The organism is Comamonas sp. NyZ500, assembly GCF_016772095.1.
GTDB classification, from domain to species: domain Bacteria; phylum Pseudomonadota; class Gammaproteobacteria; order Burkholderiales; family Burkholderiaceae_C; genus Comamonas; species Comamonas thiooxydans.
In genome coordinates, this window is record NZ_JAEIJE010000006.1 from 113,941 (window position 1) to 224,917 (window position 110,977).

108 protein-coding genes (2 of these 108 running past the window's edge) are annotated in these 110,977 nt (G+C 63.4%); 69 read left to right on the top strand and 39 right to left on the bottom strand.

Features of this window, described 5'->3' with window-relative positions:
• A protein-coding gene (locus JAO85_RS11590; protein ID WP_012840315.1) for an aminoglycoside phosphotransferase family protein crosses the window boundary here: on the bottom strand, positions 1-96 show its 5' end (the start). Its footprint begins 1,011 nt before the window's first position; only the first 96 of its 1,107 coding nucleotides appear in the window; its start codon is at positions 94-96; its stop codon lies beyond the left edge, outside the window.
• A gap of 243 nt (positions 97-339) precedes the next feature.
• On the opposite strand from JAO85_RS11590, the gene JAO85_RS11595 reads away from it, so the two are divergent.
• From JAO85_RS11595 to rsmA, 3 genes are all read left to right on the top strand, one after another.
• Positions 340-2,685 (top strand): LPS-assembly protein LptD, encoded by a 2,346-nt coding sequence (locus tag JAO85_RS11595; protein ID WP_237734817.1) that lies wholly within the window; start codon positions 340-342, stop codon positions 2,683-2,685.
• 14 nt (positions 2,686-2,699) lie between these two features.
• On the top strand, positions 2,700-4,127 hold the full coding sequence (locus JAO85_RS11600) for a peptidylprolyl isomerase (protein WP_012840313.1): 1,428 nt from the start codon (positions 2,700-2,702) through the stop codon (positions 4,125-4,127).
• A 103-nt stretch (positions 4,128-4,230) separates the two neighbouring features.
• Positions 4,231-4,992, top strand: coding sequence for a 16S rRNA (adenine(1518)-N(6)/adenine(1519)-N(6))-dimethyltransferase RsmA (gene rsmA, locus JAO85_RS11605; protein WP_012840312.1), 762 nt, complete (start codon positions 4,231-4,233; stop codon positions 4,990-4,992).
• Positions 4,993-5,055: 63 nt separating this feature from the next.
• Here the strand turns inward: rsmA and JAO85_RS11610 are convergent, their stop codons facing one another.
• Positions 5,056-6,411 (bottom strand): aspartate aminotransferase family protein, encoded by a 1,356-nt coding sequence (locus tag JAO85_RS11610; RefSeq protein ID WP_012840311.1) that lies wholly within the window; start codon positions 6,409-6,411, stop codon positions 5,056-5,058.
• A gap of 337 nt (positions 6,412-6,748) precedes the next feature.
• Positions 6,749-7,003, bottom strand: a complete 255-nt coding sequence (locus JAO85_RS11615) for a DUF2061 domain-containing protein (RefSeq protein ID WP_019042669.1) — start codon at positions 7,001-7,003, stop codon at positions 6,749-6,751.
• Positions 7,004-7,200: 197 nt separating this feature from the next.
• Between JAO85_RS11615 and JAO85_RS11620 the strand changes: the two genes are divergently transcribed.
• The 3 genes from JAO85_RS11620 to JAO85_RS11630 are packed head-to-tail and all read left to right on the top strand — an operon-like array spanning position 7,201 to position 9,252.
• Positions 7,201-7,713 (top strand): GNAT family N-acetyltransferase, encoded by a 513-nt coding sequence (locus JAO85_RS11620; RefSeq protein ID WP_012840310.1) that lies wholly within the window; start codon positions 7,201-7,203, stop codon positions 7,711-7,713.
• 26 nt (positions 7,714-7,739) lie between these two features.
• Entirely contained in the window at positions 7,740-8,297 is a 558-nt protein-coding gene (locus JAO85_RS11625) for an NUDIX hydrolase (RefSeq protein ID WP_051517708.1), read from the top strand.
• 58 nt (positions 8,298-8,355) lie between these two features.
• Positions 8,356-9,252 carry a DMT family transporter gene (locus JAO85_RS11630; RefSeq protein WP_012840308.1) on the top strand — a complete coding sequence of 299 codons (897 nt, stop codon included), beginning with the start codon at positions 8,356-8,358 and terminating at the stop codon, positions 9,250-9,252.
• Positions 9,253-9,259: 7 nt separating this feature from the next.
• On the opposite strand, the gene JAO85_RS11635 is transcribed toward JAO85_RS11630, so the two are convergent.
• Positions 9,260-10,180, bottom strand: a complete 921-nt coding sequence (locus JAO85_RS11635; RefSeq protein WP_039050392.1) for a LysR family transcriptional regulator — start codon at positions 10,178-10,180, stop codon at positions 9,260-9,262.
• Between the two features lie 158 nt (positions 10,181-10,338).
• On the opposite strand from JAO85_RS11635, the gene JAO85_RS11640 reads away from it, so the two are divergent.
• The 4 genes from JAO85_RS11640 (at position 10,339) to JAO85_RS11655 (ending at position 14,976) form a co-directional block, all read left to right on the top strand.
• Entirely contained in the window at positions 10,339-11,349 is a 1,011-nt protein-coding gene (locus JAO85_RS11640) for a tripartite tricarboxylate transporter substrate binding protein (protein ID WP_003066912.1), read from the top strand.
• Between the two features lie 154 nt (positions 11,350-11,503).
• Complete coding sequence (locus tag JAO85_RS11645) at positions 11,504-13,120, top strand: gamma-glutamyltransferase family protein (protein ID WP_039050336.1); 1,617 nt, start codon at positions 11,504-11,506, stop codon at positions 13,118-13,120.
• A gap of 202 nt (positions 13,121-13,322) precedes the next feature.
• Complete coding sequence (locus tag JAO85_RS11650) at positions 13,323-14,246, top strand: RNA polymerase sigma-70 factor (RefSeq protein WP_202788119.1); 924 nt, start codon at positions 13,323-13,325, stop codon at positions 14,244-14,246.
• A gap of 232 nt (positions 14,247-14,478) precedes the next feature.
• Positions 14,479-14,976: a carboxymuconolactone decarboxylase family protein gene (locus JAO85_RS11655; protein ID WP_202788120.1), complete on the top strand. Its 498-nt coding sequence runs from the start codon at positions 14,479-14,481 to the stop codon at positions 14,974-14,976.
• 158 nt (positions 14,977-15,134) lie between these two features.
• On the opposite strand, the gene JAO85_RS11660 is transcribed toward JAO85_RS11655, so the two are convergent.
• The 5 genes from JAO85_RS11660 to JAO85_RS11680 all read right to left on the bottom strand — a co-directional run bounded on the left by JAO85_RS11660 (position 15,135) and on the right by JAO85_RS11680 (position 21,779).
• Positions 15,135-16,118, bottom strand: a complete 984-nt coding sequence (locus tag JAO85_RS11660) for a tripartite tricarboxylate transporter substrate binding protein (protein ID WP_003072332.1) — start codon at positions 16,116-16,118, stop codon at positions 15,135-15,137.
• 91 nt (positions 16,119-16,209) lie between these two features.
• Positions 16,210-17,418: a tricarballylate utilization 4Fe-4S protein TcuB gene (gene tcuB, locus JAO85_RS11665; RefSeq protein ID WP_177340954.1), complete on the bottom strand. Its 1,209-nt coding sequence runs from the start codon at positions 17,416-17,418 to the stop codon at positions 16,210-16,212.
• Positions 17,419-17,421: 3 nt separating this feature from the next.
• Entirely contained in the window at positions 17,422-18,873 is a 1,452-nt protein-coding gene (tcuA, locus tag JAO85_RS11670; protein WP_202788121.1) for an FAD-dependent tricarballylate dehydrogenase TcuA, read from the bottom strand.
• A 279-nt stretch (positions 18,874-19,152) separates the two neighbouring features.
• Positions 19,153-20,538 carry a GntP family permease gene (locus tag JAO85_RS11675; RefSeq protein ID WP_202788122.1) on the bottom strand — a complete coding sequence of 462 codons (1,386 nt, stop codon included), beginning with the start codon at positions 20,536-20,538 and terminating at the stop codon, positions 19,153-19,155.
• A gap of 302 nt (positions 20,539-20,840) precedes the next feature.
• Positions 20,841-21,779, bottom strand: a complete 939-nt coding sequence (locus JAO85_RS11680; RefSeq protein WP_087865967.1) for a LysR substrate-binding domain-containing protein — start codon at positions 21,777-21,779, stop codon at positions 20,841-20,843.
• Positions 21,780-21,832: 53 nt separating this feature from the next.
• Here JAO85_RS11680 and mnmA point away from each other — a divergent pair, with 53 nt between their 5' ends.
• Positions 21,833-22,963, top strand: a complete 1,131-nt coding sequence (gene mnmA, locus JAO85_RS11685; protein WP_087865968.1) for a tRNA 2-thiouridine(34) synthase MnmA — start codon at positions 21,833-21,835, stop codon at positions 22,961-22,963.
• Positions 22,964-22,966: 3 nt separating this feature from the next.
• On the opposite strand, the gene JAO85_RS11690 is transcribed toward mnmA, so the two are convergent.
• The 4 genes from JAO85_RS11690 to JAO85_RS11705 form a co-directional block, all read right to left on the bottom strand.
• Entirely contained in the window at positions 22,967-24,163 is a 1,197-nt protein-coding gene (locus JAO85_RS11690; protein ID WP_202788123.1) for a transcriptional regulator, read from the bottom strand.
• Between the two features lie 18 nt (positions 24,164-24,181).
• On the bottom strand, positions 24,182-26,122 hold the full coding sequence (locus JAO85_RS11695) for an ATP-binding protein (protein WP_202788124.1): 1,941 nt from the start codon (positions 26,120-26,122) through the stop codon (positions 24,182-24,184).
• Positions 26,123-26,815: a response regulator transcription factor gene (locus JAO85_RS11700; RefSeq protein ID WP_039050329.1), complete on the bottom strand. Its 693-nt coding sequence runs from the start codon at positions 26,813-26,815 to the stop codon at positions 26,123-26,125.
• Between the two features lie 61 nt (positions 26,816-26,876).
• Complete coding sequence (locus tag JAO85_RS11705) at positions 26,877-27,095, bottom strand: hypothetical protein (RefSeq protein WP_123975067.1); 219 nt, start codon at positions 27,093-27,095, stop codon at positions 26,877-26,879.
• On the opposite strand from JAO85_RS11705, the gene JAO85_RS11710 reads away from it, so the two are divergent.
• A complete protein-coding gene (locus JAO85_RS11710; protein WP_012840292.1) occupies positions 27,094-27,786 on the top strand; it encodes a TerC family protein in 693 nt (230 codons plus the stop codon). The two genes, JAO85_RS11705 and JAO85_RS11710, sit on opposite strands and share 2 nt — an antisense overlap.
• 74 nt (positions 27,787-27,860) lie before the next feature.
• Here the strand turns inward: JAO85_RS11710 and JAO85_RS11715 are convergent, their stop codons facing one another.
• The 4 genes from JAO85_RS11715 to JAO85_RS11730 all read right to left on the bottom strand — a co-directional run bounded on the left by JAO85_RS11715 (position 27,861) and on the right by JAO85_RS11730 (position 33,181).
• On the bottom strand, positions 27,861-28,286 hold the full coding sequence (locus JAO85_RS11715) for a barstar family protein (protein WP_003072350.1): 426 nt from the start codon (positions 28,284-28,286) through the stop codon (positions 27,861-27,863).
• A 142-nt stretch (positions 28,287-28,428) separates the two neighbouring features.
• Positions 28,429-28,848: a ribonuclease domain-containing protein gene (locus JAO85_RS11720; protein WP_003066953.1), complete on the bottom strand. Its 420-nt coding sequence runs from the start codon at positions 28,846-28,848 to the stop codon at positions 28,429-28,431.
• A 207-nt stretch (positions 28,849-29,055) separates the two neighbouring features.
• Positions 29,056-30,546 carry a sodium/proline symporter PutP gene (gene putP / locus JAO85_RS11725; protein WP_237734808.1) on the bottom strand — a complete coding sequence of 497 codons (1,491 nt, stop codon included), beginning with the start codon at positions 30,544-30,546 and terminating at the stop codon, positions 29,056-29,058.
• Positions 30,547-30,706: 160 nt separating this feature from the next.
• A complete protein-coding gene (locus JAO85_RS11730) occupies positions 30,707-33,181 on the bottom strand; it encodes a transglycosylase domain-containing protein (protein ID WP_052263512.1) in 2,475 nt (824 codons plus the stop codon).
• A gap of 266 nt (positions 33,182-33,447) precedes the next feature.
• Here JAO85_RS11730 and JAO85_RS11735 point away from each other — a divergent pair, with 266 nt between their 5' ends.
• The gene (locus tag JAO85_RS11735; protein ID WP_039050328.1) at positions 33,448-33,933 is read left to right on the top strand and encodes a glutathione peroxidase; all 486 of its coding nucleotides are present in this window, start codon (positions 33,448-33,450) and stop codon (positions 33,931-33,933) included.
• A 66-nt stretch (positions 33,934-33,999) separates the two neighbouring features.
• On the opposite strand, the gene JAO85_RS11740 is transcribed toward JAO85_RS11735, so the two are convergent.
• Complete coding sequence (locus tag JAO85_RS11740; protein WP_080771133.1) at positions 34,000-34,911, bottom strand: LysR family transcriptional regulator; 912 nt, start codon at positions 34,909-34,911, stop codon at positions 34,000-34,002.
• A 131-nt stretch (positions 34,912-35,042) separates the two neighbouring features.
• Between JAO85_RS11740 and JAO85_RS11745 the strand changes: the two genes are divergently transcribed.
• From JAO85_RS11745 to ycaC, 3 genes are all read left to right on the top strand, one after another.
• Entirely contained in the window at positions 35,043-35,963 is a 921-nt protein-coding gene (locus tag JAO85_RS11745) for a pirin family protein (RefSeq protein WP_202788126.1), read from the top strand.
• A 95-nt stretch (positions 35,964-36,058) separates the two neighbouring features.
• Positions 36,059-36,754, top strand: a complete 696-nt coding sequence (locus JAO85_RS11750; RefSeq protein ID WP_012840286.1) for an isochorismatase family protein — start codon at positions 36,059-36,061, stop codon at positions 36,752-36,754.
• Positions 36,755-36,792: 38 nt separating this feature from the next.
• The gene (ycaC, locus tag JAO85_RS11755) at positions 36,793-37,422 is read left to right on the top strand and encodes an isochorismate family cysteine hydrolase YcaC (protein WP_012840285.1); all 630 of its coding nucleotides are present in this window, start codon (positions 36,793-36,795) and stop codon (positions 37,420-37,422) included.
• Positions 37,423-37,524: 102 nt separating this feature from the next.
• Here ycaC and JAO85_RS11760 read toward each other — a convergent pair whose 3' ends face one another.
• The gene (locus tag JAO85_RS11760) at positions 37,525-37,929 is read right to left on the bottom strand and encodes a helix-turn-helix domain-containing protein (protein ID WP_276203155.1); all 405 of its coding nucleotides are present in this window, start codon (positions 37,927-37,929) and stop codon (positions 37,525-37,527) included.
• Positions 37,930-38,086: 157 nt separating this feature from the next.
• Between JAO85_RS11760 and JAO85_RS11765 the strand changes: the two genes are divergently transcribed.
• Positions 38,087-39,094 (top strand): NAD(P)-dependent alcohol dehydrogenase, encoded by a 1,008-nt coding sequence (locus JAO85_RS11765; RefSeq protein ID WP_039050326.1) that lies wholly within the window; start codon positions 38,087-38,089, stop codon positions 39,092-39,094.
• Between the two features lie 877 nt (positions 39,095-39,971).
• Here the strand turns inward: JAO85_RS11765 and JAO85_RS11770 are convergent.
• The 3 genes from JAO85_RS11770 to JAO85_RS11780 form a co-directional block, all read right to left on the bottom strand.
• Positions 39,972-41,036, bottom strand: a complete 1,065-nt coding sequence (locus JAO85_RS11770; protein WP_039050325.1) for a PAS domain-containing protein — start codon at positions 41,034-41,036, stop codon at positions 39,972-39,974.
• Entirely contained in the window at positions 41,029-41,847 is an 819-nt protein-coding gene (locus tag JAO85_RS11775) for a hypothetical protein (RefSeq protein WP_039050324.1), read from the bottom strand. Before JAO85_RS11775 ends, JAO85_RS11770 begins: the two co-directional genes overlap by 8 nt.
• Before the next feature lie 243 nt (positions 41,848-42,090).
• On the bottom strand, positions 42,091-42,666 hold the full coding sequence (locus JAO85_RS11780; RefSeq protein WP_202788127.1) for a flavin reductase family protein: 576 nt from the start codon (positions 42,664-42,666) through the stop codon (positions 42,091-42,093).
• A gap of 103 nt (positions 42,667-42,769) precedes the next feature.
• On the opposite strand from JAO85_RS11780, the gene JAO85_RS11785 reads away from it, so the two are divergent.
• The 8 genes from JAO85_RS11785 (at position 42,770) to JAO85_RS11820 (ending at position 49,632) form a co-directional block, all read left to right on the top strand.
• Positions 42,770-43,144, top strand: a complete 375-nt coding sequence (locus JAO85_RS11785; protein ID WP_003072386.1) for a VOC family protein — start codon at positions 42,770-42,772, stop codon at positions 43,142-43,144.
• 251 nt (positions 43,145-43,395) lie between these two features.
• Complete coding sequence (locus tag JAO85_RS11790; RefSeq protein WP_003066979.1) at positions 43,396-43,638, top strand: hypothetical protein; 243 nt, start codon at positions 43,396-43,398, stop codon at positions 43,636-43,638.
• A gap of 132 nt (positions 43,639-43,770) precedes the next feature.
• Positions 43,771-44,382, top strand: a complete 612-nt coding sequence (locus JAO85_RS11795) for a class I SAM-dependent methyltransferase (RefSeq protein ID WP_054074359.1) — start codon at positions 43,771-43,773, stop codon at positions 44,380-44,382.
• 72 nt (positions 44,383-44,454) lie between these two features.
• Positions 44,455-45,237 carry a hypothetical protein gene (locus JAO85_RS11800; protein ID WP_202788128.1) on the top strand — a complete coding sequence of 261 codons (783 nt, stop codon included), beginning with the start codon at positions 44,455-44,457 and terminating at the stop codon, positions 45,235-45,237.
• 81 nt (positions 45,238-45,318) lie between these two features.
• Positions 45,319-46,155, top strand: coding sequence for a tRNA-uridine aminocarboxypropyltransferase (locus JAO85_RS11805; RefSeq protein WP_202788129.1), 837 nt, complete (start codon positions 45,319-45,321; stop codon positions 46,153-46,155).
• Positions 46,156-46,310: 155 nt separating this feature from the next.
• Positions 46,311-47,273: a transporter substrate-binding domain-containing protein gene (locus JAO85_RS11810; RefSeq protein ID WP_039050321.1), complete on the top strand. Its 963-nt coding sequence runs from the start codon at positions 46,311-46,313 to the stop codon at positions 47,271-47,273.
• Between the two features lie 50 nt (positions 47,274-47,323).
• On the top strand, positions 47,324-48,094 hold the full coding sequence (locus JAO85_RS11815) for a sterol desaturase family protein (RefSeq protein ID WP_003066987.1): 771 nt from the start codon (positions 47,324-47,326) through the stop codon (positions 48,092-48,094).
• Between the two features lie 434 nt (positions 48,095-48,528).
• Positions 48,529-49,632, top strand: coding sequence for an acyltransferase (locus tag JAO85_RS11820; RefSeq protein ID WP_034350912.1), 1,104 nt, complete (start codon positions 48,529-48,531; stop codon positions 49,630-49,632).
• A gap of 5 nt (positions 49,633-49,637) precedes the next feature.
• Here JAO85_RS11820 and JAO85_RS11825 read toward each other — a convergent pair whose 3' ends face one another.
• Entirely contained in the window at positions 49,638-50,309 is a 672-nt protein-coding gene (locus JAO85_RS11825) for a DUF924 family protein (protein ID WP_177340953.1), read from the bottom strand.
• 277 nt (positions 50,310-50,586) lie between these two features.
• Between JAO85_RS11825 and JAO85_RS11830 the strand changes: the two genes are divergently transcribed.
• Positions 50,587-51,117: a hypothetical protein gene (locus tag JAO85_RS11830; protein WP_003066992.1), complete on the top strand. Its 531-nt coding sequence runs from the start codon at positions 50,587-50,589 to the stop codon at positions 51,115-51,117.
• 67 nt (positions 51,118-51,184) lie between these two features.
• On the opposite strand, the gene JAO85_RS11835 is transcribed toward JAO85_RS11830, so the two are convergent.
• On the bottom strand, positions 51,185-51,994 hold the full coding sequence (locus JAO85_RS11835; protein WP_039050320.1) for a substrate-binding domain-containing protein: 810 nt from the start codon (positions 51,992-51,994) through the stop codon (positions 51,185-51,187).
• 163 nt (positions 51,995-52,157) lie between these two features.
• Between JAO85_RS11835 and JAO85_RS11840 the strand changes: the two genes are divergently transcribed.
• Entirely contained in the window at positions 52,158-53,042 is an 885-nt protein-coding gene (locus JAO85_RS11840; protein WP_202788130.1) for a LysR family transcriptional regulator, read from the top strand.
• Positions 53,043-53,059: 17 nt separating this feature from the next.
• On the opposite strand, the gene JAO85_RS11845 is transcribed toward JAO85_RS11840, so the two are convergent.
• Complete coding sequence (locus JAO85_RS11845; protein ID WP_202788131.1) at positions 53,060-54,103, bottom strand: tripartite tricarboxylate transporter substrate binding protein; 1,044 nt, start codon at positions 54,101-54,103, stop codon at positions 53,060-53,062.
• Between the two features lie 234 nt (positions 54,104-54,337).
• On the opposite strand from JAO85_RS11845, the gene JAO85_RS11850 reads away from it, so the two are divergent.
• Both JAO85_RS11850 and JAO85_RS11855 read left to right on the top strand, forming a co-directional pair.
• Positions 54,338-55,060, top strand: a complete 723-nt coding sequence (locus JAO85_RS11850) for a glutathione binding-like protein (protein WP_012840269.1) — start codon at positions 54,338-54,340, stop codon at positions 55,058-55,060.
• A gap of 147 nt (positions 55,061-55,207) precedes the next feature.
• Positions 55,208-56,254 (top strand): pirin family protein, encoded by a 1,047-nt coding sequence (locus JAO85_RS11855; protein WP_202788132.1) that lies wholly within the window; start codon positions 55,208-55,210, stop codon positions 56,252-56,254.
• Positions 56,255-56,434: 180 nt separating this feature from the next.
• On the opposite strand, the gene JAO85_RS11860 is transcribed toward JAO85_RS11855, so the two are convergent.
• Positions 56,435-57,322 (bottom strand): LysR family transcriptional regulator, encoded by an 888-nt coding sequence (locus tag JAO85_RS11860; RefSeq protein WP_039050317.1) that lies wholly within the window; start codon positions 57,320-57,322, stop codon positions 56,435-56,437.
• A gap of 127 nt (positions 57,323-57,449) precedes the next feature.
• Between JAO85_RS11860 and JAO85_RS11865 the strand changes: the two genes are divergently transcribed.
• From JAO85_RS11865 to JAO85_RS11880, 4 genes are all read left to right on the top strand, one after another.
• A complete protein-coding gene (locus tag JAO85_RS11865) occupies positions 57,450-58,811 on the top strand; it encodes an acyclic terpene utilization AtuA family protein (RefSeq protein WP_039050316.1) in 1,362 nt (453 codons plus the stop codon).
• A 15-nt stretch (positions 58,812-58,826) separates the two neighbouring features.
• Positions 58,827-59,201, top strand: a complete 375-nt coding sequence (locus JAO85_RS11870; protein ID WP_003067005.1) for a hypothetical protein — start codon at positions 58,827-58,829, stop codon at positions 59,199-59,201.
• Positions 59,202-59,268: 67 nt separating this feature from the next.
• Positions 59,269-60,252, top strand: coding sequence for a tripartite tricarboxylate transporter substrate binding protein (locus JAO85_RS11875; protein WP_003067006.1), 984 nt, complete (start codon positions 59,269-59,271; stop codon positions 60,250-60,252).
• Between the two features lie 77 nt (positions 60,253-60,329).
• The gene (locus JAO85_RS11880) at positions 60,330-60,815 is read left to right on the top strand and encodes a peptidylprolyl isomerase (RefSeq protein WP_003067008.1); all 486 of its coding nucleotides are present in this window, start codon (positions 60,330-60,332) and stop codon (positions 60,813-60,815) included.
• A gap of 145 nt (positions 60,816-60,960) precedes the next feature.
• Here the strand turns inward: JAO85_RS11880 and JAO85_RS11885 are convergent, their stop codons facing one another.
• A complete protein-coding gene (locus JAO85_RS11885) occupies positions 60,961-61,878 on the bottom strand; it encodes a phosphoribosylaminoimidazolesuccinocarboxamide synthase (RefSeq protein WP_202788133.1) in 918 nt (305 codons plus the stop codon).
• A 441-nt stretch (positions 61,879-62,319) separates the two neighbouring features.
• On the opposite strand from JAO85_RS11885, the gene hpf reads away from it, so the two are divergent.
• The 3 genes from hpf (at position 62,320) to hprK (ending at position 64,305) form a co-directional block, all read left to right on the top strand.
• Positions 62,320-62,679: a ribosome hibernation-promoting factor, HPF/YfiA family gene (hpf, locus tag JAO85_RS11890; RefSeq protein ID WP_003067012.1), complete on the top strand. Its 360-nt coding sequence runs from the start codon at positions 62,320-62,322 to the stop codon at positions 62,677-62,679.
• Between the two features lie 156 nt (positions 62,680-62,835).
• The gene (locus tag JAO85_RS11895) at positions 62,836-63,309 is read left to right on the top strand and encodes a PTS sugar transporter subunit IIA (RefSeq protein ID WP_034347954.1); all 474 of its coding nucleotides are present in this window, start codon (positions 62,836-62,838) and stop codon (positions 63,307-63,309) included.
• A gap of 36 nt (positions 63,310-63,345) precedes the next feature.
• Complete coding sequence (gene hprK, locus JAO85_RS11900) at positions 63,346-64,305, top strand: HPr(Ser) kinase/phosphatase (RefSeq protein WP_003060345.1); 960 nt, start codon at positions 63,346-63,348, stop codon at positions 64,303-64,305.
• Here hprK and JAO85_RS11905 read toward each other — a convergent pair.
• From JAO85_RS11905 to fur, 3 genes are all read right to left on the bottom strand, one after another.
• Positions 64,302-65,522, bottom strand: a complete 1,221-nt coding sequence (locus JAO85_RS11905; protein WP_202788134.1) for a DUF1501 domain-containing protein — start codon at positions 65,520-65,522, stop codon at positions 64,302-64,304. The two genes, hprK and JAO85_RS11905, sit on opposite strands and share 4 nt — an antisense overlap.
• A gap of 11 nt (positions 65,523-65,533) precedes the next feature.
• A complete protein-coding gene (locus JAO85_RS11910; RefSeq protein ID WP_202788135.1) occupies positions 65,534-67,129 on the bottom strand; it encodes a DUF1800 domain-containing protein in 1,596 nt (531 codons plus the stop codon).
• A gap of 163 nt (positions 67,130-67,292) precedes the next feature.
• Positions 67,293-67,718 (bottom strand): ferric iron uptake transcriptional regulator, encoded by a 426-nt coding sequence (gene fur / locus JAO85_RS11915; protein WP_003060349.1) that lies wholly within the window; start codon positions 67,716-67,718, stop codon positions 67,293-67,295.
• 146 nt (positions 67,719-67,864) lie between these two features.
• Between fur and JAO85_RS11920 the strand changes: the two genes are divergently transcribed.
• The 5 genes from JAO85_RS11920 to JAO85_RS11940 all read left to right on the top strand — a co-directional run bounded on the left by JAO85_RS11920 (position 67,865) and on the right by JAO85_RS11940 (position 71,182).
• A complete protein-coding gene (locus JAO85_RS11920; RefSeq protein WP_003061572.1) occupies positions 67,865-68,410 on the top strand; it encodes an outer membrane protein assembly factor BamE in 546 nt (181 codons plus the stop codon).
• A gap of 106 nt (positions 68,411-68,516) precedes the next feature.
• Positions 68,517-69,350 (top strand): 4-hydroxy-tetrahydrodipicolinate reductase, encoded by an 834-nt coding sequence (gene dapB, locus JAO85_RS11925; RefSeq protein WP_039050313.1) that lies wholly within the window; start codon positions 68,517-68,519, stop codon positions 69,348-69,350.
• A gap of 60 nt (positions 69,351-69,410) precedes the next feature.
• Positions 69,411-70,070 (top strand): MotA/TolQ/ExbB proton channel family protein, encoded by a 660-nt coding sequence (locus tag JAO85_RS11930; RefSeq protein ID WP_046460441.1) that lies wholly within the window; start codon positions 69,411-69,413, stop codon positions 70,068-70,070.
• A gap of 11 nt (positions 70,071-70,081) precedes the next feature.
• Positions 70,082-70,525, top strand: coding sequence for a biopolymer transporter ExbD (locus JAO85_RS11935; protein WP_202788136.1), 444 nt, complete (start codon positions 70,082-70,084; stop codon positions 70,523-70,525).
• Between the two features lie 279 nt (positions 70,526-70,804).
• A complete protein-coding gene (locus JAO85_RS11940) occupies positions 70,805-71,182 on the top strand; it encodes an HPF/RaiA family ribosome-associated protein (protein WP_003060358.1) in 378 nt (125 codons plus the stop codon).
• Between the two features lie 124 nt (positions 71,183-71,306).
• Here the strand turns inward: JAO85_RS11940 and JAO85_RS11945 are convergent, their stop codons facing one another.
• Together JAO85_RS11945 and JAO85_RS11950 are read right to left on the bottom strand one after the other, a co-directional pair.
• Positions 71,307-72,707 (bottom strand): aspartate ammonia-lyase, encoded by a 1,401-nt coding sequence (locus JAO85_RS11945; RefSeq protein WP_012840260.1) that lies wholly within the window; start codon positions 72,705-72,707, stop codon positions 71,307-71,309.
• Between the two features lie 287 nt (positions 72,708-72,994).
• Complete coding sequence (locus JAO85_RS11950) at positions 72,995-73,927, bottom strand: pirin family protein (RefSeq protein WP_012840259.1); 933 nt, start codon at positions 73,925-73,927, stop codon at positions 72,995-72,997.
• 232 nt (positions 73,928-74,159) lie between these two features.
• Between JAO85_RS11950 and JAO85_RS11955 the strand changes: the two genes are divergently transcribed.
• A complete protein-coding gene (locus JAO85_RS11955; protein ID WP_003072434.1) occupies positions 74,160-74,441 on the top strand; it encodes a hypothetical protein in 282 nt (93 codons plus the stop codon).
• A 136-nt stretch (positions 74,442-74,577) separates the two neighbouring features.
• Here JAO85_RS11955 and JAO85_RS11960 read toward each other — a convergent pair whose 3' ends face one another.
• A complete protein-coding gene (locus tag JAO85_RS11960) occupies positions 74,578-74,994 on the bottom strand; it encodes an OsmC family protein (RefSeq protein ID WP_202788137.1) in 417 nt (138 codons plus the stop codon).
• A 456-nt stretch (positions 74,995-75,450) separates the two neighbouring features.
• Between JAO85_RS11960 and JAO85_RS11965 the strand changes: the two genes are divergently transcribed.
• Positions 75,451-76,617, top strand: a complete 1,167-nt coding sequence (locus tag JAO85_RS11965) for a hypothetical protein (RefSeq protein WP_237734809.1) — start codon at positions 75,451-75,453, stop codon at positions 76,615-76,617.
• A 17-nt stretch (positions 76,618-76,634) separates the two neighbouring features.
• Here JAO85_RS11965 and JAO85_RS11970 read toward each other — a convergent pair whose 3' ends face one another.
• From JAO85_RS11970 to tkt, 3 genes are all read right to left on the bottom strand, one after another.
• Entirely contained in the window at positions 76,635-78,137 is a 1,503-nt protein-coding gene (locus tag JAO85_RS11970; RefSeq protein ID WP_202788139.1) for a rhomboid family intramembrane serine protease, read from the bottom strand.
• Between the two features lie 209 nt (positions 78,138-78,346).
• Positions 78,347-79,345, bottom strand: coding sequence for a type I glyceraldehyde-3-phosphate dehydrogenase (gene gap / locus JAO85_RS11975; RefSeq protein WP_003060372.1), 999 nt, complete (start codon positions 79,343-79,345; stop codon positions 78,347-78,349).
• Between the two features lie 141 nt (positions 79,346-79,486).
• Positions 79,487-81,535, bottom strand: coding sequence for a transketolase (tkt, locus tag JAO85_RS11980; RefSeq protein WP_202788140.1), 2,049 nt, complete (start codon positions 81,533-81,535; stop codon positions 79,487-79,489).
• Between the two features lie 153 nt (positions 81,536-81,688).
• Here tkt and JAO85_RS11985 point away from each other — a divergent pair, with 153 nt between their 5' ends.
• From JAO85_RS11985 to pyk, 6 genes are all read left to right on the top strand, one after another.
• Positions 81,689-82,456 carry a nucleotidyltransferase family protein gene (locus JAO85_RS11985; protein WP_202788141.1) on the top strand — a complete coding sequence of 256 codons (768 nt, stop codon included), beginning with the start codon at positions 81,689-81,691 and terminating at the stop codon, positions 82,454-82,456.
• Between the two features lie 3 nt (positions 82,457-82,459).
• On the top strand, positions 82,460-83,488 hold the full coding sequence (locus JAO85_RS11990) for a hypothetical protein (RefSeq protein WP_202788142.1): 1,029 nt from the start codon (positions 82,460-82,462) through the stop codon (positions 83,486-83,488).
• A 172-nt stretch (positions 83,489-83,660) separates the two neighbouring features.
• Positions 83,661-84,488, top strand: coding sequence for a sulfite exporter TauE/SafE family protein (locus JAO85_RS11995; RefSeq protein WP_039050306.1), 828 nt, complete (start codon positions 83,661-83,663; stop codon positions 84,486-84,488).
• 31 nt (positions 84,489-84,519) lie between these two features.
• A complete protein-coding gene (locus JAO85_RS12000) occupies positions 84,520-85,929 on the top strand; it encodes an aminopeptidase P N-terminal domain-containing protein (RefSeq protein ID WP_039050305.1) in 1,410 nt (469 codons plus the stop codon).
• Positions 85,930-85,951: 22 nt separating this feature from the next.
• Positions 85,952-86,731, top strand: coding sequence for a CPBP family intramembrane metalloprotease (locus JAO85_RS12005; protein ID WP_012840250.1), 780 nt, complete (start codon positions 85,952-85,954; stop codon positions 86,729-86,731).
• Between the two features lie 310 nt (positions 86,732-87,041).
• Positions 87,042-88,478, top strand: coding sequence for a pyruvate kinase (gene pyk, locus JAO85_RS12010; RefSeq protein WP_004340286.1), 1,437 nt, complete (start codon positions 87,042-87,044; stop codon positions 88,476-88,478).
• Positions 88,479-88,635: 157 nt separating this feature from the next.
• On the opposite strand, the gene JAO85_RS12015 is transcribed toward pyk, so the two are convergent.
• Genes JAO85_RS12015 through JAO85_RS12025 form a run of 3 tightly spaced genes read right to left on the bottom strand, consistent with a single transcriptional unit; the run spans position 88,636 to position 90,631 of the window.
• Positions 88,636-89,211, bottom strand: a complete 576-nt coding sequence (locus tag JAO85_RS12015) for a phosphatase PAP2 family protein (RefSeq protein WP_202788143.1) — start codon at positions 89,209-89,211, stop codon at positions 88,636-88,638.
• Between the two features lie 26 nt (positions 89,212-89,237).
• Positions 89,238-89,993: a phosphatase PAP2 family protein gene (locus JAO85_RS12020; protein ID WP_202788144.1), complete on the bottom strand. Its 756-nt coding sequence runs from the start codon at positions 89,991-89,993 to the stop codon at positions 89,238-89,240.
• 47 nt (positions 89,994-90,040) lie between these two features.
• Positions 90,041-90,631, bottom strand: coding sequence for a phosphatase PAP2 family protein (locus tag JAO85_RS12025; RefSeq protein ID WP_202788145.1), 591 nt, complete (start codon positions 90,629-90,631; stop codon positions 90,041-90,043).
• 155 nt (positions 90,632-90,786) lie between these two features.
• Here JAO85_RS12025 and JAO85_RS12030 point away from each other — a divergent pair, with 155 nt between their 5' ends.
• From JAO85_RS12030 to JAO85_RS12125, 20 genes are all read left to right on the top strand, one after another.
• Positions 90,787-91,482 (top strand): response regulator transcription factor, encoded by a 696-nt coding sequence (locus tag JAO85_RS12030; protein ID WP_004340295.1) that lies wholly within the window; start codon positions 90,787-90,789, stop codon positions 91,480-91,482.
• A 5-nt stretch (positions 91,483-91,487) separates the two neighbouring features.
• Positions 91,488-92,837 carry a two-component sensor histidine kinase gene (locus JAO85_RS12035; protein ID WP_041744695.1) on the top strand — a complete coding sequence of 450 codons (1,350 nt, stop codon included), beginning with the start codon at positions 91,488-91,490 and terminating at the stop codon, positions 92,835-92,837.
• 130 nt (positions 92,838-92,967) lie between these two features.
• On the top strand, positions 92,968-94,032 hold the full coding sequence (gene fba, locus JAO85_RS12040) for a class II fructose-bisphosphate aldolase (RefSeq protein ID WP_004340312.1): 1,065 nt from the start codon (positions 92,968-92,970) through the stop codon (positions 94,030-94,032).
• A gap of 213 nt (positions 94,033-94,245) precedes the next feature.
• The gene (locus tag JAO85_RS12045; protein WP_012840246.1) at positions 94,246-95,922 is read left to right on the top strand and encodes a long-chain-fatty-acid--CoA ligase; all 1,677 of its coding nucleotides are present in this window, start codon (positions 94,246-94,248) and stop codon (positions 95,920-95,922) included.
• Positions 95,923-96,181: 259 nt separating this feature from the next.
• Positions 96,182-96,715: a cupin domain-containing protein gene (locus JAO85_RS12050; RefSeq protein ID WP_003072476.1), complete on the top strand. Its 534-nt coding sequence runs from the start codon at positions 96,182-96,184 to the stop codon at positions 96,713-96,715.
• Between the two features lie 8 nt (positions 96,716-96,723).
• Positions 96,724-97,602 (top strand): alpha/beta fold hydrolase, encoded by an 879-nt coding sequence (locus tag JAO85_RS12055; protein WP_087863883.1) that lies wholly within the window; start codon positions 96,724-96,726, stop codon positions 97,600-97,602.
• Between the two features lie 5 nt (positions 97,603-97,607).
• The gene (locus tag JAO85_RS12060; protein ID WP_004340321.1) at positions 97,608-98,414 is read left to right on the top strand and encodes an IclR family transcriptional regulator; all 807 of its coding nucleotides are present in this window, start codon (positions 97,608-97,610) and stop codon (positions 98,412-98,414) included.
• A gap of 42 nt (positions 98,415-98,456) precedes the next feature.
• Positions 98,457-99,257 carry an aspartate dehydrogenase gene (locus JAO85_RS12065; protein ID WP_039050301.1) on the top strand — a complete coding sequence of 267 codons (801 nt, stop codon included), beginning with the start codon at positions 98,457-98,459 and terminating at the stop codon, positions 99,255-99,257.
• A 192-nt stretch (positions 99,258-99,449) separates the two neighbouring features.
• Positions 99,450-100,436, top strand: a complete 987-nt coding sequence (locus JAO85_RS12070; RefSeq protein WP_202788146.1) for a tripartite tricarboxylate transporter substrate binding protein — start codon at positions 99,450-99,452, stop codon at positions 100,434-100,436.
• A gap of 119 nt (positions 100,437-100,555) precedes the next feature.
• Positions 100,556-101,314, top strand: coding sequence for a 5'-methylthioadenosine/adenosylhomocysteine nucleosidase (locus tag JAO85_RS12075; protein WP_202788147.1), 759 nt, complete (start codon positions 100,556-100,558; stop codon positions 101,312-101,314).
• A 314-nt stretch (positions 101,315-101,628) separates the two neighbouring features.
• Positions 101,629-102,405: an SDR family oxidoreductase gene (locus JAO85_RS12080; protein WP_202788148.1), complete on the top strand. Its 777-nt coding sequence runs from the start codon at positions 101,629-101,631 to the stop codon at positions 102,403-102,405.
• Positions 102,406-102,412: 7 nt separating this feature from the next.
• Positions 102,413-103,270: an IclR family transcriptional regulator gene (locus JAO85_RS12085; protein WP_012840239.1), complete on the top strand. Its 858-nt coding sequence runs from the start codon at positions 102,413-102,415 to the stop codon at positions 103,268-103,270.
• Positions 103,263-104,063: an SDR family oxidoreductase gene (locus JAO85_RS12090; protein WP_039050299.1), complete on the top strand. Its 801-nt coding sequence runs from the start codon at positions 103,263-103,265 to the stop codon at positions 104,061-104,063. Before JAO85_RS12085 ends, JAO85_RS12090 begins: the two co-directional genes overlap by 8 nt.
• Complete coding sequence (locus tag JAO85_RS12095) at positions 104,056-105,750, top strand: thiamine pyrophosphate-binding protein (RefSeq protein ID WP_039050379.1); 1,695 nt, start codon at positions 104,056-104,058, stop codon at positions 105,748-105,750. Before JAO85_RS12090 ends, JAO85_RS12095 begins: the two co-directional genes overlap by 8 nt.
• Positions 105,751-105,761: 11 nt before the next feature.
• Positions 105,762-107,237 carry an aldehyde dehydrogenase gene (locus tag JAO85_RS12100; RefSeq protein ID WP_039050298.1) on the top strand — a complete coding sequence of 492 codons (1,476 nt, stop codon included), beginning with the start codon at positions 105,762-105,764 and terminating at the stop codon, positions 107,235-107,237.
• A 171-nt stretch (positions 107,238-107,408) separates the two neighbouring features.
• On the top strand, positions 107,409-108,371 hold the full coding sequence (locus JAO85_RS12105) for a VOC family protein (RefSeq protein WP_087863889.1): 963 nt from the start codon (positions 107,409-107,411) through the stop codon (positions 108,369-108,371).
• Positions 108,372-108,439: 68 nt separating this feature from the next.
• Positions 108,440-109,417 carry a tripartite tricarboxylate transporter substrate binding protein gene (locus tag JAO85_RS12110; RefSeq protein ID WP_046460459.1) on the top strand — a complete coding sequence of 326 codons (978 nt, stop codon included), beginning with the start codon at positions 108,440-108,442 and terminating at the stop codon, positions 109,415-109,417.
• A gap of 202 nt (positions 109,418-109,619) precedes the next feature.
• On the top strand, positions 109,620-109,841 hold the full coding sequence (locus JAO85_RS12115) for a recombinase-like helix-turn-helix domain-containing protein (RefSeq protein WP_039050295.1): 222 nt from the start codon (positions 109,620-109,622) through the stop codon (positions 109,839-109,841).
• 19 nt (positions 109,842-109,860) lie between these two features.
• Complete coding sequence (locus JAO85_RS12120) at positions 109,861-110,886, top strand: aromatic ring-hydroxylating dioxygenase subunit alpha (protein ID WP_039050294.1); 1,026 nt, start codon at positions 109,861-109,863, stop codon at positions 110,884-110,886.
• On the top strand, positions 110,883-110,977 hold the 5' end (the start) of the coding sequence (locus JAO85_RS12125; RefSeq protein ID WP_004340351.1) for a PDR/VanB family oxidoreductase. It continues 865 nt past the right edge of the window; the window shows 95 of its 960 coding nt (coding positions 1-95); its start codon is at positions 110,883-110,885; the stop codon falls past the right edge of the window. The genes JAO85_RS12120 and JAO85_RS12125 overlap by 4 nt, the downstream gene beginning before the upstream one ends.

A 110,977-nucleotide genomic window follows, 5' to 3' on the forward strand; every position in this document is an offset into this window, starting at 1 on the left:
CTTTTGAGCCAGAGGTGCCAGCCAGGCGTCGAATGCGGCGTGGCGGGCAGAATCTGCCCAGGCAACGCCAACTGTGGGGGTGATAGGAGCGGTCATGGATAATCGGATTTTACAAACCGATGCCGCCGCATCTGTGGACAGTGGTGCTAGGCTCTCGGTTTTCTGTTGACGTGTGCCTGGGCACGCGCGCTTTTGACGTTCAAGATCATCGTGCAATCCCCATCCCATCCGCGAGATTTCCTACCTGCCTGCCCTGCCCGTTCGACGCGTGCGGGAGCTGCTCGGCCGGTGATTCGTCCTCTGGCATGGGCTGTGGCACTGGCATGGGCGGGTGCTGGCATGCAGGCCTATGCCCAGTCGGCCGAAACGACAGCGTCGTCCTCCGGCAGCGTCGCGGGCGAGCTGCCAGCCTTGGAACTCAAGTCCAGCAGCGCGCTGCAGGAGAGCTATCCTCAGGAAGTGCGTGACCAGCAGCCCATCTATATCAAAGGTGACAGCCTGTCCGGTCAGCCCGATCTCAAGGCCTCGGTTCATGGCGAGGCAGAGTTGCGCCGCGGCGACACCATGATCCGCGCGGACAAGCTCGACTATGCGGTTCCGGACGACAGGATCAACGCCGTGGGCTCGGTCCACATCAACCAGGCCGGCAATGTCTACGAGGGTACGGTGCTGGATCTGCAGATGGATGCCTTCAAGGGCCAGTTCGACAATGCCAACTATCGCTTTCTGGCCACGGGCGGCCATGGCGAGTCCTCGCGAGTGGATTTCATCGACAAGGATCGTTCGGTCGTCCATGACGCCACCTACACCACCTGCCAGCGCGATGACGAGGCCAGCTGGGAGCCGAGCTGGGTGCTCGAGGCCAAGACCATTCATCTGGACATGGCCGAAGAGGTGGGGGTGGCCGAGGGTGCGTCCCTGAAGTTCAAGGGCGTGACCGTCCTGCCCGTGCCGCGCATGAGCTTTCCGCTCTCGGACAAGCGCAAATCGGGCCTGCTGCCGCCCATGATAGGCATGGACAAGCTCGGCGGCATCGAGTATTCACAGCCCTATTACTGGAATATCGCCCCCAATCGCGATATGACCATCACGCCCACGCTGATGACCAAGCGCGGCGTGAACCTGACGGGACAGTTCCGCTATCTGGAGCCCAGCTACTCGGGCGAGACCTATGCCAGCTACATGCCGGGCGACAATCTGCGCAACCGTGATCGCTGGGGTTATTCCTGGCAGCATCGTGCGAGCTTCGATACGCCGGTCGGCGGTCTGGGGCTGAACCTCAATCTGAACCGCGTCAGCGACGGTGATTACTGGCGCGACTTCCGCCTGGCTCCCGTGGCGCTGCGCCAGCGCCTGCTGCCCAGCACGGCCAATCTGAGCTGGGCCAAGGGCGATGGGGTGCTGAGCCTCAATGTGCTGCGCTATCAGGTGCAGCAGGATGTGACTTCGCCGATTGCGCCGCCCTACAGCATGGTGCCGCAGCTGCAGTACCGCTACACGCCGCTGGACCTGCCGCATGGGCTGGATTTCTCCGTGGTGGCCGACACCACACGCTTCGAGCTGATTCGCCCCATCACGGGTCAGGTCGGCAACAACGGCCAGCGCAGCTATGCGCAGGCGCAACTGAGCCGGCCATTCCTGTCTCCCGGCGCCTTCATCACGCCCAAGCTGATGCTGCATACCTCCATGTATCAGACCGATCAGCTGATGAGCAACGGCAGCAAGAGCGCCAACCGCACTCTGCCCACCTTCAGCCTGGACAGCGGCCTGATCTTCGAGCGCGACACCTCCTGGTTCGGCAAGAATCTGTTGCAGACCTTCGAACCCCGGGCCTTCTATACCTATACGCCCTATCGCAATCAGAGCATGCTGCCGCTCTACGATACGGGTCGCAGCGATTTCAACTTCGCGAGCATTTTTTCCGAGAACGACTATGTCGGTCAGGACCGCATTGCCGACAACCATCTGATGACGCTGGGCGCGACCTCACGCTTCATCGACCCCGAAAGCGGTGCGGAAAAGCTCAAGTTCGCCGTGGCCCAGCGCGTTCGCCTGTCCGATCAGCGCGTGCTGCTGCCCGGTGAGGTGGCTGCTACCAGCAAGCTGTCCGATATCCTGCTGGGCGCGGCCTTCAACTGGACCGACAAGTGGTCGCTGGAAGGCACGACCCAGTACAACAAGGACTTGAACCGCACGGTGCGTACCACGGCCACGGCGCGTTACAGCCCGGGCAACTATCGCACCTTCAACATCGGTTACCGCACGCAGCTGGATACGGTCACCAAGAAACCCTCCAGCGAACTGGTGGACGTGGGCTGGCAATGGCCCATCAACGACCTTTGGGGTGACAAGGGCAAGGAACTGGGCGCCGGTCGTGGCCAGGGCGGTGGCCGCTGGTATGCCGTGGGCCGCCTCAACTACTCCATCAAGGACAACAAGCTGGTGGATACCGTGGTCGGCCTGGAATACGACGGTTGCTGCTGGATTGGCCGTGTGGTGCTGGAACGCCTGCAAAGCTCGGTCATCCAGTCGAATCTGCGTTTGCTGTTCCAGATGGAGTTCGTGGGCTTCTCGCGCCTGAGTTTTGGTGCCGATCCCACCTCCAGTCTCAAGCAGAATGTGCCGCGCTATCAATATTTGCGTGAGGCGGTGACTCCGCCCAGCCGCTTTACCAATTACGATTAATCAAGGCTTTTTTCATGCGTTTTTTCTCCAAGACATCCAATGCATGTGCTGTTGCCGTGGCACTGGCTGTAATGGCTGCCGGTGTGCAGGCCCAGGGCCTGAAGAGCCCCGGCAGCAAGGCCAAGGCTGGCAATGACTCCTCCATCTCGCGCGCATTGGAGGCGACGGCCCAGCCCTCGGGGCGCCAGGCTCCGGTAGCCGCACAGGGTGTTCGCTCGGCCGATTACATCGTGGCCGTGGTCAATTCCGAACCCATCACCAATAACGAAGTGCGTGCGCGCATGGAGCGCGTTGCGCAGAACGTGACCGAGCAGGGCGGGCAGCTGCCGTCCCAGAGCGAGCTGGCCCGCCAGGTTCTGGAGCGCCTGATTGTCGAGCGCGTGCAGTTGCAGGAAGCCAAGGACACGGGCATCAACATTGACAACATGACGGTCGATCAGGCCGTGGCCAATGTGGCGCGCCAGAACAATACCGACAAGGCCGGCCTGGTGTCGCGCCTGAAGGCCGAAGGGATTTCCGAAGCGCAGTTCCGTTCGGAGATCCGCAACCAGATGCTGATGCAGCGTGTGCGCGAGCGTGATGTGGACGGTCGCGTCAAGGTCGGGGAAGCAGACATCGATCGCTATCTCAAGGACCAGAAGCGCCCCGGCGATGCGGCTGCGGGTGCCGCAGCCAATCTGGGCCACATCCTGATCACCGTGCCTGAAAACGCCAGCCCTGCCGTGGTGGCGGAGCGCGAGGCCAAGGCCAAGCAGGCGGCAGAAGCCGCTCGCAAGAACCCCGACTTCATCGCTGCCGTGCGGGAGTTTTCGGATGTCCCCAACGGTCAGGGTGGCGGCGCCATGGGCATGCGCCCCATGAGCGATTACCCCGAGCTGTTTTCTCAGCAGGTGGGCAATTCGGCTGTCGGTGCCATCGTCGGTCCGTTTCGTTCGGGCGCAGGTTTCCACGTGCTCAAGGTGCTGGAAAAATCTCAGGCCGGAGCACCTGTATACATCACGCAGAACCACGCCCGCCATATTCTGCTGACCGTAGGCGATGGCATGACCGAAGCCCAGGCGGCCAAGCGTCTGGAGGACTACAAGCGTCGTGTGGAAGCCGGCCAGGCCACCTTCCAGCAACTGGCGCAGGAGTTCTCCAAGGACGGCAGCGCGCGCAACGGCGGTGATCTGGGCTGGTCCTCGCCCGGCCAGTTCGTGCCCGAGTTCGAACGCGTGCTCGACAACCTGCAGCCGGGCCAGATCAGCAACCCCGTGGTGTCGCGTTTCGGCGTGCACCTGATCCAGCTGATCGAGCGCCGCCAGGAAAAGCTCACCGAGCGCGAGCAGCGCGAAATGGTGCGCAACGTGGTGCGCGAGCGCAAGGCCGAGCAGGACTACGAAACCTGGCTCAAGGAACTGCGCGGCAAGGCCTTTGTGGAATACCGCGAGCCACCCCAATAAGCCCATTCAATCCGCTTGAAGTGCCCGGTAATGTCATCATTGCGCACCGGGCATCGGAGCTCCCCCTCATTCCAAGCGGTGCCCAGGCACCGCTTTCGCATTCATGAAACATATTCCCCGCAAGCGCTTCGGCCAGAATTTCCTGACCGACGGCGCCATCATCGACAACATCGTCCAGGCCATCGACCCCAAGGCGGGCGAACCCATGGTCGAGATCGGCCCCGGCCTGATGGCGCTGTCGCAGCCCCTGGTCGAGCGCCTGGGCAAGCTCACCGTCATCGAGCTGGACCGGGACCTGGCGGCCCGTCTGCGTCTGCGCGACGATCTCGATGTGGTCGAGTCCGATGTGCTCAAGGTGGACTTCCGTGCGCTGGCTGCGCGACTGGGTGTGGCCAAGCTGCGCGTGGTCGGCAATCTGCCCTACAACATCTCCAGCCCCATTCTTTTCCATCTGCTGGAGCAGGTGGATGTGGTGCAGGACCAGCACTTCATGCTGCAAAAAGAGGTCATAGACCGCATGGTGGCCGACGCCGGCACCTCGGCCTACGGCCGTCTGTCGGTGATGCTGCAGTGGCGCTACGCCATGGAGGATGTGCTGTTCGTGCCGCCGGGCAGCTTCAATCCGCCTCCCAAGGTCGACAGTGCCGTGGTGCGCATGATTCCGCGCGAGCAGCCTGCGGATCTCGATCCCAAGCTGCTGGAAGAGCTGGTGCAGGTCGCTTTCAGCCAGCGCCGCAAGATCCTGCGCAACACCCTGGGCAAGTGGCTGGAAGCCAGGGGCTTTGCGGGCGAGTTCGATCTGCAGCGCCGCGCGGAAGAAGTGCCTGTCGCCGAATTCGAAGCCCTGGCGGCACAGCTCTCCTGAATTTGGATGAAAAATGCTCCAATCGCTTGATAGGTAAGCGATTGAAGCTACTGATTTGATAATTCAGTCAGTGGCCTGCAGCGCATCGCCGAGTGCGTTGATCAGCCGCTCGATCTCGGCCTGCTCGCTGATGAAGGGCGGCGCCAGCTGAATCGTGTCGCCGCCGTAGCGCACATAGAAGCCAGCCTCCCAGCATTTCATGGCGATCTCATAAGGGCGCCTGGCGGGCTCGCCAGGCAGGGATGCAATCGTGATGCCCGCCGCCAGGCCGATATTGCGGATGTCCAGCACATGCCTGGCGTCCTTGAGGCTGTGCACGGCCTGCTCGAAGAAGGGGGCCAGCGCGCGCACGCGGCCCGGGCCGTCTTCGCGCTGCAGCAGATCCAGTGCCGCAATGGCTGCCGCGCAGGCCACGGGATGGGCCGAATAGGTATAGCCGTGGGCAAATTCCAGCATGTACTCCGGCCCGCCGGCCGCCATGAACTGCTCATAGATGGCGGGCGTGACCACGCAGGCTCCTAATGGCTGGGCGCCGTTGCTGACCTGCTTGGCGATATTCATGATGTCCGGCGTCACGCCAAAGGCCTCGGCCGCCGTCATCGCTCCGAGGCGGCCAAAGCCCGTGATGACCTCGTCGAAGATCAGCAGGATGTCGTGCTGGGTGCAGATCTCGCGCAAACGCTGCAGATAGCCGGTGGGCGGAATCACCACGCCGCCCGAGCCCGACATGGGCTCCACGATCACGGCGGCGATATTGCTGGCGTCATGCAGGGCGATCAGATCGAGCAGCCGGTCTGCCAGGGCGCGTCCGTCTGTCTGGGGCTGGCCCTTGAAGAACGAACCGGGTGGCGGCTGGGTGTGCGGCAGATGGTCGGCTTCGACCCCTTGGCCGAACATCTTGCGGTTGCCCCCCATGCCGCCCACCGAGATGCCGCCAAAGTTCACGCCGTGATAGCCCTTCTCGCGCCCGATCAGCCGGGTCTTGCTGCCCTGGCCCCTGGCGCGCCAGTAGGCGCGCGCCATCTTCAGCGAGGTGTCGGCCGCTTCCGAGCCCGAGCCGGTGAAGAACACATGCTCAAGCCCCTGGGGCATCAGGGCCACGATGCGGTTGGCCAGCTCGAACGAGGCCGGGTGGCCGAACTGGAAGGCGGGAGCGTAATCGAGCTGCAGCGCAGCCTTGCCAATGGCCTCGGCGATCTCGCGGCGGCCATGGCCCAGCCCCGAGCACCACAGGCCCGAGAGGCCGTCGAAAATGCGCCGGCCATCGGCATCGCTGTAGTAGGCACCCTGTGCGCCCGTGATGATGCGGGGCCTGGCCTTGAAGTTGCGGTTGCCGGTGAACGGCATCCAGTGGGCGCTCAGCCATTGTTCGTCGTGGCGCGCGAGGTCTGCGGATGTCTGGCGGTCTGCAAGCTGCATGGGAACTCCTTGGATTCCCGGCCATTGTTGGCCTTGGGTCCGGTTTGGCAAATAGCCGCAAACCCATGGGCGCGAGTCCGAATTGGCATCTTCAGCATGACTTATCCACAGTATTTTCTGATTCCGAAGAGTCAGGCTCGGATGATTTCCTGGCGTGAATGATAAGAAGCTCACAAAGAGCCTGGGATATTCAAGATTTATCCATGGCTTATCAAAAGGCTTGTCCACATGATTTCTACAGATCGCGAAGATGGCCGTTGCAGTCGCCCAGCATGGCCAGGGACTGCAGCAGCCATTGCGCAAAAGTGGTGGGGTGGTCGGCGTTCATAGACGGCTCTCAGGCGCTCAGTGCCTGTCCGGCAAGCGCTTGCTGCTCGCGTTTCTTCAGGCGGCGCTCCCAGATTTTTTCATGGAAGAAGAAGGCAAAGGCCTGGACCGTTGGCTCGAGCAGGCTCAGCGTCAGCGAAGCAATCAGATTGCCGGTCACGGCATAGGCGACGCAGGCGGCCACGGTGATGTGTATCACGTAGTAGCTGGCGGTCTTGGTCAGCGTGAGCTGGTTCTGGCGCAATGTCTTGATCAAGCGTGTCATCTGTTTCTCCCTGTGCGATGAATGAATGTTAGGGAGGATGGCGATCAATTTCCAATTGAGAATCATTACCATTGCGATAGCGCCTACAGACTGCTGCGAGATGAACGGCTTGCTAAGCTATGTGCCGGATTTTGATTGAAATTGGCCGTCAGCCTTTGACTGATAAGCGTTGACAGCTATTGATTTGAGAGTTTTTGATGACGGAGTCGATGCCAATCCAGCTGCGCGCGCTGGGCGCGGACGATGTGGATGCCGTGATGCGCATACAGCAGCATTGCTATGGTGCGGACTTTGCCGAGCCGCGCGAGGTGTTTGTGCGCCGTTTGCGGACGGCCGGGCATTGTTCCTGGGCGGCCGAGCAGGGCGGGGAACTGGTGGCCTATCTGGCAGCCTATTGGTCGCGCCCCGGAGCCATCACGCCGCTCAACGGCGACTTTGCCGAATATGACGACGCCAGCGTGCTCTATCTGCACGATATGGCCGTGTCCGAGGCTGCAGCCGGCCAGGGCCTGGCGCGGCGCATGGTCCAGGTCCTGAAGGCGCAGGCCAGAGCGCGCGGCGTGCAGCGCACGGCACTGGTTTCGGTGCAGGGTTCGCGGCTTTACTGGGAGCGTCAAGGCTATGTGGTCGAATCCGTGACAAATGCTGCGCAGCAGCAACATTTGGCCAGTTACGGCGAAGGAGCGCTCTATATGGTGGGATTTATCTGACACATCGTCGGGTTGGGACAAGGATAATGCCGGCCATGCCCAATCGCTGGAAACCCAATGTGACTGTCTCGGCCATCATCGAACGCGATGGCCGTTTTTTGCTGGTGGAAGAACAAACGGCGGATGGACTGCGTCTGAACACGCCGGCCGGTCATCTCGACCCTTCCGAAAGCCCTGTCGATGCCTGTGTGCGCGAAGTCATGGAAGAGACGGCCTACAGCTTCACGCCCACGGCTCTGGTCGGCATCTACATGAACCGCTTTGTGCGCACGCGCACGGGCTCGGACATCACCTATCTGCGCTTCGCCTTCACGGGCGATCTGGGCATGCACCATGCCCAGCGCCATCTGGACGACGGCATCGTGCGCAGCGTCTGGCTCTCGCTCGAGGAGCTCAAGGCCACCGAGCATCTGCATCGCAGCCCCATCGTGCTGGAGTCGGTGGGCGATTATCTGGCCGGCCAGCGCTATGACATAGGCCTGATCCATGCCGATGCCAGCATCTACAAGGTGCCGCAGCTGACGCGCCCGGTGCCTGAAGAGGCCGGTGCCACGCTGGACGATGTGCTGGTGCAGATTCACTGATATTGGCATTCGGCAGTTGTGACAGGCGTGCAGGCCGGGGCTGTGCACAATGTCCTGTATGTCTGTAGCCAGCCTGATCCGACTCATGACACTGGCCGCCCTCTGGGGCGGCAGTTTTTTATTCATGCGCGTGGCCGTGCCTCATCTGGGGGCCGTGCCCACGGCCGTGGGACGCGGCCTGTTTTCGGCGCTGGGCCTTGGCGCGGCGTTGTTTGCCATGGGCTACCGGCCCAGGCTAGGACGCTATCTTTGGCCCTTGCTGGGGCTGGGTGTCATCAATTCCGGCATCCCCTTTCTCATGTACGCGCTGGCGGCCCAGGTGCTGCCATCGGGCTATAGCGCCATCTTCAATGCCACCACGCCTCTGGTTGCGACCGTGGTGGGAGCGCTGGTGTTTGCCGAGGCGATCACGCCCGCGCGTGTGGTGGCGGTGCTGCTGGGGATTGGCGGTGTGGCGGTGCTGGCCCAGGCCGGGCCGCTGGATCTCGGCAGTGCCGTGCTGGGAGGCATGGCTGCCTGTTTTGTGGCCACGGTCTGCTATGCGTTTTCCAGCTATCTGACGCTCAGGCTGGCCGGTGCCAATGCGTGCGTGGACACGCGCGCTGCCGTTTTCATCAGCCAGCTCGGTGCGCTGATGGTGCTGACGCCGGCGCTGCTCATCGACATGGCGCTGGAGCCCGGCATGCTGGCCAGGCTGCAGGCCGCTCCGCTGCTGGCATGGGGCAATGTGGCGCTGCTGGGCTTGCTGAGCACGGCTCTGGCCTATGTGTTGTATTTCCGGCTGATTGCCGATGAAGGCCCGCAAAAGGCGCTGACCGTGACCTTTATCGTGCCCGTGTTTGCCGTGCTCTGGGGCTGGGCCCTGCTCGATGAGTCCTTGACCATCGCTCATGCCATGGGTGGCGGGCTGATTGCGCTGTCGCTATGGCTGGTGCTGCGCCCCAAGGCGGATTGAGTCGGTATCACCAGGCTGCGGGCAGGCGCAGCTGCAAAAGCTCCAGAAAGGACTGCGCCGCATGCGGCAGCGTGCGGCCGGCCAGGGTCTGCACCTCGATATCGCGCAGATCCATGCCGCGGTCGCTGAGCGCCACGGCCACGAGCGCGCCTGTGGCCACCATGTCGCGGGCGGCGATTTCGCTGGCCACGGCAACCGCCGTGCCCTGGGCCGCAAAGTTCAGCAGCGTCTTGCCGTGATTGCTCTCCAGGGCCGGCGCCAGCATCAGTCCCTGGCGGCTGCAGGCTGCATCCAGCAACTGGCGCACGGCCGTGCTGGGTGGCGTCAATGCCAGCGGATAGCGCACCAGCTTTGCCAGTGCCACGCTGCGCTCCTGCGCCAGTTCATGGCCGGATGCCACCAGCGCCAGCACGGGCGCGGCCACGCGGCAGGCGACGGCGATGCCGGGCTCGGGGGCCCGGCTGAAACACAGGCCTATGTCGGCCGTGCCGGTACGCACGGCACCGGAAACCTCGTGCGTGGGAAGCACCGTCACTTCGAAGACGATGCCGCCGTGCTCGCGCTGGAAGGCCGCGCACAGGCGCGGCAGGAATTCACTGGCGAAGGCATCGGAGCTGGCGATGCGCACCTTGCCGCTGCGCAGGCCCTGCAAGGCCTTGATCTCGTCGAGCGCGCGCTCGGCGTCCAGCCCTGCTCGGCGCGCATGATCGGCCAGGATCTCGCCGGCGGCGTTGAGCACCATGCCGCGCGGGTGGCGCTCGAACAGCGGCGTGCCCAGCCGCTCCTCCAATGCCGCGATCTGGCGGCTGATGGCCGAGGCCGCCACATGCAGTCTTGCCGAAGCCTCGCTCAGCGATCCGCATTGCGCGACTTCGTGGAAGTAGCGCAGCGCGGTGTCTTGCAGCAGCAAATGGCGGGACTCGGGCATGGCAGGCGGTGGCGGCAAAGCGCCATTGTGCCCGGTTTGCTGTTTTGGCAACGATGGCTTGCAAATTTGCCGATAGCGGCAAATGCCCCGGTTTTCTAAGATCTCCCGTTCGGTGGTCGCCAGGCAGCGGCCAGCCCTCCATTTCTGCAGGAGTTGCCATGCGGGCACGGTTTACTGTTTCAACGACGCGCCGCCAGTGGCTTCAGGCCGCTGTGGCCGTGGCCGGTGGTTTGCTGGCCTTTCCGGCCCTGGCCCAGGGCGAGGCCGCCTGGCCCGGCCGACCGGTGCGCGTGATCGTGCCGTTTCCGGCCAGCGGCGCCACCGATCTGGTGGCACGCGTGATTGCGCAGCGCGTATCGCAGGAGCTGGGCCAGCAACTGGTCATAGACAACCGGCCCGGCGCCGGCGGCACCATAGGCACGGCCGAGGCCGCCAAGGCGGCGGCCGACGGCTACACCCTGCTGTTCACCACCAGCAGCACACATGCGATTTCGCCGCATCTGATGCCCAGGCTGGCCTACAAGGCGGACAAGGACTTCAGTCCCATTGCGCATACGGCGGATGCGGCCAGCGTACTGCTGGTCACGCCCTCGCTGCCGGTCAAGAGCGTGCAGGAGCTGATTGCCTATGCCAGGGCCAATCCCGGCAAGCTCAACTACGCCACCAGCGGCAACGGCACCATCGTGCACCTGAACACCGCCGCCTTTGCCGCGCAGGCCGGCATACAGCTCGCCCATGTGCCCTACAAGGGCACAGCGCAGTCGATCACCGATCTGGCGGCAGGCCAGGTGCATCTGCTGTTCGACTCCATTCCCACGGGCATGCCCCATGTGGCCAGCGGCCGCCTGCGTGCCCTGGCCGTGACCGGCGACAGGCGCAGCACGCTGGCGCCGAATCTGCCCACGGTGGCCGAATCCGGCCTGCCAGGATATTCCTCGGTCACCTGGTTCGGCCTTTACGGCCCGGCCGGCATGAAGCCCGAGCTGGTCGGCAGGATCAACCAGGCCTTCAACCGCGCCATCCAGAATCCCGAGGTGATCGCCAGCCTGGCCAAGCAGGGCGTGGAGCCCGCCAAGCCGCAGACGCCCGCGCAGTTCGCTGCCATGGTGCAGGCCGACAGCGCGCGCTGGGCCAAGGTCATCAGGGACAACCACATTACTTTGGAATGACATATGCAACCCCCTGTGCGGCTGCGCCGGGGGACGGCATCCTCGGCTAGGCGCCTCCCGCCGTGAGGCGGCTCTTGCTCGATGCCTCTGGCCTGGGGCGCGCCAGTTTGAAGCGTTAAGCGCGGCGCCCATGAATCACTGATCGGACTTAGATATGACCAACCTCGTCAAGGACTGGACGCTTCCCTATGCCTCGCACCGCTCGCCGGTGCTGGGGCGTAATGTGGTCAGCACTTCGCAGCCGCTGGCCGCGCAGGCCGGCCTCTCCATGCTGCTGGCTGGCGGCAACGCCGTGGATGCGGCACTGGCCGCGGCGATGACGCTCACGGTGGTCGAGCCCACGGGCTGCGGCATCGGCAGCGACGGCTTTGCCATCGTCTGGGACGGCAAGGAGCTGCACGGCCTCAACGCCTCGGGCCGCTCGCCTGCGGGCTGGACGCCCGACTACTTTGCCCAGCTCGGCGGCATTCCGGAAAAGGGCTGGAATGCCGTGACCGTGCCCGGCGCCGTGTCGGCCTGGGTGGCGCTGTCCAAGCGCTTCGGCAAGCTGCCCTTCGCGCAGGTGGCCCAGCCCGCCATCGACTATGCACGCAACGGTTTCCCGGTCTCGCCCACGATTGCCACGCTGTGGGAGCTGGGCGGCAAGAAACTGGGCGACCAGCCCGGCTTTGCCGAGTGCTTTCTGCCTGGCGGCCGCGCTCCCCGGGCCGGTGAGGTGTTCAGGAGCGAAGCCCATGCGCGCACGCTGGAAGAGATTGCCGAGACCCTGGGCGAGTCCTTTTACCGAGGCGCGCTGGCCAGGAAGATGGTCGAGCATGCACGGGCCTGTGGCGGCGTGATGAGCGAGGAAGACCTGGCCGAGCATCAGGCCGACTGGGTGGGAACGGTGTCGCAGAAGTTTGGCGATTCGGTGATCCACGAGATTCCGCCCAACGGCCAGGGCATTGCGGCGCTGATGGCGCTGGGCATGCTCGACGAGCTGGGTGCGGGTGGCGATCCGATCGGATCGCAGCCGCTGGACGGCGTGGACAGCGTACATCTGCAGATCGAGGCCATGAAGCTGGCCTTTGCCGACCTGCACCAGTACAACGCCGACCTGGACCACATGCGCGTCACCCCCGCGCAGCTGCTGGACCGCGACTACCTGCGCGAGCGCGCCCAGCTCATTGACCGTGACAAGGCCAGCCTGCCCAGCTATGGCGCACCGCGTCCCGGCGGCACGGTCTACCTGGCGGCGGCCGATGCCAGCGGCATGATGGTCTCCTTCATCCAGTCCAACTACATGGGCTTCGGCTCGGGCGTGGTCGTGCCGGGCACCGGCATCAGCCTGCAGAACCGCGGCCATGGCTTTACCACCGAGGCCGGTCATGCCAATCAGGTCGGCCCGCGCAAGCGCCCCTCGCACACCATCATTCCGGCCTTTGCCATGCATGCCGACGGCAGGCCGCAAATGGCGTTCGGCGTCATGGGCGGCCCGATGCAGAGCCAGGGCCATCTGCAGATGGCGCTGCGCGTGCTGCGCTACGGCCAGAACCCGCAGGCTGCGGCCGATGCGCCGCGCTGGCGCGTGACCGGCGGCAAGGGCGTGGCCGTGGAGCCGTCCTTCGATGCCGCCGTGGTTGAGCAGTTGCGCGCACGCGGCCATGAGGTCAGCGTCGAGGCCGGCCATGGCGTGTTCGCTTTCGGCGGCGCGCAACTGGTGCTGCGCGACGGCGAGCACTACATCGCGGGCTCCGATCCGCGCAAGGACGGGTGCGCGGTGGGGTATTGAGGTCCCCCCTGAGCGGCTGCGCCGCTTCCCCCCAAGGGGGACGACACCTTCGGTGCGGGGCGGCCCTTCCTCGGTGTCTCTGGCTCAGGGCGCGCCGGTTTTAAGCCGGCACCCTGTCACAAAGTGCGCTGGTTCTGCGTCTAAGGCTTGGTGCCTGTCACACTGGGTGGCTGGCCCCTGGCCTATTTGCAGGAGACATCACGTGAGCCCCAATTCCCACGCTGCGCCGTCCGCCGATGCGGGACTGCAGGATTTCGAGCGCCATCGCCCGCGTCTATTCGGGCTGGCCTATCGCATGCTGGGCCAGCGCGCCGAGGCCGAGGATCTGGTGCAGGATGTCTGGCTGCGCTGGCAGGACAGCGAGCGCACCTCCATTGCCCAGCCCGAGGCCTGGCTGGTGACCACGGCCACGCGGCTGGCCATAGACCGGCTGCGACGCCTGCGCGTGGAGCGCGAGCACTATGCGGGCTTCTGGCTGCCCGAGCCGCTGGTCCAGCCCTGGACCGAGGCCGCTCCCTCGGCCGAGGAGCTGCTGGAGCAGGCCCACGATGTTTCCACGGCGCTGCTGTTCGTGCTGGAGCAACTGACGCCCGAGGAGCGCGCGGCCTTTTTGCTGCGTGAGGTCTTCGATGCCGACTACGCCGAAGTGGCCCAGGCGCTGGGCCGCAGCGAGGCCGCCTGCCGCCAGCTGGTGCACCGTGCGCGTGCCCATGTGAAGGCCGGACGGCCGCGCTTCGAGGCACCCGCACAAGCCCATGCCGAGCTGCTGCGTCGCTTTGCCCAGGCTGCGCGGGGCGGCGATCTGGCGCAGATCCAGGCGCTCTTCGCGCCCGACGCTGCGCTGATCAGCGACGGTGGCGGCAAGGTGGCATCCTTTGGCCGAGTGCTGGAGACCGGGCGCCGCCTGGCGCTGCTGTACTTCGCCACGGCCCGGCGCCTGCGCCGCGACGGGCAGGAGCAGAGCCTGCATCTGGCGCGCGTCAACGGCCTGCCGGGTCTGGTGCGCTGCGTGGACGGCCAGGTGGAGTCGGTGCAGACGCTGCTGGTCGAGGACGGACTGATCCGGCGCATCTACACGCTGCGCAATCCGGACAAGCTGACCCGCGTGCTGGTGCCGGCTGCCTGATGGGCGAGGCCTGTCGCAGAAGGCGAAAAAACAATAGCTGTTACCGCCAGTCAGTCAACAAATTCAGATTGTTTTATCGCTGAGTTTGTTTCATGCAGAGCGATAGCAGCTATGTTTATTGATGGCTAGGCGATGGATGACGAGGCCTGTCACAAACCGCAGCGCTGCCGCGTCTAAGAGGTATGGGCCGGCCGCAGGGGCGGGCCTGCAACGTCCCTCAAGGAGTATTCACATGGCCGACATCGCCAACCCCACCGCCAGCCCTATTGCCATTCCCAAGCCGCGCCTGGACTTCCGTGCGCTGGCTCCAGAGCTCTACAAGGCTCAGGCCGGCCTCAACGCCCAGATCGCACGCTCCAGCCTCGGTGTGCAGCTGCTGGAGCTGGTCTATCTGCGCGTCTCGCAGATCAACGGCTGCGCCTTCTGCGTGGACATGCATGTGCGCGAGCTGCTGTCGCGCGGCGAGGATCTGCAGCGCATCAACAGCGTGGTGGTCTGGCGTGAGGTGGACTTGTTCGAGATGCGCGAGCGCGCCGCGCTGAACTGGGCCGAGCGCTGCACCCAGCTGAGTCAGGCCCATCCCGGGCAGCAGGACTTCGAGGCCCTGCGCCCCTACTTCAGCGAGCGCGAGATCGTCGAGCTCAGCTACGCCATCGGCTGCATCAATGTCTGGAACCGTCTGTGCGTGGGCTTTGCGGCTCCCGTGGAGAAAAAGCCCATCACCGTCTGAGCTGCCGCGCGGCTTCCCCCGTGGCACGGCGCCCTCTCTCGCTGCGGGAGCGGCGGCCAGCGAGGCCCTTGCTCGCCGCCCTGACTTGGACTGCGTCCAATTCATGCGTTATGCCATCGGCGCGAGCGGGTTTGTGCTCTCAGATCGTGAACACGCTTTCAGTTCTGGGTGATCTTGCGTTCCTTGACCACCTTGCCCCATTGCTCGTATTCCTTCTTCATGAAGGCCGCGAACTCGGCCCGCGTCGTGGGCTGGGGCGTCAGGCCGTGGACCTTGAGCGCCTCGGCCACGCCGGGGTCCTTGAGCACCTTGACGATTTCCAGGTTCCAGCGATCCAGCACGGGCGTGGGGGTCTTGCCGGGGGCGACGAAGGCATACCAGTTCAGCGCCTCGAAGCCGGGGAAGCCCGCTTCGGCCACGGTGGGGATATTGGGCATATAGGCGGGGCGCGTCAGACCCGTGGTGGCCAGCGGAATCAGCTTGCCTGTCTCGACATGCGGCAGGGCCGTCGGGGGCGCGGCAAAGTAGGAGGTGACGCGCTCGCCAAGCAGGTCCTGCAGGGCCGGCGCGCCGCCCTTGTAAGGCACGTGAACCATCTCCACGCCAGCGCGCTGGTTGAACAGCTCGCCTGCCAGGTGCGAGGCCGAGCCCGCGCCGGTCGATGCATAGTCCACGCTGCCGGGGCTCTTCTTGGCCTTGGCCACGAACTCGGCCAGGTTCTTCACGCCGGCGCCCTTGTGCACCACCAGCACATTGGGGAAGTTCACGCCGCCCGAGATGGGCGCCAGATCGGTGAAGGGGTTGTAGCCCACCTTCATGATGTGGGGGGCAATCGTCAGCGGGCCGATGGAGCCGAACAGCAGCACCGAGCCGTCGGTCGGCGCCTTGGCCACGAACTGGTGGGCGATATTGCCGCCCGCGCCGCCCTTGTTGTCCACCACCACGGTCTGGCCGATGTTTTCGCCCAGCTTCTTGGCAATCATGCGCGCCGCCGCGTCGGCGGCGCCGCCTGCGGCAAAGCCCACGACCAGGGTCACGGGCTTGTTGGGCAGCCAGTCGGGAGCGGCCTGTGCCGCCGAGCCCAGGCTCAACAGGGAGGCGGCCACGGCCGTGGCGCGCAGGAAATGGCGTTTGTTCATCATGGGATGTCTCCTTGGTCGGAAAGGAATGCCGGTATTCCGGCTGATTTTTTTGAAAGCAGGCACGGCGGGCGTGCCTGTCATGGGACTTCGCTCAATCAGCGCCCAGGCCGATGGGGCTGGGCTCGCGCTTTTCGGTGTTGTGGCGCAGCAGTGCAGCCGTGCGGAACACGCCGTGGGCAAACTTGCCGTAGGGCAGGGTGGCAAACAGTGCAATCACGGCGCCCAGATGCAGGCATAGCAGCAGTGCCAGCGCTGGCGTGGCGCGACCCAGCCATAGCGCCAGACCACTGGCGGCCACCAGGAACAGCAGGGCGATGAAGGCTAGGTCCATGGGCTTTTGCTTGGCGTCGCCATGCAGCGGGTGACGGGCGCGGTTCAGCATCCAGAGGCCGGCCGTGCCAATCATCAGGCTCACGCCGCCCAGGGCGCCCAGAATCTTGGGCAGGCTGGGCAGCTCGTAGGGAGCAGGCAGATCGAAGACATAGTGATAGACCGTGGCCAGGCCCGTGGCCGCAAAGCACAGCATGAAGCCGTAGAAGGTCAGGTGGTGGAAGCGGCGGCGCTTGAGCGTGTACTCGTCGTCCTCGTTGTGGCAGCCGTCGCCATGGCCGCCGTCCAGGTATTTCAGGCGCAGCACGTCGTGCGTGGCTTCGGCAGCGGCGGGGCCGCTGACATCCACATTGCTGGTGGCGGGCTTCACATCCTTCCAGAAGCGGCGCACGCCCATGGACAGCGCAAACACCACGAACAGGAACACCGGCGCAAAGATGCCGACCAGCAGATTGTGCGGGAACAGGTTGTAGAAGTTGTTGCCCAGATTGCCGCTCCACAACTGGCCAACACCGCCTTGCGCCGCGACGGCCAGCGCCAGGAACAGGAAGAGGCCGGCCACCAGTGCCAGGGACAGGGTCAGGCCGTTCTGCTGGTACAGCTTGCCCATGGCGGGCGGCCAGGCATAGTCGGCATAGGTCTGGCCGCGCACTTCGGCCATGGCCTTGGGAATGTTGATGCCGAATTCGTGCGGCGGTGCGTATTGGCAGGCGTGCAGGCAGGCGCCGCAGTTGTGGCAGAGATTGGCCAGGTAATGCACATCGGCCTTGCCGAACTCCAGACGGCGCGTCATGGCCGGGAACACGGCGCAGAAACCTTCGCAGTAGCGGCAGGCATTGCAGATCTGCATCACGCGCGCCACCTCGCCTTCGGCAGCGGTTTCCGTAGGTGCGGGGAGGATGGGAATCACCTTGCCGGTGGCCAGGGTCTGGGCTTCCTTGCCCAGTTCTTGCAGGGATTGGATGCTCATGACTCAGACCTCATCTTTCACAGCGCCGTGCACGGCGTCTTTTCCTTGCGCAGCCAGGGCTGCATTGCGCCCGGCAATGCGGCCAAAGGCCGTGCCGATTGACATGCCCACACCGGCGGTGTAGCCCTTGCCCAGCACATTGCCGGCCATCATTTCGCCGGCCACGAACAGGTTCTGGCTGGGTTGATCCTTGAAGCGCACCGCGGAGGTGTCGTCCACCTTCAGGCCCAGATAGGTGAAGGTCACGCCGGGGCGCAGCGCATAGCCGTAGTAGGGGCCGGTGTCGAGCGGGCGCGCCCAGTGCGTCTTGGCCGGAGCCAGGCCTTCGGTGTGGCAGTCGTCCAGCGCGGTATGGTCGAAATGGCCGACCTTGCAGCTGCTGTTGTAGGTGTCGAGCGTGGCCATGAAGGTGTCCACGTCCAGACCCAGCTTCTGCGCGAGCTCGGGCAGGGAATCGGCCTTCACGCCGGGGAACACCGGCGGCATGAAGCGGCCTATGGCCTTGCTGTCGATGATGGAGTAGGCGATCTGGCCGGGCTGCTGGGCCACCAGGCGGCCCCAGATCGCATAGCGCTTGGGCCAGAAGTCCTCGCCCTCGTCATAGAAGCGCTGGGCATCGCGGTTCACCACCACGCCCAGCGAGACGCAGTCGATACGCGTGCATATGCCGCCGTCGTACAGCGGGGCGCGGGCATCGATGGCCACCATGTGCGCTTGTGTGGGATCGCCCAGGCCGTCGGCCTGCTGCTCTTGCAGCATATGCTTGAGCAGTACGCCCTGGTTGAAGGCCGTGCCGCGGATGATGAAGTTGTCGGCCGGCCATTCGCCGCGCTCGTTCTGGCCCCAGGCCTCGCGCAGCCATTCGCGGTTGGACTCGAAGCCGCCCGCCGCCAGCACGCAGCTTTTGGCCGTGATGCGCTGGCTGCCATCCTTGGTCTTGACCCAGGCAGCCTGGAACCGGCCATTCTCGATTTCGAGCTTGTCCACGGGGGACTCGTAGCGGATTTCCACGCCCAGCTTTTCGGCGCTGCGGAAATAGGCGTTCACCAGTGCCTTGCCGCCGCCCATGAAGAAGGCATTGGTGCGCGCCACATGCAGCGCGCCCGACAGCGGCGGCTGGAAGTGCACGCCATGCCTGCGCATCCAGTTGCGGCAGGTCGAGGAGGCACGGATCACCATGCGCGCCAGATGCTCGTTGGTGATGCCGCCCGTGACCTTGAGCAAGTCCTGCCAGTACTCTTCTTCGGGATAGGCCTCGACCAGCACGTCCTGGGGAGCGTCGTGCATGCAGCGCAGATTGCGGGTGTGGCCGGAGTTGCCGCCGCGCCATTCGCGCGGTGCAGATTCAAGCAGCAGCACGCGGGCACCTGCTTCGCGCGCCATCAGCGCGGCGCACAGGGCGGCATTGCCACCACCGATGACGAGGACATCGGTGTCAAAGGCTTCAGTTTTCATGATGGGCTGCCACGGGGCGATGCCTGCAGCGGTTCAACGTGGGTGGATGTCCTCTGTCATTTCCGCCGCCGGAGCGCGGTTGACAGGGTCAGATTGGAGTTGAACGCCACTGTAGTGAGCACAGCCTCACCCGTGCAGCGGGGCTAGGGGATGGGGGCATCACCAATCGTGATGGATTGCTTGTGCCGCAGGCCGAAGGCGGCACGATGCGGCCTTGCGCCACGGCTTGCAACCCCGGAGCAAGGCACCAGGGCCGCTGCGCTGCAGCCCCGGCCAGCCTCAATGCACTGTGACGAGCGCGTTGAAGAGCAGCACCATGAGCAGGCCCACCACGGCCACGATGGACTGCACGACCGAGATGGTCTTGGTGGCTTCGCCCATGGTCATGCCGAAGGACTCCTTGACCATCCAGAAACCGGCGTGGTTGGCATAGTTGAAGAACAGCGAGCCGCAGCCTATGGACAGGGCCAGCAGGGGCAGGTTCAGGCTGGGATCGGCCCCCGCCAGCGGCGCCAGCAGGCCGGCAGCGCCCACGATGCCCACGGTGGCCGAGCCGGTGGAGACGGACAGCAGCATGGCGATCAGCCAGCCCAGGATCAGGGGCGGGAAGGCGAACTGCTGGGTCAGATGGACGATGGCATCACCGACCTTGGCGCTGGTCAGCATCTGCTGGAAGGCGCCGCCGCCGGCAATGATCATGATGATGGAGGCAATCGGCTTGAGGCTCTTGCCCAGCGCGTCGCGCAGCTTTTCGGTATCGCCGCCACGGGCCATCACCAGGGCCACGATGGCGAACAGCACGCCCAGCAGCATGGCGATCAGGGGGTTGCCCAGGAAGCTGGCCACATGCATGGTAGCCGCATCCTTGGGCAGCAGCATCTCGGCGACGGCGTGGATCAGCATCAGAATGGCGGGCAGCAGGGCCGCCAGCACGCCCAGGGCGATGCGGGGCTGCTGGCCGGCAGTGGCTTTCTCGGTGATGGTGAATTGGTCGAGCAAGGCCTGGTCGGGCTTGGTGCTCATGCGCGGGGCGATGAAGGCACCGTAGAGCGGGCCGCCGAGAACCATGGCCGGAATGGCGGCCAGAAAGCCGTACAGCATGGTCGGGCCGACCGTGGTCTTGAGGGTGGCGATGGCGGTCAGGGGGCCGGGGTGGGGCGGCACCATGCCGTGCATGGCCGCCAGTGCCGAGATCACGGGCACGCCGACGTAGACATAGGCCGAGCCCTTGAATCGGGCCTGGCCTTCCAGCTTGCGCGCCACGCTGAAGATCAGCGGCAGCATGACCACCAGGCCGACCTCGAAGAACATGGGGATGCCGACGATGAAGGCCACCAGGGTCATGGCCCAGGGGATCATGCGATCGGAGGAGTGCCTGAGAATGGCTTCGGCGATCTGCTCGGTGATGCCTGCATCGGCCAGGATCTTGCCCAGCATGGCGCCCAGCGCGATCACGACGCCTACGGCGCCCAGCGTTTTGCCCGCGCCATTGGTCAGCTGCTTGACGATGGTTTCCGGATCCATGCCGGTGGCAAAGCCGACGCCGACCGAGACTATGAGCAGGGCCAGCAGCGGGTGCAGCTTGATGCGTGAAACAATTAATGCAACCAGCACCAGCACGCTGACCAGGGCGGTCAGCAGCAGCTGAATATCGAGAGATGTCATAAATGAACCTTGGTTTTGGCTGGCTGTCCTGAAGCGCACTTCACATCCAGCACGAGGCAAGGCTCATATTAAAAAAGCGCACTCGCACCCGCTGTAGGCTGGCGCCGTCGGCGTGGTGCAAGATGGATGTCGAGATGCGGCCCAGGGAGCGCAACAGCAATGTTGTAATGAAGATCTAGGTTTGCCACCAGGTATGAGCTTCACATGGCAACAAAGTTGCTGTGGAAATTACGTAAGCGCTGTCAGGGCCCGGGTTCTGATTTCCGGCTGCACCGTCGCATGCCGGCTGTTGGAGAGCGCGCTCAATCCGTCAGGGAGGCGCCGCGCCAGACTCCCGACTGCACCAGCTGGCGGGCGCAGTCCGTCAGCACCACACGTGCCGCCAGGGCGGCGGGCGAGAGTTCGTCATCGGACAGGCTGCACAGCGCGGCCTTGCGCCGCACCGAATCATCGGCGATTTGCGACCACTGAAAACGCTCGGCAGCATCACGGTACATGCCCACGGCCGACCAGGGCTGGACTGTGGCGCCCATGCCGGCAGCGACCGCTTCCATCAGCAGAGACAGCGAGTCGATTTCCATGGCCATCTGCGACTGGAAACCGGCACTGGTGAACGAGGCCATGATGGAGCTGCGCAGGCCGTGGCTGCCCGAGGGCAGGATCAGCGGCACTTGCTGCAACTGCTCCAGGCTGATGGGCACTTCATGCTGAATCTGCGGCGCCACCGGTTGCTGGCGCGACTGAATCAGAAACAGCTGCTCTTCGAGCAGCGGCATCACGCTCCAGCGCCGGGCGCTCTGAGTATCGAAAAGGATAGCCAGATCCAGCTGTCTGGCGTTGAGAAGACTGGTCAGATGCCCCGAGAGGGCTGACACCATGTGCAGGCGCACCTCGGGGTAGCGCTCGCGCATGGCGCGCATCAGCGGCAGGCCCAGCACATTCGCAATCGTGGGCGACAGGCCCATGCTGACGGCGCCCGACAGCCGCGCCTGCTGGGCCGCATGTATGGCCTGCTGGGCATGGCGCAGGGTGAGCTGGGCCTGGTGAAAAAAGGCCTGGCCGGCCTCGGTGGGGATGACGCCGCGCGGCGTGCGCTGCAGCAGCCGGGTCGAGAGTTCCGACTCCAGGCGGCTGATCTGCTGGCTCAGCGCCGACTGCACCATGTCCAGATCCAGCGCCGCCCGGCTCATGGAGCCCAGTTCAACAATTCGTACAAAGTAGCGCAGCTGGCGCAGTTCCATGGCAAATCCTCACGCCCGCAGCAGTTGACGGGCGCTGGGATAATCGCATACCTATGAGCAACAAGCAGCGTGTCGTGGTGGGTTTGTCGGGCGGTGTGGATTCCGCCGTCACCGCCTATCTTCTCAAACAGCAGGGCCACGAGGTCGTCGGCATCTTCATGAAGAACTGGGAAGATGACGACGACAGCGAGTACTGCTCGTCGAATATCGACTTTGTCGATGCGGCGGCCGTGGCCGACGTGATCGGCATCGAGATCGAGCATGTGAACTTTGCTGCCGACTACAAGGACCGCGTGTTCGCCGAGTTCCTGCGCGAGTACCAGGCCGGTCGCACGCCCAATCCGGACGTGCTGTGCAATGCGGAGATCAAGTTCAAGGCCTTCCTCGACCATGCGATGCGCCTGGGGGCCGAGAAGATCGCCACCGGCCACTACGCGCGTGTGCGCCAGAATCCGTCCACCCAGCTGTTCGAGCTGCTCAAGGGCCTGGACAACAGCAAGGACCAGAGCTATTTCCTGCACCGCCTGAACCAGGCCCAGCTGTCCAAGGCGATGTTCCCCGTGGGCGAGCTGCACAAGACCGAGGTGCGCCGCATTGCCGAGGAGATCGGCCTGCCCAATGCCAGGAAGAAGGACTCGACGGGCATCTGCTTCATTGGCGAACGCCCGTTCCGAGACTTTCTGAACCGCTACATCAGCAAGGAGCCGGGTCTCATCCTCGACGACCGCAACCGCAAGCTGGGCAAGCATGTGGGTCTGTCCTTCTACACGCTGGGACAGCGTTCGGGTCTGGGCATTGGCGGCGTCAAGGAAAAGGGCGCTGCCCGTGGTGCGGGCGACCATGCACCCTGGTTTGTGGCGCGCAAGGAAATGGACAAGAACATTCTGCGCGTGGTGCAGGGCCATGACCATCCGCTGCTTCAGTCACATGCCTTGCTGGCCGATCAGGTCAGCTGGGTGGCCGGCCATGCTCCGGCCGAGGGCAAGGCCTACGGCTCCAAGACCCGCTACCGTCAGCCCGATTCGCCGGCGCTGATTTCCCAGGCCACGGAGGCCGGTTTCCGTCTGGACTTTCCCGAAGCGCAGTGGGCTGTCACCCCTGGTCAGTCCGCCGTGCTCTATGACGGCGATGTCTGCCTGGGCGGCGGCATCATTGCGCAGGTCGACCCTGCGGCCACTCGGTAATCGCTAGTAATCGCGGTTTTCATCAAACCACTGCTGGGCCTGCTCATGCGTCAGCTTCAGAGCCAGCGCCGCAGGCAGTTGTGCCAGCTGCTGCACGGCCAGCCCCAGGTCTTCACGTTCGCTGGTTTCAATGCCCTTGACCGTGTTGAAGCGGGCGGCAAAGGCCGTCAGTGCAGCTTGCACATGACCAAGGCTGCTGGCCGCGCCAATTTCCTGCTCTGCCAGCTCATAAGCTGCATGTGCAATCCTGGCGCGGGCCGCGGGCCAGCCCGCAAATGGACGCCCATATTCCTTGGCCCACCATTCGGGCTTGCGCAACTGGCTGACGGATGTGTAGTCAGCCCAGGGTCGTGCCTTGGCACGATCCTTGAGTTGCTGGCGCAGGTGTTTGCCAGTGGCTTCTTCCACGTTGTAGGCGATGAAGAAGTCCAGCTCCGGCCAGGTCGACAGCACAGGCAGTCCCGACAGATGGCGCATAAAACGCAGTGATAGCGCCTTGAGCTGCGTACATGATGAAAGCTGAGCCAAATCGCTGTGGTTACCCCACAGGGAGAGCGATTCCAGCTTCGAAAACTGCAGCAGGTTTTGCAGCGAAATGGGTTGCTTTCCCGCTCCATTGCTCAGCTCCAGCGTGGTGACCTGTTTCAGGCTGCCCATGTCGGGCAGTTGGAAGGCTTCGTCGGCCGGGTTCTTGCTGGTGGCCGGGCTCAAACTCAGGCTTTCAGGCAGGCCTGCGGTGACGGTGATTTGCTCCAGATTGCCATGCAGATGAAGGCGCATGCCCTGCTGCGGCAGCTTCAGGTGGATGTGGCCCTGATTGCCCGCTTGCAGATGAATGCTCAGTTCGCGAATCTGTGACTGGCTGGCGTCGATATGTACATCTTGCTGCAGCTGTGGGTACCAGCTGAAGTTTTCGATAGCACGCAGCTGCGCCCATGTGAAGAAGCCGCTGTCATTGCCCGTGTAGTAGAAGCTGCGTGGCCAGGGCGAGCCGGCGGGCGTGGCAAAGGGGTCAAAGCAGGACCAGAGCACGCAGGCGTCGACAGGCAGCCACAGGTCCGCTGTTCTCAACAGCGTCCTGGGGCCAAGGGTCAGGCTGCCCTGACCGGGGCTGGTTTTGAGCCTGTGCGGCGCGTCAGGCGTCAGCTGAAGGTTGAAGACGCCGTCTTCATGCGGTGTTCCGTCGATAAGCAGGGGCATGCAGAAAGCTTAGCGCAGTTACCAGATGCTCTGGGGAGACGGCACGGCGCTCTGTACTTCGGTGTGACGTTGCACCTTGCCGAACAGGGGCAGGCTGGCTCGCAGCTCGGTGCGGCCGGGGCTGGACTGTATGACCAGAGTGCCTTGCAGGCGCTCCAGTCGCGCCAGCATGCTGCGCATGCCCACGCCCATGCTGTTGATCTGTGTGCTATCCAAATCAAAGCCTGTGCCGTTGTCCTCGATCTGCAGCTGCAACTCCCTGGCGTCGGGAATCTCCAGCCGAACCTGGACCTGGCTGGCGCGGCTGTGTTTGATGACATTGGTCAATGCCTCTTCCAGCACGCGGGTCAGGGTCAGGCACTGAATGGGGCTGGGCGCGTGAGTCCAGTATTCGGGCAGACACCACTTCACCTGAATGTCCAGCTCCTCGAACAGCCGTGCAAAGCGGTGGCGCAGCGGAGCAAGCCACTGCATGGGTGTCTCGGGAACCTGGATGGCGGTGCTGGTGCCGGTATCAATCATCTGACGCAGGTCGTCACGCATGAGCTTGAGCATGGACAACACCTGGGCATTGGGCAAAGGGGCGCTGCTCTGCTCGACCAGTGCAATGGAGCGCACCAGAGAGCCGCCCAGACCGTCGTGCAGATCCTGGGAAATGCGCAGACGTTCCTGCAGGCGGGAGTGGCTCAGAGCCAGATGGTGCTCCCTCTCCAGGGTCTGGCTCAGGTCGTCGCAGGCCTGTGTGACGGTGAGACTGAGTTCGTGGTTGAAGTGCTCGATGCGGCGCATATTCCATACGACCTGCCGCCCCAGCAACCACGCGATCACCAGCATGCTCAGCAAGGTGGTGTAGGGAGTCAGCGTCAGATTGTGATCCAGGGTCTTGGTCAGCAGCAGCAGGTCGTGCACGCCGATGGCCAGGTAGAGCACGAAGCAGAGGCTGAACGCGATGTGGGCTGGCGTGCGTGTCTGCAGCGCGCGCAGTGGAAACAGCAGGCAGACCAGAGCGCAAAGACAGAACATCAGCAGCCAGACGGCCTGGCTCAGCGCCATCTGTGCATCGGGCACAGACAGGGCGAATACAGCACAGAGGCTGCATATGCCGGCCAGCGTACGCTCCAGCCGCATGAGGCGTAATTCCGCAAAGCGCAGCGTAAAAATGCAGAAAGTGTAGGTAAAGGCAATGAAAACCAGCAAATTGCCCTTGGCAAAGGCCGGCGTACTGCTGAAGGGCCAGGGATCAGTCATGACCATAAAGCAGAGCATCAGTGCCCAGCACATCAGATTGAGTGCGTACCAGCCATAGAGTTTTTGATTGCGGTTGTGGAGCCAGGCAAACGAAAACAGTAGACATAGCACCAGGCTGACCGTGATGCAGACCATATAAATGGTGCGCAGGTTCCAGGTGGCCTGCGCCGTCCATTGCTTGAGCTCGGCTGGATGGCCTATGCGCAGCCGCCCCAGGCCTGGCGTCTGGCTGCTGAGCCCGTGGACGCGCACCCAGATGCTGTTGCCCTGCTCCTTGAGCAGCGCCTTGGGCAGCAGCCAGTAGCGTGGCATATTCCAGCTGCGGCTCAGCGGCTCCACCAGCGATTGATCGCGCCAGATCAGTTCTGAATTCACGAACACCTCGCCCGCCATCACGATATTGACGACGGCCAGCGCCACGGGCTGATCGCGCCCGCAGGGGCTCTCCCAATCGATGCGGTACCAGGCGGCACCGTCATAGCCGGGCCAGCGTTGACTCCAGTCATCCAGCCCCGGCACATCCACCCATTGCAGCAAGGCCGCATCGGGTGGAGGCCCCTCGAGTAGTGCCTTGGCCGATTGGCGAGCCACAATGCGCGGTTCACAAAGCAGGTCCTGAGGCCTGAGCTCCTGTGCCCATGCCACGCCGCAACTCCAGCCCATGACGAGCGCAAATATCAGGCGCAGCAAGAGAGCCGACCGCTTGAACATTCAGCTCAGCAAACCGCGTGCCCGGGCCTCGCTGACCGCCTTGGTGCGCGAAGGCACGGCCAGCTTGCGGTAGATGTTCTTCACATGGCATTCCACGGTGTAGCGCGAGAGAAAGAGCGACTCTGCGATCTCCCGGTTGGTCATGCCGTCTGCGACCAGCTTGAGGATCTGGATTTCGCGGGCGCTGAGTAGGGCTTCGGGCGGCATCTCCTTGTGCGCTTCCGTGGGCTGGGAAGGCTGCAACTCGGCAATGATGCGCCGTGCAATGAAAGGGTCGATGGGGGCGCCACCGCGCAGCACACTGCGTATGGACAGGGTGACCTCCAGGTCGTCGCGCTCCTTGAGCACATAGCCGTTGGCCCCGGCACGCAGCGCCGACAGAATGGCATCCTCGGTGCTCCAGGCGGAGATGACCAGAATTCCCATGCCGGGGTCGGCGGCGCGCAACTGGCTGATCAGCTCTATGCCGCTGCCGTCGGGCAAGCCCAGGTCCACCAGTGCCATGGCGACCGGATGCTCCGCCAGCCGGGCGCGTGCCTGCCCCAGGGTTGCAGCAAAGATGAGAGCATCATCCGCATATCCGAGGCCATGCAAAATGCTTTCCAGCCGATTGCGGATCAACGGCTCATCCTCCACCACGATCAAGGGGCTGGGGAGAATGGACTCTGTAGGGAGGGAAAAAGTCTCTGCCATATTGTGTGAGGTGCCGCTGGTTTTCGTATCTCACTGTTACCGAGATCAAGTCGCTTGGCTATCACTGAAAACTGGTAATTTGAGGTGCCTGCGGAGTCTGTCCCAAAACGGAAGCGAACTCCGTGGCCTGCAATTCCCATGACGTCAGAAGCAATACGCCGATAGCGGCTCCAGGAGGCAGTTGGCTAAACTTCCCTGCATTGATCACGCCTGGCTTTGCAATGCCGGGCGTTTGTCCGTTCAAGGTGCAACGGACAGAGAACTCAGGAATATTTTCCATGGATGCCATGCTCGGTGCCGATTTCTGGATCGGCTTGTTCAAGATCGTCTGGATCAACATCATTCTCTCGGGTGACAACGCGGTGGTCATCGCTCTGGCCGCACGTGGCCTGCCGCCGCAGCAGCAGAAAAAAGCGGTGCTGCTCGGCTCCGGTGCCGCCGTGGTGTTGCGTATTGCCTTGACGGTGGTGGCAGCCAAGCTGATGCAACTGCCATTCGTCGAGGTGATCGGTGGCCTGCTGCTGCTGTGGATTGGCGTGGGCCTGCTCAAGGGCGAAGATGAAGAAGAGGATTCCGGCAGCGTGGCCAGGCAGGGCATGATGGCTGCCGTTCGCACCATTTTGCTCGCCGATCTGGTCATGAGTCTGGACAATGTGATCGCCGTGGCTGCTGCAGCGGGCGGCGATATGCTGCTGCTGATTCTGGGCCTGGCCATCAGCATTCCGCTGGTCATCTTTGGCTCCACGCTGATGATCAAGCTGATGGAGCGTTTTCCGGTCATCGTCACTTTGGGCGCGGCACTGATTGGCTGGGTGGCCGGCGAAACCATCACCAGCGACCATATGCTCGAAGGTTTTGTACGGATCAATCCCTGGGCGCATTACGCAGCGGCCGCTTGCGGCGCCGTGCTGGTGATTGCAATGGGCAAGTGGATGCAGTTCAAGGCCGCCGCTCAGGGTGGCACAGCCTGAGCCTCTGGTTCTGAAAGCAAAAACGCCCGCATTCAAGGCGGGCATTTGGTGTCGTGTGCGCCGCAGCAGCCGACCTATAGGAATGAGTAAAAGCAGCGGAAGGGAATCTTGCGCTCTGCCCAGAAGTCCGCAGTATCGCGGAACACGTCCAGCAACTGCTCGCGCACTTCCTTGTCGAACTTGGGAGTGGTCGGAATCTGGTCGAGCACCACCACAAAACCGGGTTGCGGGCCGGATTTGTTGATCGGGTCGGTCATGCAGTCATACAGCGCATCCCAGTTCTTGCCAAAGTGTGCCGGCAGGTAGAACTGGGTGGACAGCAGCTCGAAAACATCGGCCTTGGTCTGGGCATGGGCCAGATTGGCATAAAGGAAATGGGAGCCCAGCGCCTCTGCTGCTGCCTGAAGATCAGGAATGCGATAGGCGCGAATGGATTGCACGATGTTCGGGCGAACATTGCGCAACGGTGTTTCCGAGGGCTTACGAAGTGGCGTGTCCATCTCCGTGATTCTTTCTAAAAACATCAAAACTGGTGGCAGAGTCGGTACTGACAGCGCTGTAGGCTGTCTGCGCAAACCGCCGCTGCGGAATTCAAGAGGTCAAAAGCCGCTGTGTGGCGGGCCTGGAGGGCATCTTTTAACTTCATTGGACGATTTGCTGAAAGCTGTTGTAGTGGTCGCCCGTGTAGAAGCAGGCATCGGGCACCTGGGGCTGCAAGCCGCCACAGACTATGCGCCGCGCACCCCGGTTTTTCGCGCCTGGCGTGCGCACGGTGTATTCGCGGTAATAGCCTCTGGCCTGGCGCGGAAGTATGCGCTCACGGTTTCCGAATACCGTGCCGTCCTTGTCGCTGGAGAACGGGCCGCCCTGGAGTATGCGGCCATAGGTGGTGCGGCCTTCGCGCGGCAGTTCGGCCAGGCTCACGGTCTCAAAGCCGGGAACGGTGGCACCGACTTCCGGCGCTTTGCGCGCCAAAGCCGCAGGGGATGCCAGCGCAAAAGCGGCACCCAGCATCAACGCTAAACCCGTCTGATATACCTTGGCTGCAGCGGCCTTGAGCATTCACTAAACCTTTCAGAATCTCAGGTAATGCCTGAAATTTCGACCCGTAAGTGTGACGGATAGGCCCTGAAAATGCAAGTTGCGCCTATTTTTTGTGCACTCTGAGAGAGGCCGCTCACGGCCCCTAGAGGTTGCATCCTGATCGCCTTGGCGACAAAAAAGCCCTGCCAGCAGTGCCGTACAGGGCTTTCTCGGAGGCCAAAGTGCTTATTCGCCGTGGGCAGCGATTTCAGCCTCCACCTCGCGGTGCTTGGCCATGATCGTGGCCGAAGGCTCTTTGTCCAGCAGGCTGACCACTATGATTGCGATAGCGGAAAACGAAAATCCGGGAACGATCTCATAGAGCTTGAACCACTGGTAATGCTGCCAGACCAGGACCGTGACCGCGCCCACGACCATGCCGGCCAGCGCGCCGTTGCGTGTCATGCGGGCCCAGAGCAGCGAGATCAGCACCAGCGGGCCGAAGGCGGCGCCGAAGCCGGCCCAGGCATTGCTGACCATGCCCAGCACCTTGGCCTGGGGGTCCTGCGCAATCAGGATGGCGATCACGGCAATCGCGAACACCATGGCACGGCCGAACCAGACCAGCTGCTTCTGGCTGGCGTTCCTGTGCAAAAAGGTTTTGTAGATATCTTGCGTGAGGGCGCTGGAGCAGACCAGCAACTGACAGGACAGGGTACTCATCACGGCCGCCAGCACGGCGGCCAGCAGCACACCGCTGATCCAGGGGTTGAACAGCAGCTTGGCGACTTCCAGGAACACGAGTTCATGGTTGCCGTTGACGTTTGTCGCAATATCGGGGCGGCTGGCAAAGAAGGCAATGCCGAAGAAGCCCACGGCCACGGCTCCTCCCAGGCACAGCATCATCCAGCTCATGCCGATGCGGCGCGCGTTGGGAATGGTCTTGATCGACTCGGCCGCCATGAAGCGCACCAGAATATGGGGCTGGCCGAAGTAGCCCAGACCCCAGGCCAGCAAGGAGACGATGGCGATCGCTCCCTGGCCCCGGAACATGTCGAAGGCACCGCTGCGCGCAGTTTCGATGATGGCCGCGCTGGCACCCACGCCACCATCGGCATAGATGACCATCAGCGGCGCGAGGATCAGTGCGGTGATCATCAGCGAGGCCTGGATGGTGTCGGTCCAGCTCACGGCCAGAAAGCCGCCGATGAACACATAGGCCATGGTGGCCACGGCACCCACCCACAGGGCTGTCTGGTAGTCCATGCCGAACATGGACTCGAACAGTCGGGCGCCCGCGACCACGCCGGAGGCACAGTAGACGGTGAAGAACACCAGAATCACCAGCGCCGTGACGATGCGAAGCAGGCTGCTGCCATCCTCGAAGCGGTTGGTGAAGTAGTCGGGCAATGTCAGCGCATTGCCCACCTTCTCGGTATAGACGCGCAGGCGTGCCGCCACAAAGCGCCAGTTGAGCCAGGCACCGACGCACAGGCCTATGGCAATCCACGAGGCCGACAGGCCGGTGGCAAATACCGCGCCGGGCAGGCCCATGAGCAGCCAGCCGCTCATGTCCGAGGCTCCGGCCGACAGCGCCGTGACCACCGAGCCCAGACTGCGCCCGCCCAGGATGTAGTCGGACAGGTTGGACGTGGCTTTGTATCCCGCCCAACCTATGAGCAGCATGCCCAGCAGGTAGATGGCAAAGGTGACTATGGTTGGTGTATTGGCGGTCATGTCGGCTCCGGATCGGCGCAGCGCCATCGGCATGTGGGTTTCATGCCCGGCGAAAACAAATCCGCCAGCGGCCTCCTGGTGGGAGACCTGCTGGCGGGTATCGGTCTGCAATTGGACCAGTTATTCGACAGCCCAGTGGGGCATGTGGCTGAAAACCGCGCTACTGGCTGTCCTGCGGCGCATTCAGCGGCGCCGCTGGCGGCAGCGGTGTGCCTATATCGCTCCAGCTTGAAGGCGCGGGGGCTTTGCTCGGTGCAGGCCCAGGCATCATCTCGCCGGGAGCCAGCCCGGGGCTGCTGTCGAGGTCAGGCGGCTGGGCGCTGCTGTCGGCAGGCGTCGGCTGGCCGCCGGTCGAGGGCGGTGCGGCGGGCGTGCTCTCGATGATGTCTACCTCGCTGCCATTGCTTCTGTTGGGTGCTGGATGGGCGGGAGCTGTCGGCGCTGTGCGATCGGGATCGTTGCCCTCATCTGCGGGCCCGCTCCATTCCTGAACCTTGTCGCGCAGACGGCCCACCAGATCGCTCCACCAGTGGCTGGTGTTGGGCTCGGTGAACCGGGCCTTGGCATTGAGCAGCGGGCTGCGCATGGCGCGCGACATGAAGTCGCCCACCATGGGCAGGGCGCTGCGCGAACCCTGACCCCATTGGTCGCTTTTGAGCGTGATGCGCGCATCGTTGAAGCCTGCCCAGGCGCCGGCCACGATCTGTGGGTGCATGAGGATGAACCAGCCGTCGGCATTGCCCTGGGTGGTGCCGGTCTTGCCGGCCACATCGGCGCGAATGCCATATTGCTTGCGAATCGCGCGGCCCGTGCCCTTGTCGATCACGGCGCGCATCATCTCCAGCAGACCGTAGTTTTCTTCCTCGTCCCAGACCTGATCGGGTTTGGGCGGGGTGAATTCGGCCAGCAGCTCGCCGTCGGCATTCTCGATACGGGTGACCAACTGGGGCGGAATATAGCGGCCGGAGTTGGCGATGCTGCCGTAGGCGTTGACCATTTCCAGCAGCGTGACGGGGCTGGAGCCCAGCGCCAGCGAAGGCACGGGCTCCAGCGGGCTCTGGCGCACGCCCAGGCCGCGGGCCAGCTTGATGACGCGGTCCATGCCCACTTCCTGGCCCAGCTCGGCAGTGATGGTGTTCTTGGAATAGGCCAGGGCATCGCTGAGCTTCATGGGCACGCCCGTGGGCTCGACGGCATCGCTGGGACGCCATACCTCGCCGCCGGGCAGCTGGATTTCCACGGCTTCGTCCTTGCGCGTGTCCTCGGGCCTGGCGCCACGCTGCAGGGCTGCGCCATAGACAAAGGGCTTGAAGGTGGAGCCGGGCTGGCGACGTGCCTGGGCCACATGGTCGAACGCATCCTGGGCATAGTCGCGGCTGCCCACCCAGGCCAGCACGGCCGAGGTGCGCGGGTCTATGGCCAGAAAGCCGGCCTGCACGCGGGTCTTGTCCTCGCGCAGCTGCCTCATGAAGGTCTTGTCGGCCAGCAGCTTCTTGAGCGCCTCTTCTTCGCTGATGTCGGAAGGCCTGCCGCTTCTGGCAAGCCTGCGAAAGGCCTCCGTCTCGCGCACCAGCTGCAGCACCAGCGCGTTCTCGGCGCTCCAGCCGTCCCGGTGGCTCCAGTTGTTGTTGGCAATGCCCTGCAGCGTTTGCATCTGGCGGTTCACGGCCTGCTGCGCCCAGTTCTGCAGGCGCGAGTCCAGCGTGGTGCGTACGATCAGGCCGTCCGTATAGATGTTGTAGTCGTGTTTGTCGGCCCAGGCGATCAGCCATTTGCGCAATTGCTGGGAAAAATGCGGCGCCATGCCCGTGGGCTCCTCCTGGCGCTCGAAGTCCAGACGCATGGGGCGTTTCCTGAGGCGCTCGAACTCATCGTCCTTGAGCTCGCCGCGCTTGACCATCTGGCTCAGCACGGTGTTGCGCCGGGCAATCGCGCGGTCGGGGTTGATCACCGGGTTGTAATAGGCATTGCCCTTGAGCATGCCCACCAGCGTGGCGCTTTCCAGCACCGTGAGCCTGGCGGCCGGTTTGTCGAAATAGGTGCGCGCAGCCATCTCTATGCCATAGGCGTTGTAGAGAAAGGGCACGGTGTTCAGATAGGTCTCGAGAATCTCGTCCTTGGTGTAGAGCGCTTCGATCTTGAAGGCCGTGATCGCCTCCTTGAGCTTGCGGTTCACATTGCGTGCACGGCCGATTTCCGTGGGATAGAGATTGCGCGCCAGCTGCTGGGTGATGGTGGAGCCGCCCTGGGGATTGCCGCCAAGGGTGTGGATGACCGACCCCACGGTGCGCGTGAAGTCCATGCCGTGGTGCTCGTAGAAACGATGGTCTTCGGTGGCCACGAGGGCCTTGACCACGGCGGGCGAAATCTGCTCCAGCGGCACCCACTGGCGGTTGCTGCGCTTGAACTCGCCGATCAGCTTGCCGTCGGCGCTCAGGATCTGCGCCGGCTGCTCGAGCTTGGCCTTGCGGATGTCGCTGATGCTGGGCGTGAACGGAATCAGCAGCAGCACATAGACGACAAACAGCACCGGCAAGGCCGCGGCAAACCACAGCCATTCACGCCGCGTCGGCCAGCGACGCCACCAGGGCAGGGCTGCAATGCGCTGGCCCGCTGTGCTGGCGCGAGCGCGCATCCACAAAGCTGTGGCCTGAGCTACCCATTTTTCTTTCAATTCGTTCAAGGACAAACGCACGTTGCAAGGCAGCCCGCCAAGGGCCGCAAGAAGGCAAGACTGCGAAGAATGCCCAAAAAACAGGCGCTCTGCTTGCGGGGATAGTTTTTTCTATGGTCGCAGCCCCGGTATTGTCTCCGTGGCGTGGCTGCGCGGGCTTGTTTCCAATGGTGAGATGTTTTGCCGACTGCCTTAAGCTTGGGGCTTCACTTTGGCGGGAGAGCAGCATGGCAAACAGTGTTTATGACTTTGAGGCCACCGATATCCAGGGGCGCAGCACTCCTCTGTCGCAGTACCAGGGCAAGGTATTGCTGATCGTGAATACCGCCAGTGCCTGCGGCTTCACGCCCCAGTACAAGGGATTGCAGGCACTGCACGAACAGTATGCGGACCGGGGCCTGGTGGTGCTGGGCTTTCCCTGCAACCAGTTCGGAGCGCAGGAGAAAGGCTCGGATGAGGAGATCGCGAGCTTTTGCGAGCTGAACTTCGGCGTCAGCTTCCCGCTCATGCACAAGATCGAGGTCAACGGCGACGGTGCGCATCCGCTGTACCGCTGGCTCACCTCCGAAGCGCCAGGCGTGCTGGGCACCAAGTCCATCAAATGGAATTTCACCAAATTCCTCGTGGGCCGTGACGGGCAGGTGATACGCCGCTACGCGCCCCAGGACAAGCCCGAGAAGCTGGCCGGCGATATCCAGGCGGCTCTGGGTTGATGCTGCTGTTATCGTTTCGATAGCTGACGGCGATTACCCAGCAATTGCTGGAGGCGGTTTTGATGCTCAGTCTTCCGACAAGGTCTTGAAGGACTGGGCCAGATGGTCGAGCAGCGCGCGTATGGCGGGCAGCTGACCGCGACGCGAGGCGTAGACGGCGTGGATGATTTCGGGGCGCGGCTCCCAGCCCGGCAGCACCTGCACCAGCGTGCCGCTGCGCAGGTGCTCGCGCACGAACATGCTGGGCAACTGCACCACCCCGGCGCCCAGCAGAGCCGCATCGCGCAGGGCCAGCATGGACTGTGTCACCAGCCGCGGCTGGTGCCTGACCTCGGCGCGCACGGCGTCGGGTCCGTGCAGCACCCAGCGGTGGGTTTCCTGCACGCCGCCCATGTCCAGGCTGGGCCAGGCCGACAGGTCCATGGGGCCGCCGGGCTGACCCAGGCGCTGCAGCAGCTCGGGTGCGGCCACCAGGCATTGCCGGCGCTCGGCCAGCGTGCGCAACACCAGATCGCTGTCCTGCAGCGGCGGCGGGCGCACGCGCAGGGCCAGATCCAGGCCTTCGCCGACCACGTCCACGCGCCGATTGGTCTCGTCCACCTGCAGCTCCACGCGCGGATACAGGCGCATGAACTCGCCCAGCATGCGGCCCACGCGTGAGGCCAGCAAGGCCACGGGGCAGCTCATGCGCACCTTGCCGCAGGGCTCGGAATGCACCAGCGCCACGGACTCCTCGGCGGCCTCGGCCTCGGTCAGCATGGCGCGGCAGTGCTGGTAGTAGCGCTTGCCCACCTCGGTCACGGCAAAGCTGCGCGTGGAACGCAGCAGCAACTGCGCGCCCAGGCGCTCTTCGAGCAGGGCCACGCGGCGGCTGAGCTTGGACTTGGGCAGGCCCAGTGCGCGGCCTGCGGGCGCGAATCCGCCGTGCTCCACCACCTGGGCGAAGTAGTAGAGCTCGTTGAGATCGGGCAGCTTCATCGTTTTAAAAATAGAACTCTGAGGCTGAATATTGTGGACTACTCAAGTCATCGTTCCAAATTCATACTTTCTCCATGTTCAACGCCTGTGGCATCCATAGGGACTGCAGGCCAGCCGCAAGGAGAAATGTCATGCTCAAGAAAATCCTGGGTGTCTATGAAGCCCCCCGTCCCCACTGGGTGGGCAATGGCTTTCCCGTGCGTTCGCTGTTCAGCTATGGCGACCACGGCAAGGCCCTGAGCCCTTTCTTGCTGCTGGATCACGCAGGCCCTCAGAACTTCACGCCCACCACGGCGCGGCGCGGCGTGGGCACGCATCCGCACCGCGGCTTCGAGACCGTGACCATCGTCTACGAGGGGGAAGTGGCCCACCGCGACTCCACGGGTGCCGGCGGCACCATAGGCCCCGGCGACGTGCAGTGGATGACGGCGGCCTCGGGCATCCTGCACGAGGAGTACCACTCAGAAGCCTTTGCACGCAGCGGCGGACCGCTGGAGATGGTGCAGCTGTGGGTCAACCTGCCGGCCAGGGACAAGATGTCCGCCCCCGGCTACCAGACCCTGCTGAATGCCGACATCCCGCAGGTCGCGTTGCCGGACGGCGCGGGTCATCTGCGCGTCATCGCCGGTGACTATCTTGGCAGCCAGGGGGCCGCCTATCGCGGCCCGGCGAAAACCTTCACGCCCATCGATGTCTGGGATGTGCGGCTGAACGCCGGAGCCACCACCGAGCTGCAGGCCCGAGCCGGCCACACGCTGGCGCTGGTGGTGCTGCACGGCACGCTGCTGGTCAACGGACAGGAGATTGCCCGCGCCGGACAACTGGTGCATATGGATCGCGCTGCGGACAGCGTGCATCTGGAAGCCAACAGCGACGTCACGCTGCTGTGGTTGTCGGGCGAACCGATTGACGAGCCCGTGGTCGGCTACGGCCCCTTCGTCATGAACAGCGACGAGGAAATCCAGCAGGCGCTGGAGGACTTCCGCAGCGGCCAGTTCGGCCGCATCCCGGCGGCCGAGCGCAATGCGTCAACGGCCGTACCGAACCACTGAGTCCTCAGTGCCATTGCGTCCCCGGGCCTGCAGCGATCCGCTGGTCCGGGAAGCGAAACCCTCTCCCCTTCATTCCCGACTCCAAGGAGACTTCCATGAGCATCCAGACCGCAGCCATCCCCGCCAATTTCAACGGTACCAAGCCCGTGATCGATCCGGACAACGTGGCCATGCTGTTGATTGACCACCAGAGCGGCCTGTTCCAGACCGTGCAGGACATGCCGTTCACCACGCTGCGCCGCCTGGCCAGCACTCTGGCCAAGATCGCTTCGCTGGCCAAGATCCCTGTGATCACCACGGCCTCCGTGCCCCAGGGTCCCAACGGCCCGCTGATTCCCGAAATACACCAGAACGCACCTCACGCCACTTACGTGGCGCGCAAGGGCGAGATCAATGCCTGGGACAACGAAGACTTTGTCAAGGCCGTCAAGGCCACGGGCAAGAAGCAGCTCATCATCGCCGGCACCATCACCAGCGTCTGCATGGCCTTTCCCTCCATCGCTGCCGTGGCCGATGGTTACCAGGTGTTTGCTGTCATCGACGCGTCGGGCACCTACTCCAAGATGGCTGAGGAAATCACTCTGGCCCGCATGCTGCAGGCCGGTGTGGTGCCCATAGACACCGCGGCCGTGGCCTCGGAGCTGCAAAAGACCTGGAACCGCGACGACGCGGCCGAGTGGGCCCAGGCCTATACCGGCATCTTCCCCAACTACCAGTTGCTGATCGAAAGCTACGCCAAGGCGCAGGAAGTGATCCAGAACCACGAAGTGCTGGATTCCCAGCGCGTTTGATTTTCCTCATCCCTCCACTACCTCTGAAGGAGACCGTCATGAGCAACAAACCCTATATCCGCCTCGACAAGAACAACGCTGCCGTGCTGCTGGTGGACCACCAGACCGGCCTGCTGTCCCTGGTGCGTGATATCGACCCCGACAAGTTCAAGAACAATGTGCTGGCCCTGGCCGACATGGCCGAATACTTCAAGCTGCCCACGATTCTGACCACCAGCTTCGAGACCGGCCCCAACGGCCCGCTGGTGCCCGAACTCAAGGAAAAATTCCCCACTGCCCCCTATATCGCGCGTCCCGGCCAGATCAATGCCTGGGACAACGAGGACTTCGTCAAGGCCGTCAAGGCCACGGGCAAGAAGCAGCTCATCGTGGCTGGCGTGGTGACCGAGGTCTGCGTGGCCTTCCCCGTGCTGTCTGCCCTGGCTGAAGGCTTCGAGGTGTTCGTCATTGCCGATGCATCGGGCACCTTCAACAGCATGACCCAGCAGGCTGCCTGGAGCCGCATGGAGCAGGCCGGCGCCCAGCTCATGACCTGGTTCGGCGCGGCCTGCGAGCTGCACCGCGACTGGCGCAACGATATCGAGGGGCTGGGGACTCTGTTCTCCAACCACATCCCCGACTATCGCAACCTGATCAACAGCTACACCACGCTGACCGCCGGCAAGTAAGCCCTGCGGCTTCAGACCCAAGCCCGCAAGCTTTTGCAGCCTGCGGGCTTTTGCTGTCAACTTATTGAAACTGATAGCTTTAGACGCTTGATGGGTAAGCGCTCAAGCCTGTTTTTGCTTCAATTCCGGCAGGCAGCTTGCGCCGTTCTGATCCGCGTCGTGCATGGGCTCGGCCTGAGCAAAGTTCTTGCTGTAGGCGATGCCCCAGTTGCGCATGGCGATCAGCACCGGCTGCAGGCTGCGGCCCAGCTCGGTCAGCGTATAGTCCACGCGCGGCGGCACCTCGGCATACACCGTGCGCTCGACGATGCCGGCTTCTTCCAACTCGCGCAGCTGCAGCGTCAGCATGCGCTGGGTAATGCCGGGGATGGCACGGCTCAGCTCGCCAAAGCGCTTTTTGCCATGCAGCAGCTGGAACAGAATGATGGGCTTCCAGGTGCCGCCCATGACCGACAGCGTCACCTCCACGGCGCAGCCGCTTTTGCTGTTCAATCGTTTCATGGGCACCTCGCTGCAGTTCCAAAGTGCAAGCATCCTAGCGCCAGCCCGCATTCATGCATTGCTTACATTTTTAATACTACCCAACAAATATGTTGGTACTGGTGGTGGATGCGCATTGACGGCACCATGCAAAGCATCTGTTTCACCTCTTGAGGAGCACTCCATGAAAGTCATGCAACTGGCCGCGCCCGGCGGTTTCGAAAACCTGAAGCTTGTCGAGCTGCCCGCACCCGCGGCGCCTGCTGCGGGCGAGATCCAGGTGCGCATTCACGCCAGCTCGCTCAACTACCATGACCTGGGCGTGGTGCGCCGTCCCGGCGCGGCGGCCGACGGCCGCATTCCCATGGCCGACGGCGCAGGCCTGGTCACGGCCGTGGGCGCAGGCGTGACGGAATTTGCCGTGGGCGATGCCGTGGTCTCCACCTTCTTTCCGCAATGGCTGTCGGGCCGCCATGTGCCCTCCGACTTCCAGCTCGTGCCCGGTGACGGCGTGGACGGCTTTGCACGCGAATTCGTGAACCTGCCCGCCACCAGCTTTACCCATGCCCCCAAGGGCTGGAGCCATGCCGAGGCCGCCACGCTGACCACGGCCGGCCTCACGGCCTGGCGCGCGCTGGTGGTGGACGGCCATCTCAAGGCCGGCGACACCGTGCTGGTGCTGGGCACGGGCGGCGTCTCCATCTTTGCGCTGCAGATGGCCAAGAGCATGGGCGCCACCGTCATCGCCACCACCTCCAGCGCGGCCAAGGCCGAGCAGCTCAAGGCATTGGGGGCCGATCTGGTGATCAACTACAAGGAGCAACCCGAATGGGGCGACGCCGTTCTGGCCGCCACCGGCGGTCGCGGTGCCGACATCGTGGTCGAGGTCGGCGGCCCCGGCACCTTGCCCCAGTCCATTCGCGCCTGCGCCGTGGGCGGCCATATCGCGTTGATCGGCGTGCTGACCGGTTTTGCGGGCGCCGTGCCCACGGTGGAGATGATGCGCAAGCAGCAAACCCTCAAGGGCCTGATCGTCGGCAGCCGCGAGCAGCAGCAGGACATGGTGCGCGCGCTGGAGATCTTCGGCTGGAAGCCCGTGATCGACAGCCGTTATCCGCTAGAGCAGATGGTGGCGGCCTTCGAGCACCAGGCAGCGGGCAAGCACTTTGGCAAGATCTGCCTCGAATATTGATGGCTGATGGCGCTTTGTGCGCCTGGGTTTGAGGATGATGGGGCATGTGGTTCTTGTTGGGTCACATGCCCTTCTTGTTTTGATAGCTGCCTGGGCTTGCTCTACCTTGGGTTAAGGTCGATTTGGCTTGAGTTTTTCTTTTAACGACATGCCCGATTGATGGACAGAGGGCGGGTCTCGGCCCGCCTGCCGACCTACTTTCTGCTGCCAGAAAGTAGGCAAAGAGCTGGCCCCTGCCGTCCACGACCCCTTCGCTTCACTACGGGGCAGCCTGCGCCGTCAAGCTCTTGCTGCTTGCGGCAAAACTCACTTCGCGCTTTCAGCGCTTCGTTCAAACAGGTTGCCGCAGATTTGAAGTTGAAGCGTCTGCACTCTACGGTGCAGCTGCCAGCACCAAGAGGCCGCCATCACAGGCGTGGGCAAAAGGTGCAATACCGGATGCGGGATAGCTTCTTTGTGCTTTTGATAGCTGCTTTCGTTTGCTGAATAAGCGTTGTGGGTCAATTTCGCCACCACTCTTGCCGGCTGCCTGCTCCCACCCGTGTGTCTGCGCCTGCGGCACGCGGTTCGGGCTGAGGGCATTGGCACCGCAGAGTGCCAATGCATCGTGAACAAATTTGCGGCAACCTGTCTGAGCGGCGCGCGTAGCGCAAAGCGAGTTTTGCCGCACCGCAGCCTGAAATGCGTGGCGCAGGTTTGCCCGGAGGCGAAGCCGCAGGGACGCGGACAGTCGGGTTGTGCTCTTTGCTCACTTTCTGGCGCGCCAAAAAGTGAGTCGGCAAGGCGGGCCGAGACCCGCCCTCTGAATTCAAACCAAGCAAAGCGCTAAAAAGAATAGCTATAGCCGCAAGCTAGGCAAGCCCCACAGCCCAAAAACTCAATCCTCAGAACCCAGCACCACCCGCGCCGTCAAAGCCGTCCTCCCCGGCGAGGACTCAATCCCCAGCAGTCCGCCGACCCGCGCAATGCGCACCGCCATGGAGCGCATGCCCACGCCCAGGCCCGATGCATCCACGGCCTGCACATCAAAGCCCACGCCGTCATCCTCGATCTCCAGCAGCAACTCCTCGGCCTGCGGCTGCACCAGGGACAGGCGCACATGACGCGCCTGGCTGTGTTTGATGACATTGGTCAGAGCTTCTTCGATCAGCCGGGTCAGAGCCAGGTATTGCAGCGCGTTAGGCGGCTGACTCCAGCTTTGCGGAAACTGCCAGTCGCAGCGCACACCCAGGGCCTCGAACAGATCGTTGAAGCGGCGGCGCAAGGGTGCCAGCCATTCCTGTGGAGTGGCTGGCACGCGTACCTGGGCCGAGGCGTTGCTGTCTATGCTTTGGCGCAGATCGTTGCGGATGAGCTTGAGCATGGACAGCACCTGGGGCCGGGTCATGGCATCGCTGCCCTGCTCGACGGAAGCAATCATATGGACCAGCTCGCCGCCCAGGCCGTCGTGCAGGTCGTGGGTCAGGCGCAGGCGCTCCTGCAGGCGCGCGTTGGAGAGCTTCTGGGCTTCCAGTTCGGCGCGCAAATGCTCGGATTTTTTCTGCTCGGTGATGTCGAAGGTGAAGCCGATCAGCGCTGTGGGCTGGCCCTGTTCGTCGCAGAGCACATGCACGACCTCCTTGACCCAGACAAAGCGGTTGTCGCTGGTCAGCGCCCGGTACTCGGCCTCGTGATCCACACCCGCCAGGCACAGCTCCACACAGCGCGAGACGGTTTGCTCGCGCTCGTCGGGGTGGATGCGTTCGGCCCAGTCGTTCACGGTCTCCCAGCTCTCGGGGCTCCAGCCCAGCAGATCAGCGATCTGCGGGCCGATATAGCTGTATTTCTTCGTGGTCCAGTCAATCTTGAACGGAATCGCCAGGGTGGATTCCAGCAGCGTCTGGTAGAGGCCGTTGTCCGTGTCGGGTTCAAGGGTGCGCAGGCGGGGGCGGGCTTCAAGCATGGGACGCTCCTGTCAAATCGAGAAGAGGGTGGGTGGTGGGCAACTCGTTCCAGAACCAGTAGAAATAGCCGCCTTCGGTCTGCAGCAGGGTCTGGGTTTTGACGCTGGAGCGCTCTATCCCGCGCCAGCAGGCCAGGGCCGAGTTGCGGTTGCCGTGCAGATCCAGGCAGGTCTGCCCTGGTAGATTGGGCCGGGGCGGCACATACAAGGCCATGCCGCGCGGCAGCCAGAGGTCGGCGAGACAGATTTTCTGCTGCTCAGGCCAATACTTTCCCACCGAAATCACCAGCGGCAGGTGAGGGTCGATGGAGGTGAAGACATGCGGGAAATCGTGATGCTCAAGGTCGGTACAGACCTTGCCCAGCAAGCGGTAGCCGGTTCCCTCATAAGGTGAGCGGTGTCCGGCAAACATGCCGTACTCATAGTCGACCAGCGAAAGATGTGGCTGGGGGCTGGTGATGCGAATTCCCTGGCCCGGTGCTATCAGCGTCATGCCGAACGCCGCTGCAGTTTGATGCGTGACTGCAATGGCTTCGTACTCGACCTGATCGGCCTGAAACTCCAGCCGGGTCTGATTGCCGTACTTGGGGTCGGGGCGGGTGGTGGTCGCAGAAAGGACGCGGTATGCGTTGCCGATGACGGCCGTGGGGTCACTGGTTGCAGGCTCAAGCAGCTGCAAGCCTGTGGGCGGCTCCGCGCAATAGTGGGGGAACCCGTGGATATTGCAGAAAAACGGTGTCTGCGACAGATCGACCGACGTCGGCGCATCTTCTTTGATGAACAGCACGGGATCAAAAAACTCTTGCGCCATTGCCTGTCACTTCAAGGTGATTGATAGCAGAGATCGTTGCCCTGTGCGGAGGTACGGCACCTGCAGTCATGGGTTGTTTGGTCAGTCAGTGATGCAGTCTAAATCAAGGCGGTTACAAAGACCCGGGTGCGCAGGTGCTGCGGGCCGGGGCACCTGAGGATGTCAGTGGCCGTCACGGCAAAGTGCGCATTATTTTGATAGCTGCCGGCGCTTTATACATAAGCGATGCGGCCATGAGAGCTTCTATTTCACGCGCACCGATTCGCCAATCGCGAAGAACTGCCCGCCCGCCACATAGTGCAGGGTGCGCAGCTCGGCAGGCGCGGAGCCGAACTCCCAGTGTCCATTGCGGAACACGCGCTCGTCGGCCCAGGCCGCCACGACTTCGGCGATGAACAGGTCATAGCTTTGCTGGTTGTGCGGCTCGGGGATCAGCTTGCAGACCAGCCAGGCGGCACAGCCAGCCACAAGCGGTACAGCTAAGCCCGGTGCATCGAACAGTTGCACGCCATGTTTGACGAGTTTGTGGGGTTCGGTGACGGCGCTGTCCGTGCCTAGGCCCACCGTCAGCGCGGCCTGGGGCACGGTGGGTAGTTGCACGGCAAAGAGGCCGCTGCCCTCGACCAGCGCACGCGTGCGCGTGGCCTTGTCGAGCACCACGCTGATCTTGGGCGGTGCGAAATCGAGCGCGCAGGCCCAGGCAGCGCTCATGGCATTGCGCTCGCTCGCATGCTGGGCCGAGACGATGACTGTGGGGCCGTGGTTGAGCAGGCGGTAGGACTTGTCCAGGGGAACCGGGGTGAAATGGTCTGGCAGCATGGTGGGCTGAATATGGGTGACAGAAGAGGGCGGCAAGCTCCCGTTACGATGGCTTGCTGATTTCCCATCTTCGCCCGAAACAGGGCTTTTCCAGGAGACAACCATGTTTAGCCACATCATGCTGGGTGTGAATGATCTGGAGTCCAGCAAGCGCTTTTACGACGCGCTGCTGGGTCAGCTGGGCATTGCGCCCGGCGTTGCCAACAAGAACCGCTTCTTCTACCGCAGCCCCACGGGCGTGTTTGCCATCTCCACGCCCATTAACGGCGAGTCGGCCAGCTCGGGCAATGGCGCGACCACGGGCTTTCTGGCCCAGTCCACCGATCAGGTGAATGCAGCCCATGCGGCGGGCCTGGCTGCGGGCGGCGTCTCGATCGAGGACGCGCCGGGCTGGCGTGGTGATTCCATGTATCTGGCCTATCTGCGCGACCCCGACGGCAACAAGATCTGTCTGGCCTATCGCCCAGCGAAGGCATGATCGAGGCTGACTGAACCAGGGCCGCGCAAGCGGCCTTTTTGTCTTCAGCGGTGGGGATCAAAAACAGGAGCTGTCTGCGCTTGCGGGGCAAGGCCTTGAGCCCAGAGCGGCAACAGCGAGCGCGGTCATGCCCGACCTGCAAGCGGTGATGCTGTGCCCGCTGCCGGTGCAAAACCGGGGCAGGCGGCACAATGGCTGCTTTGCAGCGCGGGCGGACGTCCGGGGCCTGCACCACATTCAGCAATTTTTTCATGACCAACACCACCACTCCTGCCGAAGACCATCTGTGCGACGCCTGTGCCGGCATTCAGCGCAATTGGCGCAAAGCCCCCGGCCATGCCGAACTGATGCAGCGCGGCAACCGCAAGGAGGAGCGCGGCTCGAGCACGGCGACGGTGACCCGCTATGTCTGCGAGCGCTGCGGCACGGTGTGGGACTACGAGAACAACAAGCAGGACCAGCGCAAGGGCTGGTCCGTGGTTGGCAGAATTTAACCCCCTGAGGCGCTGCGCGCCTTGCCCCGGCGGGGCTGCCCAGGCCCTTGCTGGCTGTCTCTTTCCTGAGTCAGCGTCGGTTTTTGAAGTTTCGGCGTCTTCGGGCGCCGTTTGTTTTTTGAAGGAGGCTGCGTGCAATCAGCAAGCAACGAGTGGTTTGACGAGGCGTATTACCAGCGCTTTTACTTTGACAAAAAGACCAGCGTGATCGATCCCGAGCACGCGCGGCGGCTGGGTGCGTTTGTCTGCTCGTATCTTGCGTATCTGCGCGTGCCCGTGCAGCGGGTGCTCGACGTGGGCTGCGGCATAGGCCTGTGGCGCGAGGCGGTGCAAAAGCACTTTCCGGGCGTGCAGTATCAGGGCGTGGAGTTCAGTCCCTATCTCTGCGAGCGCTATGGCTGGGAGCAGGGCTCGGTGGTGGATTGGCAGCCCAAAGACGGCCAGCCTTTTGATCTGGTGATCTGCCAGGGCGTGCTGCCCTATCTGAGTCCTGCCGATTTGAAAAAGGCACTGGCCAATCTGGGCCGGCTGTCGCGCGGCGGGCTCTATATCGAGGCCGTGGCACGCGAGGACTACGAGCGCGACATCATCGACGAGGAACTGACCGATCCGCGCCTGTATCGCCACCGCGCCGAGTTGTACCGCCGCGGCCTGCAGCCTCACTTCAAGGAGCTGGGCGGCGGCGTATGGCTGAGTCGTCAGGCCGATATGCCGCTGTTCGAACTGGAGTGCGTTGGGGGCTGAAGCCTCTTGTTCTTGGTAATTTCGGGGCCTGCACCTATATTGCGGGGCTTGCGAACTCACAAGGATATGCAGATGCCTCATCGCTGGATCAAATGCTGCGGAGTCTGGACCGCTGCCATGGCTGGCGCTGCCCTGCTTCTGGCCTGCTCGGACTCCAAGACCGAAGCCACTGCGCCCTCGGCACAGGCCCCGACCGTTGCACCGGCTCCCGCGCCTGCACAGCCAGCAGCCCAGGCCAGGCGTGTGATTGACCAGTTGTTCAGCACCGAAACCATAGGCATGAATCTGGCCTATGTGGAAAAGATTGCCGGCCCGGCCATGCGCTCGGAATTCCACCGCCACCAGTTCCGCGCCGACGGCTGCGATATCACCCTGGTCAGCGACGAGGCCGACAAGGTGATCGAGTCTGTCGAGATCGATATCGCGCCCAGCTGCAATCTCTCGCTCAAGAGCGTGCTGAATGTGTCCGAGGGCCAGCCCGATATCAAGCTCGGCGATCTGACCTTTGGCGGCTTCGAGCCTCTGCTGGACAGCCGCTACTACGCCGACTGCCTGACGCTGTGCGGCAATGCCGCCGACCCCGTGGTCTATCTGGAGGCCAAGGGTTCGCGCCTGACCAACTTCATCAATTATTCGGTGCAGGCCCCCATGGTGGACGGCAAGGTGCTGGATGCGACTGCCGCCTGGCGCGATGCCATGGTCAAGGCAGAGTCCGAGGACTATGTACTGGACACGCGCTTCAACTGCGAGCCGGATCGCTTCAGGAATGTGATTTCCACCGGACTCAGGAATGCCAGGCCCACGGTGTTCAGCTTCGGTCGTGGTCCGACCTTCGAGCAGGGCGACTGCGACTAAGCGGCGCTCCTGCAGCATCAGCACTGGATTTGGCAAAGGCGGGACAATCCGGGCATCTGTCCGAACCCGCTGGTGTCCGTCTTGCCTGCTTCCACGCCTTTGTCCCCTGCCGCTCTGACTCCGCAGAAAACTCTTGCCTCCACGCTGTCTCCGCATGCCGTCTCGCGCTTGCGCCAGGCGCGGCTGGCACGAAGCACGCGCCCGTTCCTGGCGCGTGGCGGCCCCAAGGGCGAGCGCTGCGAGGGCTGCCGCTTGCGCCCCTCCCACTGCATGTGCGCACTGCGCCCCGAGCTGGCCACGCGCGCGGCCTTCTGCCTGCTGATGCATGATGCCGAGCCGCTCAAGCCCAGCAACACGGGTTGGCTGATTGCCGACGTGGTGAAGGACACCCATGCCTTCGGCTGGTCGCGCACCGAGGTGGACCCGCAGCTGGAGGCCTTGCTGGCCGATCCGCAATGGCAGCCCTATGTGGTGTTTCCCGGCGAATATTCCGAGCCTGCCGAGCGTGTGCTGGAGACGCTGGACGGCGGCGACAGCCGTGCGCTGCAGCCCGGCAGGCGCCCGCTGTTCATACTGCTGGACGCGACCTGGTCGGAGGCGCGCAAGATGTTTCGCAAAAGCCCGTATCTCGATGGCTTCCCCGTGCTCAGTCTGCACCCGGATCTGATCTCTCGCTATCAATTGCGCAGATCCAAGCGCGACGACCATTTCTGCACCAGCGAGGTGGCGGCCCTGTGCCTGGAGCTGGTGGGCGATGCCGGCGATGTGCAGGCCGGCCAGGTACTGGAGAGCTATCTGGGCGTGTTCACCGAGCGCTATCTGCAGGCCAAGCACCAGCAGCCGGTCGATGAGGCCAGCAGCGCCCACCAGCGCCTGCGTGAACTGATGGGGGCAGCCACCGCCAAGCGCGACGTATGAGGCGATGTGCAGGCATAAGCATTCCACTCAAAGCAATAAGCGAACAAGGACAATCGGACCAGGGCCTCATGAGTGCATGAGGTGTGTGCCGGATCGGGTGGGTGATAAGCGCCGATGACCAGGGGTCTCGGCGCTTTTGTTTTTGGGAGTGGGTGATGGGCATGTCCTTGAAATGGGTTGGTCTGGCAGCAGCGCTGGTATGTGCGGGTTCGGCCGTGGCTGTGGGCAAGACCGAAGCGGCGAGCTCCAATATCGGTGCCAATATCGACACGGCCGTGGATCTGTCCGCATCGCCCACGTTGCAGCGCTGGCAGGCCGGCGGCACCGTGGTGCTGGGGGTAAGAGAGGCAGCAGTTCCCATGTCCTACGCGATCGGTGCCAACGAGAAGTTCGTCGGCTATCACATGGACCTCTGCGAGCGGGTGGTGCATGCGATTGCACCTCGGGCCCAGCTCAAATACATGGTGCTGACGCCGCAGAACACCATGCCGCTGATCAATAACGGCACGGCCGATTTCAACTGCGCCAGCATGACCAACAACCTCACGCGCCAGAAGCAGGTGGCGTTTGGTTTGACCACCTATGTCAGCGAGGTGCGCATGGCCGTGCGTGCCGACTCGGGCATCACCTCCTTCAAGCAGCTGCAGGGGCGCAATGTGGGCGCCATCACGGGCACGACGGCGGTGCAGATTCTGCGCAAATACGCCAGCGACAACGAGCTGAACTTCAGGACGCTGATGAGCAAGGATCAGTTCGAGAGCTTTCTGATGCTGGAGTCGGGTCGCGTCGATGCCTTTGTGCTAGACGACAACATGCTGGCCGGCGTGATCGGCCAGAGCAAGAATCCCAAGGGCTACAAGATTGTGGGCGAGGTGATTGGTGCCGAGCCGATTGCCATCCAGTTCAGCAAGAACGACCCGCAGATCAAGAAGGCCGTGGACGGCGCCATTTTGCAGATGATCCGTTCGGGCGAGCTGCACAAGCTCTACAACAAATGGTTCATGCAGCCCATTGCGCCCAAGAACGTGAACCTGAACCTGCCCATGGGCGAGGTGCTCAAGAAACAGCTGGCCACGCCCAACGACACGCCGCTGGAGCAGTTCGTATTGCCCCAATAAAGCACTGGAGCGGCGCCAGTCGATAGACTGCAAGGCAAACCTCAAGGGGAATGATTGCCGTGCTGGAGTACCTGGTCTATCCGCTGATTGCGCTGCTGTTCGTGGCAGTCTTCACGCGCGAGGTGATTGCGCCCGCTTCGCGCAATCTCTGCGACCGGCGCTGGCTGATCTACAGCAGCGCCCTGGGCGCGCTGACGCTGGTCTGCACGCTGGCGCTGGGCTGGTTGCTGGAGGAGCGCATTCGCCAGCATGCGCTGCTGGATGTGGGTGCACGCTGGAACCCGCTGCTGGTGGGGCTGCTGAGCTTTTTCATCACCAGCTTTGTCTTTTACTGGTGGCATCGCGCCACCCATGCCTCCGATCTGCTGTGGCGCGTGTTTCACCAGCTGCATCACAGCGCGCGGCGCATCGAGGTGCTGACCTCGTTCTACGCCCATCCGCTGGACTCCTGCGCTGCCATGCTGCTGAGCGTGATCTCCAGCTATTGGGTGCTGGGTGCCAGCCCGGCAGCGGCGGCCGTGGCTCTGGGGCTGACGGCGGCCTTCGATCTGTTCACCCATGCCGACATGCGCACGCCGCGCTGGCTCGGCTATGTGCTGCAGCGTCCGGAAATGCATACCGTGCACCATCAGCATGGCCACCATGCGCAGAACTACGGTCTGCCGCTGTGGGACATGCTGTTCGGAACCTGGACCAACCCCGCCGAGCGCGCGCAGAAGCTGGGCTTTGATGACGACAAGTCCGAACGCGTGGCCGAGATGCTGCTGTGGCGCGATGTGCACCAGAGTGCACCCGCCTGCGGGCGCCGCAAGTCATCCTGAAGCTTCGAATTTGATAGCTGATGATGCCGATGGGTGGAGCTCGGCATGCTGTTTTTGTTCTTAATTGTTAACACGGCTTGCCAAGACCCTGCCAGAGCCCGGCAAGCTCTGCCCCTGGTTTGGGGCGGTGGAAAAAATCTGTTCAAATTGGCCCGGTCTGTTCACCTGTCAACAGACGCCAAGCCGTCTGGCTGTGGGCATTCATAACAATCTGCCGTCTCACCCTCAGTGAGCTGAAGCAGACAAATCGCCTGCCAGGTTCCGGCTCCCCGAGCGCGTTTTCATGCGCTCAGTGACCCCCGGGTCGCTGCAAAGAGCTGTTACTGCCTCTTTGCTCAAACTCTGAATACTGCTTCAGCCATGTCTTGTGCATGGCTGTGATTGTTTGTCTGCAAGCCCGGCCCGTGCCTGGGCGAAAGGAAAGGTGTCCGGTTTTGGTGGAGTCGGCGTTCAAGCTGCGCTACAACCCAGCGCTCGATGGATTGAGAGGCATAGCCATTGTGCTGGTGCTGCTCTCGCATGCACATGCCCCGATGTTCGATGGCGCCTTCTTCGGCGTCGATCTGTTCTTCGTGCTCAGCGGTTTTTTGATCACCTCCTTGCTGCTGATGGAGTATCGGCAGCATGGCAAGCTCGATTACTGGCGCTTTTACCGTCGCCGCTTCTTCCGTCTCATGCCTGCGCTGGCACTGTTCCTTGGAGCCTACTGTGTGTTCGCGCCTTTTATCTGGCCCGATCTCACGGACATCTATTCGGACGCCCTGGTCTCCATTCTCTATCTGGCCGATTACGGCATTGCCTTTTTCGACAGTCCGGACACGCTGCTGCACATGTGGTCGCTGTCGGTGGAGGAGCATTTCTATCTGATCTGGCCGCCGCTGCTGGTTCTGCTGCTGCGCAAGGCCACGCCTGGCCGAGTCTGGGCGCCGCTTGCGGCGCTGTGGCTGCTGAGTACGCTGTGGCGCATCTTCTGGGTGGTGCAGGGCCAGCAGTTCTACGAAATCTTTTTCCGCTTCGACACGCGGGCCTCGGGTCTGCTGGCCGGCGCCTTGCTGGCGGCGCTGATGATGGAGCGCCCGCAATGGGTAGAGCGTCTGCAGTCGCTGCGCGCCTACACCATGTGGTTTGTGCTGGCCGTGCCGCTGATCATGGAGCTGGAGTGGGACAACCAGCACGCCATGGTCTGGGGCATCACGGTGGTGGAATGCGCGGCCCTGGTCGTGCTGTTGGCCGTGCAAAAGCCCGCGGGACTGGTCTATGAAATGCTGACGGCACCGGTGCTCATCAAGCTGGGCCAGCTGTCCTATGGCATCTACCTCTGGCATTACCCGGTGGTGCGCTATCTGCGTGCCGATTACTCCTGGCCCGTGACCGTGGTCGCAGGCCTGCTGATCTCTACCGCGCTGTCGGCACTGTCGTTCTACACGGTGGAGCGCTGGGCCATGCGCCACCGCGACCTGGGAGCGAGCAAGAAGCCTGAGCGCCAGCCTCAGGCACGCCAGGAACCCGCGCTGCGCGAGGCGACACGCGGCTCGTGATCGCCCTAGAAGCCTGAGCCGGGCTGGGCCAGGTACTCGGCCTCTTGGGCGGTGCTGGCGCGGCCCAGAATGCTGTTGCGGTGAGGGAAGCGGCAAAAGCGCTCTATCACCACCTGATGGCGATGGGCGTAGTCCAGCGTTCCGGCCAGATATTCGCGCAGCTCGGCGTCCGTGGCGCTCTGCAGCAAAGCCTCGAAGGCGGCCACGCTGCGTTGCTGCATGGCCGGGTCTTCGGCATGTTCTAGCGGCAGATACATAAAGACGCGGGCCACCTCGGGCAGTTGTTGGTCGCTGCCGGCGTCGATTGCCTGCAGCGCCAGTGCCAGGGCCTGCGCGTCACCTGCAAAGCTCTTGGGAGTGTTGCGATGGATATTGCGCGTGAACTGGTCCAGCAGGATCACCAATGCCAGCTGCTGCCATGGACCCTGGGTTGCCCAGTGCTGCAGTGCACCGCCCAGTGCGGCTTCCACGGCAGTGCCAAATCGCTGGCGCAGCTCCTCATCGAAGGCCGCCGATTTGGTGAACCACTGAGCCTTGTGCTTGAGGGCATCGGCATTGCCAGGCCTGGGGCTGCCGAACCACTGGGTCAGAACTTGGTCGGGCAGGCTGGTGTCCTGGGCGGCGGCGGTCAGCGCCTCATGGCTGACGGGAAGGGAATTTGCAGTCATGCAAATCATTGTGCATGCACTGTCGCTAGCGTTGACAGTCAACCCTGGATGGCGTCGGACGTTAGATAACAGTCTTTTACCTGCAGATTGCATTAGATAGGGAACTGCGAACACCCATCGAGACTCTGTGGAATAGCAGGCTCAGAGACAATGGATTGATCAAAAACCATAGCTGACAGCGTTGGTTTATCAAGTGTTTGCATGGGTTTTGAATCAGGTTTTACGGAGTTCGGTGGTCGTGATGAATCGGCGCGCATGGTTGGCGGTGACAGTGTTGGGATTGGGAATGGCTGCCACTGGCTGCTCGGGCAAGTCCGTGCCCAGCAGCGTGAGCGTGAGCCAGCAGAAGCTGCAGGAGATGCTGGCCAGGCGTTTCCCCAGGCAGTTTCCCGTGGCGGGTTTGCTGCAGCTGGACCTGAAGGCGCCGCAGCTGAGCATGCTGCCCGAGCGCAATATGCTCAACGCTGTGATCCCGGCCGAGCTCAGCGGCAAGGTGCTCAAGGAGCAGTACAGCGGCCTGCTCAATGTCGATTTCGCGCTGCGCTATGAGCCCACCGACCGCACCTTGCGCGCCTACCAGATCAAGGTCAACCAGCTGAGCATGGACGGGCTGTCGCCCGCGCTCAGCGATATGCTGGGCACCTATGCCACGGCATTGGCCGAGCAGGCCATGGGTCAGGTGGTGCTCTATCAGTTGCAGGACCAGGATCTGGCCCTGGTCGATGCGCTGGCCATGGAGCCTGGCGCCATCACCGTCACCGCCCAGGGGCTGACAGTGGCCCTGGTGCAGAAGGCCAGCGCGGGCAGCAAGCGCTGAGCTGCCAGGTGGCAAAAAAGCCCGCAGGCGTCTGCCTGGCGGGCTTTTTTTCGGGGTCATGCGGCGCTCAGCGGGGCTTGGCGACGGGCTCCAGGCCGGTGTCACGAATCGTCTTGGCGGCGGCGGGCGAGGTGTAGTACTTGAGCAGTTGCTCCAGCCCCTGCGGGTTGGTTGAGGTACTGGCCGTGCCGGCCGAGAAGATGGTGTAGTGCTGCACCGAATCGGGCAGGGTGCCGACATAGCTGATGCCCTCGATGGGCAGCAGTTCGCTGACCTGCTGCAGGCCGATTTCGGCCTCGCCTCGCGCCACGATGGTGCCCACGCGCTCGGTCACGATCTTCTTGCTCTTGGGCATGACCTGGTCGTGAATGCCGAGTTTCTTGAGCATCTGGGTTTCGTAGTAAGTGCCGCTGGCGCTGGCCGAATAGGCAATGCTCTTGGCGTTGAGCAGCACCTGACGCAGCTTGTCCTCGCTGCTGATGTCGGGGATGGGGGCACCCTTCTTCACGGCCACGCCCACGGCCGAGCGCACCAGGTCGATCTGGGTGCCGTTGCGCACCAGGCCCTTGGCGGCCAGATCGTCGAGCGCACCGCGCGCCAGAATCACCACATCGGCCTTCTCGCCCTTGCTCAGGCGATTGGGAATGGAGGTGGGCGAGGCCCCCATGGAGGAGCCATAGGCCGACTCCACCGCCAGGCCGGTCTGGGCCGTGAACTGAGGCGCCAGCAGCTTGTGCGCTGCGGTGAAGCCGCCCGAGGTCATGAGACGCACAGGCTCCTTGGGCGTGCTGCTTGGCTGCTGGGCGCAGCCTGCGGCCAGCGCCACAGCGCTGATCAGCAGGGCTCGGCGGACGGTGAAAAGGGGAAACGGCTTCATCAATGTCTCTCTGTATTGGGCGGGCGGGATAGGCCTTGAACCCTTTTGGAATCAACGCAGGCAGCTACTTTCGTCATGGCTGCTGCGGCTGACCGGATTGTGAAAAGCTGCGGCTATTGCGTCCAATACCGTTTGCGTCTGGACTTGATACGAAAATCGTCCTATGGATTTGCGCCGTCTGACCTGTTTTCTGGCTGTGGCCGAGGAGCTGAATTTCAGCCGTGCGGCCCAGCGCTTGCATATGAGCCAGCCCCCGCTGAGCCAGCAGATCCGTCTGCTGGAGCAGGAGATGGGGGCGCAGTTGTTCGAACGCTCGCGCCGCGCCGTGGCGCTGACGCCGGCAGGCCTGCTGCTGCAGGACAAGGCGCGGCAGATCGTGGAGCTGCACCAGCAGGCGGGCGAGCTGGTGCGCATGGCAGCCCATGGCCTGGCGGGGCGTTTGCGCATCGCCTTCACGGCATCGGTGCCGCTGTTTGACGAGTTCTCCACCATGTTGCGCGACTTTCGCAGCCGTCACCCGCAGGTGGAGCTGGATCTGCAGCATATGACCACGGGCGAGCAGATCGCGGCATTGACGGCGGGGCAGATCGACATCGGCTTCATGCGCCCCTCGCCGACGTTTCGCATCCCCGTGCCGATTAGGGAGCAGACGCTGTGGCGCGATGAGCTGACGCTGGCCCTGCCGGTGGCACATGCCAAGGCGGCTGCGGGCGAAGCACTGGCACTGAGCAGCCTGGCCGACCAGCCTTTTGTGCTGCACCCGGCCGTGCTGGGTGGCGGTCTGCACGAACATATTCTGGCGCTGTGCAGCGAGGCCGGCTTTGTGCCGCGCATCGCCCAGCCGGCACGCGAGACCTCGACCATGATGGCGCTGGTGGCCGCAGGCCTGGGTCTGTCCATCGTGCCCAGCGTCTATGAGCGCATCTGCCCGCCCGGCGTGGTGCTGCAACCGCTGGCCGATGCCGCGCGCCATTCGCGCATTGCGCTGGTCAGCATGCAGCAGGCGCCGTCACCCTGCGTGCAGATGTTCTGGCAGTTGCTGCGCTAGGGCGGCCTTCGCCGGCATCAGTCCGCGCGAATATCGGCGGCTCGGATGACGTCGCCGAGTTCCCGGGTTTCGGCCTGGATGAAGCTGCCGAACTGAGCCGGTGTTCCTGCCAGGGGCGTGGCACCCATATCGGCCAGCGTCTGGGTGACCGCAGGCGTGGTCAGCGCCTTGTTGAGTGCAGCGTTCAGCGTCTGGATCACGGCCTCGGGCGTTCCCTTGGGTGCTACCAGACCCCACCACACGGTAGCTTGCACATCCACGCCCAGGGAGCGCGCAGTCGGCACCTGAGGCAGCAGGCGCGAGCCATTCTTGTTGAGCACCGCCAGTGCGCGCAGGTTGCCGCTGTTCACATGGCCCGCGACTTCCAGCGGGTTGATCGCCATGAAGTCCAGACGCCCGCCCAGCAGATCCGTCACGGCGGTGGAGCCACCCTTGTAGGGAATATGGACGCCCTTGAACTGCCCGGCTTTTTCCAGCAAGGCACTCGCCATATGGCCCGAACTGCCCACGCCTGCCGTGCCATAGGACAGGGCGCCGGGCTTGGCCTTGCCCGCTGCAATCAGTTCGGCCAGGCTTTTGTACGGTGACTTGGCGTTGACCACGACCACCAGTGGCGCCTCGCCGATGCGCCCTACCGGAATCAGGTCGGTCGCGGGGTCGAAGCTGAGCTTGGAGTACAGCGCCTTGTTGGTGGTCAGCGTGTTCGAGGCCGTCAGCAGCGAATAGCCATTGGGCGCGGAGCGTGCCACTGTCGCCATGCCGATATTCGTGCCGCCTCCGGGCTTGTTTTCCACCACGATGGACTGACCCAGAAACTCCGCCATGGGCGTGGTGACCAGCCTGGTCACGATGTCCACGCCTCCGGCCGGCGAATACGGCACGACGACCGTCACGGCGCGCTCCGGAAAGCCTGCGGCAGCGGTCGCACCGCTGGCCAGCATCAGCCCTGCAGCCAGCACGGTAGCGCCTAGGCTCAGCACTTGTCGCCGGCTCAGCAAAGCGCAAGCAGGCGTCTTTGCGCCGGTGAAAAAAGAATCGGGACTCCCAGGAAGCTGATGCATGTCATATCTCCGTGTTCACTTCTTGTAGACACCCAATATCACCCGCTGAAGCGCCGTCTTCGATGAGGGAATCTGCGTACCCGCATCTGGCCATCCCAGCCATCGGCAGCGCTGCCTGCAAGGCCGCATGACAACCGTTAGGATGCTCGGGCGCTCTGTGTCGTGGCTTGCCAGGCCACGCTGCCACCACCATGCGGGGCCGCAGAGATTACCAAAACGCTCCGAAGGAATCCCATGACGCAACCCCAAGTCCTCGCCGATTTTTCCGTGACCCGCAAATGGCCCGCGCAGCACCCCGAGCGCATTCAGCTGTACTCGCTGCCCACCCCCAACGGCGTGAAGGTGTCGATTGCGCTGGAGGAAATGCAGCTGCCCTACGAGGCGCACCTGGTCAGCTTCCAGACCAATGACCAGCTCACACCAGAGTTTGTCGGCACCTTCCCCAACAACAAGATTCCCGCCATCATCGACCCGCAAGGCCCGGGTGGAAAGCCACTGGCGCTGTTCGAGTCGGCGGCCATCCTGATCTACCTGGCTGAGAAGAGCGGCAGCCCGCTGCTGCCCGCAGACCCCGCGGCGCGCTACGAGACGCTGCAGTGGCTGATGTTCCAGATGGGCGGCGTGGGACCCATGTTCGGCCAGGTCGGCTTCTTCCACAAGTTCGCGGGCAAGGACTTCGAGGACAAGCGCCCGCGCGACCGCTATATCAACGAGTCCAAACGCCTGCTGGGCGTGCTGGAGCAGCGCATGCAGGGCCGCGAGTGGATCATGGGCGCGCAGCTCACGATTGCCGACATCGCCATCTGGCCCTGGGTGCGCAATATGGTCGACGAGAACGGCTACAACGCCGCCGAGCTGGTGGGCTGGAACGGGTTTCCAGAGCTGCAGCGCGTGCTCAAGGCCTTCATGGCCCGCCCGGCGACGCAAAAAGGTCTGAACATTCCGCCGCGCGGCTGAGCGCCGACCAGGGCAGTATGGGCTTGCCGCTGTTGCAAAAGCGGCAAGTACTGTCCCAGCGGTGATGTCTTTCAAACCCGTGGGCTGGCCTTATCTTCGAGACTTAGGGCCCTGCAACTGGCAGTGGCCTCTCAAGAGGAGAACTCCATGACCACGAATCGCCAACCCATTCTGGAAAGCGCCCCCCTGGGGCCGCGCTGGCCCTGCCTGGATCCCTTTCTGTTCTGCGCTCACCACGATGACAGCTATCCGGCCAGCAACGGCAAGATGGGCGTGCAGGCCGTGGAGTTCGAGGGACGCGAGATGGGCAGCGACTTCAGCGCCCGCAACGGCTTTTCCATGTACCACGGCGAGCCGATTCCGGGCTTTCCGGGCCACCCGCATCGCGGCTTCGAGACCGTGACCCTGGTGCGCAAGGGCCGCATCGACCATGCGGACTCGCTGGGGGCAGCCGCGCGCTTCGGCGGAGGCGATGTGCAGTGGCTCACTGCCGGCAAGGGCATCCAGCATTCGGAGATGTTCCCGCTGCTGAACAGCGACAAGCCCAATCCGCTGGAATTGTTCCAGATCTGGCTGAACCTGCCTGCGAAGAACAAGATGGTGGAGCCCCACTTCACCATGTTCTGGAACGAGCAGATTCCGCGCCAGAGCTTCAGCGATGCGGCGGGCAGGAAAACCACCGTGACCGTGGTGGCTGGTGCCCTGGACGGTGCGGACAAAGCCTTGCCGCCTCCACCCGAATCCTGGGCCTCCCAGGCCGACAGCGATGTGGCCATCTGGACTCTGGAGCTGGAGCCCGGTGCCCGCTGGACCCTGCCCAGGGCAGCCGGTGACCAAACTCACCGCATGCTCTACTTCTTCGTAGGCAAGAGCATGACTGTGGGTGGCGAAGTCGTGAACGGACATCTGGCCATGCATGTCGATGCTCAGCGCGAGCTGGAGCTGGTCAACACCGGCGATGTCAGTGCAGAGCTGGTGCTGCTGCAGGGCAAGCCGATCGGCGAGAAGGTGGCGCAATACGGCCCCTTTGTGATGAACACGCAGGAGGAGATCATGCAGGCCATGCAGGACTACCGCCGCACCCAGTTCGGCGGCTGGCCCTGGAAGGACAATGACCCGGTGCATGGCAGCGAGAACCGCCGCTTTGCGCGCTACCCAGGGGCCGACGTCGACGAGCAGCCTCCCCGGGCCTGATACGGCTCAGGGCCTGAAGCTGGCAGCCTCCGGCGTGCAGCCCAGCTCCCTGAGCACCGGCCATGCCGGTATTGCTCGTGTTCGTGTTCGCGGGCATGGACTGCGTCCCTGCGGGCGGTGCCTACATCCAAGGGGGCGCAGCCTGCTTGAATGTGCGCGGCAATGCCTGGGGGCATCCGCTCAGCCGAACTCCCCTGCGAGGAAATCCAACACGGCGCGCACGCGCGGTGCCAGCGATCTGCCGCGCGGATACAGCAGGTAGAAGCGGTCGTCCTCGCTGCGCTCCTGGAACTGCTGCAGCAGCGGCACCAGGGTTCCGCGCTCCAGGTCGGCGGCGATATGGAAGTGGGCCAGCCGCACCACGCCATGGCCCAGCAATGCCAGGCTGCGCAGCAGCTCGCCCTGGTTGGCTCCGATGTGGCTGGGGATGTCTATGGTCTTGAGTCCGCCTTCCTCGTGGAAGGTCCAGCGGTTCCACTGCGTGCGTATGGTGAAGTTCAGGCAGCGGTGCTGCAGCAGGTCCTCGGGCTGCTCGGGATGGCCGAAGCGCTGGAGGTACTGCGGCGCTGCGGCTATCACCCAGGGCCTGAGCATCAACGGGCGACCGATCAGCGTCTGCTCCGTAGGCCGGCCGCTGTGGATGGCGACGTCTATGCCCTGGCGCACGAAGTCGCCGCGCTCCGTGCCAAGGACGAAGTCCAGGTGCAGGCGCGGGTGCCGGTCCAGTAGCAGGTGCAGGCGCGGCGCCACCAGGTACTTGGCCGTGGTCAGCGCCGTATGGATGCGTACCGTGCCCGAGATTTCGGCATCGGCCACGCGCACACAGGCCTCGGCCTGCTCCATGGCCTGCACCACGCGCTGGCTGGCGATGTGAAAGTGCTCGCCTTCCTGGGTCAGGCGTATGGCTCCGGCAATCCGCTCGAACAGCCGCACGCCAAGGCGTGCCTCCATGCGTGCGATGAGCTTGCTCACCGCCGAAGGCGATAGCTCGAGCCTTCTGCCGGCACCGGAAAAACTACCTTCCTCGATCACGCGCAGGAATACCGTCATCTCGCCGAACTGGTCCATCTAAGGTCTTCGCCCCCTGTGAAATTGATTCACATGCGCTGTGCGCGCGCATGCGTTGTCTCTTGAAAAACGACTGTACAGAATGGCTTCAGCCCCCGGGTCTGGGGGAATAACGGAGACAAGCGCAATGAATGACAGAAAGATCCTGCGCATAGGCGCGGGAGCCGCATGGTGGGGCGACCGCATCGAGCCCGCGGCCCTCAATGCCGAGCGTGGCCGGCTCGACTACCTGTGCTTCGAGACCATGGCCGAGGCCACGGTCTCGGCCGCGCAGGTCAGGGTCCGGCGCGACCCGTCCTTCCCGGGCTACGACACCTATCTCGACGACCGCATGCGAGCCGTGCTGCCTGCCTGTATGCGCCAGGGCACGCGCATCATCTCCAACCAGGGGTGGATCAACCCGCAGGGTGCGGCACGGCGCATCGTCGAGCTGCTGCGTGAGCTGGGCATCACCGGCGTCAAGGTGGCGGCCGTAGGCGGCAGCCTGATCACCGACCGCGTGCTGTCGCTGGCCCCCACCATCCTGGAGACCGGAGCCCCCACGCAGAGCATTGCCCACTCGCTGATATCGGCCGAAGCCTATCTCGGTGCCGCTCCCATCGTTGACGCTCTGGCGGAAGGTGCGCAGATCGTGGTCACGGGCCGCGTCGCCGACCCTTCGCTGTTCCTGGCTCCCATGGTGCATGAGTTCGGCTGGGACCTGCTGGACCACGAGCGCGTGGGTGCTGGCAGCGCGATAGGCCATCTGATGGAGTGCGGGGCCCAGGTTACCGGAGGGTATTTTGCGGACCCCGGTCTCAAGGACGTGCCCGAGCCCTGGAACCTGGCCTTTCCCATCGCCGAGGTCGATGCCGAAGGCGGCGTGACCCTGTCCAAGGTGGAAGGCACGGGCGGCATGATCAGCCTGCAGACAGTCAAGGAACAGATGCTCTACGAGGTGCACGACCCGGCGAACTACATCACGCCCGATGTGGTGGTCGACTTCACGCAGGCCCGCATCGAACAACTGGCGCCGGACCGCGTGCGCGTGACGGGTCTTACGGGCAAGCCGCGCACACCCACGCTCAAGGTTTCCATGGGGTGCACCGAGGGCTTCATCGGCGAGGACATGTTCTTCTATGCCGGGCCCGGCGCGCTGCGCCGCGCCCAACTTGCCAAGCGCATCCTGGAGGAGCGCCTGCGCATCGTGAAGCTCGATGCCGAGGAAGTACGCATCGACTTCCTGGGCCTGAATGCCGTGCATGGCGCTGCCACGCCGGCGAATGCGCCCGAGCCCTATGAAGTGGCCGTGCGCGTGGCGGCACGCACCCGGTCGCGCGAGGAAGCGGTCAAGGTGGGGCGCGAAGTGGACGGCATGGCGGTCTCGGGGATTGCCCACACCGGCAAGCGCGTGCCGCACCAGGAACGCACGCGTGAGGTGATAGGCGTGTGGTCCTCGCTGGTGCCGCGCGAGCAGGTGACAGCGCATATCGACTACTTCACGAGCTGAACAGGGGAGCAAAGCATGCAGGACATGAACCAGGACATCCGGGTGCCGCTGGAGCAGGTGGCGCATACGCGCTCGGGCGACAAGGGCAATACCTCCAACATCGCCGTGTTTGCCTACGAGCCCGAGCTCTATGCGCTGCTCAAGCAGCAGCTGAGCGCCGAACGCTTCAAGGCCTTTCATGGCCGGGCCATCACCGGCGAGGTGCTGCGCTACGAGGCCGATAACCTGCACGCGCTGAACTTCGTGGCGCACGGTGCACTGGGCGGCGGCGTCTCGCGCAGCCTGTCGGTGGACAACTACGGCAAGGCGTTGTCGGCGGCGATCCTGGGCTTCGAGCTGCTCGTCCCCGCTGCGCTGGCGCCGCTGCTGCGCCGCCGTGCACCGGGCTGAACTGGCACCGACATCCAGTACGGGCATCCGCCGCATATTCCATAAAACACCACCAGGAGACACCGCAATGACCTCGCATCTGTTTCGCGCCCTGGCTGCCGCCGCCGCGCTGGCCATGGCGGCCTGCACGGCCGTGGCCTTCGCGCAGGCCCCGGCCTATCCCGCCAAGCCCGTGCGCATCGTCGTGCCCTATCCGGCAGGAGGCACCACGGACATCATCGCGCGGCTGGCGGCGGCCCAGCTGTCCGAGCGGCTGCGCCAGCCTTTCGTCGTCGAGAACCGGGCCGGCGCCAGCGGTGCCATAGGCTCGGTTGCCGTGGCCCAGGCCGCAGCCGACGGCTACACCCTGGTGATGGGAACGGCCAGCTCGCACGGCATCAATTCGGCGCTGCAGAAAAACCTGCCCTATGACGCCGTCAAGGACTTCGCGCCCGTCACCGTGGTGGCGAGCACGCCGAACATCATCGTGGTCCATCCCAGCGTCCCCGCGCGCACCCTGGGCGAGTTGCTGGCGCTGGCCAAGGCCAGGCCCGGACAGATCAACTTCGGCTCGACCAGTCCAGGCGGCTCTCCGCACATGAGCGCCGAGCTGCTCAAGATGATGGCCGGCGTGGACATGACCCATGTGCCTTACAAGGGCGCATCGCCCATGCTCACCGATCTCATGGGCGGGCAGATACAGGCCGGCTTCGACAATCTGCCGTCCACCATCGCCTTTGTGCGCAGCGGCAAGCTGCGGGCGCTGGCCGTGACCACGGCACAGCGCTGGCCCGGGGCGGCAGACATTCCCACCGTCGCCGAAAGCGTGCCCGGCTACGAGGTCTCGGGCTGGTTCGGCCTGCTGGCTCCGGCGGGAACGCCCAAGGCGGTGCTCGACACGCTGCAGACCGCCGTTGCCCAGGCCGTGCGCGACCCCGAGGTGGCGCGGCAGCTGCGCAGCCTGGGCGCCGAGCCCGTGGCCAGCAGGCCCGAGGTCTTCGCGCAGCAGATCCGTGCCGACGTGGACAAATGGCGCGGCGTGGTTAAGGCCACGGGCGTGACACTGGAATAGCCCGAGTCGCCGACAATGGCAGCTTTGCGCGATGCCTGACTCGGGTTCAGGCACCGCCCCACTCGAAATCCATTGTCATGAACATCACCAAAGACACTGCCGTCACCATCAACTACAAGATTCACGAGCTGCTCGCGGGCGGCGTGGCCGTCAAACTGCTGGACAAGGGCGATGTGGCCTATCTGCACGGCGGCTATGACAATATCTTTGCCAAGGTCGAAGCCGCTCTGGACGGCAAGCAGAAAGGCGATGTCGTGACCGTGGACCTGGCTGTGGCGGACGCCTTCGGCGAGCGCGACGAAAGCCTCAAGCGCACCATTCCCAAGGGCGAGTTCCCTGCGGGCGTGAAGGTGGGCGGCCAGCTGCGCGGCACCAACGACCAGGGCCTGCCCCAGATCTACAACGTGGTGAAGATCAAGGGCCCCGTGGTCCTGTTGGATGGCAACCACCCTCTGGCCGGTTTTGCGCTGCGCTTCAGCGCGGTGGTCAACGAGGTGCGTGCGGCCTCCGAAGAAGAAATTGCCCACAAGCATGTGCACGGCGGCCACGGCCATCACCACTAAAAACATAGCTGTCAGCGCATGCTCATAAAGGATTTCAGTATTATTTGAAGCTGAAGTCCTTTGCCTGAAAGCGCAAACAGCTATCAAAACAAAAGGCCCCCGAACTTCTGTTCCGGGGGCCTTTTGTCTGCTTGGGACCGATCGCTCAGGCGGTCAGGCGATCCAGCGCTTCGCGGTACTTGGCCGCCGTCCTGTCGATCACTTCCTTGGGCAGGCGGGGCGCGGGAGCCTTCTTGTCCCAGGCCTTGCCGTTGACCTGCGCCTGCTCCAGCCAGTCGCGCACGAACTGCTTGTCGTAGCTGGGAGGGTTCTCGCCCTTGGCCAGCGCATCCTCGTAGCCTTCCACAGGCCAGTAGCGCGAGCTGTCGGGGGTCAGCACCTCGTCCATCAGAACCAGGGTGCCGTCTTCGGTCAGGCCGAACTCGAACTTGGTGTCGGCAATGATCATGCCCTTGGTCAGCGCGATCTCGGCCGCTTCCTTGTAGATGCGGATGGCGGTATCGCGGATCTGGGCCGCGAGCTGCTCGCCCACCATTTCCACGGTGCGCTCGTAGGTGATGTTCTCGTCGTGGTCACCCATTTCGGCCTTGGCCGCGGGGGTGTAGATGGGCTCGGGCAGTTTGGCCGCGTTGGTCAGGCCGGCGGGCAGCTTCACGCCGCAGACCGATTGCGATTCCTGGTATTCCTTCCAGCCGCTGCCGGCCAGATAGCCGCGCACCACGGCTTCGATCAGCACGGGCTTGAGGCGCTTGACCAGCATGGAGCGGCCTTCGACCTGCTTGACTTCCTCGGGCTTGACCACGGACTCGGGCGCTTCGCCGGTCAGGTGGTTGGGGCAGATATGGCCCAGCTTGTCGAACCAGAACAGCGCCATCTGCGTCAGCAGCACGCCCTTGCCGGGGATGGGCTCGCCCATGATCACGTCAAAGGCGGACAGGCGGTCGGAGGCCACCATCAGGATGCGGTCGTCGCCCACGGCGTAGTTGTCGCGGACCTTGCCACGTGCGAGCAGGGGCTGCGAGGCAATGTTGGAGGTATGCAGGGCGGAGGGCTGGGTGGTCATGGTCGAGATAGGGCTGTCAGGCAATTCAGGCGTGCAGTCGGTCAGCAGGCGCCTGAAAGCCCAAGGGGCTGCCAGCGTCGCAGGCCCGAGAGGCGGCTGCGTAAAAACGCGATTTTAATGGCGCAGGCAGGGGTTTGGACGGTCACGGTCTTTGCCAGTGCGCGCCTGCTGCGATCGAGGCCCTGGGGCATGCCGGCGTATCCCTTGCATGCGGGCCAAAGCCACTCATTGTGGCGTCAAAACCGCCTGTCATCAAACCGACAAACAAGGCCCCTGGCGAGCCTGCGCTATCACGGTCATTTCGTTGCCTTTGGCGTGGGGCGGGCGCATAGTGGGTTCACAGCAAAGACGAATGCGCATTCCGAACTGCCAGGCTGCGGCACAGCCATCAGGCGCTGTGAAACCGCAGTGATTTCACCGAGAGCTAAGGAGTGTTTTGTTATGAATTTGACGATTAGCGGGCATCACCTGGAGGTCACTCCCTCGCTGCGCAGCTATGTCATGGCCAAGCTGGAACGCATTCTCAGGCACTTCGATCAGGTTGTGGACGTGAAGGTACTGCTCACAGTCCACAAGCAAAAGGAAAAAGACAAACGACAGCGCGCCGGTTGCACGGTGCGCGTGAAAGGGCAAGACTTGTTCGTGGAGACGCAGCATTTCGACCTCTATGCCGCCGTGGACGCCCTGGCCGATAAACTCGACCGTGTGGTGATGCGCTACAAGACTCGTCAACAAGGCCCGCGTGCCACAGCCAAGCGACTGGACTCCGGGGGCTTGCAGCTGGCGCAGGTGTCAGCTTGATGAAAGCGAGGCGCAAACCTAGCTTTTGCGCCGGTTTGTTGCAGGGCTGTCGCCTTGTTACAACGCTAAAAGCGCCGCCCTACGGGGCGGTTTTTGATGGTGATCAGGGTTTCCCCACGGTTTTCAGCGCTGCGGTGCATAATTGTTGATCACACCATGAATCGCCTAGCTTCTATCCTTCCCGCCGCTCAAGTGCTTGTGAGCGTTGATGTCACCAGCAAGAAACGCGCTTTCGAGGAAGCGGGTTTGCTCTTTGAGAGCTTGCATGGTCTGTCTCGTGCCCTGATCACCGATAGCCTGTTCGCACGCGAACGCCTGGGCTCTACCGGTCTGGGGCATGGAGTTGCCATTCCCCATGGCCGCATCAAGGGCCTGACGGCTCCCATGGCGGCAGTGTTCCAGCTGGCCAACCCCATCGGCTTCGATGCGCCCGATGAGCAGCCGGTCGGCCTGCTGATCTTTTTGCTGGTGCCCGAGGCGGCGACGCAAAAGCACCTGGAAATCCTCTCCGAGATCGCCGAGCTGCTCAGCGACAGCCAGTTGCGCGAGCGCCTGAAGTCGTCCACCGATGCGCAGCAGCTGCACGGCATGATCGACAGCTGGCAGTCCTCCATCACCTCCCAGGCCTGAGTCCTGGCCCTTCTTTTTGACTGACAGGGCCTTGCCATGAGACCCAGCGCCATCAGTGCCGACGTACTGTTCGAGGCATTTCGCAACTCCAGCCTGCGCTGGCAGTGGATAGCGGGGCTGGGCGCCTCCGAGCGCCGCTTTGACGAGATGGCCGTGCGCTCGGCCCGCTCGGGTGCCGATCTGGTGGGCTATCTCAACTACATCCACCCCTACCGTCTGCAGGTGCTGGGCGAGCGTGAAATCGCCTATCTGACCAATGCCACCTCGCAAGACTGCTTGCGCCGCATTGCCCGCATCGTCACGCTGGAGCCGCCGGTGCTGGTGCTGGCCGACGGCCAGGACGCTCCCGACGAGCTGATCTCCATGTGCGAGCGCGCGCATATCCCGCTGTTTTCCACCAAGGAGCAGTCGGCCTTTGTCATCGACGTGCTGCGTGCCTATCTGTCCAAGCATTTCGCCGATCGCATCACCATGCACGGCGTGTTCATGGATATTTTGGGCATGGGCGTGCTGATCACGGGCGAATCGGGCCTGGGCAAGAGCGAGCTGGGGCTGGAGCTGGTCACGCGCGGCAACGGTCTGGTGGCCGACGATGCGGTGGACCTGTATCGCATCAACCAGACCACGGTCGAAGGCAAATGCCCCGAGCTGCTGCAGAACCTGCTTGAAGTGCGCGGCATCGGCCTGCTCGATATTCGTGCCATCTTTGGCGAGACGGCAGTGCGTCGCAAGATGCGGCTCAAGCTCATCGTGCACCTGGTGCGCAAGGAAACCATGGAGCGCGAATACGAGCGCCTGCCCGCCGAGCCGCTGACCCAGGACGTGCTGGGCGTGCCCGTGCGCAAGGTGGTGATTCAGGTGGTGGCGGGCCGAAACATCGCCGTGCTGGTGGAAGCCGCAGTGCGCAATGCCATTTTGCAGCTGCGCGGCATCGACACTTACCAGGAATTCGTGATGCGCCACCGCCGCGCCATGGAAAGCGGCGAGTCGTTCTAGACCAGCTGCAGCCTGCCTGGCTGGGACGTCGGAAAGATCTGCTGCAGCTGCGCTGTGTTCAAGCCGTACATGCGCGCGAACAGGCCGCCGAGCAGGGAACGGTATTCGTTGAGCACGGGGTAGTCGCGGTTCTGGAACAGCGCTTTTTCGGTGACTTCGATCTGCTCGCCCAGCACCTTGCCGCCGGCCTGGGCCGAGAGGCCGCCGCCGAGAAACCAGTAAGCCGTGCCATGGCCGTGGTCCGTGCCCTTGTTGCCGTTTTCGCGGAAGGTGCGCCCGAACTCGCTGATCACTGCCACCACGGTATGGCGCCAGGTTTCGGCTCCCATGGATTCGGCGAACGTCGCCAGGCCCTGGCTCAGGTCGCCGAGCCGGTTGGCCAGATTGCCGCTGGCGGCGCCCTGGTTGACATGGGTGTCCCAGCCTCCGATATCGACAAAGCCCAGGTCGAATTGCTCGCGCATCAGATGCGCCATGCGCTGTGCGACCAGGCTGAAGCCCTTGGCACTGATGGCATTGCGCCCGGCCTGGTCCATTTCCTCCTGCATGCTGCGCTGCACGGCACGCTGTACCGCAAAGCCTTCGCGCACCGGAGCTTCCAGTGCCGAGCCCTGGTACATGGAGGCAATGGTCTGGCTGCGCTGCTCGTCCAGCGCAGACTTGCGCACGGAGGCCAGCGCCATGTTCGCCACCTGGGCGCTGCCGCGCAGGCATAGCGGCAGCTGGGCGGTGAAGGCCATGGGGCTGAGGCTGAGCCGGCTCTGGCTGTCGGCCTGCAGTACCCGGGTCAGCCGGTTCAGAAAGCCGCTCTGATAGCTTTTCCCGCCTTCCTGGGGCTGGCCCAGCTCGATCGAGTCCTGGGTTTCGAAATGGCTGCGCGAGAGGTCGTTGCTGCCCGCGAACGGCACAAAACAGGCCTGGCCCTGTTCGTATAGCGGCAGCAGACTGCTTTGCAACGCGGGATGCAGTCCCCATTGAGGGTTCAGGGCCAGAGCCCCGTCGGCCGATCCCGGGCGGGCAATGGCGATGCTGGGCCTGGCCTGATAGTAGAAGTCGCTATGGGTTGGCACCAGCAGGCTGTTGCTGTCGTAGGCGCCGCGCAGGAAGACCAGCAGAAAACGGGGCGAGCCGCTTTGCAAGGGAGCGGCCAGACCTTGGCCCAGCTGGCAGAACAGCGGCAGGGCAGCGCCGAGGCTGAGAAATTGACGTCTTTGCATGGCTGCCCTCCTTAGCGGTACATCATTTCGGGGGCGGAGAGGAAAAAGCTGTTCCAGTCCGCCGGATTCCTGGCCTGGGCCAGTGCGGCGCGTGTGGCGGCACCCAATGCCGGCACGCGAGCCTGGACGCTGCTGCGCTTGTCCAGGTCGGGATAGGGCGGCTTCTCCAGCGGCTGCTGCGGGCTGCTGCGGAACAGCAGCGCGCCGCGGCTGCCAATCTGCCTTGCCACCTCGAAGCGGGCATTCATCTGGCCGGAGCTGGACCAGTCCGACTGCGTCACGGGGTAGCCGTCGGGTGTTTCGTGGCCGTATAGCGGCTGGCCCAGCTGGTTGAGCCAGTTCTGTACCGGCCCCACATCGCTGGCCACGCGCTGGTCGTATGCCAGGCGTGTGGCGCCCAGCACATAGTGGACCGGGTCCTTGAAGCCCTGGCCGAACTGCTGAGCCTGCGGGTCGCTCAGCAGGGCCGCCAGCGTGGCGGCAATATCGCCATGGCTGCGCTCGAAGGCCTGGGCCGTGCGCTCGACCACGGGCTGGGGCGGCTTGTCGCCAAGAAAATAGACGCAGAGCTTGCGTGCTATGAAGCGCGCAGTGACGGGCGAAGCCACTATGCGGTCTACTGCCTCGTTGACCTGGGCCAGTCCGCTTTTTTCCAGCGGCCTGCCGAGCAAGACCTGGGGCGTGTAGTCGTGGCGATTGGGGTTGAATTCGAAGAAGCCATGGCGAACGTAGTCGCCCTGGCGTTCGGGGCGCATCCTGGGCGGCGGGGCATCGACTTCCCGGGTGGAGAAGCCCACACCGGTCAGCACATGGGCCATGGCCTGCACATCGGCCTGGGTGTAGCCGCTGCCCACGCCCATGGTGTGCAGCTCCAGCAGTTCGCGCGCGTAGTTTTCATTGATGCGCCCGGCGGCATTGCTGGCATTGTCCAGATACAGCAGCATGGCCGGATGGCGCATGCTGGCCGTCAGCAGCTCGCGGAATTTGCCCAGCGCATGGGGGCGAATGGCCTGCTCCTCGTAGTCGCCCACCCACATGCGCACATCGCCCTTGCGGGTGCTGACGTTGAAGTGATTCATCCAGAACCAGGTCATTTGCTCCTGCAACTGGTGGGGCGAATAAAGCGCGCGCCAGATATGGCGTTTCTGGGCTTCGCCGCCCAGCTGATTGAGCTGGCGTTGCAGCTCGCTGCGCAGTTTGGCGGCCTCCTCGGGATCCTGGCTGTTGCGAATGGCCAGGCGCTGGTCGGCAATTTCGCGCTGGATCTGCGCCATGGGCTTCTGGCTGATGCCCAGAGCGTCGATGTGCTGCTGCACCTCGGGCGGCATGGGCGCGGAGGAGGGGCAGAGCTGAGCGGCCAGCCAGCGCTTGAGGCCTTGCTGCTGCAGCCGGGCCGCATCATGGTCGGTGGCGCCCCAGGTGACCCGGTCCAGCCATTGCTGGCTTTGCCGCGCGCTGGGCTTGTCGGGCAGGGCGCTGCTGTTCAGCGCCTGCAGAACCTCGGGGCTGGGGCGGCCCGATGAGGGGGCCAGCGGTGCGCAGGCGGTCAATGCGAGGACTGCCAGACAGAGCAGGCCCTGGACAGGTGAAAACGGTAGCAGCCGCATGAACCGGGTCTCCTCAAGCGCGGGAATGACTGCAGCATACGCAGTCCGGCTCGCGTTTGGTTTGAGGCTTGATGGAGCTATGTAAAGAAGTCCTCACCAAATGTAAAAAGGGCAAGACATCTGCATGTCCTGCCCCCTGGGTTCGCCGTCGCGTTTTGCGTTCTTACTTGGCGGCGCGTGTGGCGCATTCGGCGCACTGGCCGTAGAGCGCCATGGAGTGATCCTGGATCACCCAGCCCTTTTCCTTGGCGATCAGGTTCTGGCGCTTCTCGATCTCGGCGTCATAGAACTCCTCGACCTTGCCGCAGCTGGTGCAGACGAAGTGGTCGTGGTGCTGACCTTCGTTGAGCTCGTAGACGGCCTTGCCGCTTTCGAAGTTGCTGCGGATCAGGATGCCGGCCTGCTCGAACTGGGTCAGCACGCGGTAAACCGTGGCCAGGCCGATGTCCGAGCGCTCGTCCAGCAGCACGCGGAAAACATCTTCCGCCGTCATGTGACGCTGGGCGCCCTTCTGGAAGATTTCCAGGATCTTCAGACGCGGCAAAGTGGCTTTGAGGCCCGTGCTTTTGAGTTCATCAATATTTTTCATGTCGGCTCTCTTGGTGGACTACGGGCACATGGAAGGCTGGACTCACTTGTTTAAGGAGAAGCTTTACACGCAGATAAAGGGAATCTCCAAGTGTCTCCGGGGCCTGCCGCTACAATGAACCCGATCATATCCCTATGCCATTACCCATGCATGTTCAAGCCCGTAGCCGCGCAGGTCTGGCCCTGACGTTGGCAATCGCAGCGGCACTGGCCGGCTGCAACAGTATCGATGGCGCCGCGCACCGTGTCGCCAATGCCGTCACTCCTTACAAGGTCGATGTCGTGCAGGGCAACTTCGTGTCCAAGGAACAGGTCGAGGCCTTGCAGCCCGGCATGAGCCGCCAGCAGATTCGCGACATTCTGGGCACACCTCTCGTGACCAGCGTGTTCCACGGCGATCGCTGGGAATACGTGTTCACCATCAATCGCCCCGGTGTGGAGTCGCAGATCCGCAAGCTCACCGTCTTCTTCAATGGCGACGCCTTTGTGCGCGCCGAAGGTGACGAGATGCCTTCCGAGGCCGACTTCGTGGCCAGCCTCAAAGGCATGAAGGGCACGCCCAAGGTTCCGCAGCTGGAAGCCAGCGAAGCCCAGCTGGCCAAATATCCCGCACGCAATAACACCGAAGCCGAGCAGGCTGCGGCCAATCTGCCGCCCGCCGCCACCAGCTATCCATCGCTGGAATCGCGTTAAGCATCAGAACAGGCTGTTCCCCGCTTGCAGAAAGCGGTGGATGCTCTCTTTTTATGACGGCGTGGATGTGATCCTGCCGTCTTTCATTTGATCGAGTGATAGCGCCATGACCGCATCCACCACCCATTCCTCCACCCCTCAGCGCGTTGCTGTGGCGGGTGCCTCCGGCCGCATGGGCCATATGCTGATCGAAGCGATTCTGAACAGCAGCGACTGCGTGCTGGCTGCGGCACTGGACCGCGCCGACAGCCCTGCCATCGGCACCGATCCTTCTGCATTCCTGGGTAAGCCCAGCGGGCTGAAGATCGAAAGCGATGTGCGCGCAGCCCTGTCGAAGGCCGACTGCCTGATCGACTTCACGCGCCCCGAAGGCACGATGGAGCACCTGGCCGTTGCGGCCGATCTGGGCGTTGGCGTGGTCATCGGCACCACAGGCTTCTCGGATGAGCAAAAGGCGCAGATCACCGAGTTTGCCCAAAAGACTTCCATCGTTTTCGCCCCCAATATGAGCGTGGGCGTGAACGTGACCTTCAAGCTGCTGGAGATGGCGGCCAAGGCCTTGCAGCAAGGCGGCTACGACATCGAGATCGTCGAAGCTCACCATAAGCACAAGGTCGACGCACCTTCTGGAACGGCCCTGAAGATGGGCGAAGTGATTGCCGAAGCCCAGGGCACCAAGCTGGCCGACCGCGCCGTGTATGAGCGCTTCGGCCACACCGGCGAGCGCAAGGCCGACACCATTGGCTTTGCCACCGTGCGCGGCGGCGATATCGTGGGCGATCACACCGTGCTGTTTGCCGGTACCGGCGAGCGCATCGAGATCGCGCACAAGTCCAGCAGCCGTGCCGGCTATGCCAACGGCAGCCTGCGCGCCGTGGCCTATCTGGCCGACAAAAAGACTGGCCAGTACGATATGTACGATGTGCTGAATCTGCGCTGACCGCGCAATTTGCAAAGGGGCCGTGACGGCCCCTTGCTATTTCTGGGAGCGAGGTGAGTGATGTCTGCAGGAATGTGGCAATGGCTGGCAGAGGGCGATGCGGTCACATGGGCGACGGCGGCCTTGATGCTGCTGATGTCCGTGCTCAGCTGGGTGGTCATCCTCTACAAGCTCTGGTTTATGGCCGTAGCGCGCCGACGCGTGCCGCAGGCCGTGGCTGCGTTCTGGCAGATGCCCGATCTGGTCCAGGCTATGGCGCAGGTCAAGGCGCTGGATAGACAGGGGCTGGTGCAGGCCATGGCCGATGCCGTGGCGCAGGGCGGAGCGGCAGCGCAAGGCTCTCTGGCACAAAGCGCGGCGCAGGGGCAGCGGCTGTTGCGCAGCCTGCGTGAGGCTCTGGGTCAGGCATCGACCCAGTTGCAATGGGGTCAGACCTTGCTCGCCACCATTGGTGCAACGGCACCGTTTGTGGGCCTGTTGGGTACGGTCTGGGGCATTCACCATGCATTGGGAACGCTGGCGGGCAGCGGTCAGGTCGATATCGCTCAGCTTGCCGGGCCTGTGGGTGAAGCCCTGGTCATGACGGCCGCCGGTCTGGCTGTCGCTTTGCCTGCTGTGCTGGCCTATAACCTGCTCGGGCGTTCGGCCAGCCAGCTGGAGGCTGTGCTGGAGGGGTTTGCCCATGATCTGCATGCCCAGTTCGGAGTGGATGCTTCATAAAGGATGGCGTCATGGCATTCGGTCGCATGAGCCGCCGTCAGGGGGCGGAAACTCCGATCAACACCATCAATGTCACGCCGCTGGTGGATGTGATGCTGGTGCTGGTGGTGATCTTCATTCTGGCTGCTCCCATGCTGGCTGCCACCTTGCGCGTGCAACTGCCCAAGGCGCAAACAGCAGTGCAGCAGACTGCCGTGAGCAAGAGCGATGCCTTGATGGTGGAGGTCAGCCTCACCGGCGAAATCTGGATTCAGGGGGGCGTGGCGGACGATGCGGCAGTGCAGCAGCAACTGGAAGAGCTGGGGCGGCGCAATCCTCAGGCCGAGGTGCAGTTGCGTGCCGACACCAGCGTTCCCTATGGTCGCGTGGTGCAGGTCATGGGCTGGGCCCACGCAGCAGGCCTGACGCGCATCGGCTTTGTCGCGGAGCCTGAATCGAAGGCTGGCATTAACTGACGGCCCGAGGCGTAAAAACGCTTACTTTTTGCAAATTACCGGTCGGCACTTTTTGCTTTGGCTCAAGGGCAAAGCTCATAGAACCTACCCTTGTTGCTATCTCTTTCAAATCCGGGAGAAGCTGCCTCCACAATGGTCAAAGCCCCTGTCCTTTGCTGGCGTAACAAGCCCCGATGGGCAGAACAAGGTTCTGGCGTTACGATGTTTTCGCCTGCCTTTATGGCACCCCTACAGATTTCGCCGCAGCGGTTGCGGCATTTGGTGACTAGGAGGATTTGCATGCAAGTACAGGTTCATGCCGACGATTCCATCCAGGGTGGAGAGTCTCTGGCTCAATGGGCGCAGGAGGAGATCAATGCCAAGCTGGCCCGCCTGAAGGAGTATGTGGTGCGTGTGGAGGTCTTCCTCACGGGCGTTGATGCCCTCAAGACCACGGGCGGCCCAGGCAAACGCTGTGTGCTCGAAACCCGGGCCACAGGTCGCCCCCCCATCGCAGTGAATGCGGAAGCCGAAAAGGTCAAGGAGGCCTTCAGCGCAGCGATTGAAAAGCTCAAACGCGCGGTGGAGACCGATCTTGGCAAGCTCAAGGACAAAAATCTGCGTGAAAGCGTGCGCGGCGTGGATGACCCCAGTGACGAGAATGCCGCAGTGGCTTGAATATGAAGCGTTTTTGGCTTCCTGCCCTTTGAATATAGGCATACTAAGCTATTAAAAGCATATCAACCAAAAAGGGCATGTTCATGGCGAACATGCCCTTTTGCATTGTCGATAAAGAGTGCGCTTATGCAGCGGTCAATGCGCCGGCCTGGGTCAGCTTGTCGGCGACCAGCAGCTTGTTCATTTCGGTCCGGCTCATGATGCCCAGTTCTTCCGCCACCACGGCAATCTGCTTGCCGTTGGCAATGGCGGTCTTGGCAATTTTGGCGGCCTTTTCGTAGCCGATCAGAGGGTTCAGCGCCGTCACCAGCGTCACCGACTCGGCAATGCGGGAATCCAGCAGCGCTTCATTGGCCACAATGCCTTCCACGCAGTTGACTTGCAGCGTCTTGCAGGCGTTGCTCAGGTGGCTGAGGCTTTTATGCAGAGCCCAGGCCATCAGCGGCTCGAAGGCGTTGAGCTGCAACTGGCCGGCTTCCACGGCCATGGTGATGGCGGCATCGTTACCTATCACTTCAAAGCAGACCTGGTTCATTACCTCGGGAATCACGGGATTCACCTTGCCGGGCATGATGGATGAGCCGGCCTGGCGCGCCGGCAGCTTGATGTCTGCCACTCCTGCTTGAGGGCCCGAGGAGAGCAGGCGCAGGTCATTGCTGATCTTGGAGAGCTTGACTGCAACACGCTTCAAGATGCCGGAAATGTCGGCAAAGGCGCCGGTATCTCCCGTGGCGGCGATCAGATCGCCGGCTTTGACGACGGGGACGCCCGAAATTTCAGCCAAGGCCTTGGTCACGGCGCCGGCGTAGCCTACGGGAGCGTTGATGCCGGTGCCGATGGCCGTGCCACCCATGTTCACCTCGGTCATCAGATAGGCGGATTCGCGCAGACGCTTTTCATCGTCGGCGATCATGGCAGCAAAAGCGGAAAACTCCTGGCCCAAAGTCATGGGCACGGCATCTTGTAATTGTGTGCGGCCGATTTTCAGGATATGGGCGAATTCGCCGGCCTTGGCTTCGAAAGCAGAGCGCAACTCGGCCAGGGCGATCAGCAGCTTCTGGATGCCAGCGTAGGTGGCAAGCTTGACGGCTGTGGGGTAGGAGTCGTTGGTGGACTGCGAAGCATTGACATGATCATTGGGGTGGATCACGTCGTAAGTGCCTTTGGGCAATCCCAGGTGCTCGAGTGCACGGTTGGCGATCACCTCATTGGCGTTCATATTCGTGGAGGTGCCGGCGCCGCCCTGGATCACATCGACTACAAACTGCTCGTGCAGCTGGCCGGAAATCAGATCATCGCAGGCTTGGGAGATGGCGGTGGCTTGTTTGAGATTGATGGCGCCAAACTGCAGATTGGCCTGGGCCGCCGCCTTTTTGACAAAGGCAAACGCGCGGATCAGCTCGGGCATGTGCGCGACCGAGTGACCGGTGATGGGGAAGTTCTCCACTGCGCGTGCGGAATGAACACCCCAATACGCGTCGGGAGGGATGGTTTTGATGCCAATGAAGTCATGTTCTTGACGCATTGATCGGCTTTCTTTGCAAAGTTGAGTTGGGCAGGACGTGGCAACGCCCCGGACGAAAAGCGGCGGTCGCATTTTCGTGGCCAGGGCGTTGGCTCGATTATGAAAGCTTGGCGTGCATGAGTCCAAACGTTTCATGCATAACGTCTGGCTTGCCTTCCCTTGAAGAGAGTGCGTTGCCTCTAAAAGCTTTCAAAATTCATCAAAAACTTGCAAAGATGCTTTTATTTTTCTTTTTGAGAAATTCAATTCGCACCAAATTGGTGCGAATTGAATAAGCGCCGGCAGGATTATCTGGAGGCGCGCAGGCTGACGCCAGCCAGTGAGGGAGAGTGCAACGACTTCAGAGGCGAAGCCACGGGCTTGCCAAAACGGCGTGGCTGGCCGTTGACGAGCTCCGCATCGGTGGCCGCCTCTGCCTCCCATTGCTGCTGGGCCTGTTGCATTTCTTCGGTGGTGCGGGCCACAAAGTTCCACCACAGCAAGATGGCTTCATCCATGGGCTCGCCCCCGATGATGATGAGGCGGCTGCCGGGCGTGCATTCCAGCTGCACTTCCTGCGTGCCCACGGGCAGGTAGATCAGCTCCTGCGAGGGCAACACCTGGCCTTCAACCTTCACCTCGCCTGACAGGCTCATCACCGCATGCTCGAAGTCGGCGCGCAGCGGCATGGTGGCGCACGCTTGGCCAGCCGTGCCGCAGGCCAGAAGGTCCACGCCCATCAGCGGGGAGTGGACTTCTGCGGGGGCCGCCAGACCGAGGGCTTCACCGGCCAGCACGGTCACGGCAAAGTCGCCGATCTCGGTCCTGGGCAGGTCGGGGTAATGCTGGAAGCGGGGCGCGATATGGCGATGGCTGTCGGGCAAGGCAATCCACAACTGGGCTGCATGCACGCCCAGTGTCTGGGCTTCTTCGGAGTGGGCAATGCCGTGGCCGGCCGTCATCAGATTGACCTGGCCGGGGCGGATGATCTGCTCGCTGCCCAGGCTGTCGCGGTGCAGTACCTCTCCCTCGATCATCCAGGTGAAAGTCTGCAGGCCGATGTGAGGATGGGGCCCGACCTGCATGCCGGGAGGAGGGGGGACGGCCGGGCCGGCGTGGTCGAGGAAGCACCAGGCCCCTACTTTGCGCAGCGCGGCCTGAGGAATGGCTCGGTGGATGGGGATGCCGCCGACATCGGCTATACGGGTGGGCAGACGTTGTAAGTTCTTTGATTCACTCATGACAAATCCTGACGGCGAGGGGATTCGAGTGTCAGGGATATGCGGTATTTGCGCAATCAGACGGCAGAATGCAGCAACGCCTTGCACGCAGTTACATCACTGTGAGGATTCAGCCAATAGGCTGACACGGGCTCCGCCAGGAGTCGGCTAAGTTAAGGCGTAGGCCGCTAGCAGTGGCTTTCACGTTGTGCAATTCGTGCGCAGCGACCTAACAACTGCAGGAGGAATAAACATGAACGAACACAGCACTCAAGGCAACCAGATCTCGGCAGTCGAGATCCAGCTGTATCCCGAGCACTTTGCCGCTCGCGTCACAGGCAAGGTGGAGCATCGTGTCGGAGATGGTCCGTCCGAGCAGATTCCCATGGGCATAGAGATGAAGGTCGATACCGCCATCGCCAGCTACGTGCTGTCCTGGGTCGATCCAGAGGACCAGCAGCCCGAAACCGCATCTCTGGCCAAACGCGAGTTCGAACACTATGTGGAAGTGGGTGCGCTGGAAGTGACGGTGTAATCAAGTTACACACAACAGCGACCAAAGCCCTGCCGGTGACTGCAGGGCTTTTTTTATCGCCAGGCAGTTCCCAAGATGAAGGCGGCCCTCCCTAAGGAGGCGAGTACCACGCGGTGGGGGCGTGAGGTGTCTTTTTTCATGCCTGCGCGGCTTCGGTCAAGGCGGTGGGGATGGAAACCTTGCCTTCCAGCAGCTTGTGGACGGGGCAGGCATTGGCAATCTGCAGCAGGCGCTGGCGCTGCTCGTCGTCCAGCTCGCCATGCAAGGTGATGCTGCGCGTGATCTGGTTGGCGTCCACGGGCTTGCCTTCGGGGTTCAGCTGCAGATCCACATCGACATGGCTTAGCGGCCACTGCTTGCGACCCGCGTACATATGCAGGGTGATGGCCGTGCAGGCTCCCAGGGCCGAGAGCATGAGCTGCATGGGGTTGGGCGCGGTGTCGGCGCCGCCATCATTCACGGGTTCATCGGCATGCCAGACATGGCCTTGGGCATCGGTCAGAGTGATGCGGTACGGGGTGGGGCTGCTTTGTGCGTGTGCGCTGTGAATCATTCGCTGCTTCTCCATAAAACCTGGGCCACTTTAAGCGCTCCCTGCAATCCTTGCAGTCATATCCGTTATCGATTCAAGCGGTTTGACCAGCCAGCACGGCTGCAAAAGCGTTTGCGGGGTTTCTGGCAAGCGAAAAAAGCAATATGCCGGCTGTTTATCGGTATTTGGATTCAGGGCGAATTTCTACCGCAGAATTCCGCAATGACCCGATTTCAAAGAAAAATCGGGCAATACCAGAGCGGATTAGGTCACTGCAAGCGGGCTTGCAGATGATTCATCAAACCGAGAGTGGGAGAGCAGACATTGAATTCGATACGTGGTGTTCACCAAAAAGGTGATTCTTCCGAGTGGAAAATCCCTCCGTTCTGGCAAAAGCTCAATAGCTTTTTTCTGTTTCCTCTGCAGACCGAACCTTTGCTCTATGCATTGCTGTTGTCGGCATGCAGTTATGGCTTGATGTTCGGGTGGATTGGAGTCTTGTTTGTGGGCCTGGGCTTGATGCTGGCAGTCAGCCGTTATGCATTCAAAGTTTCGGCACTCGCCTCGCATGGAATTACTCATAGCTCCGATTTCCGGTCCAGTCAGGTCGATGAGGACTGGAAATGGCTGCCCTGGAAATTCTTCGGGGTACTCGTCGTTTTCGGAATATTTGTGGGCTTTATGGCGACCCGCAGCCTGACCTTGGGCGTGATTGCCAATCTGTTGGTGGCCTTCCTGATTCCTGCCACCTGGATGGTGCTGATCAATACCAATAGCCTGAGCTCGGCCGTTAATCCCTTCGAGCTGCTGGCCACGATTATCGGTATCGGCAAGTCCTATCTGCTGCTGTGCTTTTTCCTGTTTCTGCTGCAGCAGGGCTCGCCCATGGTTCTGGCGATGCTGCTCAAGGTTGCGGCGCCCGGATTGGTGCTGCCCCTGGTGAGCTTTGTGATGATTTATTTCAGCTGGGTGATGGCGGCCATGATCGGCTATGTCATGTACCAGCATCATGCCGCTCTGGATATCGATCCCGTGCAGGCACCCGAGGGGCCTGCGACCGTGCAGATCGACCCTGCGGCCCTGGAAGCCAGGCGTCGCGATGCGCTGGTGGCCAGGCTGGTGCAGGACAACAAGATGGACGAGGCTGTGAACCAGGCGCGCGAATGGCAGCGGGAGGACTATGAGAGCCTGCCCGATTGCCGCCGTTACTTCCGGGTGCTCAAGCTGACCGAACGCGCGGATGCCCTGGCGGAGCTGGGCCAGCGTTTCATTCCCATGTTGCTCGCCCAGCAGCGCGCCAGCGAGGCCCTGGAAGCCTGGGTGAGCTGCGTCAAGCGCAAGCCGGACTTCAAGCCCGACTCGGCGCAGCTCAGTTACGAGTTGGCACAGCAGGCCTGGAAGGCCGGCAAGCCCAGATATGTGTTGATCCTGGCCAAGGATTTTGAGAAGCGCTTTGCCGGCAGCACTCTGATCCCGCCCATGCTGGAGCTGGTGGTGCGCGCCTACAAGCAGGGCGTGGAGCAGCCCATGCAGGGGGTGGCCGTTTACATGCGCATGAAGCAGCACTTTCCCGAGCACACGAGCACCCAGGAAGCGCAGTGGGTGCTGCGTGATGAGCTGCAGGAGCTGGAAGCCAAGACCTGAGCGCGGCAAGGCGTTGGTTAGCGCTGTTGTGCCAGCCAGCGTGTGAGAGCTTCCTCAGGAGCCGATTGCTGCAGCGCAGGCAGCCAGGCTTTGGCATCCTGCACACGCCCGGCCTGGGCCATACCGTTGACCAGCAGCAGCAAGCTTGCCGGCCATTGGGGATGGTCCGCCAGCTTGTGTAAGGAGCGGCAGAGCTTTTCGGCCTCGGGCAGGGCTCCCAGGCGCACGAAGCTGCGCACCAGTCCATGCATGGTGTCGGCGCTCATGCGCATGCCGGGCTGTGCGCGCTGCTGATAGCTGCGATAGCTGGCCAGCTGCAGCTGGCGTTCGGCGTCCGTGGTGGCCGGCAGCTTGAAGATGCGTCGCGCCGCAGCATGAAAGTCTTCGCTGGCGGGTTGATGGCGCGAGCTTTCAAACCAGGCCCGCAGAATGGCCGGGTCCGAGGGGGCCAGGCGTGCTGCTTCACGCCAGGCCGGAGCGGCGCGGCCAAATTCCAGCGCATCGGTATGGCGCTGGGCCCGGGCCACGGCTTCGGCCAGCGGCCGGGCGGCGGCGAGGGCCTGCTCTTCTTCGTTGACTGGCGCCGCGACGGTCTGCAGACGCATATAGCTCCACATCAGCAGGGCGCCCGTCAGCAGACCGCCAAAGTGCGCCATATAGGCCACCTGCTTGCCGCCCAGCAGATGCTGCAGCAACTCCACGCCCATCCAGACCGGCAGCATGATCAGGGCCGGCCAGCGCGCGTAGTTGAAGTAGAACAGCAGCATGTAGAAGAAGCGGATGCGGCGCATGCGGTACATCACCGCATACATGGCCATGAGGGCCGAAATCGCACCCGATGCCCCCAGGCCGTAACCGCCCATGCCGGCATAGAACATCAGCGCGAACAGCGAGGCGCCGATGCCGCCGATCACGTAGAAGGCCAGATAGGTGAAGGCGCCCAAAGCCAGCTCCAGGGTGAAGCCGAACAGAAACAGAAACACCATATTGCCCAGCAGATGGCTGGTGCTGCCATGCAGAAAGATGGAGGTGAAGGCCTGCAGGGGCTGCCAGCCGGCGCCATTCTCATAGCTCATGGACCAGCGCTCGGTAAAGCTGCCGCGCGGCTCGTGGGGCGCGAAGGCGGCACGTGCAGCCTGCCACTGCGCATGGCGTGGGTGGCTGGTGGTGATGACCTGGCCGTCCAGCAGGCGCTGGCGGAATTTCTTCTCCTCCCACAGCAGCGCATAGAGCTGGGCATAGGCCTTGTGCTGATAGAGCTTTCGCACGGCCTGCAGCGTGTGCTGGTCAAAGCGCTTGCTGCCCTGGGCGGATTGCTCCTCCAGATAGCTCAGGAAAGGTGGCAGCTCCAGCGTCGGCAAAGCGGTCTGGGCATATTGCTGGGCCGCTTTTTCCACGGCCTGTTCCTCGGGTGCCTGCCAGCCCCAGAAGATCACGCAGTTGATGATGATGAGCAGCACCGTCATCCAGGGCGGCGAGCGCCAGGAAGGCTTGTTCTCAAGAGGAATCGCAATAAACATGGCGGCCTTGTCCGAGGAAGTGGCCGCGCTTCATGCTCTGGGGCGTTGGTGGCGGCTGCGTGTTACAAATGTATCCGAGACATGCTCCGGCCGGCTCCGGTCTTGCGGGACGAAAAAAAGCCAGCATGGCGTCCCATGCTGGCTTTTTGATAGCTGTCAGCGCTTATCTGATAAGCGATTGAGCCTATTTTTGCATGTAATCGTGAAGATTACTTGGCCACCACGCGCACCATTTCCAGGCACTTGTTGGAATAGCCCCACTCGTTGTCATACCAGGACACGACCTTCACAAAGGTCTTGTCCAGGGCGATACCGGCTTCGGCATCGAACACGGAGGTGCAGGTCTCGCCGCGGAAGTCGGTGGCGACGACCTTGTCTTCGGTGTAACCCAGCACGCCCTTCAGAGCGCCTTGGGACTGGGCCTTCATTTCGGCGCAGATTTCTTCGTAGGTGGCTTCGCTGTTCAGCTCCACGGTCAGGTCGACCACGGACACGTCAGACGTTGGCACGCGGAAGGACATGCCGGTCAGCTTCTTGTTCAGCTCGGGGATCACCACGCCCACGGCCTTGGCAGCGCCAGTGCTAGAGGGGATGATGTTTTCCAGAATGCCGCGGCCACCGCGCCAGTCCTTGTTGGAAGGGCCGTCCACGGTCTTTTGCGTGGCGGTCGCTGCGTGCACGGTGGTCATCAGGCCGCGCTTGATGCCCCACTTGTCGTTCAGGACCTTGGCCACGGGAGCCAGGCAGTTGGTGGTGCACGAAGCATTGGAGATGATGGCTTCGCCCTTGTAAGTGCCGTGGTTCACGCCGAACACGAACATGGGGGTGTCGTCCTTGGAAGGAGCGGACAGGATGACCTTCTTGGCGCCTGCGTCGATGTGCTTCTGGGCGGTTTCCTTGGTCAGGAACAGGCCGGTGGACTCGATCACGATGTCGGCGCCGACTTCGTTCCACTTCAGGTTGGCGGGATCGCGCTCTTGCGTCAGGCGGATCTTCTTGCCATTGACGACCAGGGTGTTGCCTTCGACAGAAACTTCACCGTCGAAGCGACCGTGCACGCTGTCGTACTTCAGCATGTAAGCCAGATAGTCGGGCTCCAGCAGGTCGTTGATGCCGACGATTTCGATGTCGGAGAAGTTTTGCACTGCGGAGCGCAGCACGTTGCGGCCAATGCGGCCGAAGCCGTTGATACCAACCTTGATCGTCATAGTTGCCTCGTAGATAGTGAGTAATGAAAAACCGGAGCGGATTGTGCCCGGACTCGGCACCCTGGGCCTGGTCCGGATGGCTGAGGACTGCGGGTGAGCAAACTTCAGCCGGAAAAAAGGGGCACGAGGCCCCTTTTGCGCTTACTTGCCAGCGTTCTGCAGGGCGACCTGCACGGTGTCGGCCACATTCTCGGCGGTGAAGCCGAAGTGCTTGAACAGCACACCTGCGGGAGCGGACTCACCGTAGGTGTCGATACCGACCACGGCGGCGCAGCCGTACTTCCACCAGAAGTCGGTCACGCCCATTTCCACGGCGATGCGGGGCAGGCCGGCGGGCAGCACGGCCTTCTTGTACTTCACATCCTGCTTGTCGAAGGTCGTGGTGCTGGGCATGGAGACCACGCGCACGGCGATCTTGCGTTCGGCCAGCTGCTTCTGGGCAGCCAGAGCCAGCTGCACTTCGGAGCCGGTGGCGATGATCACGGCCTGGGCCTTCTTGCCCTTCAGGCCCACATCCTTGGGCTCGGAGAGCACGTAGGCGCCGCAGGCGATGTTGTCCAGCGCGTCTTCGCTCTTGGGCGAGTAAGCCAGATTCTGGCGGCTCAGCAGCATGGCTGTGGGCTTGTTCTTCTGGCTCAGGGCCACGGTCCAGGCCACGGCGGTTTCCGTGGTGTCGGCGGGGCGCCACACGTCCAGACCGGGGATCAGGCGCAGGGAGGCTGCGTGCTCGATGGACTGGTGGGTGGGGCCGTCTTCGCCCAGGCCGATGGAGTCGTGCGTGAAGACGTGGATCACGCGCTGCTTCATCAGCGCGGCCATGCGGATGGCGTTGCGGCTGTAGTCGGAGAAGGTCAGGAAGGTGCCGCCGTAGGGGATGAAGCCGCCATGCAGCGCCACACCGTTCATGATGGCGGCCATGCCGAACTCGCGCACACCGTAGTTGATGTGGCGGCCGATCTGGCCTTCTTCGGTCTTGACCACGGCACCCTTGTCGTCCACGCGGAAAGAGGGGGTGGACTTGGTGTTGGTCAGGTTGGAGCCGGTCAGGTCGGCAGAGCCGCCCAGCAGCTCGGGCAGAGCGGCTGTCAGGCCTTCCAGAGCCAGCTGGCTGGCCTTGCGGCTGGCCACGGTGGCGCCGGCGTCATGGGCGTCGGAGGCGATCTTGGCGGCGATTTCACCGAAGTTGGCGGGCAAATCGCCAGCCATGCGGCGCGTGAACTCGGCGGCTTGCTTGGGGAAGGCGGCGGTGTAGGCAGCGAACTTTTCGTTCCAGGCAGCTTCGGCCTTGGTGCCCAGATCCTTGGCGTTCCAGTCGGTGTAGACCTCGGCAGGGATCTCGAAGGGGCCGTAGGTCCAGCCCAGAGCAGCGCGGGTCAGTGCAATTTCTTCTGCGCCCAGAGGTTCGCCGTGGGCCTTGGCCGTGTCCTGACGGTTGGGCGAGCCCTTGCCGATATGGGTCTTGCAGCAGATCAGTGTGGGCTTGTCGGCGCTCTTCTTGGCGGCGGCGATGGCCTTGTCCAGGGCGTCCACGTTGTGGCCGTCCACGGCGCGGATCACGTTCCAGCCGTAGGCTTCGAAACGCTCGGGCGTGTTGTCGATGAACCAGGGAGCAACCTTGCCGTCGATGGAGATGCCGTTGTCGTCGTACAGAGCGATCAGCTTGTTCAGCTTCCAGGCACCGGCCAGCGCGGCGGCTTCATGCGAGATGCCTTCCATCAGGCAGCCATCGCCCAGGAACACATAAGTGTGGTGGTCGACGATCTCGTGCTTGTCCTTGTTGAACTCGGCAGCCAGCAGCTTTTCAGCCAGTGCGAAGCCCACGGCATTGGTGATGCCCTGGCCCAGAGGGCCGGTGGTGGTTTCCACGCCGACAGTGATGCCCACTTCGGGGTGGCCGGCAGTCTTGCTGTGCAGCTGGCGGAAGTTCTTCAGCTCTTCGATGGGCAGGTCGTAGCCGCTCAGGTGCAGCAGCGCATAGATCAGCATGGAGCCGTGACCGTTCGACAGAATGAAGCGGTCGCGATTGGCCCAGTGAGGGTTCACGGGGTTGTGCTGGAGGTGGCGGCTCCACAGCGCTACGGCCATGTCGGCCATGCCCATGGGGGCACCGGGGTGGCCGGAATTGGCTTGTTGAACGGCATCCATTGCGAGTGCACGGATTGCATTCGCCATATTTTGAGTGTTGGCCATCAGGGCGCTCCGAAAAGGAGGGGTAATTCTGCTAAGCCCATTATTTTAATGGAGGCCCAATTTTCGCAGGCGGGATGCGGGTCAATGCTCTACAGTGCAACCCCAGAAACAGGTGTCTTGCGCACCTCAAACCGTGTTGAAAAGCTGATTGCAATGACTGTAGAAAACGCTGCCCCCCTCCTGGTGCAACCCCCTGCAATGCTGCTGGCCGCAGGCCGGGGCGAGCGCATGCGGCCTCTGACCGATATCACGCCCAAGCCGTTGCTCAAGGTGCAGGGCGTTCCGCTGCTGCAGCTGCACCTGCAGGCGCTGCAGGCTGCGGGCGTGGCACGGGCCGTCATCAATACCGGCTGGCTGGGGGCGCAGATTCCCGCGTATTTCGGCGATGAATTCGTGCCGCAACCCGATGGGGGCGCGAGCGCGAAGCTAGGGCTTTCCTATTCGGAGGAACCCGAGAAAGCCTTTGAAACCGCTGGCGGCATCAGCCGCGCCCTGCCTCAGCTGGGCCGGGTTTTCTGGCTGGCCGCAGGCGATGTCTATGCGCCGGATTTCTGCTTTGCGGTGCAGGATGCCCAGGCGTTTGCGCACAGCGATGAACTGGCCCATCTGTGGCTGGTGCCCAATCCTGCACACAATCCGCGTGGCGACTTTGGTCTGAGCGAGGACGGCAAGGCGCTGGATCTGTCTGCCGACGACGAACGCCCGCGCTATACCTACAGCACGATTGCGCTCTTGAAAGCCGAGCTGTTTGCAGCACCGTGGTTCGATGTGCAGCCCGGAAACCCCGAAGGCCTGCGCGCCCCGCTGGCCCCGCTGCTGCGCCGCGCCATGCAGGACGGCCGCGTGGGGGCCTCGCTCTACACCGGTCGCTGGGTCGATGTGGGCACGCCCGAGCGACTGGCCGAGCTCAATCAGGGCTGAGACATGAGGGCACGCAGCATCGACTGGCAAGGCCCGCACATCGTCCACGCCTGCACTGCGCAGGCTGGCTGGGGCCAGTTGCTGCTGCTGACCGAGGACGGCGGCTTGCATGCGTTGAAGCTGCCAAGCGGCCGGAGCCAGCAACTGGCGCAGCTGGATTTGCCAGAGCCGACACCGCCTGCGCCGCACTGGCCGCATGGCTTCAAGGTGCATTGCGCGCTCAGTGGCGACTATGCGGTGATTGCAGATGATGGAGGCACATTTGGCGTGCTGGTGAATTTGCGTACGGGCGAGCGCGTCGTGCAGCTTTTTGGGGGCGACTACCACCCCAGGACCGTGCCTTTTTCCATCGCATTTGTCCAGCACCAGGGCCGCGATGTGCTGATTCACCGCACGCAGTGGAACCGGCTCGATGCCATGGATTGCGCGACGGGCGAGAACCTGACCGAGCGCGATGGGCTGGCGTTCGAGCAGCCGCACTATCTGGATTATTTTCATGGCCGTCTTCTGCCCAGCCCTTCGCAGCAATGGCTGCTGGACGACGGCTGGGTTTGGGCACCCGTGGGCATTCCCGCCGTGTGGTCGCTGCCCGCCTGGCTGGATGGCAATCGCTGGGAGTCCGAGGACGGCCCCTCGCGCAAGCGGCTGGCGCAGGGCGAGGGCTGGGATCAGCCCTGCGTGTGGCTGGATGACTCGCGCGTCGCGATCTGGAACGTCGGCAACTGGGATGACGATGGCTTTGGCGACTGCCTGCATGCGCCGGGCGTGGTGATCTTCGATATCCATGCGCCTGTGCCCGAGGAAGGCCATGCGGGCCAGCTCTGGCCCATGCCCGGCCTGCCGCCTGCCCGACATCTGCACTGCGTGAGCGGTCGCTTGCTGGTGGTGGGCGAAGGGCAGGGCTGGCTATGGGATGTGCCAACCCGCGAGCTGCTTTGTCACTGGCCGGATTTCGCGCCCCAAGGCTGGCATGCGCAGCGTGGCGATCTGATCGAGTGGTCGGCGCAGCAGATCAAAATACTTACCCCATGAATTACCTTGAAAACCATGGCAACAAAGAGCTAGAAGCTATGAGTTGAGGAGCTTCTCTGTGGATTGCACGAATGCTTGTCATGGCAAGCGTCTGCTATGCTTTTTAATTTTCTGACTGGCGCAACCGGATGCAAATCCACAGTTCCTCTTGTGGCCGTCATCGGGTGAGTGCATGCAAATCGTTTTCTTCATGGCTCTGGTGGGGCTGGCCGCGTTCTGCCAGAACCTCACGGGCTTCGCGTTCGGGCTGATCTTTGTCGGCGTGGCAGGGGCCACGGGCCTGATGAATATTGCCGATGCGGCCAATGTGGCCTGTCTGCTGTCCATCATCAACGGCATCAGCTATATGCGCGCCTACCGCTTCGAGCCGGACTGGGTCATGCTCAAGCCCATGCTCATCAGCAGCGTGCTGGGCGTGGTCGGCGGGGTGCTGCTGCTGCACTGGCTCAGCGGCAATACGCTCAACGGCCTGCGCATGCTGCTGGGCCTGGTGATCGTGCTGTGCGCCATGTTGCTGCTGATGCAGAAGAAGGCGCTGGACCAGCCCTCGGGCCCTGTCTCGATGTGGGTGGCCGGCGTGTCGTCGGGGCTGCTCGGCGGTTTGTTTGCCACGCCCGGCCCGCCCATGGTCTATCACCTCTACCGCCAGCCGCTGGATCGCATGCTGGTGCGCCACTGCCTGTTTGCCATGTTTGTCTCCTGCTCCTTGCTGCGCGCTGCCATGGTGGCTGTGGAGGGGCAACTGAACTGGGCGGTCATGGGCTGGACGGCACTGGCCTTTCCTGTCGTCACGGGCGTGACCTGGTGGAGTGCCAGACATCCGCCCGCCTGGCCCAAAAGGCTGGTGGAATGGCTGGTCTGCGGCCTGCTGATTCTGTCCGGGGCAAGTCTGCTCTGGTCGGGCTGGCGCGCGAGTCAGCCCGAGGCCCTGGTGCCCGGTGATGCGATGGCGCTGCTGGCCACCGGGATTCAGACCGACACAAGGGCAGGAGCGCAATAGCTGACATCCGCAGATGTAAGCTGATGTACAGATGCCCGGCCAGCATTACGATATGCCCATGACTTCTGTATATGCCCAACGCCGCGCACGCTTGGCCGCCCAGTTGGGCGACGGCGGTGTCGCCATCATCCCTACGGCTCCCGAGCTGCATCGCAACCGCGATACCGAGTATCTGTATCGCCACGACAGCTACTTCTACTACCTCACGGGCTTTTCCGAGCCCAATGCCTGCCTGGTGCTGACCAGCGACGGCAAGAGCGTGCTGTTCTGTCAGCCCAAGGATCTGGAGCGCGAGGTCTGGACCGGCTATCGCCTGGGCCCCGAGGCGGCCAAGACCAAGCTGGGCATGGCTCAGGCCTTCTCCAGCGATGAAATCAATTCCCGCCTGCCGCGCCTGCTGGAAAACCGTGAGCGCGTCTGGTTCCCCTTTGCCACCCACAAGGGCCTGGCCGAACAGGTCGAAGGCTGGCTCAGTCAGGTGCGCGCCCGCTCGCGCTTTGGCGTGCTCTGTCCCACACAGCAGGGCGATGCCTGTGCGCTGCTGGACGAGATGCGTCTGGTCAAGGACCTGCATGAGCAGGACATCATGCGCCGAGCCGCGCAGATCAGTGCCCAGGCCCATGTGCGTGCCATGCAGCGCTCGGCCCGCATGATCCGCAATGGCGAGGAGGTGCGCGAATACCATCTGGACGCCGAGCTGCTGCACGAATTCCGCCAGCATGGCTCGCAGTACGTGGCCTACGGCTCCATCGTGGCAGCCGGTGCCAATGCCTGCGTGCTGCACTATCAGGCCGACAAGGCTCCGGTGCGCGCGGGCGAGCTGGTGCTGATCGATGCGGGCTGTGAACTGGATGGTTATGCCAGTGACATCACGCGCACCTTCCCGGCCGACGGCAAGTTCAGCGGGGCGCAGCGTGCGCTGTACGACCTGGTGCTGGCCAGCCAGGAAGCGGCGATTGCCGTCACCAGGGCCGGCAAGCGCTTCAACGACCCGCATGACGCCACCGTCGCCGTGCTGGCCCAGGGCATGCTGGACCTGGGACTGCTGGACCGTACCAAGTACGGTACGGCCGAGGATGTGATCGAGTCGCGTGCCTACTTCCAGTTCTACATGCACCGCACCGGCCACTGGCTGGGCATGGATGTGCATGACTGCGGCAGCTATGTGGAACCCAGCGAGCTGGGCGTGATCAGCGAGCGCAAGGACCCCATCTCGGGCGAAACCATTGCCAATCGCCCCAGCCGCATCCTGCGCCCCGGCATGGTCACGACGGTAGAGCCGGGCATCTATGTGCGTCCTGCACCCGGCGTGCCCGAGCAGTTCCACAACATCGGTATCCGCATCGAGGACGATGCCATCGTCACCGAGACCGGCTGCGAGCTCATCACCCGCGGCGTGCCGGTCAAAGCCGACGAGATTGAAGCGTTGATGCGTGACTGAGAGGCCTGAGCCAGGGTTCAACATGCCGCAGACCTTTGCCCACCTGTCTCATCGCGCTGCGGCCAGGCCACAGTCTGCCGCGCGCATGGGCTTGCTGCTTTGGTTGCTGGGTCTGCCAGGCGTGGTGGCGCTGGCCTGGACGACGCCGCCAGCCTGGCTGGCCGCTCTGGCCAGTGGCGGCTCCGACATTGTGGTCGGCTGGGCCGCGACGGCGGGTTTGAGCGTCCTGCTGGCGCTGAGCGTGGGCCTCGGGGTCCGGCTGGGCCCGAGGCTGGGCTTGAGCGCACCATTGATTCATGCCGTGGCCGAGGGACGCATGCCCTGGCGCGGCGTGCGCGTGCTGAGCCTGCCAGGCGTGGCGGGCGGCGTGATCGGTGCCGCCTGGCTGGTGACGTTGGCCGTGGTCTGGCCCGAAAGCATGTCTTTTGTGGACCCGGCCTACGGCCTGCCGCTATGGCCCAAGCTGCTCTACGGCGCGATTACCGAAGAGTTGCTATTGCGTCTTGGCATGCTGACCGGCGTGATGTGGATGTTGTGGAAGGCCTTCGGCAGCCCCAGGCAGCGCCCGGACTGGCGGCTGGGCTGGGCGGCGATTGCATTGGCTGCCTTGCTGTCCGGCTGCATTCCGGTATTTCTGGGCTGGACCGTGGTCGGCGAGCTGCCGGTGCCGGTCGTACTGCAGCTGTTGGTGTGTGAAAGCGTCTACGGGTTGCTGGCGGGCATCATGTTCTGGCGCTACGGACTCGAGGCCGCCATGCTCACGCATGTGGTGACCTATCTGCTCTCGCACGGGCTGATCTGAGGCCTGCACATTTGAACCTGCCGGGCAAAACTGTTTCGACGCGGTCTTTGATGCGCTGCAGCAGGCGCGCCGATTCGGGCGCGAGTTTCGCTCTTATGCTTCTGAATCAGTAGCTGCAAGCGCTTGAAATATAAACATTTCATGCTCGATGTGACCTGAGTTCAATCATTGACATGCGTAGATAGCTACTGTTTTTGCGGTCCTGTGGCTGGCTTGTCGGGTGCGGCAGCAGCGTGCAAGATGCAGTCATGTAACCGCATTCGTGCCAGAATTGAAACCCGATTACATTCCATCGCGAGAGAGACATTTCATGCAAGTGAGTCGTGCTACCAAGATCGTCGCCACACTGGGCCCCGCTTCCAGCGATCCGCAACTGCTTGAACAAATGGTGCGCGAAGGCGTGAACGTCGTGCGCCTGAACTTCAGCCATGGCAAGGCGCAGGACCATATCGACCGTGCCACCATGGTGCGCGAGGCTGCCCAGCGTGCAGGCCGCGAAGTGGCCATCATGGCCGACCTGCAGGGTCCCAAGATCCGCGTCGGCAAGTTTGCCGAGGGCAAGGTCATGCTCGAGCCCGGCGAGCGCTTCGTGCTCGATGCATCGCGCACCGAACTGGGTGACATCAACGGCGTGGGCCTTGATTACAAGGAGCTGCCCCGTGACGTGAAGGCCGGCGATGTGCTGCTGCTCAACGACGGCCTGATCGTGCTGACCGTGGACGCAGTGCGCGGTGAAGAGGTACACACCGTCGTCAAGCTGGGTGGCGAGCTGTCCAACAACAAGGGCATCAACAAGCAAGGTGGCGGCCTGACGGCTCCCGCACTGACCGCCAAGGACATGGAAGACATCAAGACCGCGATGTCCTTCCAGGCCGACTACGTGGCCGTGAGCTTCCCCAAGAACGCCACCGACATGGAAATGGCGCGCCAGCTGTGCAATGTGGCCGCTGCCCAGTACGGCCACAAGCCCGGCCTGATCGCCAAGATCGAGCGTGCCGAGGCCATTCCGCGCCTGGAAGAGATTCTCAAGGTCTCCGACGGCATCATGGTCGCCCGTGGCGATCTGGCCGTGGAAGTGGGCAATGCCGCCGTGCCCGCGCTGCAAAAGAAGATGATCCGCATGGCGCGCGATATGGACAAGGTGGTGATCACCGCGACCCAGATGATGGAGTCCATGATCACCAACCCCGTGCCCACCCGTGCCGAAGTGAGCGACGTGGCCAATGCCGTGCTGGACGGCACCGATGCCGTGATGCTGAGCGCCGAAACCGCTGCCGGCAAGTACCCGCTGGAAACAGTGCGTGAAATGGCCGCCATCTGCGCCGCTGCGGAAGCGGCCGAAGACCGCGTCAAGGATGCCGACTTCAGCAACAGCCAGTTCAAGCGTACCGACCAGGCGATCGCCATCGGCGCGCTGTTCACCGCTCATCATCTGGGTGCCAAGGCCATCGTGGCGCTGACGGACTCCGGCTCGACAGCGCTGTGGATGAGCCGTCATCGCATCCATATTCCCATCTACGCTCTGACACCCAAGCTGGCCACGCAGCGCAAGATGGCGCTGTACCGCAACGTGCGCCCTCTGCTGATGGACACCAGCGCCGAGCGCGACATGGCGCTGGACCAGGCCAAGGGCCATTTGCTGGCCCGCGGCATCGTGCAGTCCGGCGATGTCTACGCCATCACCTGCGGCGAGCCCATGGGCCAGCCCGGTGGTACCAATATGCTCAAGATCTGCAGGGTGGAGTGAGCCCCCTGAGCGGCTATGCCGCTTCCTCCCGAGGGGGACGGCATCTTCGCTGCGAGGCGGCTCTTGCTCGATGCCTCTGACTTGAAGCATGCCTCATCAAAAAAGCTGCCAGTGCTTATGAATAAAGCGCTGGCAGCTTTTGTTTTTGTAGCGTACTTCAGGCGATCTGGGGTTGCAGGCGGCGCTTGAGCTGTTTGCGGCGCTGCGCTTGTTTGAGCTGCAATGCGCTGCGCCAGACGAGTACCGCGCTGACGGTACCGACCAGCATGCCGGCCAGAATATCCGAAGGGAAATGCACGCCGAGCACCACGCGGCTGAGTGCCACGCTGGTGGCGAGAAGCCATGCGACAACAACCAGCCAGCGCTGATGTCTGCCCACGCCCAGGTTGACGCCCTGAGCCAGGGCAAAGGCGCCGGCGGCGTGCATGCTGGGAAAGCTGGCGCTGGCACCATGTGATATCCACTGCATGCCCATGCCCAGTTGCGCCGGCCTGGGCATGGGAAAGCCCCAGCGAATCAGACGGCAGGTCACCCAGGCACATGCCATGGACAGCAAGGCCAGTTGCAGGCTGCGCCGCCAGCCTTTGCCAAGTGCCAGCATGGCGGCAATTACGGGCAGGGCGCACAGGCCGGGCAACCAGTTGGAGGCGAAGCGCGAGGCCTGAATCCACCACAGCGGGCTCTGGGTGTTGGCATTCAGAAAGTGAAATACGGGGGCATCGAAAAGCAGCATGAATGACCTTTGCGTGTGTGCTGCGCTCAGTCCTGGGCAAGCAGTTCGTCGGGAGAAAGGGCTGCATCCGCCGGTGCCTGGTGCGCCAGGCGGCGGGTGGTCAGCAGATCGCAAAACCAGCTGGCCGTCCAGCACAGCCAGGCGGTCCACAGCGTGTGGCTCATGAAGTGAGCGCCGCGCATCTGCTGCGCCAGGCCCAGGGCAAAACCTGCAAGCAGAGCCGTGGCAAGCCACAGGCGCGCTGCGCGTGGCAGATCGTGGCGCAGCGCGAAGTAGCCGCTGATGAAGGCAAAGCCCGCCGAGGCGTGACCGGCCGGAAAGCAGTGGCCGCCGCCGCCATCCGTGACACCCCAGGCCCAGTGCGAGACATAGTGGCCTACACCGCCGAAGTCGGCGAGGTCCCAGGGGCAGCTGGTCACGCTGATGCGTTTCATCAGCGCCATGATGATGAGCGAGACCAGTGCGCCCACCACCAGTTGTATCCGGCGTGGGTAAGACACTTTTCGCATCCAGCCGATAGGCCACCAGATCATCAGGCTCAGCCCCATGACGATGGCCCAGGCCAGTTTGCGCGCACCTTCATGGGCAATGTTGACCATGAACCAGTCGTTCTGCAGGGCAAAGCCCTGGCTGCTGCCAAACCAGTGCGCCATGGGCATGTCCAGGCTGCTCATGTCCCAGGCCAGTACGCAGGCCAGGGCGACGACGGTCCAGCTCAGCAGGGCTGGAGTGGAGGCTTGGCGAAGAGGCGGGAGGGGGAGCGAGGGGGCGGACAACTTCATGGCCGCCACGATAGAAAGCGCTTCTTAACAAGCGCTTAAGGTCTTGCTCAAGCCTGGGCTGTCCAGGCGCTGCGCAGGCGTTTGAGATGCGGCATGACGCGCAGATGGCGGCGGCGGCGCAGCCGCAAGGCGATATGCCAGACGATGAGCGCGCCGCTGATGCCCACCAGCGCGCCGGCCATCAGATCGGACGCAAAGTGCACCCCCAGATGGACGCGGCTCCAGGCGATGCCGATGGCGGCTATCCAGGCCAGCCAGACCAGTGGTTTGCGGTGGCGGGTTGCGCCCAGGCTGAGGGCCATGGCCAGGGCAAAGGCACCGCTGGCATGCAGGCTGGGAAAGCCGGCACGTCCGCCATGCTGAATCCATAGCGTGCCCAGATTGAGCTGGAACGGGCGCGGAGCCGGGAAGCCCCAGCGTATGAGTCTGGCGATCAGCCAGGCCGTGGCCATGGACAGCAGCAGCATCAACATGGTGCGGCGTGTTGCCGGTGAGCCGAACACCAGGGCGATGAGGACAAGAATGCCGCTGAGATTGGGCAACCAGGCCGAGAGTGCACGTGCCAGCTGGATGCTGAACCAGTGCGTCTGGGCATCGGCATTGAACAGCGCAAACAGAAATGGATCGAAGAAGAACATGAAGGCGCTGCGGCAGATTGCGGCAATGGAGGGTGGCAGATGTTAAAGCGAAATGCTGGCTTGCGGATGTCAAGCCCATGCGCGATCAGGGGAGGTGGGTGTCGGCGTTGACCAGCCAGTTGAGCGGATGGCGAATTGCCGCGCACAATGTGTGCATGCGAATTCTGGTGGTCGAAGACAACGAAGGCATTGCAGCAGGGCTGCGAACCAATCTCATGCAGCGCGGCTATGCGGTGGACGTGTGCGCCAGCGTGGCCGAGGCCTGGCATGCCCTGAGTGCCGAGCGCTTCGATGCCGTGTTGCTGGACCTGGGTCTGCCCGACGGTGATGGCAGCGAGGTCGTGCGCCGCCTGCGCCTGCAGACAGGACGGCCCGGTGTGCCGCAACTGCCCGATCCGGCCACGCCGGTGTTGATCCTCACGGCACGCGATCAGGTGCAGGACCGGGTCGCGGGGCTCAATCTGGGGGCCGATGACTATCTGGTCAAACCCTTTGACATGGACGAGCTCGAGGCCCGCTTGCGCGCCATGATGCGCCGCGCGGCCGGTCAGGCATCGCCGGTGATCCGCCATGCGGATCTGGAGGTGGACCCGGCTGCCCGCACCATCCGTCAGGCGGGGCAGAAGGTGGAGGTTTCGCCGCGCGAATTTGCCGTGCTCTGGGCCTTGTTGCTGGCGCGCGGGCGGGTGCTGTCGCGCCCGCAAATCGAGGAGCATCTCTACAGCTGGGGGGATACGGTGGAGAGCAATGCCGTGGAGGTCTATGTCCACCATCTTCGCAAGAAGCTGGGCCAGAAGATCATTGTGACCATGCGCGGCGTGGGCTACTTCATGCCGCAGGAGCAGGAGTGAAGGCCATGCCGCAAACCGGCATGCGCCGCAGCTCGCTGCAGCTGAATCTGCTGGCCTGGATGTTGGGCGCGCTGGCGCTGGTCTGGGGCAGCTTCGTCATCTGGGGCTACCAGACCGGAGTGCACGAGGCCGATGAACTGACCGACGGACACCTGGCAGGAGTGGCTGCGCTGACCTTGAACTGGCATGTGCAGGACGATGTGCCGGTCGGACAGACCACGGCTGTCCAGCCGCCTGCAGGCCTGCACGCCCACGACTATCAGGAGTCGCTGAGCGTGGTGCTCTGGAATGCGCAAGGACTGCTGATCTCGCGCACCGGACAGGCGCCTTTACCGGATTTCGACATCGAGCAGGGCTTTGCCACGATTGGTGCGGATGAGCGCAAGGCCTGGCGCAGTTATACCCAGTGGAGCCACGACAAAACCGCCAAGGTCACGGTGATGATCGACCTGGCCGAGCGCGACAGTCTGGCCGACGACATCGCCATGCAGATGATAGAGCCGGGTTTCTGGCTGCTGCCGGTGATCGTGATTGCGCTGGGTGTGGCCATGCGCCGCGGCATGCGTCCTCTCAATCAGCTCACGCAACGCGTGGAGGCGCTGGATCTGGGCCGTGACCAGCGCCTCTCCGATGCCCATGTGCCGCGCGAGCTCTCGCCCATGGTCAGCTCGATCAACACCTTGCTCGACCGCCAGCAGGAGGCATTGGAGCGCGAGCGCAATCTGGCCAATGAAGTGGCCCATGAGTTGCGCACGCCGCTGGCCTCCATCGCTTTGCAGGCCCAGGCGCTGAAGTCGGGGGGGCAGACCGATACCGCTGTCATGCAGGCCGCGCTGCAGCGCATCGGCCGGGACGCCCTGCATGCCGGCCATGTGCTCGATCAGTTGCTGACCCTGGCCCGGGCTGGACGCGGCATGCTGGATGCCCCTTTGCAGACCGTGAACTGGGCCGATGTGGTGCGCAATGTGGCGGCGGCGCAGGCCCAGCATGCCTGGCAGCGTGAAGACATGATCTCCGTGGAGGCCCCGCAGGAGCTGCCGGTGCGCGGCAATGCGCTGCTGCTCGATTCGGCACTGCGCAATCTGGTGGAAAACGCCGTGCGCCACACGCCGATAGGCACGCAGATCGAGGTGCAGGCCGGCCTTGACAGCGTCCAGGAACGGGCCTGGGTGCAGGTCTGCGATGACGGCCGACGTGATGCCGCACCGGACCATGTGCCACCCGTGGACAGCCTGCATCTGGGCCATGAAATCGTCAGCCGTGTCATGCAGGCCCATGGCGGGCGCTTCATGGTGGCCGAGGCGCCGCAAGGCTTCACCACCTGCTATCGCATGGAATTACCGCTAGCCGGTTAAAATACCCGGTTACTAAGCGGTTACCGAAGCGTGGCCGCTGGTCTTTCCCCGGGCCACAGCTGTCGTGCGGCGCACTGCAGTGATTCATCGCCGGGGGCGTTGCCTCTCAAAACTTTGAACGGAACCCACCATGCCTTTGATCTCGATGCGCGAAATGCTGGACCATGCTGCTGAAAACGGCTATGGCATCCCCGCCTTCAACGTGAACAACCTGGAGCAGGTCCAGGCCGTGATGTCGGCGGCTGACGAAGTCGGCGCGCCCGTGATCCTGCAGGCCAGCGCCGGTGCCCGCAAGTACGCCGGTGAGCCCTTCATCAAGCACCTGATCCAGGCGGCTGCCGAGATGTATCCCCACATCCCCCTGGTGATGCACCAGGACCACGGCACCACGCCTGAGGTCTGCCAGGGCGCGCTGAACCTGGGCTTCGGCTCGGTGATGATGGACGGCTCGCTGATGAGCGACGGCAAGACCCCTTCGTCCTTCGACTACAACGTGGACGTGACCCAGAAGGTGGTGGCCATGGCCCACCAGATCGGCGCCACCGTGGAAGGCGAGCTGGGCTGTCTGGGCAACCTGGAAACCGGCGAAGCCGGCGAAGAAGACGGCATCGGTGCCGAGGGCAAGCTGGACCACAGCCAGATGCTGACCGACCCCGAAGAAGCCGCCGTGTTCGTCAAGGCCACCCAGCTGGACGCACTGGCGATCGCCATCGGCACCAGCCACGGCGCCTACAAGTTCAGCCGCAAGCCCACAGGCGACATCCTGGCGATCTCGCGCGTCAAGGAAATTCACGCCCGCATTCCCAACACCCATCTGGTGATGCATGGTTCCTCCTCCGTGCCCCAGGAACTGCTGGCCATCATCAACCAGTACGGCGGCAAGATGAAGGAAACCTACGGCGTGCCCGTGGAAGAGATCCAGGAAGCCATCAAGTACGGCGTGCGCAAGATCAATATCGACACCGACATCCGTCTGGCGATGACCGGCGCCGTGCGCAAGTTCCTGGCCGAGAACCCCGACAAGTTCGACGCCCGCGAATGGCTCAAGCCTGCCCGCGAAGCGGCCAAGCAAGTCTGCAAGGCCCGCTACATCGAGTTCGGCTGCGAAGGCCAGGGCGCCAAGATCAAGGGTTACAGCCTGGAGCAAATGGCCAAGAAGTACGCTGCCGGCGATCTGGCCCAGCTGGTCAAGTAAACTCAGGTTTGATAGCTGTCAGCGCTTTACCAGTAAGCGCTAGAGGCTGAAAACACTCAAAGCCCGCGGCCTGGTGCCTGCGGGCTTTTTTCATGGGTTTTGACTTCTGTTACCAAGGTGACCCGGCTTGTTTCCTAGGGTTACTACAGTATCGAACGACCGTGCTTTTTATCACAATGGCCGGATCAGACGATAAGACACGGAGACAGAAGAATGAGTGACCGTCCTTGGCTGAATGCATATCCAGAGGGAGTTCCTGCGGACATCGATGCGTCCCAGTATCCATCGCTGGTGGCCTTGATGGAAGAGGCATTTGCCAAGCATGCCGACAAGGTGGCCTATTCCTTCATGGGCAAGGAGCTGACCTTCGCCCAGGTCGATGCGCAGAGCAAGCTCTTTGCCGCCTATCTGCAAAGCCTGGGGCTGCAGCGCGGCGACCGCGTGGCGCTGATGATGCCCAATATTCCCCAGTACCCGGTGGCCGTGGCCGGGGTGCTGCGTGCCGGCTATGTGCTGGTCAACGTCAACCCGCTCTACACGGCACGCGAGCTCGAGCATCAGCTCAAGGATTCGGGTGCCAAGGCCATCGTCATCATCGAGAACTTCGCCAAGACCCTGCAGGACGGCATGCATGGCAGCGCCGTGCAGCACATCGTGCTCTGTGCCATGGGCGACGAGTTGGGGCTTTTGAAGGGCATGCTGGTCAATTACGTGGTGCGCTCCGTCAAGAAGCTGGTGCCGCCCTTCAGCCTGCCCGGTGCCGTGCGCTTCAAGGATGCACTGGCCAAGGGGCGTGGTGCGTCCTTGAACGCACCGGTGCTCAAGGCAGACGACATGGCTCTGCTGCAATACACGGGCGGCACCACGGGAGTGAGCAAGGGGGCTGTGCTGCTGCACAGGAACATCATCGCCAACGTGCTGCAGTCCGAAGCCTGGAACGAGCCCGCCATGAAGAAGGTGCCGGCCGGCGAACAGCCCACCAGCATCTGCGCGCTGCCGCTCTATCACATCTTCGCGTTCACGGTGAACATGATGCTGGCCATGCGTACCGGCGGCAAGACCGTGCTGATCCCCAATCCGCGCGATCTCAAGGCCACGCTCAAGGAGCTGTCCAGACATCGTTTTCACAGCTTTCCGGCCGTCAACACCTTGTTCAACGGACTGGCCAACCACCCCGACTTCGGCACCGTGGATTGGAGCCATCTCAAGGTCTCGGTGGGCGGCGGCATGGCCGTGCAGAGTGCCGTGGCCGAGCTGTGGCTCAAGAAGACCGGCTGCCCCATCTGTGAGGGTTACGGCCTCTCGGAGACCAGCCCCTCGGTGACCTGCAACCCGGTCACGGCCACGGCTTACTCGGGCACCATAGGCGTGCCCCTGCCCAGCACCTATGTGAAGCTGGTCGGCAGCGACGGCCAGGACGTGAGCGAGCCGGGTCTGCCCGGTGAAGTCGCCGTGCTGGGCCCTCAGGTCATGGCCGGTTACTGGCAGCGCCCCGACGAGACCGCCAAGGTCATGACGGCCGATGGCTACTTCCTCACCGGCGACATCGGCACCATGGACGAGCGCGGCTTTGTGAAGATCGTGGATCGCAAGAAAGACATGGTCATCGTCAGCGGCTTCAATGTCTACCCCAACGAGGTCGAGGACGTGGTCTCCAACTGCCCCGGCGTGCTGGAGTGCGCGGTGGTCGGCGTACCCGACGAAAAGTCCGGCGAGGCCATCAAGCTCGTCGTCGTCAAAAAAGACCCGGCATTGACGGAGCAGGCCATCCGCGACTACTGCCATGCCAATCTGACTGGCTACAAGCGTCCGCGCCACATCGTCTTTCGCACCGATCTGCCAAAGACTCCCGTGGGCAAGATCCTGCGCAGGGAGCTGCGCGACGCCTGAGAGTTTTTCATCTTGTCCTTCAAGGCGAGTTCACAGGAGCGCTTGGCGCTCCTTTTTTTATGCCTGTTTTCAGGCCCGTGCCTGTGTGGGCGGGGCAAAACGCCACACCGATACCTGTCTCCACCGCAGCAACAAGGAAATGTGCTTGTTGATATCGGGCAAGTCTTCTTATAATTGTTTCGCCAAATGAACCTAGTTTTATTAGTAAAACAAAAAGCAGGTCGCTTTTTGTGTTCACCAACGGTTTCAGGAGAGACATATGAGCGAGATCGCACAAGACAACAGCGCCCGTACTTGGGATCGCCCCGAAGGCTCCAGCTTTGAAGACTGGATGAGCACACGCATTGCGCGCTTTGCCACGCGCAAGTACGACTTCGATGCCCTGAAGTTCCAGGCCGACTTTGATCCCAAATACCGCCGCGGCCAGATGCGTTACATCGGCACGGGCGGCACGGGCGTGGCCTCCGACAGCAACACCATTCCGTCGGAAAACTTCACCTTCTCCACCATGGTGATTCCCGCCGGCCATGAAGGCCCTTCGCATCTGCACACCGATGTGGAAGAAGTGTTCTTCGTGATGCGTGGCAAGCTCAAGCTGGTGCTGGAAAAGGACGGCGAGCGTTTCGAGACCATCCTGACCGATCGCGATGTGGTTTCGGTGCCGCCCGGCGTGTACCGCGAAGAGATCAATGTCGGTGATGAAGATGCGCTGATGTGCGTGATGCTGGGCGCCAAAAAGCCTGTTACTCCGACTTATCCGCCCGAGCATCCTCTGGCCAAGATCAAGCGCTGAGCTTTGTCATGCACGAGGATTTGCTGTCGCTGAAACAGCAGCTGCTGCAGACCGGTTTTCCCGAGCGGCTGGTGAAGCTTCCGCAGAAGGCCCAGGTCGCCTGGCGCGAGGCTGGCGACGCCAGCTCCGATTTTGCGGTGGTGCTGCTGCATGGCATCAGCTCCGGGGCTGCATCCTGGCTGGATGTGGCGCTGCAGCTGGGTGACAAGGCGCGCGTTCTGGCCTGGGATGCACCCGGTTATGGCGTGTCGACGCCGCTGGCCCAATCGGCGCCTGCCGATGCCGACTATGCACAGGTGCTGGCCCAGTCACTGCTGGTGCTCGGTGTGCGGCGCTGCCTGCTGGTCGGCCATTCCCTGGGCGCCCTGATGGCGGCCAGGCTGGCAGTCACGGCGGCCCCCGGGCTGGTCGAGCAACTGGTGCTCATCAGCCCGGCGGGCGGCTACGGCGCCCCAGCCAAGGCCGAGCAGCAGGCCAAGGTACGCGAGGGCCGCCTGGCGGCTCTGGCCGAGAAGGGCGTCGCCGGTCTGGCGGCCGTCATCGATCAGCGCCTGGTGTCCTCCGAGGCTCCTGAAGCCGTGCGTGCATGGGTGCGCTGGAATACGGCGCGCATGCAGCCGCAGGGCTATGCGCAGGCGGTCGAGCTGCTTTGCGGCAGCGATCTGGCACAGGCACGGGGCAGGCTTGGCATGCCGGTCGAGGTTTGGGTCGGCGAACACGATGTGGTGACTACACCTGCAGCTTGCAAGTCCTGGTCCGAACTGCTGGGCGCGCACTACGGTACGCTTGCGGCTGCCGGTCATGCTTCACCCGTGGAACAACCAATGGAGGTCGCGCATAGGCTGGCATCTTTGTTGAACCAAAGCTATTGCCCCAATACCAGCTGATTGCTATGAGCGAAACCTCCGAGATTTCAACCAACGAACAAGACCGTTACACCGTGCCCGCTCTGGACCGAGGACTGCGCCTGCTGGCCTGCTTTGGCCCGGCGCAACCGGTCTGGAGCGCACCCGAGCTGGCGCGCAGCCTCGAGCTGCCGCGCTCCACGGTGTTTCGCATGTTGACCACGCTTGAAAACTCGGGGTATCTGCAGCGCAGCGGCACCGAATACCGGCTCGGTCTGGCCGTGCTGCGCCTGGGCTATGACTACCTGTCCACCCAGCCGCTGGCGCAACTGGCCGAGCCTGTGCTGCAGGCCTTGTGCGATGAGCTGGGCATGACCAGCAATCTTGCATTGCGCGACGGCACTTCCGTGGTCTATGTGGCACGCGTCACTCCGTCCGGAGCATTCCAGGGCGCTGTGCGCGTGGGTTCGCGTCTGCCGGCGCATGCGACGGTGCTGGGACGAGCCCTGTTGCATGACATGGACGGCGCGCAGCTGCGCTCGGTGTTTGGAGGCGAGGAACTGCCCCAGTTCTCCGAGAGCACGCCGCGCAATATCGACGAGCTGCTGCGCCTGCTGGCCGAGGATCGCGAGCGTGGCTATGCCATGGGCGAGGGCTTTTACGAGCCTGGCGTTTCGAGTATTGCAGCGCCGGTGCGCGCCGCAGACGGGCGGGTGGTTGCGGGGTTGGCCATGGCCATTCCGTTTACCGAGCTGGGGCCCGAAAAAACCCAGCTCTGGGTGCAGAAGGTGCAGCAGGCGGCAGAGACTCTGTCCGCTCATTTGCGCCAGCAGCACCCGGACCATTTGCGCTGACCCCGATCACGCCGGGCCAGCGCATTTTTCAGGAGGCTAGAGATGAAAAATATTGCTTTGATTGGCTGCGGCGCGATTGGCTCCAGTGTGCTGGAGCTTTTGAGCGGAGATACCCGATTGCAGGTGGGCTGGGTACTGGTTCCCGAGATCACGCCAGCCGTGCGCGAGACGGCTGCCCGCCTGGCGCCACAGGCGCAGCTGCTGCAGGCCCTGCCCGGCGATGCGGTGCCGGATCTTCTCGTGGAATGCGCGGGTCATGCAGCCATCGAGGAGCATGTGCTGCCGGCGCTGGCGCGTGGCATTCCTGCGGTCATCGCATCCATAGGCGCCTTGAGCGCACCGGGCATGGCCGATCGCGTACAGGCTGCGGCCGAGGCCGGCAAGACGCAGGCCCAACTGTTGTCGGGCGCCATAGGCGGCATTGATGCCCTGGCTGCGGCGCGCGTGGGCGGCCTGGAGACGGTGCTCTACACGGGCCGCAAGCCGCCCAAGGCATGGAGCGGCACCCCGGCCGAGCAGGTCTGCGATCTGGACGGCCTGACCGAGGCCTTCTGCATTTTCGAGGGCTCGGCGCGCGAGGCCGCACAGCTCTATCCCAAGAATGCGAATGTGGCGGCCACCTTGTCGCTGGCCGGACTGGGGCTGGACAAGACCATGGTGCGTCTGTTTGCCGATCCTGGCGTTCAGGAGAACGTGCACCAGGTCGAGGCGCGGGGCGCTTTCGGCGCCATGGAACTGACCATGCGCGGCAAGCCTCTGGCGGCCAATCCCAAGACCTCGGCGCTGACCGTGTACAGCGTGGTGCGCGCCGTGCTCAACAACGTGGCGCCGCTGGCCATCTGATCCGGCGTCAGGCCATTGGCGTCATGCACACCGTTGGCTCTGGCACCCCTCTTGCTTGTTGTTGCAAGCCTGCAAGCAGACCTTCCCACTTCAGCATGGTGTCACGCCTGTGCGAATTTTTCCTTGCGTATCGTCAAACAGGGTGCGCATCGAACATCGGCCGGCTTGACACCTCCACCCTCTGGAACCCTCATGCAACGCTCCGACTTTCTCAAATCCTGCCTGGCGCTGGCCAGCGTCCTGGCCCTGCCCGTCGCCCATGCGGCGACTGCCGCCGAACAACTGTCCAGCGGTCAGTTCACCATCATTGCGCCATTCCCCGCCGGCGGAGCGGTGGACATCCTGTCCCGCATCCTGGCCACGGGCCTGACTGAGGAGTACAAGCAGGCCTCCATCGTCGACAACCGCCCCGGTGCCAACGGCAATATCGGCATCGACATGGTCAAGCGCGCCAAGCCCGATGGCCATACGCTGCTGGTCGTGCCTCAGGGCAATCTGACCATCAATCCCACGCTGATGCCCAAGCTGCCCTACAACGTGTTCGGCGACTTCGTGCCCGTGGCCTCCATGGGGCGTGCGGCCAATGTCATCGTCGTCAATCCCCAGGTACCGGCCAAGACCATCCAGGAGCTGGTGGCACTGTCCAAGTCCAAGCCCAACTCCATCAGCTACGCCTCGCCCGGCGTGGGCTCCAGCCTGCACCTGGCTGGCGAGTTGTTCAAGGACAAGTCGGGTGCCGACATCATGCACGTGGCCTACAAGGGCTCGGGGCAGGGCCTGAACGATGCCCTGGGCGGTACCATCCCCATGCTGATCGCCAACATGCCCACCGTGCTGCCCCATGTGCAGTCGGGCAAGCTGCGCGCCCTGGCCGTGACCGATGCCACGCGCTCGAGCTTCCTGCCCAATGTGCCGACACTGGCCGAGGCTGGTGTTCCGGGTATTGCCGTTTCGTCCTGGTATGGCGTGCTGGCTCCGAAGAACACACCGCCCGAAGTGGTCAAGCAGCTGGCCGAGGACATCGACAAGGTCATGAAGACCCAGGCCGCGCAGAACCAGCTCAAGGCCCAGGGCATGACCCCCTGGGTGGTCAAGGGCGATGCCTTTGGCGAGCTGATCCGCAAGGAGACCGTGCTGTGGGCGCCCGTGGTCAAGAGCCACAATATCGTGGCGCAGTAAACCGTCATGCTCTAATCGCGCCTCTTGCGCTTCCCACAAAAGCGGCCCAGTGCCGCTTTTGTGCTTTCTTTTGTGCTTTCACCAGGGCCTAGAGGCCCATGTTCGGAGTATCCCCATCCATGACGCTTGCCATTCTCAGCGCTCTTGCCGAAGAACAACACGGCCTGGTCGACGCCATGCAGGACATGCAGTGCCTGCGCCATGCCGGGCGCGACTTCTGGCTGGGCCGGCTGCACGGGCATGAGGTGGTGTGTGCGCTGTCGGGCATAGGCAAGGTGGCCGCCGCCACCACCACCGCCGCGCTGATCGAGCGCTTTGGCGTGCGCGGCATTCTGTTCACCGGAGTGGCCGGCGGCATCGGCGCGGACGTGAACGTGGGCGATGTGGTGATCGCGCGGAGTTTTTTACAGCATGACATGGATGCCTCGCCGATCTTTCCGCGCTGGCAGTTGCCCGGCTACGGTCGCAGCACCCTGGCCTGCGACGAGGCGGCGACGGACCGACTGGTGCAGGCCGCCGACTCGGCGCTGCGCTCGGGCATTGTGGCCTCGTATGCTTCGGCCCGCGTCCATGAGGGCCTGATTGCCAGCGGCGATCAGTTTGTCAGCTCGCGCCAGGCCAGCGCACAGCTCAGAGCCGATCTGGAGGCCGCCGGCCATGCCGTGCTGGCCGTGGAGATGGAGGGCGCTGCCGTGGCCCAGACCTGCCTGGATTACGGCACGCCGTTTACCGCAATGCGCACCATCTCGGACCGGGCGGACGACAGCGCCCATGTGGATTTTTCGGATTTCGTGCGCACCGTGGCAAGCCGCTACGCGCAACGCGTGGTGCTGGATTTTCTGCGCCTGACGCCCGTGAAGAAGCAGGCTGTTTGCTAATCTTTTGATAGATGTAAGCGATTGATAAATATGAGTTTTAAGGTGTTTTAAGCCTGAAATTATTCATTGATGGTCGCTATAAGCTATTGATATTGATGACTTCGATCCAGCCTGCCGACAACTGCAGACTGGATACCTTCTGTTGCCCCGTTTTCCTTTCAACCGCGCTTGTCGCGGTTTTTTTACGCCCGTATGTCGCTGTGGTGTGCTGACTACGGGTTTTTCCGGGTATTGACTCAAAAGAAGCTCACTAAACTGCAGTCTTGTTTCAAGAAAAAAGTGTCATTTCATATTTGAAACAAACAAGGTTTAAGATGACCCTCAACACCATGCCTTCCACCGGTCAGCTCGCTGGGCGCCGGATCCTTGTGACCGGCGCTGCCCGCGGCCTGGGTTTTGCTTTTGCGCAGACGCTGTGCCAACAGGGGGCACAGCTCGTCTTGGCCGATCTGCGTGCCGAATTGCTGAGCGAAGCCGTAGCCAGGCTGCGCGCCATGGGTTTCGAGGCTCATGGCATCGCCTTTGATGCGAGCAACCCGGTCTCCATAGAACAGTGCGCACAGCAGGCCGTGCAGACCCTCGGCGGCCTCGACGGTCTGGTCAACAACGCGGCCGTGACGGACTCCGGCGGCAAGGGCATGGACGACATCGCCCTGGAAAAGTGGGATCAGGTGATGAACGTCAATGTGCGTGGTGTCTGGCTGATGACCCGTGCCTGCCGTGCGGCGCTCAAGGACAGCGGGCGCGGCGCCATCGTCAACCTGGCCTCCGACACTGCCATGTGGGGCGCTCCCAACCTGATGGCCTATGTGGCCAGCAAGGGCGCCGTGATGGCCATGACGCGCTCCATGGCGCGCGAGCTGGGCGCGGATGCCATCACCATCAATGCCGTGGCTCCGGGTCTGGTGCTGGTCGAGGCCACCGAGTACGTGCCCGAGCATCGCCACCGCCTCTACATCGACCAGCGCGCGCTGCAGCGCGAGCAGGGCCCCGAGGACGTCTCGGGTGCCGTGTCCTATCTGCTGTCGGACGGCGCGCGCTTCGTGACGGGCCAGGTGCTGCCCGTCAACGGCGGCTTCGTCATGAACTGAGCACCCCATGAGCGACAACGACAACGTCTCCGCCGACGGCGGCTCCGACAAGTACATGGTGCCCGCGCTGGAGCGCGGCCTGCGCCTGCTGCAGGAGTTCGGCCGCGGCAATGCCACGCTGGGCGCTCCCGAGCTGGCGCGCCGCCTGCAGCTGCCGCGCGCCACGGTGTTCCGCATGCTCAACACGCTGGAGAGCATGGGTTTTCTGCAGCGCGCCGAGGGCGGCAACGATTACCGGCTGGGCCTGTCCGTGCTGCGTCTGGGCTTCGAGTTCCTGTCCTCCATGGACCTGACCGAGCTGGGCCAGCCCGTGATCGCGCGGCTGTGCGAGGCAATCCGATTCCCCTGCAACATCGTGGTGCGAGACGGCCGCTACATCGTCTATGTGGCCAAGGTCACGCCGCCGACACCGCTGACCAGCTCGGTGCGCGTGGGCACGCGGCTGCCCGCCCATGCCACGCTGCTGGGTCGCATCCTGCTGGCCGACCTGTCGCTGCCGGAGCTGCGCGACCTCTATCCCGAAGAGCAACTGGAAGGCCATTCGCCCAATACGCCCAGGACCGTGATCGAGCTCTTCGACCTGGTTCAGTCCGATCGCGAGCGTGGCCATGTAGCCGGTGCGGGCTTCTACGAAAGCTCGATCTCCACCATCGCGGCGCCCGTGCGCGATCACAGCGGCCGAGTCATCGCAGCCCTTGGGGTAACCCTGGCCTCGGCCCAGATCGACCTCGAGCGCCAGACGGAGCTGGTGCCGCGTGTCTGTGCGGCGGCCACCGAACTGTCGGAGCTGCTCAACTACCGGCCGCATTCCAGCGCGCAGGTTCTGTCCATCACTTCAAGGCGCGCAGGAGGCGGCCATGCATGATTTCACACTCGACGCGACGGCCGTCGTCACCGGCGGCTCTTCGGGCATAGGCCTGGCCACGGTGGAGCTGCTGCTGGCCCAGGGCGCACGCGTGGCCCTGTGCGGCCGCAATCCCGAGCGCCTGGAGCAGGCCGTCAAGCAACTGCTGGAGCGCCATCCCGAGGCCGGCGCGCGCCTGTTCGCCCAGGCTTGCGACGTGCTCGATGCCGAGCAGGTGCAGCAGTTCGCCCGCGCCAGCGAAGCGGCTCTGGGCCCGGCTTCCATCCTCGTCAACAACGCCGGTCAGGGCCGTGTCTCCACCTTCGAGAACACCAGCGACGAAGCCTGGACCGAGGAGCTGCACCTGAAGTTCTTCTCGGTGCTGCATCCCACGCGCGCCTTTCTACCGCAGCTTGAGCGCGGCGAAGGCTCGGCCATCGTCTGTGTGAACTCGCTGCTGGCTTCCCAGCCGGAGCCGCACATGGTCGCGACCTCGGCGGCGCGCGCCGGCCTCAAGAACCTGGTGCGCTCCATGGCCACCGAGTTCGCGCCCAGGGGCGTGCGCGTCAACGGCATCCTGGTCGGTCTCATCGAGTCCGGCCAGTGGCGCCGCCGCTTCGATGCCCGCGAGGACCGCAGCCAGACCTGGGAGCAGTGGAGCGCCGAGCTGGCTTGCCAGAAGTCCATTCCGCTGGGCCGCCTGGGATCACCCGCTGAAGCCGCCCGCGCCATTTTCTATCTCGCCACGCCGTTGTCGTCATACACGACCGGCAGCCATATCGATGTTTCCGGAGGCCTTTCCCGCCATGCCTAACGCAACCCAAATCACCGTCGGCGCCGTCATTGCCGAATTCCTCGAGCACTGCGACGTGAAGGCCGCCTTCGGGGTGATCTCCATTCACAACATGCCCATCCTCGACGCGATGTTTGCACGCGGCAAGCTGCGCTTTGTGATGGCACGCGGCGAGGCCGGCGCGGGCAATATGGCCGACGCCTGCGCGCGTTCCACCTCCAGCCTGGGCGTGTGCATCACCAGCACCGGCCCGGCTTCGGGCAATATCGCCGGCAGCCTGGTGGAAGCCTATACGGCCGGCACGCCGCTCTTGCACATCACGGGCCAGATCGAGACCCAGTACCTGGACAAGAAGCTGTCGTACATCCACGAGGCGCCGGATCAGCTGACCATGCTGAAGTCCGTCTCCAAGGCCGCTTTCCGCGTGCTGAGCGCCGAGACCTGCCTGTCCACGCTCAAGGCTGCGGTACAGACCGCGATGACCGCCCCCACGGGTCCGGTCAGTGTGGAGATCCCCATCGACATCCAGCAGGCGCTGATAGACATGCCCGCCGACCTGTCGCCGCTGCCGGTGGCTGTGCTGGCACCCAGCGAGGCAGCGCTCGATGCACTGGCCGAGCAGCTGGCCAAGGCCAGGCGCCCGCTGCTGTGGCTGGGCGGCGGCGCCCGCCATGCCGGCGCTGCGGTGCAGCGCCTGAAGGCCCTGGGCTTCGGTATCGTGAGCACCGGCCAGGGCCGCGGCATTGTGGCCGAGGATGACCCTGCATCTCTGGGCGCCTACAACATCCAGAAGCCCGTCGAAGCCTTCTACCAGCGCTGCGACGCCATGCTGGCCGTGGGCACGCGCCTGCGCAGCAACGAGACGCTGAAGTACGAACTCAAGCTGCCGCGCCCGCTGTTGCGCATCGACGTGGACGCCGCTCAGCAGGGCCGCTGCTATATGGATGACGGTTTTGTCTGCGGCGACTCGGCCCTGGCCCTGAACGGCCTGGCCGACCGCCTGGAAGCGCGCGGCTACCGGGCCGACCCCGAGCTGCTGGCCGACCTGCGCCAGGTGCACGATGAAGTCGTGGCCACCATGCGCGACGGCCTGGGCCCCTACAGCGCCCTGGTGCAGCAGCTGCAGCAGGCCGTGGGCCGCAACTTCAACTGGGTGCGCGACGTGACCGTCTCCAACAGCACCTGGGGCAACCGCGAACTGCGCTTCTTCGAGTCCAACGCCGGCGTGCACGCCACGGGTGGCGGCATCGGCATGGGCATGCCCATGGCCATCGGTGCAGCCATCGGCGCGGCCGAAAGCGGCTCGGGCCGCAAGACCCTGGGCCTGGCCGGCGACGGCGGCTTCATCCTGAACCTGGGCGAGCTCGCCACTCTGGTGCAGGAAGAGTGCGACACCATGATCGTGCTGATGAACGACCAGCGCTATGGCGTGATCCAGAACATCCAGGACGCCTCTTACGGCGGCCGCCGCTGCTATGTGGAGCTGCACACGCCCGACTACGCCCAGCTGTGCGCGTCCATCAAGCTGCCCCATGCCCGCGTGAGCCATCTCGACGAGCTGCCCGCTGTGCTCGAAGGCGCCTGGGGCAAGAAGGGGCCCTTCCTGCTCGAGATCGACATGCGCGCCATCGGCAGCTTCAAGACCACGTTCTCGGGCCCGCCGGTGAACAAGCTGGACCAGATCCCGGCCACCACCAAGGCTCAGTGAGGAGTTTCACCATGTCCAAGCTAGAACTGCTCCCCATCAATATCGCCGGCGAATGGCGCCTGGGCGGCGGTGACGAATCCGCCACGCTGTACCCCGCGACCGGCGAGGTGGTGGGCCGTCTGCGCGCCCCCAGCCTGGCCGATGTGCAAGAGGCCATAGAGAAGGCCGATCACGCCTTCCGCACCAGCGGCTGGGCCCAGAAGAAGCCCCATGAGCGCGCCGCTGTGTTGCACCGCGTGGCCCAGCTGATCCGCGAACGCGCCGAGCCTCTGGCCCAGCTGCAGCGCCTCGATAACGGCAAGCCCATCAGCGAGACGCGCGCTCTGGTGGCCAGCGCCGCCGGCACCTTCCAGTTCTTCGCGGCGGCCTGCGAGACCATGGAAGAGACCATCACGCCCTCGCGTGGCGACTTCATGACCATGAGCGTCTACGAGCCCATGGGCGTGGTCGCGGCCATCACGCCGTGGAACTCGCCCATCGCCAGCGAGGCGCAGAAGCTTGCCCCCGCGCTGGCGGCCGGCAACGCGGTGGTCGTCAAGCCTGCCGAAGCCACGCCGCTGCTGGCACTGGAGCTGGCGAAGATCTGCGAGGAAGCGGGTGTTCCGAAGGGCATCGTCAGCGTGCTGCCCGGCCGAGGCTCGGTGATCGGCGACGCCATCACCAAGCACCCGCTGGTCAAGCGCGTGTCCTTCACGGGCGGTACCTCCACCGGCAAGCACATCGCCCGCATCGCGGCCGACAAGATGATGCCTGTCTCGCTGGAGCTGGGCGGAAAGTCGGCCACCATGGTGCTGGAAGACGCCGACCTTGACCACGCCGTCAACGGCGTGCTCTACGGCATCTTCAGCTCCTCGGGCGAGTCCTGCATAGCGGGCTCGCGCCTGTTCGTGGCGCGCAAGCTCTATGGCGACTTCATGGAGCGCTTGACTGCCAAGGCCGCCGCGCTTCGCGTGGGCGACCCGGCCGACGAACGCACCCAGATGGGCCCGCTGATCACCGCCAAGCACCGCGAATCCATAGAGAGCTATGTGCAGCTGGGCCTGTCCGAAGGCGGCCGGCTGCGCACCGGCGGCCATCGCCCGGAGGGAGCGCTGTACGAGCGCGGCTACTACTACCGCCCGACCATCCTCGAAGGCGTGAGCAATAACGACCAGATCTGCCAGCAGGAGATCTTCGGCCCCGTGCTCGTGGCCATGCCCTTCGATGACGAAGAGGCCTTGCTCGAGCAGGCCAACGACAGCGTCTACGCGCTGGCCGCCGGCATCTGGACACGCGACTACAAGGCCGCGTGGCGCATAGGCCGCGCGGTGCAGGCCGGCACCGTGTGGATCAACACCTACAAGCAGTTCTCCATCTCCACGCCCTTCGGTGGCTGGCGCGACAGCGGCCTGGGCCGTGAAAAAGGCCGTCTGGGCATACAGCAGTACATGGAGCAGAAAAGCATGTACTGGGGTTTGAACGAGAGCCCCATTGCTTGGGCGAATTGAGATGCAACACCCCCTGAGTCGCTTCGCGCCTTCCCCCTCTCTCGCTGCGCGGGAGGGGGACGACACCTTCGCTGCGGGGCGGCCCTTGCTCGGCGTCCGCCGATGGGTCGCGCCGGTTGCAGGCGATGTGGGCAGCGCATGGCGCGTGATCGGGTAAAGAAAGGATTTTTTATGAGCGTACTGGGCATTGACGAAATCAGCTACGGCGCCGACGACCTGGCGGCCTGCCGCCAGTTCTTCCTCGACTGGGGCCTGAGCCTGGCCGAGGAGCAGGCCGACCGGCTGGTGTTCGAGACACTCAACGGCTGCCGCGTGATCGTGGCCGCCACCAATCACCCCGATCTGCCGCCCGCCATCGAGCCCGGCCCCACGCTGCGCGAAGTGGTCTGGGGCGTGGAAAGCGAAGCCGACCTGGCTTTGTATGCAGATCGCATCCGCGCGCTTCCAGGCTTCGTCCAGGGCAATGGCCGCATCGGCTGCACCGACCCCAACGGCCTGGCCGTGCGCCTGCAGCTCACGCAAAAGCGCGATGTGCAGATGCAAAGCGCCGAGTACAACACCTGGGATCGCAAGGGCCGCATCAACCAGGCCAGCCCGGCCTATGAGCGCGCCCAGCCCATCGAGGTCGGCCATGTGGTGTTCTTCGTCAAGGACGTGCAGGCCTGCGAGCGCTTCTATGTGGAGAACTTCGGCTTTGCGGCCTCGGACCGCTATCCCGAGCGTGGCGCTTTTCTGCGCACCGCGCCCGATGGCGGCCACCACGACATCTTTTTGCTGCAGCGCCCCGACAAGCATGCGGGCCTGAACCATGTGGCCTTCACCGTGCGCGACATCCACGAAGTCTTCGGCGGCGGCATGCATATCTCGCGCTGCGGCTGGGACACCCAGCTCGGCCCGGGTCGCCATCCCGTGTCCTCGGCCTATTTCTGGTACTTCAAGAATCCGGCCGGCGCCCTGGTCGAGTACTACGCCGACGAGGACCAGCTGACTGCCGACTGGCAGCCGCGCGAGTTCGAGCCCGGTCCGACGGTGTTTGCCGAATGGGCCATCGACGGCGGCATTGACGGCAACACCCGACGCCAGAAGGGCGCGGGCGCCGCCGACGGCAAGTTCCTGACCGACAAGAAGCATTAAGAGGCATTGGCAGCGTCGGCTGGCCGGCATCCCTCCCACCACGATTCCACAACCCCACGGGCTATTCCATGAAGAACATTCGTCGCCAGGTAGTTATCTCTGCTGCATTGCTGGCTGCAGCCCAGATGTCCGGTTCCGCGCTGGCGCAAGCTTATCCGAGCAAGCCCATCACCATCGTCGTGGCCTATCCGGCCGGCGGCGATACCGATGCCATGGCGCGCCTGTATGCAGAGAAGCTGGGCCAGCGACTGGGCCAGCCCGTGGTGGTGGACAACCGGCCCGGTGCCAGCGGCACCATCGGCACCGTGCATGTGGCCAAGGCCGCGCCCGACGGCTACACCTTGCTGCTGGCGCCCAATACCTTTGCCATCGCGCAGTTCGTGCTCAAGACCAACGCGGGTTCGAGCTACGACGTGCTCGGCGGCTTCACGCCCATCGTGCAGACCAGCGTGCAGCCCATGTTCGTGGCTGCCAGCCAGGGATCGGGCATCAAGGACATCAAGACCCTGGCGAGCCAGGGCAAGCGCGACGGTCTGACCTATGCCAGCCCGGGCAGCGGCTCGCCCATGCACATCCTGGGCGAGATGTTCAACAAGGCCGCTGGCACCAAGCTGTCCCACATTCCCTACAAGGGCGTGGCCCCCGCAGTCAACGACCTGATCGGCGGCCATGTTCCCACGACCTTCATGACCTGGGGCCCCATCGCGCCCTATGCGGGCGGCAAGGTCAACGTGCTGGCCGTGGCCGATGCCCAGCGCAGCCCGCTGGCACCGAATGTGCCCACGCTGGCCGAGCAGGGCGTCAAGGACGTGGAAGTGTCGGCATGGCAGGGCCTGTTCGGTCCCAAGGGCATGAAGCCCGAGACCGTCAAGCTGCTGAACACCCACCTCAATGAAATTCTGAAGATGCCCGATGTGGTCAGCAAGATGGCTGCCTTCGGCGCCCTGCCTGCGGGCGGCGAGCCGGCACGTCTGGAAAAGACCAGCGCTGCCGACTACAACCGCTTCGGCAAGCTCATCAAGGACCTGGATATCCGGGCTGACTAAATGACCTACCCCCTGAGTCGCTTCGCGCCTTTCCGTTGCACGGCGCCCGACACCCTCGGTGCGGGGCGGCGCGGCCGGCCCAGGCCCTTCCTCGGTGTCCCTGAGGTCGGGCCGCGCCAGTTTCACGCGATATGGGTGGCGGGCGACGCTCCGGGCAATGAAGCAGAACCACGATTCAAGACAGTTTTTGAAGGAGAGAACCATGGCCGCTGATCGATATCTCGAGCCGCATCAGGCGCGCGAGCGCGCCTCCACCCTGTTTGAAGACCTGCTGGGCGACTCCATTGAGCGTGCCTTTGGCGAAGGCGTGCAGACGCTGCCCGAGCTGGTGGCCTACATCAACCGCAGCGGCCCCGCCGGCGCGAACGGCGAGCCCTGGACCGAAGACAGCTTTCAGGCGCTGATGGCCCGTCTGGGCTACTGAGACAGAACAGGAGTACTCCATGAACGTACAAACCATCACCATCGATCCGGTGGACCGTCTGCTCAACACGGGTCTGAAGAACCTCTGGTATGCGGTCTGCCCTTCCGGTTTCGTCAAGACCGAGCCCGTCTCGCTGCGCCGCTTCGGCCGCAAGATCGCGCTGTGGCGCGATGCTGCCGGCCAGGTCCATGCGCTGGAAGACCATTGCCCGCACCGCGGCGCGCCGCTGTCCCAGGGCGTGATCCTGGGCGACCGCCTGGCCTGCCCCTACCACGGCGTGGAAGTGCGCTGCGACGGCACCGTGACCAAGGTGCCTGGCAGCCCCGGCTGCAAGCTCGAAGGCTCGCGCGCCGCGCTGGCCTTCCATGTGCGCGAGATGCATGGCGCGATCTTTCTCTACAACAGCGACAAGCATGTGGACGAGGCGCCCGAGTTCAGCCTGCCCGAGGAACTGAGCTCGCCCGAGTACTCGAACTTCCTGTGCTATGCCGAGTGGCGCAGCGACTACCGCTACGCGCTGGACAACGTCATGGATCCCATGCACGGCACCTTCCTGCACAAGCAGTCGCACTCCATGGCCGAGGGCGACAGCAAGGCCAGCTTCCAGGTGCGTGATACCGATCACGGCTTTGTGTTCGAGAAGGTCGGCCAGCGCGGTGTGAACTTCGACTGGACCGAATACGGTGAAACCGGCGCGCAGTGGATGCGCCTGGAGATCCCCTATCCCAAGACCGGCGGTCCCGGCGGCAACTTCGCCATCGTGGCCTGTGTCACGCCCATCAGCGCCGACCTGTGCTCCGTGTTCTTCTGGCGTGCACGCAAGGTGCAGGGCTGGATGCGCGACACCTGGCGTTTCCTCTACCGCAACCGCCTCGAGGCGCGCCACTGGGCCGTGCTCGAGCAGGACCGCATCATGATGGAGCAGATGGAGGCCGACGCCAACGAGCGCGAGAACCTCTACCAGCACGACATCGGCCTGGTACGCCTGCGCCGTCACCTGCGTCGCCAGGCCCAGGAACAGATCGACGAAGGCATCGCATCATGAGCAACAGCTTGCAGGCCTTTGTGCACACGCTGCGCTTCGAGGCCCAGGACACCATCAGCGTGGAGCTGCGCCCGGTCGATGGCGGCGAGTT

What these genes read in the sequence shown, in the direction of transcription:
- JAO85_RS11895 (WP_034347954.1), top strand. Translation starts at nt 62,836, where the DNA reads ATGAATCGCCTAGCTTCTATCCTTCCCGCCGCTCAAGTGCTTGTGAGC.
- JAO85_RS12020 (WP_202788144.1), bottom strand. Translation starts at nt 89,993, where the DNA reads ATGAAGTTGTCCGCCCCCTCGCTCCCCCTCCCGCCTCTTCGCCAAGCC.
- JAO85_RS11630 (WP_012840308.1), top strand. Translation starts at nt 8,356, where the DNA reads ATGTCTGTAGCCAGCCTGATCCGACTCATGACACTGGCCGCCCTCTGG.
- JAO85_RS12045 (WP_012840246.1), top strand. Translation starts at nt 94,246, where the DNA reads ATGAGTGACCGTCCTTGGCTGAATGCATATCCAGAGGGAGTTCCTGCG.
- JAO85_RS11875 (WP_003067006.1), top strand. Translation starts at nt 59,269, where the DNA reads ATGACCTCGCATCTGTTTCGCGCCCTGGCTGCCGCCGCCGCGCTGGCC.
- JAO85_RS11815 (WP_003066987.1), top strand. Translation starts at nt 47,324, where the DNA reads ATGATTGCCGTGCTGGAGTACCTGGTCTATCCGCTGATTGCGCTGCTG.
- JAO85_RS12120 (WP_039050294.1), top strand. Translation starts at nt 109,861, where the DNA reads ATGAACGTACAAACCATCACCATCGATCCGGTGGACCGTCTGCTCAAC.
- tkt (WP_202788140.1), bottom strand. Translation starts at nt 81,535, where the DNA reads ATGGCCAACACTCAAAATATGGCGAATGCAATCCGTGCACTCGCAATG.
- mnmA (WP_087865968.1), top strand. Translation starts at nt 21,833, where the DNA reads ATGAGCAACAAGCAGCGTGTCGTGGTGGGTTTGTCGGGCGGTGTGGAT.
- JAO85_RS11765 (WP_039050326.1), top strand. Translation starts at nt 38,087, where the DNA reads ATGAAAGTCATGCAACTGGCCGCGCCCGGCGGTTTCGAAAACCTGAAG.
- JAO85_RS12000 (WP_039050305.1), top strand. Translation starts at nt 84,520, where the DNA reads ATGCCCGGCCAGCATTACGATATGCCCATGACTTCTGTATATGCCCAA.
- JAO85_RS12025 (WP_202788145.1), bottom strand. Translation starts at nt 90,631, where the DNA reads ATGTTCTTCTTCGATCCATTTCTGTTTGCGCTGTTCAATGCCGATGCC.
- JAO85_RS11625 (WP_051517708.1), top strand. Translation starts at nt 7,740, where the DNA reads ATGCCGGCCATGCCCAATCGCTGGAAACCCAATGTGACTGTCTCGGCC.
- JAO85_RS11780 (WP_202788127.1), bottom strand. Translation starts at nt 42,666, where the DNA reads ATGCTGCCAGACCATTTCACCCCGGTTCCCCTGGACAAGTCCTACCGC.
- fba (WP_004340312.1), top strand. Translation starts at nt 92,968, where the DNA reads ATGCCTTTGATCTCGATGCGCGAAATGCTGGACCATGCTGCTGAAAAC.
- JAO85_RS12105 (WP_087863889.1), top strand. Translation starts at nt 107,409, where the DNA reads ATGAGCGTACTGGGCATTGACGAAATCAGCTACGGCGCCGACGACCTG.
- JAO85_RS11800 (WP_202788128.1), top strand. Translation starts at nt 44,455, where the DNA reads ATGCCTCATCGCTGGATCAAATGCTGCGGAGTCTGGACCGCTGCCATG.
- JAO85_RS12100 (WP_039050298.1), top strand. Translation starts at nt 105,762, where the DNA reads ATGTCCAAGCTAGAACTGCTCCCCATCAATATCGCCGGCGAATGGCGC.
- JAO85_RS11990 (WP_202788142.1), top strand. Translation starts at nt 82,460, where the DNA reads ATGAGGGCACGCAGCATCGACTGGCAAGGCCCGCACATCGTCCACGCC.
- JAO85_RS12005 (WP_012840250.1), top strand. Translation starts at nt 85,952, where the DNA reads ATGCCGCAGACCTTTGCCCACCTGTCTCATCGCGCTGCGGCCAGGCCA.
- JAO85_RS11840 (WP_202788130.1), top strand. Translation starts at nt 52,158, where the DNA reads ATGGATTTGCGCCGTCTGACCTGTTTTCTGGCTGTGGCCGAGGAGCTG.
- JAO85_RS11855 (WP_202788132.1), top strand. Translation starts at nt 55,208, where the DNA reads ATGACCACGAATCGCCAACCCATTCTGGAAAGCGCCCCCCTGGGGCCG.
- rsmA (WP_012840312.1), top strand. Translation starts at nt 4,231, where the DNA reads ATGAAACATATTCCCCGCAAGCGCTTCGGCCAGAATTTCCTGACCGAC.
- ycaC (WP_012840285.1), top strand. Translation starts at nt 36,793, where the DNA reads ATGAGCAACAAACCCTATATCCGCCTCGACAAGAACAACGCTGCCGTG.
- JAO85_RS11870 (WP_003067005.1), top strand. Translation starts at nt 58,827, where the DNA reads ATGCAGGACATGAACCAGGACATCCGGGTGCCGCTGGAGCAGGTGGCG.
- JAO85_RS11720 (WP_003066953.1), bottom strand. Translation starts at nt 28,848, where the DNA reads ATGCTCAAGGCCGCTGCAGCCAAGGTATATCAGACGGGTTTAGCGTTG.
- JAO85_RS11910 (WP_202788135.1), bottom strand. Translation starts at nt 67,129, where the DNA reads ATGCGGCTGCTACCGTTTTCACCTGTCCAGGGCCTGCTCTGTCTGGCA.
- JAO85_RS12035 (WP_041744695.1), top strand. Translation starts at nt 91,488, where the DNA reads ATGCCGCAAACCGGCATGCGCCGCAGCTCGCTGCAGCTGAATCTGCTG.
- JAO85_RS11845 (WP_202788131.1), bottom strand. Translation starts at nt 54,103, where the DNA reads ATGCATCAGCTTCCTGGGAGTCCCGATTCTTTTTTCACCGGCGCAAAG.
- JAO85_RS11610 (WP_012840311.1), bottom strand. Translation starts at nt 6,411, where the DNA reads ATGCAGCTTGCAGACCGCCAGACATCCGCAGACCTCGCGCGCCACGAC.
- JAO85_RS12080 (WP_202788148.1), top strand. Translation starts at nt 101,629, where the DNA reads ATGACCCTCAACACCATGCCTTCCACCGGTCAGCTCGCTGGGCGCCGG.
- JAO85_RS12015 (WP_202788143.1), bottom strand. Translation starts at nt 89,211, where the DNA reads ATGCTGCTTTTCGATGCCCCCGTATTTCACTTTCTGAATGCCAACACC.
- JAO85_RS11885 (WP_202788133.1), bottom strand. Translation starts at nt 61,878, where the DNA reads ATGACCACCCAGCCCTCCGCCCTGCATACCTCCAACATTGCCTCGCAG.
- JAO85_RS11865 (WP_039050316.1), top strand. Translation starts at nt 57,450, where the DNA reads ATGAATGACAGAAAGATCCTGCGCATAGGCGCGGGAGCCGCATGGTGG.
- putP (WP_237734808.1), bottom strand. Translation starts at nt 30,546, where the DNA reads ATGACCGCCAATACACCAACCATAGTCACCTTTGCCATCTACCTGCTG.
- JAO85_RS11740 (WP_080771133.1), bottom strand. Translation starts at nt 34,911, where the DNA reads ATGAAGCTGCCCGATCTCAACGAGCTCTACTACTTCGCCCAGGTGGTG.
- JAO85_RS11710 (WP_012840292.1), top strand. Translation starts at nt 27,094, where the DNA reads ATGGATGCCATGCTCGGTGCCGATTTCTGGATCGGCTTGTTCAAGATC.
- dapB (WP_039050313.1), top strand. Translation starts at nt 68,517, where the DNA reads ATGACCGCATCCACCACCCATTCCTCCACCCCTCAGCGCGTTGCTGTG.
- JAO85_RS11880 (WP_003067008.1), top strand. Translation starts at nt 60,330, where the DNA reads ATGAACATCACCAAAGACACTGCCGTCACCATCAACTACAAGATTCAC.
- JAO85_RS11950 (WP_012840259.1), bottom strand. Translation starts at nt 73,927, where the DNA reads ATGAGTGAATCAAAGAACTTACAACGTCTGCCCACCCGTATAGCCGAT.
- JAO85_RS12030 (WP_004340295.1), top strand. Translation starts at nt 90,787, where the DNA reads ATGCGAATTCTGGTGGTCGAAGACAACGAAGGCATTGCAGCAGGGCTG.
- hpf (WP_003067012.1), top strand. Translation starts at nt 62,320, where the DNA reads ATGAATTTGACGATTAGCGGGCATCACCTGGAGGTCACTCCCTCGCTG.
- JAO85_RS11750 (WP_012840286.1), top strand. Translation starts at nt 36,059, where the DNA reads ATGAGCATCCAGACCGCAGCCATCCCCGCCAATTTCAACGGTACCAAG.
- JAO85_RS11695 (WP_202788124.1), bottom strand. Translation starts at nt 26,122, where the DNA reads ATGTTCAAGCGGTCGGCTCTCTTGCTGCGCCTGATATTTGCGCTCGTC.
- JAO85_RS11940 (WP_003060358.1), top strand. Translation starts at nt 70,805, where the DNA reads ATGCAAGTACAGGTTCATGCCGACGATTCCATCCAGGGTGGAGAGTCT.
- JAO85_RS11645 (WP_039050336.1), top strand. Translation starts at nt 11,504, where the DNA reads ATGACCAACCTCGTCAAGGACTGGACGCTTCCCTATGCCTCGCACCGC.
- JAO85_RS11680 (WP_087865967.1), bottom strand. Translation starts at nt 21,779, where the DNA reads ATGGAACTGCGCCAGCTGCGCTACTTTGTACGAATTGTTGAACTGGGC.
- JAO85_RS11615 (WP_019042669.1), bottom strand. Translation starts at nt 7,003, where the DNA reads ATGACACGCTTGATCAAGACATTGCGCCAGAACCAGCTCACGCTGACC.
- JAO85_RS12055 (WP_087863883.1), top strand. Translation starts at nt 96,724, where the DNA reads ATGCACGAGGATTTGCTGTCGCTGAAACAGCAGCTGCTGCAGACCGGT.
- JAO85_RS11970 (WP_202788139.1), bottom strand. Translation starts at nt 78,137, where the DNA reads ATGTTTATTGCGATTCCTCTTGAGAACAAGCCTTCCTGGCGCTCGCCG.
- JAO85_RS11835 (WP_039050320.1), bottom strand. Translation starts at nt 51,994, where the DNA reads ATGAAGCCGTTTCCCCTTTTCACCGTCCGCCGAGCCCTGCTGATCAGC.
- JAO85_RS11705 (WP_123975067.1), bottom strand. Translation starts at nt 27,095, where the DNA reads ATGGAAAATATTCCTGAGTTCTCTGTCCGTTGCACCTTGAACGGACAA.
- JAO85_RS11640 (WP_003066912.1), top strand. Translation starts at nt 10,339, where the DNA reads ATGCGGGCACGGTTTACTGTTTCAACGACGCGCCGCCAGTGGCTTCAG.
- pyk (WP_004340286.1), top strand. Translation starts at nt 87,042, where the DNA reads ATGCAAGTGAGTCGTGCTACCAAGATCGTCGCCACACTGGGCCCCGCT.
- JAO85_RS11600 (WP_012840313.1), top strand. Translation starts at nt 2,700, where the DNA reads ATGCGTTTTTTCTCCAAGACATCCAATGCATGTGCTGTTGCCGTGGCA.
- JAO85_RS11960 (WP_202788137.1), bottom strand. Translation starts at nt 74,994, where the DNA reads ATGATTCACAGCGCACACGCACAAAGCAGCCCCACCCCGTACCGCATC.
- JAO85_RS11660 (WP_003072332.1), bottom strand. Translation starts at nt 16,118, where the DNA reads ATGATGAACAAACGCCATTTCCTGCGCGCCACGGCCGTGGCCGCCTCC.
- JAO85_RS11790 (WP_003066979.1), top strand. Translation starts at nt 43,396, where the DNA reads ATGACCAACACCACCACTCCTGCCGAAGACCATCTGTGCGACGCCTGT.
- JAO85_RS11920 (WP_003061572.1), top strand. Translation starts at nt 67,865, where the DNA reads ATGCATGTTCAAGCCCGTAGCCGCGCAGGTCTGGCCCTGACGTTGGCA.
- JAO85_RS12050 (WP_003072476.1), top strand. Translation starts at nt 96,182, where the DNA reads ATGAGCGAGATCGCACAAGACAACAGCGCCCGTACTTGGGATCGCCCC.
- JAO85_RS11995 (WP_039050306.1), top strand. Translation starts at nt 83,661, where the DNA reads ATGCAAATCGTTTTCTTCATGGCTCTGGTGGGGCTGGCCGCGTTCTGC.
- JAO85_RS11945 (WP_012840260.1), bottom strand. Translation starts at nt 72,707, where the DNA reads ATGCGTCAAGAACATGACTTCATTGGCATCAAAACCATCCCTCCCGAC.
- JAO85_RS11810 (WP_039050321.1), top strand. Translation starts at nt 46,311, where the DNA reads ATGGGCATGTCCTTGAAATGGGTTGGTCTGGCAGCAGCGCTGGTATGT.
- JAO85_RS12085 (WP_012840239.1), top strand. Translation starts at nt 102,413, where the DNA reads ATGAGCGACAACGACAACGTCTCCGCCGACGGCGGCTCCGACAAGTAC.
- JAO85_RS11595 (WP_237734817.1), top strand. Translation starts at nt 340, where the DNA reads ATGCAGGCCTATGCCCAGTCGGCCGAAACGACAGCGTCGTCCTCCGGC.
- JAO85_RS11930 (WP_046460441.1), top strand. Translation starts at nt 69,411, where the DNA reads ATGTCTGCAGGAATGTGGCAATGGCTGGCAGAGGGCGATGCGGTCACA.
- JAO85_RS12110 (WP_046460459.1), top strand. Translation starts at nt 108,440, where the DNA reads ATGAAGAACATTCGTCGCCAGGTAGTTATCTCTGCTGCATTGCTGGCT.
- JAO85_RS11775 (WP_039050324.1), bottom strand. Translation starts at nt 41,847, where the DNA reads ATGGCGCAAGAGTTTTTTGATCCCGTGCTGTTCATCAAAGAAGATGCG.
- JAO85_RS11825 (WP_177340953.1), bottom strand. Translation starts at nt 50,309, where the DNA reads ATGATTTGCATGACTGCAAATTCCCTTCCCGTCAGCCATGAGGCGCTG.
- JAO85_RS11715 (WP_003072350.1), bottom strand. Translation starts at nt 28,286, where the DNA reads ATGGACACGCCACTTCGTAAGCCCTCGGAAACACCGTTGCGCAATGTT.
- fur (WP_003060349.1), bottom strand. Translation starts at nt 67,718, where the DNA reads ATGAAAAATATTGATGAACTCAAAAGCACGGGCCTCAAAGCCACTTTG.
- JAO85_RS11690 (WP_202788123.1), bottom strand. Translation starts at nt 24,163, where the DNA reads ATGCCCCTGCTTATCGACGGAACACCGCATGAAGACGGCGTCTTCAAC.
- JAO85_RS11730 (WP_052263512.1), bottom strand. Translation starts at nt 33,181, where the DNA reads ATGCGCGCTCGCGCCAGCACAGCGGGCCAGCGCATTGCAGCCCTGCCC.
- JAO85_RS11955 (WP_003072434.1), top strand. Translation starts at nt 74,160, where the DNA reads ATGAACGAACACAGCACTCAAGGCAACCAGATCTCGGCAGTCGAGATC.
- gap (WP_003060372.1), bottom strand. Translation starts at nt 79,345, where the DNA reads ATGACGATCAAGGTTGGTATCAACGGCTTCGGCCGCATTGGCCGCAAC.
- JAO85_RS12065 (WP_039050301.1), top strand. Translation starts at nt 98,457, where the DNA reads ATGAAAAATATTGCTTTGATTGGCTGCGGCGCGATTGGCTCCAGTGTG.
- JAO85_RS11935 (WP_202788136.1), top strand. Translation starts at nt 70,082, where the DNA reads ATGGCATTCGGTCGCATGAGCCGCCGTCAGGGGGCGGAAACTCCGATC.
- JAO85_RS11635 (WP_039050392.1), bottom strand. Translation starts at nt 10,180, where the DNA reads ATGCCCGAGTCCCGCCATTTGCTGCTGCAAGACACCGCGCTGCGCTAC.
- JAO85_RS11735 (WP_039050328.1), top strand. Translation starts at nt 33,448, where the DNA reads ATGGCAAACAGTGTTTATGACTTTGAGGCCACCGATATCCAGGGGCGC.
- JAO85_RS12115 (WP_039050295.1), top strand. Translation starts at nt 109,620, where the DNA reads ATGGCCGCTGATCGATATCTCGAGCCGCATCAGGCGCGCGAGCGCGCC.
- JAO85_RS11770 (WP_039050325.1), bottom strand. Translation starts at nt 41,036, where the DNA reads ATGCTTGAAGCCCGCCCCCGCCTGCGCACCCTTGAACCCGACACGGAC.
- JAO85_RS11965 (WP_237734809.1), top strand. Translation starts at nt 75,451, where the DNA reads ATGTTCGGGTGGATTGGAGTCTTGTTTGTGGGCCTGGGCTTGATGCTG.
- JAO85_RS11785 (WP_003072386.1), top strand. Translation starts at nt 42,770, where the DNA reads ATGTTTAGCCACATCATGCTGGGTGTGAATGATCTGGAGTCCAGCAAG.
- tcuA (WP_202788121.1), bottom strand. Translation starts at nt 18,873, where the DNA reads ATGAAAACTGAAGCCTTTGACACCGATGTCCTCGTCATCGGTGGTGGC.
- JAO85_RS11830 (WP_003066992.1), top strand. Translation starts at nt 50,587, where the DNA reads ATGGCTGCCACTGGCTGCTCGGGCAAGTCCGTGCCCAGCAGCGTGAGC.
- hprK (WP_003060345.1), top strand. Translation starts at nt 63,346, where the DNA reads ATGAGACCCAGCGCCATCAGTGCCGACGTACTGTTCGAGGCATTTCGC.
- JAO85_RS12075 (WP_202788147.1), top strand. Translation starts at nt 100,556, where the DNA reads ATGACGCTTGCCATTCTCAGCGCTCTTGCCGAAGAACAACACGGCCTG.
- JAO85_RS11700 (WP_039050329.1), bottom strand. Translation starts at nt 26,815, where the DNA reads ATGGCAGAGACTTTTTCCCTCCCTACAGAGTCCATTCTCCCCAGCCCC.
- tcuB (WP_177340954.1), bottom strand. Translation starts at nt 17,418, where the DNA reads ATGAGCATCCAATCCCTGCAAGAACTGGGCAAGGAAGCCCAGACCCTG.
- JAO85_RS11745 (WP_202788126.1), top strand. Translation starts at nt 35,043, where the DNA reads ATGCTCAAGAAAATCCTGGGTGTCTATGAAGCCCCCCGTCCCCACTGG.
- JAO85_RS11905 (WP_202788134.1), bottom strand. Translation starts at nt 65,522, where the DNA reads ATGCAAAGACGTCAATTTCTCAGCCTCGGCGCTGCCCTGCCGCTGTTC.
- JAO85_RS12060 (WP_004340321.1), top strand. Translation starts at nt 97,608, where the DNA reads ATGAGCGAAACCTCCGAGATTTCAACCAACGAACAAGACCGTTACACC.
- JAO85_RS11985 (WP_202788141.1), top strand. Translation starts at nt 81,689, where the DNA reads ATGACTGTAGAAAACGCTGCCCCCCTCCTGGTGCAACCCCCTGCAATG.
- JAO85_RS11860 (WP_039050317.1), bottom strand. Translation starts at nt 57,322, where the DNA reads ATGGACCAGTTCGGCGAGATGACGGTATTCCTGCGCGTGATCGAGGAA.
- JAO85_RS12070 (WP_202788146.1), top strand. Translation starts at nt 99,450, where the DNA reads ATGCAACGCTCCGACTTTCTCAAATCCTGCCTGGCGCTGGCCAGCGTC.
- JAO85_RS12090 (WP_039050299.1), top strand. Translation starts at nt 103,263, where the DNA reads ATGCATGATTTCACACTCGACGCGACGGCCGTCGTCACCGGCGGCTCT.
- JAO85_RS12095 (WP_039050379.1), top strand. Translation starts at nt 104,056, where the DNA reads ATGCCTAACGCAACCCAAATCACCGTCGGCGCCGTCATTGCCGAATTC.
- JAO85_RS11850 (WP_012840269.1), top strand. Translation starts at nt 54,338, where the DNA reads ATGACGCAACCCCAAGTCCTCGCCGATTTTTCCGTGACCCGCAAATGG.
- JAO85_RS11675 (WP_202788122.1), bottom strand. Translation starts at nt 20,538, where the DNA reads ATGACATCTCTCGATATTCAGCTGCTGCTGACCGCCCTGGTCAGCGTG.
- JAO85_RS11655 (WP_202788120.1), top strand. Translation starts at nt 14,479, where the DNA reads ATGGCCGACATCGCCAACCCCACCGCCAGCCCTATTGCCATTCCCAAG.
- JAO85_RS11620 (WP_012840310.1), top strand. Translation starts at nt 7,201, where the DNA reads ATGACGGAGTCGATGCCAATCCAGCTGCGCGCGCTGGGCGCGGACGAT.